At 33.8% G+C, this 115,343-nt stretch carries 98 protein-coding genes and 1 tRNA gene; 50 read left to right on the top strand and 49 right to left on the bottom strand.

The genetic code is table 11. From position 1 onward, the window contains the following. Nucleotides 1–162: 162 nt before the first annotated feature. Complete coding sequence (locus ACHRV5_RS01250; protein WP_047775279.1) at nucleotides 163–603, bottom strand: hypothetical protein; 441 nt, start codon at nucleotides 601–603, stop codon at nucleotides 163–165. Nucleotides 604–876: 273 nt separating this feature from the next. Here ACHRV5_RS01250 and ACHRV5_RS01245 point away from each other — a divergent pair, with 273 nt between their 5' ends. The 3 genes from ACHRV5_RS01245 (at nucleotide 877) to ACHRV5_RS01235 (ending at nucleotide 5,946) form a co-directional block, all read left to right on the top strand. Then, nucleotides 877–2,892: a hypothetical protein gene (locus ACHRV5_RS01245; protein ID WP_047775277.1), complete on the top strand. Its 2,016-nt coding sequence runs from the start codon at nucleotides 877–879 to the stop codon at nucleotides 2,890–2,892. A gap of 77 nt (nucleotides 2,893–2,969) precedes the next feature. Further along, entirely contained in the window at nucleotides 2,970–5,117 is a 2,148-nt protein-coding gene (locus tag ACHRV5_RS01240) for a hypothetical protein (protein WP_395425455.1), read from the top strand. 4 nt (nucleotides 5,118–5,121) lie between these two features. After that, nucleotides 5,122–5,946: an N-acetylmuramidase domain-containing protein gene (locus ACHRV5_RS01235; RefSeq protein ID WP_395425454.1), complete on the top strand. Its 825-nt coding sequence runs from the start codon at nucleotides 5,122–5,124 to the stop codon at nucleotides 5,944–5,946. Between the two features lie 60 nt (nucleotides 5,947–6,006). On the opposite strand, the gene pheT is transcribed toward ACHRV5_RS01235, so the two are convergent. From pheT to ACHRV5_RS01210, 5 genes are all read right to left on the bottom strand, one after another. Then, nucleotides 6,007–8,427 carry a phenylalanine--tRNA ligase subunit beta gene (gene pheT, locus ACHRV5_RS01230; protein ID WP_047775272.1) on the bottom strand — a complete coding sequence of 807 codons (2,421 nt, stop codon included), beginning with the start codon at nucleotides 8,425–8,427 and terminating at the stop codon, nucleotides 6,007–6,009. A 181-nt stretch (nucleotides 8,428–8,608) separates the two neighbouring features. After that, on the bottom strand, nucleotides 8,609–9,472 hold the full coding sequence (locus tag ACHRV5_RS01225) for a bestrophin family protein (RefSeq protein WP_395425453.1): 864 nt from the start codon (nucleotides 9,470–9,472) through the stop codon (nucleotides 8,609–8,611). A gap of 27 nt (nucleotides 9,473–9,499) precedes the next feature. Beyond that, nucleotides 9,500–10,810 carry a TolC family protein gene (locus ACHRV5_RS01220; RefSeq protein ID WP_395425452.1) on the bottom strand — a complete coding sequence of 437 codons (1,311 nt, stop codon included), beginning with the start codon at nucleotides 10,808–10,810 and terminating at the stop codon, nucleotides 9,500–9,502. Nucleotides 10,811–10,878: 68 nt separating this feature from the next. Beyond that, complete coding sequence (locus ACHRV5_RS01215; RefSeq protein ID WP_047775267.1) at nucleotides 10,879–13,974, bottom strand: efflux RND transporter permease subunit; 3,096 nt, start codon at nucleotides 13,972–13,974, stop codon at nucleotides 10,879–10,881. A 76-nt stretch (nucleotides 13,975–14,050) separates the two neighbouring features. Then, a complete protein-coding gene (locus ACHRV5_RS01210) occupies nucleotides 14,051–15,109 on the bottom strand; it encodes an efflux RND transporter periplasmic adaptor subunit (RefSeq protein WP_047775266.1) in 1,059 nt (352 codons plus the stop codon). Between the two features lie 645 nt (nucleotides 15,110–15,754). Here ACHRV5_RS01210 and ACHRV5_RS01205 point away from each other — a divergent pair. From ACHRV5_RS01205 to ACHRV5_RS01190, 4 genes are all read left to right on the top strand, one after another. Further along, nucleotides 15,755–16,354: a peroxiredoxin gene (locus ACHRV5_RS01205; protein WP_047775264.1), complete on the top strand. Its 600-nt coding sequence runs from the start codon at nucleotides 15,755–15,757 to the stop codon at nucleotides 16,352–16,354. A 31-nt stretch (nucleotides 16,355–16,385) separates the two neighbouring features. Beyond that, the gene (locus tag ACHRV5_RS01200; RefSeq protein WP_047775262.1) at nucleotides 16,386–17,243 is read left to right on the top strand and encodes a hypothetical protein; all 858 of its coding nucleotides are present in this window, start codon (nucleotides 16,386–16,388) and stop codon (nucleotides 17,241–17,243) included. Nucleotides 17,244–17,303: 60 nt separating this feature from the next. Further along, the gene (locus tag ACHRV5_RS01195) at nucleotides 17,304–17,645 is read left to right on the top strand and encodes a hypothetical protein (RefSeq protein ID WP_395425451.1); all 342 of its coding nucleotides are present in this window, start codon (nucleotides 17,304–17,306) and stop codon (nucleotides 17,643–17,645) included. Between the two features lie 75 nt (nucleotides 17,646–17,720). Further along, entirely contained in the window at nucleotides 17,721–18,323 is a 603-nt protein-coding gene (locus ACHRV5_RS01190) for a PAS domain-containing protein (RefSeq protein WP_047775258.1), read from the top strand. Nucleotides 18,324–19,113: 790 nt separating this feature from the next. On the opposite strand, the gene recG is transcribed toward ACHRV5_RS01190, so the two are convergent. Continuing rightward, nucleotides 19,114–21,222, bottom strand: coding sequence for an ATP-dependent DNA helicase RecG (gene recG, locus ACHRV5_RS01185; RefSeq protein ID WP_395425450.1), 2,109 nt, complete (start codon nucleotides 21,220–21,222; stop codon nucleotides 19,114–19,116). A gap of 401 nt (nucleotides 21,223–21,623) precedes the next feature. Here recG and ACHRV5_RS01180 point away from each other — a divergent pair, with 401 nt between their 5' ends. Both ACHRV5_RS01180 and ACHRV5_RS01175 read left to right on the top strand, forming a co-directional pair. Beyond that, a complete protein-coding gene (locus tag ACHRV5_RS01180; RefSeq protein ID WP_395425449.1) occupies nucleotides 21,624–22,178 on the top strand; it encodes a DUF1697 domain-containing protein in 555 nt (184 codons plus the stop codon). After that, nucleotides 22,175–22,657, top strand: coding sequence for a DUF4348 domain-containing protein (locus ACHRV5_RS01175; RefSeq protein WP_395425448.1), 483 nt, complete (start codon nucleotides 22,175–22,177; stop codon nucleotides 22,655–22,657). Before ACHRV5_RS01180 ends, ACHRV5_RS01175 begins: the two co-directional genes overlap by 4 nt. Before the next feature lie 137 nt (nucleotides 22,658–22,794). Here ACHRV5_RS01175 and ACHRV5_RS01170 read toward each other — a convergent pair whose 3' ends face one another. Together ACHRV5_RS01170 and ACHRV5_RS01165 are read right to left on the bottom strand one after the other, a co-directional pair. Further along, nucleotides 22,795–23,487 carry an aspartyl/asparaginyl beta-hydroxylase domain-containing protein gene (locus tag ACHRV5_RS01170; protein ID WP_395425447.1) on the bottom strand — a complete coding sequence of 231 codons (693 nt, stop codon included), beginning with the start codon at nucleotides 23,485–23,487 and terminating at the stop codon, nucleotides 22,795–22,797. Between the two features lie 70 nt (nucleotides 23,488–23,557). Further along, on the bottom strand, nucleotides 23,558–24,328 hold the full coding sequence (locus ACHRV5_RS01165) for a diphthine--ammonia ligase (RefSeq protein ID WP_395425446.1): 771 nt from the start codon (nucleotides 24,326–24,328) through the stop codon (nucleotides 23,558–23,560). 64 nt (nucleotides 24,329–24,392) lie between these two features. Between ACHRV5_RS01165 and ACHRV5_RS01160 the strand changes: the two genes are divergently transcribed. The 3 genes from ACHRV5_RS01160 to ACHRV5_RS01150 all read left to right on the top strand — a co-directional run bounded on the left by ACHRV5_RS01160 (nucleotide 24,393) and on the right by ACHRV5_RS01150 (nucleotide 28,137). After that, nucleotides 24,393–25,058, top strand: a complete 666-nt coding sequence (locus ACHRV5_RS01160) for a transposase (RefSeq protein WP_395425445.1) — start codon at nucleotides 24,393–24,395, stop codon at nucleotides 25,056–25,058. Next, on the top strand, nucleotides 25,055–27,115 hold the full coding sequence (locus ACHRV5_RS01155) for a M1 family metallopeptidase (RefSeq protein ID WP_395425444.1): 2,061 nt from the start codon (nucleotides 25,055–25,057) through the stop codon (nucleotides 27,113–27,115). Before ACHRV5_RS01160 ends, ACHRV5_RS01155 begins: the two co-directional genes overlap by 4 nt. A gap of 122 nt (nucleotides 27,116–27,237) precedes the next feature. Then, a complete protein-coding gene (locus tag ACHRV5_RS01150; protein WP_230001962.1) occupies nucleotides 27,238–28,137 on the top strand; it encodes a patatin family protein in 900 nt (299 codons plus the stop codon). Nucleotides 28,138–28,569: 432 nt separating this feature from the next. On the opposite strand, the gene ACHRV5_RS01145 is transcribed toward ACHRV5_RS01150, so the two are convergent. The 5 genes from ACHRV5_RS01145 to ACHRV5_RS01125 all read right to left on the bottom strand — a co-directional run bounded on the left by ACHRV5_RS01145 (nucleotide 28,570) and on the right by ACHRV5_RS01125 (nucleotide 34,928). Next, the gene (locus tag ACHRV5_RS01145) at nucleotides 28,570–29,802 is read right to left on the bottom strand and encodes a lanthionine synthetase LanC family protein (RefSeq protein WP_395425443.1); all 1,233 of its coding nucleotides are present in this window, start codon (nucleotides 29,800–29,802) and stop codon (nucleotides 28,570–28,572) included. An 11-nt stretch (nucleotides 29,803–29,813) separates the two neighbouring features. Beyond that, complete coding sequence (locus ACHRV5_RS01140; RefSeq protein ID WP_395425442.1) at nucleotides 29,814–30,779, bottom strand: T3SS effector HopA1 family protein; 966 nt, start codon at nucleotides 30,777–30,779, stop codon at nucleotides 29,814–29,816. Then, nucleotides 30,766–31,869: a phosphotransferase family protein gene (locus tag ACHRV5_RS01135; RefSeq protein ID WP_395425441.1), complete on the bottom strand. Its 1,104-nt coding sequence runs from the start codon at nucleotides 31,867–31,869 to the stop codon at nucleotides 30,766–30,768. The genes ACHRV5_RS01140 and ACHRV5_RS01135 overlap by 14 nt, the downstream gene beginning before the upstream one ends. 72 nt (nucleotides 31,870–31,941) lie before the next feature. Further along, a complete protein-coding gene (locus ACHRV5_RS01130; RefSeq protein ID WP_395425440.1) occupies nucleotides 31,942–33,375 on the bottom strand; it encodes a hypothetical protein in 1,434 nt (477 codons plus the stop codon). A 1,031-nt stretch (nucleotides 33,376–34,406) separates the two neighbouring features. Then, nucleotides 34,407–34,928 carry a hypothetical protein gene (locus tag ACHRV5_RS01125; protein WP_047775235.1) on the bottom strand — a complete coding sequence of 174 codons (522 nt, stop codon included), beginning with the start codon at nucleotides 34,926–34,928 and terminating at the stop codon, nucleotides 34,407–34,409. Between the two features lie 123 nt (nucleotides 34,929–35,051). On the opposite strand from ACHRV5_RS01125, the gene ACHRV5_RS01120 reads away from it, so the two are divergent. Then, nucleotides 35,052–35,819 (top strand): TSUP family transporter, encoded by a 768-nt coding sequence (locus ACHRV5_RS01120; RefSeq protein ID WP_047775232.1) that lies wholly within the window; start codon nucleotides 35,052–35,054, stop codon nucleotides 35,817–35,819. Between the two features lie 102 nt (nucleotides 35,820–35,921). On the opposite strand, the gene ACHRV5_RS01115 is transcribed toward ACHRV5_RS01120, so the two are convergent. After that, complete coding sequence (locus ACHRV5_RS01115; RefSeq protein WP_395425439.1) at nucleotides 35,922–38,627, bottom strand: T9SS type A sorting domain-containing protein; 2,706 nt, start codon at nucleotides 38,625–38,627, stop codon at nucleotides 35,922–35,924. Between the two features lie 173 nt (nucleotides 38,628–38,800). Further along, nucleotides 38,801–41,515, bottom strand: coding sequence for a T9SS type A sorting domain-containing protein (locus ACHRV5_RS01110; RefSeq protein WP_395425438.1), 2,715 nt, complete (start codon nucleotides 41,513–41,515; stop codon nucleotides 38,801–38,803). Between the two features lie 236 nt (nucleotides 41,516–41,751). Between ACHRV5_RS01110 and ACHRV5_RS01105 the strand changes: the two genes are divergently transcribed. Both ACHRV5_RS01105 and ACHRV5_RS01100 read left to right on the top strand, forming a co-directional pair. Continuing rightward, nucleotides 41,752–44,088, top strand: coding sequence for an ATP-dependent helicase (locus ACHRV5_RS01105; RefSeq protein WP_047775228.1), 2,337 nt, complete (start codon nucleotides 41,752–41,754; stop codon nucleotides 44,086–44,088). Between the two features lie 128 nt (nucleotides 44,089–44,216). After that, the gene (locus ACHRV5_RS01100) at nucleotides 44,217–44,837 is read left to right on the top strand and encodes an L-threonylcarbamoyladenylate synthase (protein WP_047775227.1); all 621 of its coding nucleotides are present in this window, start codon (nucleotides 44,217–44,219) and stop codon (nucleotides 44,835–44,837) included. 484 nt (nucleotides 44,838–45,321) lie between these two features. On the opposite strand, the gene ACHRV5_RS01095 is transcribed toward ACHRV5_RS01100, so the two are convergent. From ACHRV5_RS01095 to ACHRV5_RS01085, 3 genes are read right to left on the bottom strand one after another with little or no spacing between them, the layout of a single operon-like run. Next, nucleotides 45,322–46,155 carry an OmpA family protein gene (locus ACHRV5_RS01095; protein ID WP_047775225.1) on the bottom strand — a complete coding sequence of 278 codons (834 nt, stop codon included), beginning with the start codon at nucleotides 46,153–46,155 and terminating at the stop codon, nucleotides 45,322–45,324. Nucleotides 46,156–46,187: 32 nt separating this feature from the next. After that, nucleotides 46,188–47,207, bottom strand: a complete 1,020-nt coding sequence (locus ACHRV5_RS01090) for a glycosyltransferase family 2 protein (RefSeq protein WP_395425437.1) — start codon at nucleotides 47,205–47,207, stop codon at nucleotides 46,188–46,190. Nucleotides 47,208–47,234: 27 nt separating this feature from the next. After that, entirely contained in the window at nucleotides 47,235–47,678 is a 444-nt protein-coding gene (locus ACHRV5_RS01085; RefSeq protein ID WP_395425436.1) for a type I restriction enzyme HsdR N-terminal domain-containing protein, read from the bottom strand. Nucleotides 47,679–47,773: 95 nt separating this feature from the next. On the opposite strand from ACHRV5_RS01085, the gene holA reads away from it, so the two are divergent. The 3 genes from holA to ettA all read left to right on the top strand — a co-directional run bounded on the left by holA (nucleotide 47,774) and on the right by ettA (nucleotide 50,762). Then, on the top strand, nucleotides 47,774–48,778 hold the full coding sequence (gene holA / locus ACHRV5_RS01080; protein WP_047775220.1) for a DNA polymerase III subunit delta: 1,005 nt from the start codon (nucleotides 47,774–47,776) through the stop codon (nucleotides 48,776–48,778). 72 nt (nucleotides 48,779–48,850) lie between these two features. After that, complete coding sequence (locus ACHRV5_RS01075; RefSeq protein ID WP_047775219.1) at nucleotides 48,851–49,033, top strand: CAL67264 family membrane protein; 183 nt, start codon at nucleotides 48,851–48,853, stop codon at nucleotides 49,031–49,033. A 34-nt stretch (nucleotides 49,034–49,067) separates the two neighbouring features. Then, on the top strand, nucleotides 49,068–50,762 hold the full coding sequence (gene ettA, locus ACHRV5_RS01070) for an energy-dependent translational throttle protein EttA (RefSeq protein WP_047775217.1): 1,695 nt from the start codon (nucleotides 49,068–49,070) through the stop codon (nucleotides 50,760–50,762). Between the two features lie 516 nt (nucleotides 50,763–51,278). Here ettA and recQ read toward each other — a convergent pair. The 5 genes from recQ to aroB all read right to left on the bottom strand — a co-directional run bounded on the left by recQ (nucleotide 51,279) and on the right by aroB (nucleotide 57,782). Further along, a complete protein-coding gene (recQ, locus tag ACHRV5_RS01065; protein ID WP_395425435.1) occupies nucleotides 51,279–53,393 on the bottom strand; it encodes a DNA helicase RecQ in 2,115 nt (704 codons plus the stop codon). A gap of 127 nt (nucleotides 53,394–53,520) precedes the next feature. Further along, nucleotides 53,521–53,928 (bottom strand): hypothetical protein, encoded by a 408-nt coding sequence (locus ACHRV5_RS01060; RefSeq protein ID WP_047775214.1) that lies wholly within the window; start codon nucleotides 53,926–53,928, stop codon nucleotides 53,521–53,523. Nucleotides 53,929–53,937: 9 nt separating this feature from the next. Further along, nucleotides 53,938–54,906 carry a deoxyhypusine synthase family protein gene (locus ACHRV5_RS01055; protein ID WP_035681188.1) on the bottom strand — a complete coding sequence of 323 codons (969 nt, stop codon included), beginning with the start codon at nucleotides 54,904–54,906 and terminating at the stop codon, nucleotides 53,938–53,940. Between the two features lie 107 nt (nucleotides 54,907–55,013). After that, entirely contained in the window at nucleotides 55,014–56,417 is a 1,404-nt protein-coding gene (locus tag ACHRV5_RS01050) for an arginine decarboxylase (RefSeq protein WP_395425434.1), read from the bottom strand. A gap of 297 nt (nucleotides 56,418–56,714) precedes the next feature. Then, nucleotides 56,715–57,782 (bottom strand): 3-dehydroquinate synthase, encoded by a 1,068-nt coding sequence (aroB, locus tag ACHRV5_RS01045; protein WP_395425433.1) that lies wholly within the window; start codon nucleotides 57,780–57,782, stop codon nucleotides 56,715–56,717. Between the two features lie 90 nt (nucleotides 57,783–57,872). Between aroB and ACHRV5_RS01040 the strand changes: the two genes are divergently transcribed. Further along, nucleotides 57,873–59,042, top strand: a complete 1,170-nt coding sequence (locus ACHRV5_RS01040; RefSeq protein WP_395425432.1) for a proline dehydrogenase family protein — start codon at nucleotides 57,873–57,875, stop codon at nucleotides 59,040–59,042. A gap of 514 nt (nucleotides 59,043–59,556) precedes the next feature. On the opposite strand, the gene ACHRV5_RS01035 is transcribed toward ACHRV5_RS01040, so the two are convergent. From ACHRV5_RS01035 to ACHRV5_RS01025, 3 genes are all read right to left on the bottom strand, one after another. Next, nucleotides 59,557–60,876, bottom strand: coding sequence for a hypothetical protein (locus ACHRV5_RS01035; RefSeq protein ID WP_395425431.1), 1,320 nt, complete (start codon nucleotides 60,874–60,876; stop codon nucleotides 59,557–59,559). A 96-nt stretch (nucleotides 60,877–60,972) separates the two neighbouring features. After that, a complete protein-coding gene (locus tag ACHRV5_RS01030; RefSeq protein ID WP_395425430.1) occupies nucleotides 60,973–62,184 on the bottom strand; it encodes an OprO/OprP family phosphate-selective porin in 1,212 nt (403 codons plus the stop codon). A 153-nt stretch (nucleotides 62,185–62,337) separates the two neighbouring features. Next, on the bottom strand, nucleotides 62,338–64,122 hold the full coding sequence (locus tag ACHRV5_RS01025; protein WP_395425429.1) for an ABC transporter ATP-binding protein: 1,785 nt from the start codon (nucleotides 64,120–64,122) through the stop codon (nucleotides 62,338–62,340). A 265-nt stretch (nucleotides 64,123–64,387) separates the two neighbouring features. Here ACHRV5_RS01025 and ACHRV5_RS01020 point away from each other — a divergent pair. Continuing rightward, nucleotides 64,388–64,462: transfer RNA gene (locus tag ACHRV5_RS01020), tRNA-Val, on the top strand. On the opposite strand, the gene ACHRV5_RS01015 is transcribed toward ACHRV5_RS01020, so the two are convergent. From ACHRV5_RS01015 to mobA, 3 genes are all read right to left on the bottom strand, one after another. Then, on the bottom strand, nucleotides 64,453–65,976 hold the full coding sequence (locus ACHRV5_RS01015) for a recombinase family protein (RefSeq protein ID WP_395425428.1): 1,524 nt from the start codon (nucleotides 65,974–65,976) through the stop codon (nucleotides 64,453–64,455). The genes ACHRV5_RS01020 and ACHRV5_RS01015 overlap by 10 nt on opposite strands. After that, nucleotides 65,960–66,115 carry a hypothetical protein gene (locus tag ACHRV5_RS01010; RefSeq protein WP_395425427.1) on the bottom strand — a complete coding sequence of 52 codons (156 nt, stop codon included), beginning with the start codon at nucleotides 66,113–66,115 and terminating at the stop codon, nucleotides 65,960–65,962. Before ACHRV5_RS01010 ends, ACHRV5_RS01015 begins: the two co-directional genes overlap by 17 nt. A gap of 298 nt (nucleotides 66,116–66,413) precedes the next feature. Beyond that, nucleotides 66,414–66,851: a conjugal transfer protein MobA gene (gene mobA, locus ACHRV5_RS01005; RefSeq protein ID WP_395425426.1), complete on the bottom strand. Its 438-nt coding sequence runs from the start codon at nucleotides 66,849–66,851 to the stop codon at nucleotides 66,414–66,416. A gap of 221 nt (nucleotides 66,852–67,072) precedes the next feature. Between mobA and ACHRV5_RS01000 the strand changes: the two genes are divergently transcribed. From ACHRV5_RS01000 to ACHRV5_RS00985, 4 genes are all read left to right on the top strand, one after another. Continuing rightward, the gene (locus ACHRV5_RS01000; RefSeq protein WP_395425425.1) at nucleotides 67,073–67,762 is read left to right on the top strand and encodes a nucleotidyl transferase AbiEii/AbiGii toxin family protein; all 690 of its coding nucleotides are present in this window, start codon (nucleotides 67,073–67,075) and stop codon (nucleotides 67,760–67,762) included. Nucleotides 67,763–67,783: 21 nt separating this feature from the next. Further along, a complete protein-coding gene (locus tag ACHRV5_RS00995; protein WP_395425424.1) occupies nucleotides 67,784–68,122 on the top strand; it encodes a DUF6922 domain-containing protein in 339 nt (112 codons plus the stop codon). Nucleotides 68,123–68,199: 77 nt separating this feature from the next. After that, on the top strand, nucleotides 68,200–68,646 hold the full coding sequence (locus tag ACHRV5_RS00990; protein ID WP_395425423.1) for a hypothetical protein: 447 nt from the start codon (nucleotides 68,200–68,202) through the stop codon (nucleotides 68,644–68,646). Between the two features lie 33 nt (nucleotides 68,647–68,679). Continuing rightward, a complete protein-coding gene (locus ACHRV5_RS00985) occupies nucleotides 68,680–68,997 on the top strand; it encodes a DUF6922 domain-containing protein (RefSeq protein ID WP_395425422.1) in 318 nt (105 codons plus the stop codon). A gap of 900 nt (nucleotides 68,998–69,897) precedes the next feature. Here ACHRV5_RS00985 and ACHRV5_RS00980 read toward each other — a convergent pair. From ACHRV5_RS00980 to ACHRV5_RS00960, 5 genes are all read right to left on the bottom strand, one after another. Further along, the gene (locus tag ACHRV5_RS00980) at nucleotides 69,898–70,239 is read right to left on the bottom strand and encodes a hypothetical protein (protein WP_395425421.1); all 342 of its coding nucleotides are present in this window, start codon (nucleotides 70,237–70,239) and stop codon (nucleotides 69,898–69,900) included. Nucleotides 70,240–70,294: 55 nt separating this feature from the next. Continuing rightward, nucleotides 70,295–70,921, bottom strand: a complete 627-nt coding sequence (locus tag ACHRV5_RS00975) for a hypothetical protein (RefSeq protein ID WP_395425420.1) — start codon at nucleotides 70,919–70,921, stop codon at nucleotides 70,295–70,297. Nucleotides 70,922–70,982: 61 nt separating this feature from the next. After that, entirely contained in the window at nucleotides 70,983–71,534 is a 552-nt protein-coding gene (locus ACHRV5_RS00970; protein ID WP_395425419.1) for a hypothetical protein, read from the bottom strand. A gap of 4 nt (nucleotides 71,535–71,538) precedes the next feature. Continuing rightward, a complete protein-coding gene (locus tag ACHRV5_RS00965; RefSeq protein WP_395425418.1) occupies nucleotides 71,539–71,919 on the bottom strand; it encodes a hypothetical protein in 381 nt (126 codons plus the stop codon). Nucleotides 71,920–71,924: 5 nt separating this feature from the next. After that, on the bottom strand, nucleotides 71,925–72,791 hold the full coding sequence (locus tag ACHRV5_RS00960) for a hypothetical protein (RefSeq protein ID WP_395425417.1): 867 nt from the start codon (nucleotides 72,789–72,791) through the stop codon (nucleotides 71,925–71,927). 172 nt (nucleotides 72,792–72,963) lie between these two features. Between ACHRV5_RS00960 and ACHRV5_RS00955 the strand changes: the two genes are divergently transcribed. The 3 genes from ACHRV5_RS00955 to ACHRV5_RS00945 all read left to right on the top strand — a co-directional run bounded on the left by ACHRV5_RS00955 (nucleotide 72,964) and on the right by ACHRV5_RS00945 (nucleotide 74,489). After that, a complete protein-coding gene (locus ACHRV5_RS00955; RefSeq protein WP_395425416.1) occupies nucleotides 72,964–73,371 on the top strand; it encodes a helix-turn-helix domain-containing protein in 408 nt (135 codons plus the stop codon). 92 nt (nucleotides 73,372–73,463) lie between these two features. After that, a complete protein-coding gene (locus tag ACHRV5_RS00950; protein ID WP_395425415.1) occupies nucleotides 73,464–73,721 on the top strand; it encodes a hypothetical protein in 258 nt (85 codons plus the stop codon). Between the two features lie 108 nt (nucleotides 73,722–73,829). Further along, nucleotides 73,830–74,489: a hypothetical protein gene (locus ACHRV5_RS00945; RefSeq protein WP_395425414.1), complete on the top strand. Its 660-nt coding sequence runs from the start codon at nucleotides 73,830–73,832 to the stop codon at nucleotides 74,487–74,489. Nucleotides 74,490–74,592: 103 nt separating this feature from the next. On the opposite strand, the gene ACHRV5_RS00940 is transcribed toward ACHRV5_RS00945, so the two are convergent. From ACHRV5_RS00940 to ACHRV5_RS00925, 4 genes are all read right to left on the bottom strand, one after another. After that, on the bottom strand, nucleotides 74,593–75,141 hold the full coding sequence (locus ACHRV5_RS00940) for a hypothetical protein (protein WP_395425413.1): 549 nt from the start codon (nucleotides 75,139–75,141) through the stop codon (nucleotides 74,593–74,595). 139 nt (nucleotides 75,142–75,280) lie between these two features. Next, nucleotides 75,281–76,378, bottom strand: coding sequence for a YbjQ family protein (locus ACHRV5_RS00935; protein ID WP_395425412.1), 1,098 nt, complete (start codon nucleotides 76,376–76,378; stop codon nucleotides 75,281–75,283). Between the two features lie 127 nt (nucleotides 76,379–76,505). Then, nucleotides 76,506–77,246 (bottom strand): hypothetical protein, encoded by a 741-nt coding sequence (locus tag ACHRV5_RS00930; protein WP_395425411.1) that lies wholly within the window; start codon nucleotides 77,244–77,246, stop codon nucleotides 76,506–76,508. A gap of 246 nt (nucleotides 77,247–77,492) precedes the next feature. After that, nucleotides 77,493–78,326: a hypothetical protein gene (locus ACHRV5_RS00925; protein ID WP_395425410.1), complete on the bottom strand. Its 834-nt coding sequence runs from the start codon at nucleotides 78,324–78,326 to the stop codon at nucleotides 77,493–77,495. 320 nt (nucleotides 78,327–78,646) lie between these two features. Between ACHRV5_RS00925 and ACHRV5_RS00920 the strand changes: the two genes are divergently transcribed. The 8 genes from ACHRV5_RS00920 to ACHRV5_RS00885 all read left to right on the top strand — a co-directional run bounded on the left by ACHRV5_RS00920 (nucleotide 78,647) and on the right by ACHRV5_RS00885 (nucleotide 87,987). Continuing rightward, nucleotides 78,647–79,111, top strand: coding sequence for a JAB domain-containing protein (locus ACHRV5_RS00920; protein ID WP_395425409.1), 465 nt, complete (start codon nucleotides 78,647–78,649; stop codon nucleotides 79,109–79,111). A 323-nt stretch (nucleotides 79,112–79,434) separates the two neighbouring features. Then, nucleotides 79,435–82,164, top strand: coding sequence for a hypothetical protein (locus ACHRV5_RS00915; protein ID WP_395425408.1), 2,730 nt, complete (start codon nucleotides 79,435–79,437; stop codon nucleotides 82,162–82,164). 353 nt (nucleotides 82,165–82,517) lie between these two features. Continuing rightward, the gene (locus ACHRV5_RS00910; RefSeq protein ID WP_395425407.1) at nucleotides 82,518–82,829 is read left to right on the top strand and encodes a DUF3892 domain-containing protein; all 312 of its coding nucleotides are present in this window, start codon (nucleotides 82,518–82,520) and stop codon (nucleotides 82,827–82,829) included. A gap of 5 nt (nucleotides 82,830–82,834) precedes the next feature. After that, nucleotides 82,835–83,815 (top strand): nucleotidyltransferase, encoded by a 981-nt coding sequence (locus ACHRV5_RS00905; protein WP_395425406.1) that lies wholly within the window; start codon nucleotides 82,835–82,837, stop codon nucleotides 83,813–83,815. Between the two features lie 3 nt (nucleotides 83,816–83,818). Next, complete coding sequence (locus tag ACHRV5_RS00900; RefSeq protein WP_395425405.1) at nucleotides 83,819–85,480, top strand: ThiF family adenylyltransferase; 1,662 nt, start codon at nucleotides 83,819–83,821, stop codon at nucleotides 85,478–85,480. Beyond that, nucleotides 85,477–85,941 (top strand): Mov34/MPN/PAD-1 family protein, encoded by a 465-nt coding sequence (locus tag ACHRV5_RS00895; protein WP_395425404.1) that lies wholly within the window; start codon nucleotides 85,477–85,479, stop codon nucleotides 85,939–85,941. Before ACHRV5_RS00900 ends, ACHRV5_RS00895 begins: the two co-directional genes overlap by 4 nt. Next, a complete protein-coding gene (locus ACHRV5_RS00890) occupies nucleotides 85,934–86,686 on the top strand; it encodes an NARF domain-containing protein (protein WP_395425403.1) in 753 nt (250 codons plus the stop codon). Before ACHRV5_RS00895 ends, ACHRV5_RS00890 begins: the two co-directional genes overlap by 8 nt. Before the next feature lie 134 nt (nucleotides 86,687–86,820). Further along, a complete protein-coding gene (locus tag ACHRV5_RS00885; RefSeq protein ID WP_395425402.1) occupies nucleotides 86,821–87,987 on the top strand; it encodes an HNH endonuclease in 1,167 nt (388 codons plus the stop codon). A gap of 303 nt (nucleotides 87,988–88,290) precedes the next feature. On the opposite strand, the gene ACHRV5_RS00880 is transcribed toward ACHRV5_RS00885, so the two are convergent. Next, nucleotides 88,291–88,794, bottom strand: coding sequence for a hypothetical protein (locus ACHRV5_RS00880; RefSeq protein ID WP_395425401.1), 504 nt, complete (start codon nucleotides 88,792–88,794; stop codon nucleotides 88,291–88,293). Nucleotides 88,795–89,507: 713 nt separating this feature from the next. Here ACHRV5_RS00880 and ACHRV5_RS00875 point away from each other — a divergent pair. From ACHRV5_RS00875 to ACHRV5_RS00835, 9 genes are all read left to right on the top strand, one after another. After that, the gene (locus ACHRV5_RS00875) at nucleotides 89,508–90,353 is read left to right on the top strand and encodes a hypothetical protein (protein ID WP_395425400.1); all 846 of its coding nucleotides are present in this window, start codon (nucleotides 89,508–89,510) and stop codon (nucleotides 90,351–90,353) included. A gap of 147 nt (nucleotides 90,354–90,500) precedes the next feature. After that, nucleotides 90,501–91,532: a hypothetical protein gene (locus ACHRV5_RS00870; RefSeq protein WP_395425399.1), complete on the top strand. Its 1,032-nt coding sequence runs from the start codon at nucleotides 90,501–90,503 to the stop codon at nucleotides 91,530–91,532. A 532-nt stretch (nucleotides 91,533–92,064) separates the two neighbouring features. Continuing rightward, complete coding sequence (locus ACHRV5_RS00865) at nucleotides 92,065–92,430, top strand: hypothetical protein (RefSeq protein WP_395425398.1); 366 nt, start codon at nucleotides 92,065–92,067, stop codon at nucleotides 92,428–92,430. Nucleotides 92,431–92,587: 157 nt separating this feature from the next. Continuing rightward, entirely contained in the window at nucleotides 92,588–93,016 is a 429-nt protein-coding gene (locus ACHRV5_RS00860) for a DUF5713 family protein (RefSeq protein WP_395425397.1), read from the top strand. 732 nt (nucleotides 93,017–93,748) lie between these two features. Beyond that, the gene (locus ACHRV5_RS00855; RefSeq protein ID WP_395425396.1) at nucleotides 93,749–94,291 is read left to right on the top strand and encodes an RNA polymerase sigma factor; all 543 of its coding nucleotides are present in this window, start codon (nucleotides 93,749–93,751) and stop codon (nucleotides 94,289–94,291) included. 139 nt (nucleotides 94,292–94,430) lie between these two features. Continuing rightward, nucleotides 94,431–95,024, top strand: coding sequence for a hypothetical protein (locus tag ACHRV5_RS00850; protein ID WP_395425395.1), 594 nt, complete (start codon nucleotides 94,431–94,433; stop codon nucleotides 95,022–95,024). Nucleotides 95,025–95,032: 8 nt separating this feature from the next. Next, entirely contained in the window at nucleotides 95,033–97,393 is a 2,361-nt protein-coding gene (locus ACHRV5_RS00845) for a TonB-dependent receptor domain-containing protein (protein WP_395425394.1), read from the top strand. A gap of 26 nt (nucleotides 97,394–97,419) precedes the next feature. Further along, on the top strand, nucleotides 97,420–98,637 hold the full coding sequence (locus tag ACHRV5_RS00840) for a hypothetical protein (protein WP_395425393.1): 1,218 nt from the start codon (nucleotides 97,420–97,422) through the stop codon (nucleotides 98,635–98,637). Between the two features lie 615 nt (nucleotides 98,638–99,252). Further along, a complete protein-coding gene (locus ACHRV5_RS00835; RefSeq protein ID WP_395425392.1) occupies nucleotides 99,253–100,452 on the top strand; it encodes a PQQ-binding-like beta-propeller repeat protein in 1,200 nt (399 codons plus the stop codon). A gap of 257 nt (nucleotides 100,453–100,709) precedes the next feature. Here ACHRV5_RS00835 and ACHRV5_RS00830 read toward each other — a convergent pair whose 3' ends face one another. Further along, a complete protein-coding gene (locus tag ACHRV5_RS00830) occupies nucleotides 100,710–101,969 on the bottom strand; it encodes a hypothetical protein (protein WP_395425391.1) in 1,260 nt (419 codons plus the stop codon). 328 nt (nucleotides 101,970–102,297) lie between these two features. Here ACHRV5_RS00830 and ACHRV5_RS00825 point away from each other — a divergent pair, with 328 nt between their 5' ends. The 4 genes from ACHRV5_RS00825 to ACHRV5_RS00810 all read left to right on the top strand — a co-directional run bounded on the left by ACHRV5_RS00825 (nucleotide 102,298) and on the right by ACHRV5_RS00810 (nucleotide 105,050). Beyond that, nucleotides 102,298–102,657: a hypothetical protein gene (locus ACHRV5_RS00825; protein ID WP_395425390.1), complete on the top strand. Its 360-nt coding sequence runs from the start codon at nucleotides 102,298–102,300 to the stop codon at nucleotides 102,655–102,657. Nucleotides 102,658–102,662: 5 nt separating this feature from the next. Further along, nucleotides 102,663–102,890, top strand: a complete 228-nt coding sequence (locus ACHRV5_RS00820; protein WP_395425389.1) for a hypothetical protein — start codon at nucleotides 102,663–102,665, stop codon at nucleotides 102,888–102,890. 46 nt (nucleotides 102,891–102,936) lie between these two features. Further along, complete coding sequence (locus ACHRV5_RS00815; protein ID WP_047775188.1) at nucleotides 102,937–103,734, top strand: hypothetical protein; 798 nt, start codon at nucleotides 102,937–102,939, stop codon at nucleotides 103,732–103,734. A gap of 212 nt (nucleotides 103,735–103,946) precedes the next feature. Next, nucleotides 103,947–105,050: a pyridoxal phosphate-dependent aminotransferase gene (locus tag ACHRV5_RS00810; protein ID WP_395425388.1), complete on the top strand. Its 1,104-nt coding sequence runs from the start codon at nucleotides 103,947–103,949 to the stop codon at nucleotides 105,048–105,050. A gap of 59 nt (nucleotides 105,051–105,109) precedes the next feature. On the opposite strand, the gene ACHRV5_RS00805 is transcribed toward ACHRV5_RS00810, so the two are convergent. Both ACHRV5_RS00805 and ACHRV5_RS00800 read right to left on the bottom strand, forming a co-directional pair. Then, nucleotides 105,110–106,024, bottom strand: coding sequence for an alpha/beta fold hydrolase (locus ACHRV5_RS00805; protein ID WP_395425387.1), 915 nt, complete (start codon nucleotides 106,022–106,024; stop codon nucleotides 105,110–105,112). A 76-nt stretch (nucleotides 106,025–106,100) separates the two neighbouring features. Next, complete coding sequence (locus tag ACHRV5_RS00800) at nucleotides 106,101–106,658, bottom strand: Crp/Fnr family transcriptional regulator (protein WP_395425386.1); 558 nt, start codon at nucleotides 106,656–106,658, stop codon at nucleotides 106,101–106,103. A gap of 589 nt (nucleotides 106,659–107,247) precedes the next feature. Between ACHRV5_RS00800 and ACHRV5_RS00795 the strand changes: the two genes are divergently transcribed. Together ACHRV5_RS00795 and ACHRV5_RS00790 are read left to right on the top strand one after the other, a co-directional pair. Further along, the gene (locus ACHRV5_RS00795) at nucleotides 107,248–110,712 is read left to right on the top strand and encodes a T9SS type B sorting domain-containing protein (protein WP_395425385.1); all 3,465 of its coding nucleotides are present in this window, start codon (nucleotides 107,248–107,250) and stop codon (nucleotides 110,710–110,712) included. A 129-nt stretch (nucleotides 110,713–110,841) separates the two neighbouring features. Beyond that, the gene (locus ACHRV5_RS00790; RefSeq protein ID WP_395425832.1) at nucleotides 110,842–111,831 is read left to right on the top strand and encodes a type IX secretion system membrane protein PorP/SprF; all 990 of its coding nucleotides are present in this window, start codon (nucleotides 110,842–110,844) and stop codon (nucleotides 111,829–111,831) included. A gap of 161 nt (nucleotides 111,832–111,992) precedes the next feature. On the opposite strand, the gene ACHRV5_RS00785 is transcribed toward ACHRV5_RS00790, so the two are convergent. The 6 genes from ACHRV5_RS00785 to ACHRV5_RS00760 form a co-directional block, all read right to left on the bottom strand. After that, nucleotides 111,993–112,559 (bottom strand): DUF4256 domain-containing protein, encoded by a 567-nt coding sequence (locus ACHRV5_RS00785; RefSeq protein ID WP_395425384.1) that lies wholly within the window; start codon nucleotides 112,557–112,559, stop codon nucleotides 111,993–111,995. A 27-nt stretch (nucleotides 112,560–112,586) separates the two neighbouring features. Beyond that, complete coding sequence (locus tag ACHRV5_RS00780; protein WP_395425383.1) at nucleotides 112,587–113,168, bottom strand: YdeI family protein; 582 nt, start codon at nucleotides 113,166–113,168, stop codon at nucleotides 112,587–112,589. A gap of 22 nt (nucleotides 113,169–113,190) precedes the next feature. Then, the gene (locus ACHRV5_RS00775; protein WP_395425382.1) at nucleotides 113,191–113,565 is read right to left on the bottom strand and encodes a DoxX family protein; all 375 of its coding nucleotides are present in this window, start codon (nucleotides 113,563–113,565) and stop codon (nucleotides 113,191–113,193) included. Between the two features lie 7 nt (nucleotides 113,566–113,572). Then, a complete protein-coding gene (locus tag ACHRV5_RS00770) occupies nucleotides 113,573–114,040 on the bottom strand; it encodes an SRPBCC domain-containing protein (RefSeq protein ID WP_395425381.1) in 468 nt (155 codons plus the stop codon). A gap of 5 nt (nucleotides 114,041–114,045) precedes the next feature. Next, nucleotides 114,046–114,363, bottom strand: a complete 318-nt coding sequence (locus tag ACHRV5_RS00765) for an ArsR/SmtB family transcription factor (RefSeq protein WP_395425380.1) — start codon at nucleotides 114,361–114,363, stop codon at nucleotides 114,046–114,048. Between the two features lie 135 nt (nucleotides 114,364–114,498). Continuing rightward, on the bottom strand, nucleotides 114,499–115,074 hold the full coding sequence (locus tag ACHRV5_RS00760) for a YdeI family protein (protein ID WP_395425379.1): 576 nt from the start codon (nucleotides 115,072–115,074) through the stop codon (nucleotides 114,499–114,501). Between the last annotated feature and the right edge of the window lie 269 nt (nucleotides 115,075–115,343).

The following is a 115,343-nucleotide window of genomic DNA, read 5'->3' as shown; positions in this document are numbered from 1 at the left end:
AAAAGTAGCCGACTATTTCAATAAGCACTGAAAACCAGATTAAAAGTACTAAAAATTTAGCTTTATTACTAGGAAGTTTATGCAACGAGATTAACCCGATGATTCCTGATAGCAAAGCTAAATAGACGATATAAGATCTTAAAAATTCAAACATAATTTTTTTTAGTAGGTTAGGCTAGGTGGTCTTCCTATGTTGCCATAATTCATTGGTTGAATGCTTTCTATGTCATGGGATTCCTCTTCTTCTACTGTAGAAGCAAAACCTTGCATTTTGTTTGCACTCGATACTGAGCTTGCTTTTTTTCCTGTAGGAGCCAGAAAAAGTGTCGTCAGACCTGCTTTCTCGCCATGTTTTTCGTCCTCCGGATATACACCGAAATAGAATCGGATCCCGTCTACGTCATATCCGTTTTCAACTCCTTGTGTTTTAATATACTGTATGTAGCTTTCTAAAGCTTCCAGTGAATACCAAATGGCATTTGCATCGTCTTTTTTGGTTGATTTACGGATTATTTTCGCTCTTTTATGCGTGTAATTCGAATTCAGCTCCTTGGCAAATTCTCTCGTTATCAACTGATTGGGTTTTGAAGAAGGGTTTTTCATGTTTTTTAGTTTTAAAGTGTAATTAGTTAAAAAGTTATTAATTAAGGTTTTTGATAATCTTACGTACAAAATTATTTCAAATGACAAGATGCGACAAGGGGGAATTTACCCTTTTTTACGCAGGTAAATTTATTTAAAAATTTGGGCTAAAGCGCTGTTACAGGATAATTTCTAATGATACAATTTTACATCGTTCCTTTTTTCGAACAAATGAGTCAGGCGAAACTCAAAAAAAGAGCCAATTAAAAATGTAAAACTTTAAATTATTTAATTATGTCACAACCAACACCTCTAGGTTACCCACATGCAGGAGCCGGAACAGTAGAAATCCTTTTAGAAAAAGAAGATGGAGCAGATTTTGCAGTCCTTTTTTCACCAGATCCCAACAATATGTTATTGAGAGACGCGGGATTACCAATGCAGTTTTATTATTATCCAAAAGCACCACGTCTGGCGAAACACCCTGACGGAAGATTCAAATTCTCTATGCAGGTTTTTAAATCAGAAGGAGATTCCTCAACCGTAATCGGTGCAGAAGGACTGGAAGAAGAAGCAGGAGCTTATACTACATTGACAAGCACTATAGATCTACCGGAAGCTTTATTAAAGAAAGCAATCGATAAATTAAAAACAAAGCTTCACACGAGCTATAACAATCAAAGAACTTCAAAACTTTTTGGATTGTTTTCTTTCCTAAAAGGCGTTGACAGAGATTTTGACGAAACAAACGTTAGACCGATACAGTTAACAGAGAATAAAATTGCCATGCATATAGTAGGAGAGAAGTCTCCAAACAATCCTTTTGGAGGGGCTAATCCATGGACGTTTAATATTCAGGGAGAAGGAAACGGAAGTACTTTTGGACTTGGAGATAACGCATTGTCTGTATTAATGGGACGTAACAGTGCTTCCTTAGTGAAAGGCGCTTTAGAAACAGGAACCAATAACCTGGTTGTCGAGAACAGTATCAAGTACAAAGGATACATGCCAACAACAACTATTAAAACTACTGTAGATGTCAAAAAAGTACACACTTATTTTTCTGCTAAAGTAAATGCCAGCTGGTCATTTGTTGATGTGAACTGGGAGCATGAGTATGAGAAAATCTTAACTCAGGGCGGAATTATCAGTGAAATCATAACAGACAACCAATTCTCTAACGAGGAAAGAAAAAAAGTAGAAGAAGCACTTTTAACCAAACAAAGAGATTTTGCTTTTCAAATGGTTCAAAAACAAATTTTTGATGCTCCTGAAAAACAATTTACGCCGGCATCTACACCGGAAAAACCAGGAGGATTCTTTAGAGTGCTATTTGGACTGGGCAGCGTAGGAGTAAGTTTAAAATCGGGAACTCAAATTAGAGAAGTAAAATTTACTGATGAAATTAAATTCTCTGCCATTGAAGTTTTAGATTCAAAAATAAGTGGAAATCTGACTCCTTTGACTTTAAAATCAGGAGCTGAAGCAAAAGCAGAACTAAAAAAATACATCACTGAGATTCAGCTTGATGAAGATTTTTCTAAAGTTCAGGTGATTGCATCTTTAAATGGTGGTTTGATTAAACTGGACAAAGACAGCGATATTGTAAACGACAGTCCTGTGAGCCAGGTTTCTATCGAAGTTGGTTATCCGGATTCAAAAGGAAAAATAATCTGGAAAAGCTCCGGAAGAATGATTGCACCTGAAGGTACTCCGTATGTGAAAAATACGAGCAAATCCGGTAAAGAAATTGATGCGATTTTCCCGGCAACTTGGAATGATAAATCTAAGGAGAAAAATGCTTTTGTCTTTGATTTTGTGAAAAACAATGGTTCGACCAAAATTAAAGTAAGACAAGAAGTAATGTACGAGAAAGACAAGAGAATCAAATTAAAAGATACCACCAGAGAATTTGAATTTGAAGGAACCAAAGTCTTCGTACCACTACCGGTGATGAACATGATCAATTATACATTGTCTACCGAAGAACTTTTTGAATGTGATACTTTGGAGGTTACTTTAAAAGTTGACAAAATGTCAAGCAAAAAATTCAAATTTACAGCCGACAATTTTGAAGACGCGATACCTTACAGAGCTTGGTATGAATTAGATTACACCATAAAACCAACCGAATATAAAGTAAAATATACTTGTAACGGTAAAATTGGTAAAAAAGCCAAAAAAGTAAGTATCTCTACGGATTATCAAAAAATTGATTATTTAGAAGGGGATGTTTTATTCGAAATCCCAACAGGAACCGCTGCTCAAAATGCAGACATAGAAAAAATCAGAGCGCCATTTATGGAATAGTTTTTTTCTAAACAAACAAAGGGGACATTTTGTCCCTTTTGTTTTCTAAACCTAATTAATCATTAAAATGAAACATCATGCCAGATTTAAATACATTCAAACTTGAAGGAACAAAACTGGTTCCCACCAACAGATTCAACCTCGAACCGGCAAAACCCAGTGCTTCATTTACGGTGGCACCCAGTGTCAAAGTAGCTGATTTTAAAGTTATCGAACATCCTGTAATTCATTCGATAAACATAAGACCGGAGATCATCCTGATACCCTTGGATATTTATTTTCCATTGATTGAAAACGATACCGTAATAAACGAAAATTCCACTTTCAAAGATTATAACAATCCTGATATAACCTTGTTTTTTCCCGAAATAGAACTTACACCAAACAACAACACGGTGTTCTATTACGAAAACGTACTGGATAAATCCGGAAACAAAAGCGGGTTACTTGGTTATGTTACTTTGAAATACAACATCAAAAACAAACAAGTAAGCAGTAATCAGAGGAATATTGCTTTAAACCTAAGAGAAGCAATACTAAATCTGAAAGTAAACGGAGATCTGGTCAGAATCAATGGCGTAATTAATACCTTAACCAAAGAAATACAATTTGACCTAAAAGATGAAGCCGTAAAAATTGCTTATTTCAATCTCATCTCGCAAATTGAAAGCGCCAAATGTAATATCGATTTGTTCTTCGATTTTAAAGGATACTCCAAGTACAGAAGAAACCTTTTGTTTGCCAGAGATATTTCCTTAATCAACACTAAAATGGCGATCAAAAGTGATTTAGTCGCTCCTAAAACACTTTCAACAAAAGCAAATTTGATAAGCAGTCCTTTGCTCGTGAAAGCAGGACCTGCAAAAAGCATGATTTCAAGCAAATCCATTACCGAAATTCAAAGAGAGAATAATATCGACACTTCCATTCAGGCAGAATTGGTTAAAAGTACTTTTTTATTAAAGGTAAATAAGACCGTAGGGTATGCTGTTTCAAAAGAACCCGCAACCAGTCTTTACAAAACAGCCGATGGAGGGTTTATTGTCAATCCTTTTAATCTGAATGAAGACTTCTCTCAGTTCAAACAAATATTTGTCGCCGGAATAAATTTCAGCAAACTGTCGATTTATAAATCGATGGTGCAACCCAACACCTTTTTACTGATTTCTAAAATGTACAGTCTTTCTAAAGATTTAGATACTTTAAAACCTTGCATTTCGACTATTTTTCATGCCTATGAAGACGGTGTAGGTTCTTCGGAAGAAATCTCAAAAATTAGTTTCCAGTTTGCTATTGGCCCAAATCTTTCCGAATTTGATTTGGCCAAACTAAAAATAGCACTTTTAAACAACAATTTTATTGATGGAGACACGACCGATTATTTCAATAAAGTTCAGTTTCTTTTCCCAAATGATATTGAAGCCGAGTACGAGGTGAGCGGAAATTACTTTTTGCAAAAATCAGATATTAATGTAGACGGGAAACATTTTCTGTTCAATCTCTCCACTGAAAATCTAGCCGAAGCAAGTATAATGATCAACGCTTTAAACAACACCATATCACAGTTTGCTAATATTAATTTTAAACATAAAGAAATAAAAGACACCAGTGTCATTGAATTGAATATTGAAAAAACGATTGGAGAAATTATCGCTGCTTCGATAGATAATGATCTGAAGAAGATTCAAATTAAAAATCAGTCCTTTTCCAGTTGCAGACTCAATTCTATTCTTTTGGTTTACAATCAAAACGGAACGTATTTTAACAGTACCTTTTTCAATAGTTTTCCGCAGTTAATCAGTAACGACAGCAAGGTTTTGGATAGTGCTGCTCTCAATCCCAGTAGCGCATCAGGGAATTTGGAAAACGTATTTTTTGATTTTGAAAACATTGAAAATATTAGCTCCGAATTCAATCAGATCGTTTCGCAATCTACAGACTACAATCGTTACATTCAGATCGAAATAAAAAAGCAGGCCGCGGCTACAAGTAAAATTACGGTAGAGTTAACGGTTCTGGAATCTGGAAGTAAATTCAGCATTGAACGCTTAAAATCGGAATTTTCGACTCCGATTCTCTTTAATTTCATTGTCAAAAATACAGGAGTAAATTCGACTCTAATCTCGTATAAAACAAATTATTTTGACAAAAACGACAATTTGGTAAAATCCAAAAATGAAGTTTTTGATTTCTCAACCTCTTCCAAAATAACGATAATCAAGTAAAGCCATGAGAACTATAAAATTTGGAGTAAAATCAAGTGAGGTCTATTACTTAAACGAATTACTTGCAAAACGCAATTACAGCGTTATCGTTTCAGACTATTTTGGCGTTGAAACGGATAAAGCAGTAAAGGATTTTCAATTAAACAACAATCTGGTAGTCGATGGAATTGTGGGACTAAAAACCTGGTCAATGCTTTTAGAACAAAGTGATACCGGATCTTTATCCAACAACAAATTACTTTCGGAGCAAGATCTTATTGATTTCTCGAACGACCATAATCTTGAATTAGCAGTTGTTAAAGCGGTAAATCAGGTTGAAAGCAATGGCAAAGGTTTTCTGGTAGACGGGAGGCCAAAAATTCTGTTTGAAGGCCATGTTTTCTGGAGGGAATTAAAAAAGAGAGGCATCAATTGTCAAGCTTATGTCAATTCAAATACGGCCAATATTCTCTATCCTGCTTATACCAAAAAGTATTATGTGGGTGGAGAAGGGGAGTATACCCGTTTAGAAAAAGCGATTGCTTTAAATACGGATGCAAATTTTAGTGACGCAGCAAAATGTTCGGCTTCTTGGGGACTCTTTCAGGTTATGGGATTTAATGCTGTTTCTATCGGATATGCGAACATAAACGAATTTACAGAAAAAATGGATCTAAATGAAGGGGAACATTTAAAAGCTTTCGGGTTCTTTTTGAAAGAGAATAATCTGATTTCGGTTTTAAGAAACCAAAAATGGGCTGAATTTGCCCTTAAGTACAACGGTGAGGGATATAGAACAAACAAATACGATGAAAAACTAAAGAGTGCTTACGAGCGATTTGCGTCTTAAAAAAAAATCCGACAGCTATTTGAAAACTGTCGGATTTAATTATAGTAAGAAAGTTCTTTTTTATCTTAAACTTGCTCCAAGTTCGGTCTCAAATGCATGTTGCAATTTCGACATGATTTTATCAATCTGAACATCTGTAAGTGTCTTAGTATGATCCTGAATCGTAAAACTCAAAGCGTATGATTTTTTACCTTCCGGAAGATTTTTACCTTCATAAACATCAAACAAATTCACATCTTTCAAAAGTGTTTTTTCCGTTTGTTTCGCCAAATTATAAACACTCTCGTACGTTGTTTTTTGATCGATTAACAAAGCCAAATCTCTACGAACTTCCGGATACTTTGGAATTTCGGTGTATTTGATTTTTCCGGTAATAATTTTCAATACCAAATCCCAGTTGAAATCAGCAAAATAAACATCTTGTTTGATTCCGAAATGTTTTAGGATCGGTTTTTTAATCACACCCATTTCAACCAATACATCATTGTTGTAACAGATAGATGTTCCTTCAGAGAAGATATCAGACTGCACGGGATTATTAGATATTTTATCGATTCCTAAACGGGCTAAAATAGCTTTAACATATCCTTTCAATAAAAAGAAATCGGTAGCTTTTTGAGGGCTTGTCCAGCTTTCTTTATTTCTGTCTCCGGAAATGGATAGCGTTAAATGTTTGTGCTCCTCATAACCGTTAAGGAATTTGTGGTAGGTTTTTCCAAATTCAAACAATTTCAAATCAGAACTTTTTCTGTTGATGTTGTATGAAATCGCTTCCAAAGCAGAAAACAGCAAAGATTGACGCATAGTTGCCAAGTCACTACTTAACGGATTAAGCATGGTCACATTATGCTCTTCTTTTAACATAGCCGATAGTTTTGTATAAGCAGCTGTTGTTAAAGAATTCGCCATCATTTCATGAAAACCTTGCGAGTTCAATTGCGAACCAATTAAGTTCTGCACTTTGTAATCTTCTGTTCTTGGTGAGTTTGCAACCGTAGCATTAAACTTCTTCGAAAACTCGATATTGTTGTAACCGTATACTCTTAAAATTTCTTCAATTACATCAATTTCACGTTGTACATCCACACGGTAAGCAGGAATCGTTAATCCCAAACCGGAATCAGAAACACTGTTTACTTTAATATCTAAAGAAACCAATATTTTTTTGATTGTATCTTTTGGAATTTCCTGACCGATAATTTTATAAACGTGACTAAAGTTCAATAAAACAGAAAAATCCTCTACCTTTTTAGGATACACCTCAATTACATCAGAGGTGATTTTTCCACCTGCAACTTCCTGAATCAAAAGAGCAGCACGTTTTAAAGCATATTCTGTAATAGTCGGATCAATTCCTCTTTCAAATCTAAAAGAAGCATCTGTATTTAACTGATGTCTTTTGGCTGTCTTACGAACACTAACCGCATCAAAATACGCACTTTCAAGGAAAATAGAAGTAGTTCCTTCAGAAACTCCTGATTTTTTTCCTCCAAAAACACCGGCAATGCAAAGTGGTCCTTTTTCATCGCAAATCATCAAATCTTCTGCATGCAATGTTCTTTCCACATCGTCTAAGGTTGTAAATTTTGTACCCTCAGCCAATGTTTTTACACTTATTTTTCCGTTGACTTTTGCAGCATCAAAAGCGTGCAAAGGTTGTCCCAATTCATGTAAAACATAATTGGTAACGTCAACAATATTATTTTTCGGAGCTAATCCGATCGCTTTTAGACGATCTTGCAACCAGCTTGGAGATTCTCCAACAGTGATTCCCGAAATCGTAACACCACAATATCTTGGAGCCAAAAGAGGCTCTTCAACAACCACATCAATTTTAAGGGTACGCATATCCACTCTGAAATTGCTTACAGAAGGTGTAATTAATTCGATGTTTACGCCACGTTGCAACATTCCGGCTCTAAGATCACGCGCTGTTCCATAATGGCTCATGGCATCGGCACGGTTAGGTGTCAATCCAATTTCGAAAACTTCGTCGCTTACGATATCAAAAACTTTAGATCCCGGAGTTCCAGGTACTAATTTTTCGTCTAAAACCATAATTCCGTCATGACTTGTACCAAGACCTAATTCGTCTTCTGCACAGATCATTCCGTGACTTTCCTGTCCACGAATTTTTCCTTTTTTAATGGTGAATTCTCCACCGTCTTTATCATACAAAACTGTTCCGATAGTAGCAACTGCTACTTTTTGTCCAGCAGCAACATTAGCAGCTCCACAAACAATCTGTATAGGAGCTTCCAATCCGATATTTACAGTCGTAACGTTTAGTCTGTCAGCATCGGGATGTTTTTCACAGGTAAGCACGTGTCCTACAACAATTCCTTGTAAACCACCTTTAATGGATTCATATTTTTCAACAACTTCGACTTCCAAACCTAAATCTGTAAGTAATTCTGATGTTTGTTCAGAGGTCCAGTCTGTCTTAATGAATTGTTTTAACCAGTTGTAAGATATTTTCATGTTAACTTTTTTATTCTTGAATAAGGGTGTAAATATAAGGATTGATCAGCGGAGTTGGAAACAATTTTTTTGTTTTTTGCCGTATAAATTTACCTTTCAACGTTATAATGCTGCAACAAATTTAACACAAGCATTTTGTAATCTGTTTGTAATGAGTTGCTACAGTACTTTGTAAGGGGATTTAAATCAGTTCTTCCACGTGTTTTTTGATATTTACCGAAATCTTTCTGATCGGCAAATCATTCTCATCATCACCAAAAGGGTCTTCAATTTCTTCGGCTATAAGCTCTAAACTGGCTAAGACGTAAAAGATAAAAACAACCACCGGCGCTACGTAATATCCCAAACTTACCGCGTATCCAAAAGGCAATGTCATCGTATAAAAAAAGATGAATTTCTTGATGAAAGCACTGTAAGAGTAGGGGATAGGCGTGTTTTTGATGCGCTCGCAGGCACCACAAATATCGGTAAAAGATTGTAATTCCTCGTTTAAAATAATCAGCTGATCTCCGGTAATTTTTTTAGCATCATACAAATCATTGATTTTCTGATACATGATTCTTTTTACCTGATTCGGTTTGTGTTTTTGATGGTCAATTTCTAAATCTACATCTTCAAAAAGCTGTTTACCGGTATCCTCATTATTCAAATGCTTCTGCAAAACAGAAGCATAAGTTGGTATAATCTTACGGAAAAATTTCCTGTCGTTTTCTTCTTTTAAAATAGCGGAAAGTTTTATCGCTAAATTACGACTGTTGTTTACCAGTGCGCCCCAAAGCTTTCGGCCTTCCCACCAGCGATCATAAGCTGTGTTGGTTCTGAAAACAAGCAATAGAGATATTACAAAACCAAGCATTCCATGCATAATAGGAATGTTCTGGATGTAGTCATTTTTGGTAACTTTAAAATATTCAAGTTCAACATATCCAACTGCTCCGGCGTAAACTCCGATGGCCAGCATAATTGGAAATAATTTTCGAACGGTATCTGATTTATGAAAATGAAAGATAAAAGAAAACCATTCTTTAGTATTATATGAAATCATTTAAGTTTGTTTTGAAACAAATTTAAATTAAAAATTCATATTTCCCGCCAATTCTTTTAGTGCAATTTCAGATAATTTTGCCTGATATTGGGCATTGCTGTAACGTACCTTTGCGTTTACATAATTAAGCTGAGCTGTTCTGAAATCTATAGTTGTAATCGTCCCGATTTTGAATTTATCCAGCGTAATCTCTAAGTTTTGTTTAGCGATTGCTTCGTTATTTTCCTCAAGACCAATCAATTCTAAATTGGTTAAATACGTCTGAAAAGCGGTACTTAACTGTGTATTCAAAACCATATTTTGCTGCTCGATAGCAATTTGAGAGTTCTCAATCTGCAATTTTGCCACTTTTTCATTTCGATGCTGATTAAAGCCGTCAAAAATATTCAGTGTAGCATTAAAACCATAATTTAAACCTCGGGAAGAAGTAGCGCTGGTAAATCCTAAACTCGATTCACTTTCGTTAAAATTATAACCCGAAGTCAGCCTCACAATTGGATAACGATCTGCTTTGACTTGTTTCAATTGTAATTCAGCTATACGTTTGTTTATAACCTGCGCTTCTAATGCCGGATTCTGTTTTTGCGCTAAATCCACTAAATCATTTAAAACCAATTTACTATCAACAATTACCAAATCAGTTACTTTAAAATCAATTCTTGAATCACGTGCTAAATACTGGTTCAATAAAATTTTAGCGTTAGCATACGATTCTTTTTGTCTTAACAACGCCACCTGATCCGAATTTAGATCCACCTGCGCATTTAAAACCTCTAATTTTGAAGCTTTACCAATACTGAAACGATTTTTAGCTAAAGTTAATCTTTGATTGGAAATTACAATTGTCGTGTCCAATGCAGCCAATTGTTGTTGCTGCTGCACCAAGTCATAATAAGCCGAATTTACTTGTCCAATCTTGATCAAAATGGTTCTTTTAAGCTCTGAATCGCCCAGTTTTTGAAGTTCCTTTAACTGGTCCAATTTCGCAAACATTTTCATTCCGTCAAAAACCGTCCATCCCAAACTTACACCATAACTTAAACTATTGTTTTTGGCATTTTTCAATGATGTAGAAGTTCCATCCTGACGTGTTTGTGATGAATTCTGAATATTGTTGTTATCTGTAACCGAAGCCGTTGCGGTAGGTAACATTCCGGCGTTTCCGACCGTAACATTAGTCTCACTTATTTTCGTGTTGTTTTTGGCAATCTTAATTTCAAAGTTATTTTCCAAGGCTATTTTCATAGCATCTTCAATAGTTAAAACTTCTTGCGCTTGTACTTTTGTGAGGCAGAAGAAGCATACTAGCAGACTACTGAATAAAATTTTAGTACTCATATTTGTTTTTCTTTTGACAGGAATTCACCAGCTCAAACTTTGGCAATAGTGAATTCCTGACTAATAAATTATTTACTTTCTTTTTCGTATTCGTCAATATGATCAAACTCCGGATAGTGTTTTCTGGCTTTAGACCACATCAGGTAAATTGCCGGAATCACAAAAAGAGTTAGAGCCAAAGAGAAAATAGTTCCACCCACAATAACAACTCCCATTCCGATTCTACTCGTCGATGCTGCTCCAAGTGACATTGCAATTGGTAAAGCCCCTAAAGCAATCGCCAAACTCGTCATTAGAATTGGACGCAAACGCGCTTCTGATGCTTCTAAAATAGCTTCCAGCTTCGGTTTTCCTTGTTCTCTTAGCTGATTCGCAAATTCAACAATTAAAATACCGTTTTTAGTTACCAATCCAATAAGCATTACCGTTCCAATCTGGCTGAAAATATTCCAGGTCTGATTGAACAACCATAAAGAGAATAGGGCACCTGCAACAGCCATTGGCACTGTAAGGATGATGATAAGCGGATCGATAAAACTTTCAAACTGAGCGGCAAGAATTAAAAAGATCAACAGCAAAGCCAATCCAAACGCGAAAGAAGTATTAGAGCTACTTTCAACAAAATCTCGTGATTCTCCACTTAAGTCAGTCGTAAAAGTATCATCTAGAACTTTAGCTTTAATCTGATCCATAGCCTGAATACCATCACTGATACTTTTGCCCGGCGCCAAACCTGCAGAAACAGTAGCCGACATATAACGGTTATTATGATACAATTGAGGTGGATTACTTTGTTCCTCGATATTCACAACATTGTCCATCTGAATAAGCTCTCCTTTGCTGTTTTTAACAAACATAGAAGTTAAATCCAAAGGCTTAGAACGGTCCTTCTGATCAAATTGACCAATAACCTGATATTGTTTCCCGTTTTTAATAAAATAACCAAAACGCTGACCACTTAAAGAAAGCTGTAAAGTCTGCGCAATATCGATAATAGAAATTCCTAAACTCTCTGCTTTGGCACGATCGATACTGACGTTGATTTCGGGTTTATTAAATTTCAAGTTCACATCGGTAATAGAGAAAACATCACTTTTACCCACTTCTTCCATAAACAAAGGAATTTTTTCTCTTAGTTTTTCGAAATTGGGCGCTTGAATAATGTATTGAATCGGCAAACCACCACGTCTGTTTACGGCAATAGTCGGTTGCTGAATCACAGATGTTTTAGCATCCGGATATTTTTTCGTCCATTTTGTTAATTTGTCCGCAATGTCTTTTTGAGACAATTTTCTTTCGTTTGGTTCTTTTAAAGATAGTCTGATAAAACCGGTGTTTGTTGCAGAAGCTCCAAAACCAGGTGCGGTTATCACCAAACTCACTTTTTTCTCCGGAATAGAATCATCTACCAATCTTGATATTTCCTGCATAAAACGGTCCGTGTACTCATACGAAGAGCCCTCAGGAGTTGTCATACGCATGGTTACCGAGCTACGGTCGTCATAAGGAGCGGTTTCTTTTGGAAGTATCGTAAAAAACAAATAAATCAATCCAAAACAAGCAATTAGAATCGGGAAACTGATCCATTTTTTCGCCATAAATCGGTTTAAAGCATCCGCATAACCACTGTTTAGTTTTTCGAAAAAAGGTTCAGTTTTAATATAAAATTTTGATTTTTTTTGTTCTCCGCCTTTCATTAAATAAGCATTCAACATTGGCGTTAAAGTCAATGACACAAAGGCCGAAATTAACACCGCAGCACCAATTACAACTCCAAATTCCCTAAAGAGTCGGCCGACAAAGCCTTCCAGGAAAATTACAGGTAAAAACACAGCCGCCAAAGTCACCGAAATCGAAATTACAGCGTAAAAGATTTCGTTTGATCCTTTAATAGCCGCTTCAATAGGCGACATGCCTTCTTCGACTTTTTTGAAGATGTTTTCCGTTACCACAATTCCATCATCTACCACCAAACCTGTCGCCAAAACAATAGCTAAAAGAGTCAGTACATTGATTGAAAATCCAAAAAGCCACATGATGAAAAATGTCGCAATTAAAGACACCGGAATGTCAATTAAAGGACGGAACGCAATGGCCCAGTCTCTAAAAAACAGGTAAATGATAATAATTACCAGGATAATTGAAATTCCTAAAGTCTCCGCCACCTCAAGTACTGATTTCTTAACGAAAATAGTATTATCCAGCGCAATATTAAGTTTGATGTCTTTTGGAAGATCCTTCTTTAAGGCATCGTATTTTTTGTAAAATTCAGCCGAAATATCCAGGTAATTAGCCCCCGGCATCGGAACAATAGCCAAACCAATCATTGGAAGTCCCGATTGGCTCAATTTTGTTTCTATATTCTCCGGACCTAATTCAGCACCACCAATGTCACTTAACCTGACAATGATATCACCGTCGGTACGGATAATGATATTGTTGAATTCTTCCGGTTTAGAGAGATTTCCAACCGTTTTTACTGTAAGTTCAGTGTTATTTCCGGTCAATTTTCCGGAAGGTAACTCCACATTTTGTGCGTTTAAAGCATTTCGAACTTCCGCTACTGTACAACCGTAAGCTGCCAGTTTTGCCGGATCGATCCACAAACGCATGGCGTATCGTTTTTGTCCCCAGATTTGCACACCACTAACTCCCGGAATCGTTTCTAAACGTTGTGAAATTACATTTTCTGCATAATCACTTAATTCCAACGCGCTTCGGGTATCACTCTGCACAGTCATCGAAATGATCGCATCACTATCGGCATCAGCCTTAGAAACTACGGGCGGAGCATCGATATCCTGCGGCAAACTTCTCACGGCCTGAGAAACCTTGTCTCTTACGTCATTTGCAGCCTCTTCCAGATCTTTGTCCAGATTAAACTCGATGGTAATGTTACTGCTTCCCTGATTACTGGAAGAAGTTATATTTCTGATTCCGTCAATGGCATTTACAGCCTTTTCAAGAGGTTCTGTGATTTGGGATTCAATAATATCAGCATTGGCTCCGGTATAATTGGTTCTGATCGAAACCTGTGCCGGATCAATGGAAGGAAATTCGCGAACACCCAGAAAAGTATAACCAATAAAACCGAACAAAATAATCAAAAGATTCAGTACAATGGTTAAAACGGGTCTTCTTATACTAGTAGTAGATAAACTCATTATGATTTTTAGATTTTAGATTTTAAGTAGTTGGTTTTCGATTGTTGCCTCATAAACCGATTTTCAAAATCTATAATTATTTTACTTTAACTTTTATTGGAGCCTCATTTTTTAATGACATCACACCGCTTGTCAGCAGGGTGTCACCCGCCTTTAATCCGGATAAAATCAAAATCGAAGCATCTGTTCTTGTGGTGGCATCAACCATAACTTCTTTGGCCTTACCCATATTAGCGATATACACTTTTTTACCACTTTGAACAGGTACAATAGCTTCTGAAGGAACTACGATCGCATCTTTGATAATATTAAGAGGTAATTGCACATCTGCGAAAGTACCCGGCAAAAGTTTTCCGTCGATATTATCTGCAATGGCGCGAATTTGTAAAGTACGTGTTGCCACAGCCACTTCAGGTTCAATGGCGTATATTTTGGCCGTATAAACTTTTGTTGAGCCCGACACCGTAAAATCAATATTAGATCCCGACACTACTTGTGAGGCATATTTTTCAGGAATTGAAAATGTAATTTTTAATTTTCCTGTGTTCACTAATTTTGCTACGAGTATAGTAGGAGTGATGTACGTTCCCGGAGAAATAGAACGCAAACCAATTTTTCCTGAGAAAGGAGCTTTTACAGCTGTTTTTGAAATCTGCGCTCTGATCAATTGGCTTTGAGCTTGCGCTGATGCATAATCTGCATTGGCAACATCAAATTCTTCCTGACTTATCGCTTCTTTTTGGAGTAGTAATTTAGCTCTTCTTTCGTTTTCCGCTGCTAATTTTTCTCTGGTAACAGCTTGTCTCAATTGCGCTTTTAATTCAATATCATTTACTTTAAAAAGTACCTGACCTTTGTTTACGAAAGTACCTTCAGTAAAGTAAATATTCTCAACAATACCGGAGACTTCGCTTCGAATTTCTATTTGCTCATTGGCTTCAATAGATCCCGATAAGGACAGATTATTATCAAAAGTGGCCGTTTTTACCACTATTCCTGTTACGGTAGTTGGACTGTCTTTATCGCCGAATTTTTTAGATTCTTCGTTTTTACTTTTATTAGATACAACTCGGTAGGCAATAAACCCTCCAAGTCCGATAATCAGAAGGGCATAAACTAGGTTTTTTACTTTCATAAAATTGAGGTAAATAGATTTTTTGGGTAAGTGTTTTTAGTAAGTGTACAAATTTAACTTTTTGGAGCGAATCCAAATGGCGTTAGCTTTTATTTAACATTTGTATGTACAAATCTTTACATTGAATTTAAGTCATTGAAAAACAGTATTTTACTATTATTCAAATTGACTTAGAGCTGTTCTGGCGCCGATTTTTGGCTGTTTTTTGAAAATAGGTCATTTTATAAAGTTGATGTGAATAATTGGATTTAGATGCTGATTTAGATGATTGGTTTAACGACACGATCTAAAAAACATGTTTTTTAACAAAACTTTTAGAAATGTTTTAATGAGCTGTATTTTTTGTAGGTTTTTACGCAAGTAATTTTGCTTAAAAATAAAACAAAAAATAAGGTAATTCTGATCTAATAAGCAAAATTTGCATTTTAACTGATTTTTTTTGTTGTTTATCGATTTTATTCGTAACATTGATAAGCTTAAACAAAATGATCGGTTTTTTGTGATAATATTAATGTTTTTAGGGGTTAAGCGTGTAAATGTGTAGGTTTTTTATTTGTTTTTAAGTTAAAATTAGTTTTTTACAAAACCAATTACTTAACAGTTGTTTAGACATCATTAGAATTATATACCCAAAACTACTTATTTATGGCAAAAAAAATACTCCTTGGCTTATGGTTTTCTTTATTGCTCTCCGCAATTCTTGTTTTATTCTGGCAGAATGAGTTCAAATACAGTTTGCCAACTCCGATTCCTAAAAATTATCATACCATTGCTATGGGCTCCCGAATTGACTTAGGGAAATGTTGGGTTACCAACAACAAACCTGTATTTATCCATTTTTTTAATCCGGACTGTCCTTGTTCGCGATTTAACATACCACACGTTAGCGAACTAATCAAAAAGTATGGTGACCGTATTAATTTTAAAATTGTGGTCTTAAACAAACACAAAAATTTTACGATTGAAGAAATACAGAAAAAATTCGATGCTGAAATCCCTGTCTATTTTGATGAAGCGATGGCCAAAAAGTGTGGTGTTTTCTCCACTCCGCAAGCTGTTATAATTGATCCAGTACAGAATTTATACTACCGAGGGAATTACAATAAGACCAGATATTGTACTAATGCCGACAGTAATTATGCACAAATGGCAATTGATTCTTTGCTCAAACAAACCAAGACCCCTTCATTTGATGCTTTAGCTCTGAGAGCTTACGGATGTTCGTTACCAAAATGCACTAAATAAATCTAACCCTCAACCTAAATTACCCAAAATTATGAAATCAAAAGCAAGTTTGAATGAACAAGATTACCTACACAGTTTTATGTCAACAATGACACAAAAGTCAGACACGATTATTAATTATGTGCTTGCAGCCTATTTTCTTCTCGGAATTGCCCTGGCCTTTAAGTACGATACATTTGAAATTGGGGTTGGAGTAGGTGTCATCAATTTATTATTGTACTATTCGGCAAAATTCTTTTTTAAAAAATCGAACTTTTACCAGTATGTTTTGTCAGTAGTGTTAGCGATTTTTATGGCGCAATACATTTATCAGATGCACGGTTTGTTCGAAATGCACTTTACCGTATTTATCGCCAGTACCATTTTAATTATTTATCAAAATTGGAAATTGCAAATTCCGCTTACGCTTTTGGTGGTTCTGCATCATGGAGCTCTGGCTTATATGCAGAATGCTGTTTTTAATGATCCAAAAGGTTTGCAATTGTATTTTTCTCAGGTAAATTTCGATTTAGAAACTTTTATTATTCACGTAGTATTAGCTGCAGTTGTATTTTTAATGAATGGGTATTGGGCGTATTATTTCAAAGAACACAGCCAAAATCACATTTCAAAAATATCAGATGAGTATGAATTGGAAAATATGAAATTGGCTTCCGCAAAATACAGCACACTGTCTTCTAATAATGAATTTAATGTTTTTGTTTACAGAACAGCGCAGGATTTAAGACTTCCGGTAGATTCGGTTTTAAAACTTATTGATGCCTCAAAAGGACATACCGATAATGACAAACTATTAAACTACCTGGAAATGATGCGTGAAAGTGCCAAAAAAATAGATGATTTGGTTAATGATATTCACGGTAAATCGGCTACGAGAGTTTCAAATTAACTTTAAGTTGTATTTAGTAGTAGGTATTAATTCAATCCATTATAACTTAAATTTAATCTTATGTCGAAATATGATTTTGAATCAACCAATGCAATGCTCGATTCTTTAAAAAAATCGTTTGACAGTTTCCTTAAAGAAGAAGTAGCTGTAAATTCATTTGATAAAATTACAGAAACTGATTTTGGAAAGGAAGTTGCCCGAATTTTTAACCAACACAGTGATAATCATAATGCTAAAAATTTAGATTTTCAATATAAAAAGATCGTTCATATTGCAAATGATATTCAGCATTTAAAACTGGCCAACGACGCCACCTTGCCGGATTGGCTGGAGGAGGAGCTCGAAGCCGTTTTTAAGAAAACAAAAGGCTTGTTAACTATTTTAAAAGAAGAACTGAACTAGAATACTATTTAATACGCAGCGCATTTATTTATGCACAACAAAAGAGTCGCATATTAATTTTAAAATACGAGATTTATGGATACCAGAATTACCCGCCCGAATCCATCAGACAGAGAAGTTGATTGGAATAAAACCAAAGTATTACTAAGCAAAACAGATACAAAAGGAACTATTTTGTATGCTAACGAAGCTTTTATTGATGTATCGGGCTACGATGAGTTTGAACTTATCGGACAGCCCCACAACGTTATCCGTCATCCGGATATGCCAAAAGTTATTTTTAAATTTTTATGGGATAGTATTAAGGGTAATAAAAATATACATGCTATAGTCAAAAACATGTCTAAAACCGGAAGATACTATTGGGTAATCACAGATTTTAAAATTGTTTCAGATTCAGACGGAGAAATTGTAGGGTACTTTGGAACCCGAAAATCGGTTCCCGAAGAAGTGATTGTTAAGTTTATAGAACCACTATACAAAAAACTAATCCATATCGAAGAGGCGAGTGGACTTCACGCATCTGAAGAGTATTTGATCGGTTTTTTGGAAGAACGTAAAAAAACGTACACCGAATATGTAGATCATCTTGTAGCCACCGGAAAAGATGATAAAAATAAAGTAAGCAAAGGTTTTTTTAACGGCTTTTTCGAAAAGAAAAACGGAACCAAAAAATAACGTAGAATAAACTACTATACGCTTCATTGTATCAGCTCTAAAATGGGAATGCTTTTTTTGCCCCAACTCTATTAAGCTTACTAATTTATGTAACTATTTTAGACTTAAATCTCGACCGTTTAAGATGATACTTTGGAGTGTATTTTTTTTAGTTTCTGAGTTACAGAGGTTCTGAGGGGCTAAGATTTGGGGTGAATCTAAACGTGGTAGTAGCAAAATCTCGCAAAAGAAATTTAGCTCGTTGGAATCATTCTATACCTCATTACTGAATTATAATAATGTAAATTTCCAGTAAAAATTAAAATATTTGCAAAAGTATCATTTTGAATAACCTCCTACTTCAGTTGGAGGATTACAAGTAGTTCAAGATTTAAGGGCTTTACCCGAATTATATCCCAGTTCTTTCAGCTAAAACCAAAGATACACCTCTCAATCATTTACCTCCAGATGAAGCACAATGTCATTAAGTTAATGCTATTTTTTCAAGCAGATTCTGCGGATGCTGCGAATTTTTTTATTTCATTCCGCTAAAATCTGCGTGAGACTTTTTTTGATAACCCTTAACTTAATGGAATTGAGCTGAAGCGGTAAGCAAATCAATCCATTTGTGCTTTTACCAAATAGGATCAACAAATTATTAGCTAGTAGTTTCAATTAATTAAACAAAACAGTTGTTGCAAATCACTTCGTAACTTTCAGATCTCTTTTTATAGCTTAGAAACTAAAATCAAGACAATGTCCAAGATTCTCAGAAACTTAGCATCTTAGTAACTTAGCACCTTAAAAAAAACTAACTAATATAATTCCAGATATTCTTCTTCTTAGTTAGTTCAATAAAGACCGCTTTCAAAATAGCATGCTCCGGTTTTTGAAGGGCCGAATCTTCTTTTAAAATCTTCATTGCATAGTTTCTACCTAAAGACAATATATCACGATCACGGACAATGTCTGCAATTTGAAGATTTAAAACACCGCTTTGTTGCGTCCCCATTAAATCCCCGGGACCGCGAAGTTTAAGATCTACTTCGGCGATTTCGAAACCATCATTGGTCTGTACCATGGTCTCCATTCGGGTTTTACTATCGGCACTTAATTTATGACTTGTCATCAGGATACAATAACTTTGTTCAGCACCACGTCCTACACGACCGCGAAGCTGATGCAATTGAGACAATCCGAAGCGTTCTGCACTTTCAATAATCATTACACTTGCATTGGGTACATTTACCCCAACTTCAATCACGGTTGTTGCAACCATTATATTTGTTTTCCCTTCTGAAAAACGTTTCATTTCAGCATCTTTATCTGCTGGCTTCATTTTTCCGTGCAAAATAGAAATCGAATACTGTGGCAATGGGAAATCACGTGAAATACTCTCGTAACCGTCCATTAAGTCCTTATAATCCATTTTTTCAGACTCTTGAATCAACGGATAAACGATATAGATTTGTCTTCCCAGTGCGATTTCATCCCTAAGAAATTTCCAAACTTTCAAACGATTACTGTCAAAACGATGTACGGTCTGAATGGGTTTTCGTCCGGGAGGTAATTCGTCAATTACAGAAATATCCAAATCACCATAAAGACTCATCGCAAGTGTCCTTGGAATAGGGGTGGCGGTCATTACTAAAACATGGGGCGGAATCTCGTTCTTCTTCCATAACTTAGAACGTTGCTCGACACCAAATCGATGTTGCTCATCGATTACCGCTAAACCTAGGTTTTTAAATTTGACTTTGTCTTCCAATAAAGCGTGTGTCCCGATTAAAATATGCAAAGTCCCGTTTTCAAGTTCTTCATGAAGAATTCTTCTGGCTGCCGTTTTAGTAGAACCGGTAAGTATTTTGATATTGATATTTAAAGTCTTAGCCAATTCCGACAATCCGATAAAATGCTGGTTGGCGAGAATTTCTGTAGGCGCCATCAAACAAGCCTGAAAACCATTGTCCATCGCCAATAACATGCTCATAAAAGCTACAATAGTCTTTCCGGACCCCACATCACCCTGCAATAATCGGTTCATTTGGGCATTGCTTCCCATATCGGAACGGATTTCTTTTATAACTCTTTTTTGCGCATTGGTCAATTCAAAAGGCAAGTGATTCTGATAGAATTCATTAAAAAATTCTCCCACTTTTGTAAACGGATGCCCTTTTATTTTGTGCTTTTGAATCAGGTTTTTGGTGATTAATTGCAGTTGAATAAAGAACAATTCTTCAAACTTTAATCGAAACTGCGCTTTCGCCAAAGCATCAGTACTCTTCGGGAAATGAATATTGAATAGCGCTGCTTTTTTTGAAATCAATTTCAACTCTTCAATTAAATAAGAAGGAAATGTTTCCGTAAACAAAGCCTGCGTTTCAATAAACAGTTGCTCCATTAATTTATTGATCGTTCGATTAGAAATACCTCGATTTGTCAGCGTTTCCGTTGAAGGATAAACCGGTTGCATGGCAGAACGGAGGCTTTTTTCATGCTCATTTAAAGGTTCGATCTCAGGATGCGCCATACTAAATTGACTCCCGTACAAAGAGCATTTTCCAAAAATGACACAAACTTCATTCAGCTTTAAACTTTCGCGAACCCATTTGTGTCCCTGAAACCAATTTAAATCAATTTGGCCCGTATCATCTACAAAGGTGGCTACCAGACGCTTTTTGTTTTTTGCAAATTCAACCGTTTTGATGTTGATGATTTTCCCAATAATCTGAACTTCAGAACCCGTATTTTGAAGTTCATTTATTTTGTAGTATCGCGTTCGGTCAATATAACGGTTTGGAAAAAAGTTAACTAAATCACCATACTTATGAATCTCCAGTTCCTTGCGCAGCAATTGACCCCGATTGGGACCAACACCTTTTAAGTATTCGATAGGAGTTTCAAGGAGATTATTAGACATTTTTTGGCGTTACGTTTTTAGAATATTGCAAATAGATTTTAGAGAATAACTTTAAGATTGTGCACCGTATGCTGACGGGTCTCTTCTTTTTTCTCTTTTAGAAATACGAAGATAGATTTTAATTGGGAATTTTAAAAATCCGCCAGTCTTGAAAAGTCAGTCGTTGTAGGAAAGAAATTGACGTTTGTTAAATCCGGTAAAGGCAAAGCACGAATATATAGACAGTTGATTATTAATTGTATTGACATCTATATTTTTATATAATTGAGACATTTTCATATACATTTCAAGCCGTTTTAGTTTGATATCTTTTTTTTAATCCTAATCGTAAAACTATAATTGAGTCCAGCTCCATTTTTATTGCAATTGATTTTTTTATCTTTGAACAAAATTCAAAGACAATGACAACACATCTGGTACTTTTACGCGGCATAAATGTTTCGGGACATAATATGATGAAAATGGAAGCATTAAAGACAATGCTTGAAAATATAGGTTTTCAAAATGTTAGAACATACCTACAGTCCGGAAATGTATTTGTAGATACTCCGGAAGAAAGTGCATCGGCAGTGGGTTTTCAGATAAAACAAGAAATCTTTAAAGTTTTTGGTCATGAAGTTCCGACGATAGTGATTACCAAAAAAGACCTTGATGATTGTTTCAAGAACAGCCCTTTTCTCAAAGAAAAAGAAGTCGACACTAAAAAACTGTACGTTGCTTTTGTCTCAATTGCTTTGAAAAGCGAGAATATCAATGATCTTAAAATTAGTCAGTTTAAGCCTGATGAAGCCAGTATCGATGGGAACAGAATTTTTATTAAATACGCGGTTGGAGCAGGAAAGACAAGATTTGATCAAAAATATATTGAGAAAAAACTAAACGTAACGGCAACGATTAGAAACTGGAATACGGTAACTAATTTGTTGAACATGTATAAAGAAGAACAATCCATATGAAAATCTCAGAAAGTATATTTTTCTTTTTTTTATTAGTAGCATTTGTAAGCTGCAAAAGGAATGATGTATTGCAAACTACTCCTGTTCCAAGAGAAGAAACCAAAAAATCTGTTAGAGTAGAAGAAAAAAAAACTGCTGTCGTCGAAAGTAAAAATGAACAAGAAGACTTTAATTCTTTTTTAAAAATATTTAGTAACGATTCCCTTTTTCAAAGAGATAGAATTCATTTTCCGCTGAAAGTTAAAATAAATAACGACGATTTTGAATTAGTTGATTACTTAATTACTAAAGAGGAGTACCGCAATATTAATCTCGACGTGCAACCGCAGAGCATGGATTATAAGCAAGTGATACATCTAAAAGAAGAGGAGGCCGTAATCCAACAGCGCGGAATTAACAATGGTATTTATATCGATTACTTTTTCAAAAGAAAAAATGGAAAATGGCAACTATCAACTTGGATCGATGTTTCAACCTAAATTGAATTAAGAATAACAACATAGCAGTTTCTCAGACAAATAGATCTTTATTGGTCTGAATTTTAATGTTTAAAGGAAACAGCTCAACAGCTACAAAAACAATTACTTTAAAACAGTCGTTTTTAAAAACCTAGATTTTATAGCTCTAAGTTTTTTATTAATTCATTTGCTATTGGTGTATTTAGAAGACGTAGCTGGGCAATCATAAGTTCTTTTTCCTCTTTTTTAAGTACTACAGCCGGCTTCTTAAATTGATCTTCTTCCGCTTCTTTATAAAAAAGAGCATCAGTCCATTCATTTCGGACTCCGTCAATCACTAGGTGTATGCGATCCTGATTGCCTCTGTTTGCCACAGAATGCTCAAAATTAGCATCGATATACCAGCATTCCCCTTCACCCATAATCAGACGTTTTCCGTCCAAAATAAATTCGACATCAGGATTGGTAATTATCGGGATATGCAATCGGAAAGAACCGTCTTCATAGCCCAAACAATGATCGGAATGCGGCTTGATTTCTGCACCAACGGCCAGTTGGAGTAGTCGTACTGCGGTTTTTTCAAAGAGAAAACCATCTAAAATTTCTTTAAAATAGGTACAGGAATCTAAAATTTCGGTTTCTTTAATAGCATCGTCAGTATTGGGTAAAGCAAAAATAGTATCCGATTTCCCGTCTGTAGACATCAAGGCAACCGAAGTCCATTTTCCGGAATAATCATTGGTATTGTAATGCGCTACCCATTTTTTATTCATTATTTTAGAAAGATCACTTTTGAGTTTGTCTACATCAAAAACAATGGGGAATTTTATAGAACGTATCAGTATATCCATAATCTATTTTTTTGCATTAGAATAATAATAAACTCTCGTAAATTTAAAACCAAACCTCAGTTTACATCACTTATTTAGGAATCAAATCGCAGTACCAGAATCCAAAATCGAAAGCACCGGTCGTATTCGTATCACAGGCAGTATTGGATGAGTCATCCTTTTTTGGTCTTTCATATTTGCGGTAAACGATTTCGCCAATTTCAAAATCAATTGGTTTAGAGAAAAGCGGACCATCAAATGTAAAGGTGTGAAATTCGCCATTTTCGCCACATAAATCTACATTTTCAGGCAAATCATTGATAAAATCCTGATCGATAATACGACCGGCAAAACTTTTGTCTAAATACCGTTCATTTACACAAACTACAATTGTCTTAAATCCAAGTTGAATGAATTCCTGAATCAATTCCTTTGTTGGAATTTTCCAGATTGGAAAAACACCTTGAAAACCAATTTTTGCTAATTGATCCTCACGATACTTTCGCAAATCTTCCAGAAAGATATCCCCGAAAACAGAATGCGTAATTCCATCCTTTTTTAATTCATTTAAAGTTTGGGTCATTACGTTTTCATACACTTCCATTGTTGGCATCTCCGGAACCTGCAGTACTTTTAATGGAATACCGATACTTTTTGCCTGTGCTTCGAGAAGTTCAATGCGTACACCATGCATCGAAATTCGTTGGTATTTCTCGTTGACACTGGTTAGTAAACATTCAATTTTATACTCCGGATTCTGTAAAATTTTGTATAAGGTAAGAGCAGAATCTTTTCCGCTGCTCCAATTAAATAAGGCTTTTATTGGCTTTGACACTTTGTTGTAATTTTCTGTAGTAAACATACAAAATTCATTCGATTTGTTGGCGAAACCTTTGTAACTTTGAGATTATTATACGCCTCAAGAAATGATATTATTTAAGAATAAATACAAAACTGATTCTAACAGATTGAAAAACTGGGATTATTCCGGTGATGCAATCTATTTTATCACAATAGTGACCCAGAATAGAGAGTGCATTTTTGGCACAGTTGAAAATGAAGTGATGAAATTAAACGACAATGGAGAAATTATTGAGACCGAATTGAAAAAATCAATTTCAATTCGGAAAAATTGGTTCTTCCATAATTGGGTTGTAATGCCAAATCATATTCATTTGTTGATTGAAATCCAAAATAATCCCATTTCCGATGTTCAGACGCACAATGTAGAGACGCACAGTGTAGAGACGCACAGCAGTGCGTCTCTACGGGAACGTAATTTGGAAGATGATTTGGAACATCATTCGAAACATGATTCAAAACATAATCACGATCAAAAATCGGACCCACAACAAGACCACAATAACCCCAAAAAAATCAAATTAACCCGAAAACCAAATTCAATTTCATCATTTGTTGCGATTTTTAAATCGGTCACAACAAAACAAATCGGTAATGAGACATCAATCTGGCAATCCAATTATCACGATAGTATTGTTAGAAACCATATTGCCTTTGATAAAATCTATAATTACATAAAAAACAACCCTAGAAATTGGGAGACGGATCCCATAAATTCAAATTTTCAATGAAATACTTTTTTCTTTTTATTACCAGCTTCGCTTTTGCACAGCAAACCCAGTTCGTCGATTTTAAATCCGTTTCGGGCCAATTAAAATTAGATGCCAAGAAAAAATCTGTTTCCGGTAGCGTCACGTATGATTTTGATGTTTTGAAAGCTGTAGATACAATTAAAATTGATGCGAAAAACATGGAATTTACCAATGTTGAAATCGACGGAAAAGAAGTGATTTTTCTTAACACAGGCAAACAATTGCAAATCATTTATAATTTTGAAAAAGGCAAAAAACAGCTTCGTTTTAACTATTCGGTTAAACCCAAACAAGCTTTGTATTTTGTTGCTGTTGAAAATTCAGAAGTGCAAATCTGGACGCAGGGTCAGGGGAGATACACCAGCAACTGGTTTCCGAGTTTTGATGATGTAAATGAAAAAGTAATTTTTAATATGGAAGTTACTTATGAAAAGGGCTATCAGGTAGTCTCGAATGGAATCTTGAAAAACAAAACAGAACATAACAATCAGATTCAATGGCAATACCAGATGAAAAAGCCAATGAGTTCTTATTTATTGATGCTTACGGTTGGTAAATATGATAAAAAAGAGTTCAAATCTAAAACAAACATTCCTTTAGAGTATTATTTGGAGAATAAGGATTTGGCTCGTTTTGAACCTACTTATCGTTATTCGAAACGCATTTTCGATTTTCTGGAAAAAGAAATAGGAGTAGGGTATCCGTGGGGAATTTACAGAGAAATTCCGGTTCGTGATTTTTTGTATGCGGGAATGGAAAACACAACCACCACACTTTTTGCAACGCGTTACGTTGTTGATTCTACCGGTTTTGAAGACCGAAATTACACCAATGTCGACGCACATGAGTTGGCACATCATTGGTTCGGCGACCTGATTACGGCCGAAAGCAGTACACATCATTGGCTTCAGGAGGGTTTTGCGACTTATTATGCTTTACTTGCCGAAAGAGCTATTTATGGTGAGGATTATTTTTATTCTAAATTATACGAAACCGCACAGCAATTAAAGTTTGCCTCAAGAACAGATACGATTCCGGTTTTAAATGCCAAGGCAAGTTCTTTAACCTTTTACGAAAAAGGAGCTTGGACGTTGTTCGTACTGCACGAATCAATAGGTGATAAGTCCTTTAAAAAAGCCATTAAAAGTTACCTCAAAAAATACGCTTATCAAAATGTAAATACGCAAAATTTCTTTGATGAAATTAAAAAAGTATCCGATTTTGATTTGGATAAATTTAAGAAGACCTGGTTAGAATCAACTGCTTTTGATACCGCAACCGCTAATGCTTTATTGAGTAAAAACAAAGCAATTCAAGTTCGTTTGGAAGTAGATAAACTAAAAAAAACGCCTTTGTTAGAAAAGAAAGATTTCTTAATTGAAACTTTAAATTCAGACACCTATCACGCTGTAAAAGAAGCTATTGTTAATCAAATAGAAAACGACAAGTATGATGCTAAAAAAGAATTATTAGTAATCGCTATGCAAAGTAATGATGTACAAATTCGTCAGGCAGTTGCGGGTAATTTTAATCAAATTCCGGAAGATTTCAGAACAACTTACGAAACTTTACTTGATGACAAATCATACCAAACTCAAGAAATCGCCCTCTATAGTTTATGGAAAAGTTTTCCAGAACATCAGACTGAATACCTGAACAAATCAAAGAATTGGATTGGTTTTAATGACTATAATCTTCGCACACTATGGCTTTCATTGGCTTTATCTACACGAGATTACAGCGAGAATCCGGAAGATTTAGTTACGGAGCTGATTGGTTTTTCATCCACAAAATATGAAGCAACAACAAGACAAAATGCGTTAGAAAAATTAATTGCTTTTAGATTGATAAACGATACCGTTTTAACAAATTTAGTAGGTGCAACAACACATCATATGTGGCAATTTTCAAAATTCGGAAGAGATTCTATTAGGATTTTATTAAAAAATTCGGAAATGCGTGCGTCGTTTGAAAGAATTTTGCCTAATTTGACATCCGATGAACAGTTTCAGTTGAATCGTTTATTAAAGGAGTAAAGAATATAGAGCATAGAATATTAGGATGTAGAGCAAGGAAAACACTCCAATCTATATTCTATGTTCTTTACTCTATTTTCTCCCCACATTCTAAATAAAAAAATAATACCTACATTAAATTTATGAGAGCATTGGTTATTTCAGGTGGAGGCAGTAAAGGAGCATTTGCGGGTGGTGTGGCACAATATTTAATAGAAGAGAAGAAACACGAATACGACATGTTTTTAGGAACTTCAACAGGGAGTTTGTTAATTCCGCACCTGGCTCTGGGACATTTGAAAAAAATCCACTGGGTTTACACCAATGTTACCATGTCTAAAATTTTTAATATTTGCCCTTTTGTGGTGAAAGTCAAAGACGGAATTGACATCGTAACCATCAATCATTTTAATGTTTTACGTCAATTTTTTAGAGGAAAAAGGACTTTTGGAGAGAGTAAAGGGTTGCAAAAGTACATCAAAAACAATTTTTCGATAGCCGATTTCAATAAACTCAAAAAACTTAAGAGTGATGTTATTGTTACTGTTACCAATTTAACCAAAAACGAGGCAGAATACAAGTCCGTTAAAGACTGTACGTACGAAGAGTTTTGCGACTGGACTTGGATTTCAAGTAATTATATTCCGTTTATGAGTTTAGTAACCAAGAACAATTATGAATATGGAGACGGCGGTTTCTCGAGTTTGGTACCCATTCGCGAAGCCATAAATCGTGGCGCAACCGAAATTGATGTAATCATTCTGGAAACCGAAGTTAATATGGATAAAATGGTTATCGGCAAAAACCCGTTTTCCTTAATGATTGATTTATTCCGAATTGCTCTGGATCAGGTAGAAAAGCATGATATCGCAATTGGAAAACTAATGGCGAGCAATAAAAATGTAAAATTAAATCTATACTACACACCAACAAAACTCACAAATAACGCTTTGATTTTTAATAGAGAAGTCATGAAAGTGTGGTGGGAGCAAGGTTATGAATATGCTCAGAATAAATCTGAAATTATGAGTGATAATAAGTAGTTTGAAATATTACACATTTTAATCATTCTTCTTAAACAAAGAAGGTTTTATAACAATTCAAAAATTCCGCGAAGTCAAAAAGACTTAGTTTTAGTAAAGAAAATAGTTATGAAATATGACTTTATTTGATTTGCCTCCTGCTTTAGCTGGAGGTATGCAGATTGAGAAGTACAAAATTGGCTTTAGCCTAATTGACTAACAATTTTGGCTAAAGCCTTTAAAATTTTAAATCATATTCCTCCAACTAAAGCACAATGTCATTAAGTTAAGAGATTTTTCACGCAGATTTTGCTGATTCTGCGGATTTTTTTATTTCATCCCGCTAAAATCTACGTGAGACTTTTTTTGATAATCCTTAAGTTAATAACATTGAGGTAAAGCAGGAGGCAATCCAAAACAATACTTCCATTTTTTTTGATTGTTTTTAGCTTCTTAAGCCAGCCCAAGTTGTGGCAGCAATACACTTTTATGTTTGTCTTTATTCAGTAAACGAAGATAAAAATACCCTGTTCCTGCAATTCCCATCATCAGTCCCGGCGTATACTGTCCGCTACTTAACCCTGTAGACCATTGAATATTATTGTTTGGATATTTGTTAATACCGGCGTTCCCGACAGCTTCTGCCAGTTGTTGGTATTCAATTCCTCCACAATCCATCATAATATCCGCATTTCCGGCTATACCGTGGCAAATAGAGTAATTGGTACTCGTCAGATTTTCCATTAGGCCCTGATAAACAGAATTAGCGGTAGTTGCGAGTGCGATATTCATTTCGTTTGTAAAAACAGGATTTGAATCTAGTTGATTGGCTTTTAATCTTGAAATTGTAATCCCGGGAGCTCCGTGGCACCAGGCTAGTCCGCATACATTGGTTGTGGTGCTTGCGACCACATCGTCTCTAAAGTCAGGCCAGTTTTGTTGTGTGTTATCAAAAGACTGGCGTTCGTAATTAAAACCACCTTCAGCAGCTTCCATAAATGTGGGGTTTCCCGTTACTTTATACAATTGCAATAATGCCAAAGCTATCCCTGAAGAGCCGTGTGAGAAACCGGTTAGATTTTTTTGGGATGGAACCGTAGCCCATGACCAGACGGTATTGTTTTTAACAGCCGCATTACACAATAAATGCCCTAATGCAATTGCTTTATCCAATAATTCCGGTATTTTAAAAACGGTATAAACATCCAGCAGCACTGGTATTGTTCCGGCAGCGCCACTTATAATATCAATTTCATAGGATTGAAGCGATTCAGAAGGAATACTATCGAGTAAATCAAGTCCGTCTTGTACCCAATCTGTTCTGTTTAATTCTTTTCCAATTTTGATTAATGCCGCAGCAATGCCGGGTTTTCCGGCATAGAATCCGTGATTAATAGCAGCATACATGGTACTTTTCATTTGTTCAATGCTGCCTTCTATTGTTTGGAGCAAAATCGGGTCTTCTCTTTCCGTATACAAAGCGGTCAAAAATAAAGCAATACCCGCTGTACCCGAATAAACATCCGGTCCAAAAGTTCTGATCACCGGTTGATACGTACCATTCAAAGGCTCAAATGAATACCCTTGCCAGGTACAGGATTTATCATGCCATATACTGGTTTTCATTAAATTAGTTCCGATATTCCATGCCGTTTCAAGGAAAATATTTTTATTGGTCTGATCCATAATTCTTGCTTTTAATTGAATAGTATTTTTGTTCCTTTATTGAGAAAAGTCGTTTTAGGATCTATTCCTCTTTGCAGAAAAGCGCTTCCAATTTCGTTAACAACAGCTGTTGCCACCAGTTTTTTGTGTGTAGTTCGGAAGAGTGTTTCAGCTAGTATCGTCACTCTATTCATTCCGAAACTTTCATTCTCATTTGGACTTTCAGCTATACCAACTCCTTTGGCATACGGATAAGCAAAAAGAGGTACATCTTCTTCAAGGTAGTCTTCCATTTCATTGCAAATTTCAGGCAGTAACATTTTGATTATAGGAATCATAGTCTCTTCTATATAAAGCACTGCTGCATCCCTTCGAAAGTACAAATCAGGGTGATTAAGGCATTTAAAAAGAAACGGAATCGAATAATAGTTTAGTTTTTCAGTAATGCTTTTTACAAGTTTTGGCGCACCATCACTGTTGCAATTCCAATATATTCTCGTGAAATTTTGAAACGGATTCATCGATTGATCGCTAAACACATAATAAAAAGTAGGTTGCCTCTGTCTGTCTTCTTTTGGAAATAAAACAGAAACCGTTTGCCCGATTTCCGCTGTTGATCCGGACGGGACATCTACTAAATAAGAAACGTGTATGACTTGTAGTTCGTTTTGTTTTGTTACTTCTAAGTACCCATTTGGATGTATGTTTTTTACAATCCAATCCTTTTCTGTTCTGTTTTTACTTAGATTATTTTGAGAAAGCAATTCCAAAAAAGAGTCATTAGAGTCCGTAAAATGGAGCACTCTTTCCTTCTGACCTGACTGATAGCTTTCTTTTAAGGCATAACATTCGGAATACAATATGCTAATGAGACTGCTCATTGCATTCTCAGGCGTAATAGCATATTGTTTTTCTCTAAATTGGAGAAAAGAGTCAGAAATATGAAGTTGACTAATCAGTCGCGTAAGTTCTTTAACGATGGTTTTATCCTGGAACATAATCTTGTTGTAGTTTTATATTAAACAATTCCTGTAATGCGTTAAATGGATCACTCATAATATTGAATGCCAATTGAATACAACGCATATTATTCGCTTCAATTTTTGAATTATAAGTAATTCCTTCTAAACTCGTCTGAATAATTCTGGCTGCTGTTAGCTGAATTATTTTTGCCAAAATAGTACCATAATACGATTCAGGATATTTTTGTATGGCCATATATTCATAAAGGAAAGCCTGTGCCGAAGATTGGGTGTTTTTGATATCGTAGGGTTGCATATACTCCGGTAATTGGTAACCGGCAGGGTCGTTATTATCAAATCCAAGGAGCCAAACGCTGATATACGATTGCATGAGTCCGGCAACATCCCACAGCGGATCACCAATGTCAGCAAGTTCCCAATCGATGAGTTTTTGCGTGAAACCTTTTTCATCTTGAGTAACCATAAAGTTGATCCATTTAATATCACCGTGTATCAAGTGGGTGTAATTCCACGATATGGCCAAGTTTATTAATGCGTTTTGCAGGACCTGATTCTCTTTTATCAGGCTTATAATAGAAGTGCTTGCTTCATTGTTTACAAAAAATTGATCGGCATCGTATTTATCCAATTGTAATACCCACGGCAGGTTTTTTGGAAACATTGATGCAATTGATTTGTCTTCAGGTACAACATGACATGCTGATAATATAACAGCTTGCTCGCGGGCAAGGTTTAAGTCGAAGTTTTTGGTAAGCATATAATGCTCATATAAGTTTTTTGCATCATATAACAGTTCGGTTACCATTATATTAGCCGTATCATCGTAATCCAATAGTTTAGGAACAACAGCTGCTATCGATGAAAATTCTGCATTGTTTTTAAATAAAGTATAGGTATTGATTTCTCTTTGAAATAAACCGTCACTAACGATATCTTTTTGCATTTGCTTCACAAAAAGAGAATTCTCAGGGCGGACTATTATTTTCATGATGGTATTTCTGGTCTTTACCGGATGTACCATAAAATTACCTTTAATCACTGCCTCTTCATCAATAAGTTGACGTTTATGTAGATACTGATATACGGTTTCTGGAGTTAATTGCATTGCGTAAGATTTAAGGATTAAAAAACAATCGCAGGATTGTTTAGACCCTGCGATTTTTAAAATTAAATAGTATTAACAAATAAAAGGTATTCCGGTGCACGATGCCGTTGGGATACAAGACAAGGTTGGAACACACGATACAGTAGGCACACACTGATTTACCGGTAATGTCGGTATTGCAGCAGCATTACCCTGATAGTCAGCGCCTAAATGTCTGCATACTATAGGATTAGTTGGGGCACAAATAAGTGTATAAGTACTTTGTTGTGTACTTCCCGCTTGAGCAGCAACACCATTACAAATAAATGGGATTCCAGTGCACGATACCGTTGGGATACAAGACACTGTCGGAATACAAGATACCGTAGGTATACATTGATTTACCGGCAATGTTGGAATTGCAGCTGCATCAGCAACAGCCCCTGTTGGTCTACATGCCATTGGCAATGTTGGAAAACACAATACAGTATGTGGTGGTCCCGCATTTACACCGCCAGTACTTTGAACAGCATCATTACAGATAAAAGGTATTCCTGTGCATGATATTGTTGGAATGCAAGACACAGTAGGAATACAAGATGCTGTAGGAATACATTGACTTACAGGTAATGTTGGTATTGCAGCAGCATTTGCATCAGTAGCACTTAGTTGTCTGCATACCGGAGGATATGTTGGAAAACAAACTAATGTTCTGGCTTCCGCATTGGCAGTATTTCCAGCTTGAGCAGCGACACCATTACAAATAAACGGGATTCCGGTACACGATACCGTTGGGATGCAAGATACAGTAGGAATACAAGACACTGTAGGGATACATTGATTTACCGGTAGTGTAGGTATTGCAGCTGCATTTGCACCAGTATCTTGCTGTGTAAGACAAATAGGAGATATGCCTGTTACACATGATGTAATAGTTGGAATGCATTGTACAGTTGGTATCGGAAAGCATTTCGTAACCGGTATGGTTGGAAAAGCGGCCTGGCTGCTCAGATAGTTGTTGTAAATATCACCTTTCAACAACGGAGTAGCCGTATCGTCGCAGTGACATCCAGCATCTAAAGCACCACTGGCGTGTAACGTTAACAAACTTGTAAAATGAGAATCGTCAATATCACTTTCGATACCTGCTACTAATAACGGCACAGAGAATGTGTGGCTGAAATTAAAGCATTTCCATCCATAAAACGGAATGTCGATGCAAGGATTCAGAGCCAAATCAAAACTAAAAACACCGCCGGCTTCATTGAAGTTTGCGATGCTTATGGTAACTTTGAATTTACTAAAAGGCTGCCATGTAAAACTTACATTACTATTAAAACTAAAGCTTTTAGATACATTTCCGAAAGGAGTTCTTAATTCTATTGTGATCGTAACCTGACCTTTAACAGCACTGGCAGAGACACACGCGCTACATCCCAGAAATGATGGGGTACACCACTGTGAGGCAGCAAGGCTGTCGTACCCTTCGTACACAGCCCCGTTTTCTACGTTAGAAATTTTAGTCATAACTTATTGGTTGATTTGTTACCTACTCTTTTTTAGGGTTTTTCGGCTTCCTTCCCTGTTTTTTGGTTGATTTGCTTATTGTTTGAAATAAATATGGACTATAACTTTTTCTCTTTAGCATGTAAACACATGATGGTTTTTATTGTCATATAATATTCTGATAATAAGATAAATAACAATTGACGCATGCTTTTCAGCTGTTATTAAGGAATAAAATTACTGGGGATGTAAACCTATAAAGGAAGAAATGACATGAAGAGGGAGAATTTTTGTCATGAAAGCAGAAAAAATAGACATAAAAAAACTATTTCACGGCAATAAACACATATAAGTAATTAAAAATCAACTATTTAAAACAGGTCGTCTAAGTGATTATTTGTGATTTATCGTGATGTAGTTATTGAAGTAATATGCCTTTTTTTTCTATAGTCCTGTCCTTTCGACGAAGAAGAAATTACATCCAATATTCGACAAAGATTAGAGCTTTTCTTTGCGAAATTCCTAGTGTGATTTCTCCTTCGTCGAAAGGACAAACCAAGGGTATTGTGCAAAATAAGGTGGAGTAGACAAACTAAATTTAAATACTCATTTTTGTTACCGCTCCACAGATTTTGGGTTTGATCCATAATCAGTGCAAATAGGAAATAAAAAAACAGCACGCAGATCTAGCGGATTCTCGCAGCAGTGTTTCTGCTATAATCTGCCAAATCTGCGTGAAAAAAAAATCAGTGCAAATCTTTTTAATCTGTGGCAAAAGAACAATTCGTGAACTTTTGTGAAATGACATTCAAATGGAAAAAAAAAGCACGCAGATCCAGCGGATTAAACGGATTTTCGCCGCAGTGTTTCTGCTATAATCTGCTAGATCTGCGTGAAAAAAATCAGTGCAAATCTTTTTAATCTGTGGCAAAAGAATAATTCGAGAAGATTCGTGAAATTCGTGGCAAAAAAACAACGATTTCAGACAATAAAGAAGAAAGAGAGAAAAAAATGAAAGATTGACCAAGCATCAATCTTTCAAAGTAATTGGTTTACCACATTTCGGCAACCTCATTTTTTATGTAACCCAAAGCTGCGTTACTTGGAGACTGTTTTTCTAATAAATCGTTCAGAATTACTTCACGTAATTTATCAGCATTCTCAACACGGTCGCTCATTGCGGCTTTACGAATAATTTGTATCGTTGAGTTTTTCGCAGTGGTAATAATAGTCCAGCATTCGTCAGACATATAAATCTGTTGCGTCAGATTGTGTTCAAATTCCTGTTCGATCTGATCAATTACAAAATTCTCATAATCGTGTTTTTCGTTAGAAATAGGAGCAATTCTAATCAATAACTTAGTCAGATTAATACGTTCTAAGTACAAAGTCATACGCTCGTATGCCTGTAAACGTATTGGTAAGGATTCTTTATGAGCCTGTTTGTTTAATAGAAAAGCACGTTTTCTATCGTTGTTTTTAATATGTAATTCAAAAAAACTGTAGGCTACAAATCCGGTAACGATAGCTGGTAAAGTATAACTGGCTAATTCTATAATTCGTGTAAAATCCATTTTCGTAATTTTTCAACAAAAATATACTTTTTGAGGAGAAATCCACTTTAAAATTATTGTAATAAACAAAATGGAAGGTTACTTTTGTTCCCGATTTATTAAACCTGCTGATACCCAACCAAAATGGAATCCTACTTAATTATTTTACTTTGTTTAGCTGCCTTTGCTGCAGGATTTATTGATGCCATAGTTGGAGGAGGAGGGCTGATTCAAACACCAATGGGCTTAATTTTGTTACCCAATTTACCTGTTTCTACCGTGATCGGAACTTTAAAAATTCCAGCTTTTAGCGGAACTGCGGTAGCCGCTTTTCAATACTTAAAAAATGTCGTAATTCAGTGGCGATTATTACTGATTATGATGGGGCTGGCAGTCCCATCAGCTTTTTTAGGTTCGACTATTCTAACGCTTGTCAGTAATGATTTTATGAAACCGCTATTATTGGTTGTTTTGTCTTTGTTGTTTATTTATACCTATGTAAAGAAAAACTTCGGACAGCAGGTTGCCAAAGACCATTCAGCAACAACTCAGATATTATATGCTGTTGTAATAAGTATAATTATTGGATTCTACGACGGCTTTATCGGGCCGGGAACAGGAAGTTTTCTGGTTGTGGCTTTTATAGCACTTTTAGGTTTCGATTTTCTGCACGCTTCCGCGAATGCAAAAATGGTCAATCTGGCAACCAATTTTGGTTCGATTTGCCTGTTTATGATAAAAGGAAAAATCATCTGGACAATCGCCATTCCGATGGCTATTTGTAATGGAATAGGAGGATGGGTTGGCGCTAAACTGGCCATCAATAAAGGAAACGGATTTATAAGGATCTTCTTCCTGGTGGTGGTAATTGGTACTTTGATTCGTTTTGCCTACGACGTATTTTATAAGTAAAGAGACTAAGATAATAAGGCTCTAAGTTTCTGAGATTTCTTTTGAAGAAAAACTTAGAAACTTAGAGCCTTTGTACTTTAATAACTTTAAAAAAGTGGTATTCTAATTTTTAATAACCTTCAGAGTATCACTTTTACCCTCCGAATATACCTTCACAAAATACAGACCTGATTTTAAAGCTGTAAAATCAATTTCTACACTGTTTTTGTTATAAGTACGATTAAATTGAAGTTGCCCCAGGATATTGTAAACCTGAACTTCGGTAATATCCTCACGATTGGAAATGGTATAATATTCTTTTACCGGATTTGGATAAGTCACCAAATTAGGCAGATTGTTTTCTTTTACTCCAAGTGTAGCAGAATATACGGTTACCGGTAGTCTATAGCTGCTTTCTACACCATTTATACTTTGTGATGCATAATAGGTTGTTCCGTTAACCAAAAGTGTTGTAGAAGGCAACAAAGTTTCAGTATCTGCAGCACTTTTGTTTGTTGTTTTGTTATTTATTGCGCAATTGCTTTGTGAACTATACCATTTTATAGCTGTTCCTTCAACTTTAAGATCCGCCAAAGTCTGTCCATTTGTGAATGACTGAAAAGTCTCACCTAAAGGATTTGGATTAGAAGATACGTTAGGTGATTTAAAACGAGCAATACCATTTTTAAATTTACCACGCATTTGACTAAAATAACCATAAAACACCAAATCTTGACAATTTTGAATTTCAAATTTAGCAGAAGCATAGTAAATTGTTGTGTTTACTAATTTTCCTTCTGAATCAAGAGTCAATTTATTTGTTGTATCCCTAAATACGAAGAGATTGATGTCTCCATTTTCATTAAAATAATAATAATCAGACAACTTACTTAGATCGATTGAGTACGGAGTAAACGAAGTATCAGTAGATCCATCCGGGTTTATTCTTATCAAACTTCTATTTATCCCAACGAGTAACTTACCATTACTTAATTCTTTTACGTTTCTAAAATATTCGTTGCCTGATTTAAAGCTAGGATCGATCGAACCATCTTGGTTTAATTTTAAGACGGCAGAATACGGATCTACAGAATTGCCCTTTTGGAAAGAAAGTAATATTTTATTGTCAGAGAGTGTAAATAAATGCCACGGTATGTGGTTAAAAGTTGCCTTGAAATTAATATCAACAGAGCCATTTGGGTTAAGTTGAATAAGATTATATGTTTTTTTATCTTCATTGTTCACATCTCTATTAGCAAAAAGTCCTTCTCCATTTAAGCCTATAATTAAAATTTTTCCATTATCCAAGAGCTTAACAGCAGTGACATAACCACCTTTTGAATCAAAATCAAAGCTTTGATCTAAACTTCCGTCCCTGTTTAATCTAAGCATATTTTTAGCAACACCATTTACCAAAAAAGCATCGTTATTTAATAATATAACTTTCCCGTCTTTTTGCTCTAAAATGGTATAATTATCAATAGCATTTGTATTTTTTGCTACTAATGGATCTAGTTTAAAAGTGTTGTCAAATTCACCATTTTGAGTAATTCTGCAGATGTCTTTAAAAGCATTATCATTATAAGAGGTGAAATTTCCAACGTAAAGTATTTTTTGGTTTGCTAATACCTTTATTTGAGTAGGATGTGTGTAGAAATCGTTTGCAGGATTGAAATTGACATTAAACCCAGAATGTGGATTAAATGTCAAATCAAGACTTCCGTCCCTATTAATTCTATGAATACCAGCTCTGGTTATACCTCGATCATCTCTAAAATTTGCACTAATAATAATTTTATCTTCTTGAAAATATACTGTTGCCTCACTAGTTACAGCCAATGTATTCGAATATTTAAAAGTACTGTCCACGGTACCATCACTATTTAATCGGATAATTGAATTATTATTAACATTCACTATAATTTTACCGTCATTTTGAAAGTAAGCCCTGTTTACGCTAGTATTTTCACTATCTAAAGACTTAAAAGTATTATCATAGGTTCCATCGGAATTTAATCTTACAATATAATAAGAAAGAGTTTTACTATCAGCTATAAAATTACATCCTACAGCAATTATTCTTCCATCAGGCTGAATGATTACGTCATTAATGATAGAAGTATTACTATTGTCAAAGCCATTAATTACAATTTGCGATTTCGAGTCAATAGTGGTATTTACCTTAAAAGTAGCATCAAGTTTACCATTGCTATCGAATCGAGCCAGTTTAGAGCTAAAATTTCCACTAAGAATGTATTTTCCATCTTTTTGCATTGTTACAGCATCAAATGTTGCCGCATAATCCAATTTAAAAGTAGTATCAAGACTTCCGTCTGCATTTAATCGTGCGCAATTTCCACGATATGAATCATTAATAAATTTAAAACTTCCTATTATGATTATTTTTCCATCATTTTGATAAATTATATCCTTTACTTTTAAATCATTACCAGGAAGGGTAGTTATGGCAGGTGCTGTGAAATTGGTATTGATAGTTCCATTTGCATTAAATGCTTGCAATTTAAGATCAGCGGAAAGAGTCAAAAAATTACCATCTGATTTAGCATAGATTTGAATTTTTCCAGGTGTAAGACCTGGGCCATTAAAAGTAGCATCAAGACTTCCATCTGAATTTAATAACAATGGTTTAAAGGCGTAATGGTGCTCAAAAACTGTCAGTATTTTATTGTTTGTTAATACAATTCCATCTCTTCCGATATCTTGTTGATATGCTCCAGTTTCTTTGATATTAAAACTATTGTCGACCTCTGGCGTCTGTGCAAATATTTTAAAGCTTAATAAAAGTAAAAATGCGTAAAGTTTATTCATAAATATTAACTTATTTTTTTTTCACAAATTAAGTCTTTAATTTAAAGAAAACATACGTTTTGTACGAATAATTTGCAGCATTTTTCAGTAACCTTTATCTTTAAAAAAAAACTGCTAAGACTCAAGAAAAATAGAATCTTAGCAGCTTATAAAATTTTCAAATCAAACAACGCTTAATTTTTAATAACCTTCAAAGTATCACTTTTACCCTCCGAATATACCTTCACAAAATACAGCCCTGATTTTAAAGCTGTAAAATCAATTTCTACACTGTTTTTGTTATAAGTACGACTAAATTGAAGTTGTCCTAGGATATTGTAAACTTGAACTTCAGTAATATCCTCACGATTAGAGATGGTATAATATTCTTTTACTGGATTTGGATAAGTCACCAAATTAGGCAAATTGTTTTCTTTTACTCCAAGTGTAGCAGAATATACGGTTACCGGTAATCTATAGCTGCTTTCTGTACCATTTATACTTTGTGACGCATAATAGGTTGTTCCGTTGACCAAAAGTGTTGTAGAAGGCAACAAAGTTTCAGTATCTGCGACACTTTTGTTTGTTGTATTGTTATTGATACCGCAATTGCTTTGCAAAGTGTACCATTTTAAAGCTGTTCCATCCACTTTAAGATCCGCCAAAGTCTGTCCGTTTGTGAAAGGCTGATAAATTTCGCCAGCTGGATTTGAACTTGAAGTACTGTTGGACGTCTTGTAGCGAACGATACCACTTTTGTTAACGCCATCAAGTTTATCAAAATACCCGTAAAAAAGCAGATCTTCACAGTTTTGAATCGCAAACTCTTTAGAGGTATTATAGGTCGTACTGTTTGCTAATTTTCCATCCGAACTAAGCGTTACTTTTTTTGTTGAGTCAGTAGCGTTAGTAGCTAAGAATAGATTAATCTCTCCATTTTCATAAAAATCAGAACGATTAACTTTACTTGAAGCAAAAGAATAAGTGCTAAAGGTAGGATCAGCCAAACCATCAGAATTCACTCTTGTCAAATAAAGATCTTCACCATTGGGACCAGTACGATATCGATCGTAGTAGGTAATTAATAGTTTACCATCATGTAATTCTTTTATTTTGGAATAAGGATAAATTCCGGATTTGAAAGAACTGTCTTTCGTACCGTCTTCATTTAATTTTAAAACCGGATAATAGGTATAATTGGGATTGTAATCCAGAAAGGAAACTAAAACTTTATTATCGGACAAAGGAGCTATTCTAAATGGCTTTTTGTATTGAACACTTTTGTAACCATTATCAAGTGAACCATCTGAATTAAGTTGAATGATATTAAAGGAATAATAACTTCCTCCCGTGTTAATAAAAACACCATTTTCACCTATCATTAGAATTTTGCCATTATTTAAAAGCTGGATATCAGAAGGGTTGTAGGACACATACTGATCTATGTTAAAAGTAGGATCAATAGTACCATCAGGTTTTAATCTAATAATAGAGGTTGCACGACCATCTATCAACAGCGTACCATTATGAACCAATATAATTTTTCCGTCTTTCTGCTCCAAAATGCGATATGAACTATCTGTATCCGCTAATATTCGAATCTTTGGATCCAGCTTAAAACTTGGATCGTAGGTACCATTTTGATTGAGTCGGCATATATTTCTCACCGGGATATCATTGTAGGTTGTAAAATTCCCAACCAATAAAACCTTTTGATCTAATAGTACTTTCGATAAAAAAGGAGACGTTTCATTAAAAAATAAATTAGGACCTGAATGCGGATTAAAAGTCAAATCAAGACTTCCATCAACATTTATTCGATGTATATCAGCTCTTGTAATTCCTTGACTGTCTTTAAAACGAGCACTGATAATTATTTTATCCCCTTGAAAGTGCAAAACTCCTTCGTTTAGGAAACCTACTGTATTGGTGTATTTAAAAGTGGGATCTGTTGATCCATCAGGATTTAATCGGATAAATTTATAATAGTCAATATTAAGGATGATTTTATTGTCTTTTTGTATATAAACTTTTCTTATTCTTTGCTCTCTGTCTGTAAATAATTTAAATCCCGTATCTCTTGTCCCATTTGCATTTAGCCTAACAATAGAGTAAGAAATGGTTCTGCCGTTCTCGACATAATTACATCCAACTGCTATTACTTTTCCATCAGGCTGCACGGCTATGTCATCGATAGTACTATTATCTGCCGTTTCAAAGCCATTCGTCACAAATTTTTGCACAGGATCGATAGTAGCAATTATTTTAAAGCTTGAATCCATTTTCCCATCAGCAAAATATCGTGATGGTCTTGTTCCGCCTACAGCCACATAATTTCCATCATTCTGGATCACTATTTTTTTACCGGCAGATTTCCATTTAAAAGTAGGATCAAGACTTCCGTCCGCATTTAAGCGCACAAAACCTACCGCATAAACGTCATTCAAAGTATCAAACGCACCGTAGAGAATGATTTTCCCATCCTCTTGATAAATGATATCATTGATTCTATAAGTATCGGTATTGGTGTTTTTTATAGTTGTAATAGTAAAACCTGCGTTAACCGTTCCATCTGCATGAAAGGCTTTTAACTTACCGCTGTAATCAAGCGTTAGAAAAGCACCATCTGATTTAGCAAATATCCGAATGTCTTTTGATGAAAAAGAAGCTGTCGTATTAAAAGTATTGTCCCGGCTTCCATCCGGATTCAAAAGCAATACATTACATTCAACCTGTCCATTTTTATAGACGCTTAGTATTTTATTGTTTGGAAGCAGAACCGCACCGGATCCAATTTTTTGCTGATAAACTCCATCATCTTTGGGGTTAAAAGTAGGATCTAGTCCCGGGTTCTGAGCCAGTAGTTTTAAACTTAAAAATAAAAGTAATAGTAGGTAAAATTTCTTCATAGACAGTTTTTTATAGTTAGGATAAAAGTAAAATTTTATTCAAATAAATCCTGTTATTTTGCCTGAAATTTTAACATTTCTCACAACCTTTTTAGAAAAAGTCAAGATCTTCTGTTTAGAGCGTCTTTTACTTCAAAAGAGAATATAAAATAAGCACGTTTTATTGTTTAGAACCTCAGAAACTTACTAGCTTATTAAAACTAGAATTCTTATTTTTGCCTAAATAGAAAAATTTCATGCAAAATTATATTGACCAGCTAAACGAAGCGCAAAGAGAACCCGTTTTACAAAAAGACGGGCCAATGATTATTATTGCTGGTGCAGGTTCAGGAAAAACCCGTGTTCTTACCATTAGAATTGCTTATCTGATGCATCAGGGTGTTGATGCTTTTAATATATTGTCGTTGACTTTTACGAACAAAGCAGCTCGTGAAATGAAACACAGGATCTCTGATATCGTCGGATCTGCTGAGGCAAAGAACCTTTGGATGGGGACATTTCACTCTATTTTTGCCCGTATCCTTCGTGCCGAATCAGACCATTTGGGATACCCTTCAAATTTTACGATTTATGACTCGCAGGATTCTGCAAGGTTGATTTCTTCGATTATTAAAGAAATGCAATTGGATCGCGATGTCTATAAACCAAAACAGATTCTAGGCCGAATTTCAAATTATAAAAACAGTTTAATTACGGTAAAAGCCTACTTCAATGATCCTGAGTTGCAAGAAGCCGACGCTATGGCCAAAAGACCAAGGTTAGGAGAGATTTACCAGCAATATGTAGAAAGATGTTTCAAAGCCGGAGCAATGGACTTTGATGATTTGTTGTTGAAAACCAACGAATTGTTAACCCGTTTTCCGGAGGTTTTATCAAAATACCAAAACCGTTTTAGATACATTTTGGTTGATGAGTACCAGGATACCAATCACTCTCAATATTTGATTGTAAGAGCATTATCAGATAAATTTCAAAATATTTGTGTGGTAGGTGATGATGCGCAAAGTATTTATGCTTTCCGTGGAGCGAATATCAATAACATTCTGAATTTCCAGAAGGATTATGAAGGGGTAAAAATGTTCCGATTGGAACAAAACTACCGTTCTACCCGAAATATTGTAGAAGCGGCCAATACCATTATCGATAAGAATAAAACGAAACTGGATAAAATTGTTTGGACCGCAAATGATTTCGGACCAAAAATCAAAGTACACCGAAGTTTAACCGATGCCGAGGAAGGTCGTTTTGTGGCGAGTACAATTTTCGAACAAAAAATGCAAAATCAGTTGCATAATGGTTCCTTCGCAATTTTGTATCGTACCAATGCCCAGTCCCGTGCTATGGAGGATGCTTTGAGAAAACGTGATATTCCGTATCGAATTTATGGTGGTTTGTCGTTCTACCAACGTAAAGAAATCAAAGACGTTTTGTGTTATTTGCGTTTGGTTATCAACCCAAAAGACGAAGAAGCATTGATTCGTGTCATCAATTATCCGGCTCGTGGAATCGGAGATACAACGGTCGAAAAATTAACTATTGCCGCCAATCATTACAAAAGATCGATTTGGGAAGTAATGGTAAACATCGATAAAATTGATTTGAAACTGAATACAGGAACAAAAAACAAATTGAAGGATTTTGTGACTATGATCCAGAGTTTTCAGGTTATTGATCAGAATCAGGATGCTTTTTATATTACAGACCACGTAGCCAAAAAAACAGGTTTAGTACAAGAGCTTAAAAAAGATGCTACTCCGGAAGGAATGGCTAAAGTTCAAAATATCGAAGAACTTTTAAATGGTATAAAAGACTTCACCGAAGGCCAGAGAGAAATTGACGGTGCAAGAGGTGCTTTGTCTGAATTTATGCAGGATGTTGCCCTTGCTACCGACTTAGACAACGATACAACCGATGAAGATCGTGTCGCTTTAATGACCATTCACTTAGCAAAAGGACTGGAATTCCCTCATGTTTTTGCAGTCGGAATGGAAGAAGATTTGTTTCCGAGTGCCATGAGTATGAGTACCCGAAGCGAACTGGAAGAAGAGCGACGTTTGTTTTACGTAGCCCTGACACGTGCCGAGCATCAGGCGTACTTAACGTATGCACAATCGCGTTACCGCTGGGGAAAACTTACCGATAGTGAGCCTTCCCGATTTATTGAAGAAATTGATGGGCAATACCTCGAATATTTAACTCCGGCAGAAACGAATTACAGATACAAATCCCCGATTGACGGTGATATTTTTGGAGATATTGACAAATCAAAATTACGACTGGCAAAACCGATTGGAAGTACTCCTCCAAAACAGCATACCAATAATGAGCCAAGACCGGATTCTAATGTCCGCAAGTTGAAACCAGTCGCAGGAACGAATCCAAACAGTAGCGCTCCGAATTTATTTGATAATAAATTGACAATCGGAAATGTAGTAATGCACGAACGTTTTGGTAGAGGAGAGGTAGTCAATTTGGAAGGAGTTGGCCCCGACAAAAAAGCCGAAATTAAATTTGAAGTAGGCGGACTCAAGAAATTATTACTTCGATTTGCTAAATTAGACGTGGTAGGATAACGAGGAATTTGTTTTAAGTTTCAGGTTTAAAGTTTCAAGTTCTCATCACAAGTCCTTAAACGTAAAACGTGAAACTTTAAACCTGAAACTTTAAACGTAAAACCAGAAACTGTAAACAAAAAAAACTCATGGCAGAATTTATAAAAATATACCCCGATAAACCAAGTGAAGCTGCAATAGCCAAAGTGGTAAAAGTACTTCAGAATGGTGGTCTGGTAATCTATCCAACAGATACGGTGTACGGATTGGGTTGTGATATTACCAATTCCCGTGCGTTGGAAAAAATTGCAAAAATAAAAGGCGTAAAGCTGGAGAAAGCAAACTTCTCCTTCATTTGTCATGATTTAAGCAATTTATCCGATTATGTGAGACAAATTGATACATCAACGTTTAAAATCCTAAAACGGGCGTTGCCTGGGCCTTATACTTTTATTTTGCCGGGAAATAACAATTTGCCAAAAGAATTTAAGAAGAAAACCACTGTCGGTATTCGTGTGCCGGATAATAATATTGTTTTAGAAATAGTAAGACAGTTAGGAAACCCAATTGTTTCTACTTCAATACGTGATGAGGATGATGTAATTGAATATACAACAGATCCTGAACTCATTTTTGAAAAATGGCAAAACCTGGTAGATCTTGTTATTGACGGAGGTTATGGAGATAACGTTGGTTCAACAATTATAGATTTATCTGAACATGAGCCTGTAATTATCAGAGAAGGAAAAGGAGATATTGATATTCTGTAAAAAATAAAAGAATACAATTTTAAGATAATAAAGAATGGTTTGATTAATTTACTTATGAATTAATTAAACCATTTTTCTTTTATTTGAAAAAACTGAGTAATCCGGAATACACTTTCAGACGGATCGTTTTTACATTTACAAGTTAGGAGAGCAACTCTAATATTGAAAACATCGTTTTTCTGAGTAAATGGAAAGAAAAGAAAGTGGGAGATAAACTGCTGTTAAACGATACAATACAGCAATAAAAATCTAATTTGCAGCTATAAATTGAAACCTTAATAGTGCTTTTGTAAAAAAAAACTTAAAACGTATCGTAATTTAAAAATAATAACTAACTTTAATATCAGTTAAAATTTAGTTAGTTAATTAAAAATAATGCTATTCTTGATTTATATTTAATTGGTTATTAAACAAAGTTAAGAATACATAAAAGCAGGTCGTTCGACCTGCTTTTTCTGTTTAAAAATGATATGGAAATAAAGAATTATTTCGATTGTTTTTTCATTTCTTTTTCAATCATATCGTAGAATTGATCGATTTTTGGCATAACCACAATACGAGTTCTTCTGTTACGAGCTTTATTTTCAGGAGTATCATTTGCAACTAAAGGCACATATGAACTTCTACCTGCAGCAATTAATTTCGCTGGATTTACACCAAGATCGTTTGTTAATACACGTACAATAGCAGTAGAACGTTTCACACTTAAATCCCAGTTGTCTAAGATAATTCCGTTGCTTTTGTAAGGAACGTCATCTGTATGACCTTCAACCATACATTCAAAGTCCGGTTTGTCATTTACAACTTTAGCTACTTTAGCTAAAACTGTTTTTGCTTTATCACTTACGTCATAACTACCACTTTTAAATAATAATTTATCTGCAATAGAAATAAATACAACTCCTTTTTCAACGTTGATTTCGATGTCCGGATCGTTGATTCCAACTGCTCCTTTTAAGCTTGTTACTAAAGCCAACGTCACACTGTCTTTTTTAGTTAAAGCATCTTGAAGTCTTGATATTTTTAAATCTTTCTCTTTTAAACTTTCTAAAGATTTCTCCAGATTTTCAGCTCCTTTTGTAGTTAATACAGTCAAATCTTTAGAACTGTTTATTAAGTCCTGATTGTGCGATTTATAACTTTCAGCAGTAGCTGCTAAGCCTGCTTTCTCTTCCAAACATGAATTAAGTTTTACAGTACAAGAATTTAATAAGTCTTGAGTCTCTTTGTTTTTAGCTTCTAATGCCGCATATTGTTTCTTCGAAACACACGATGTTAAAGCCATTAATACGGATAGTGCAATTACTATTTTTCTCATAATTTTAATTTAATTAGACGTTGATTACAAATTTAGTTTTTAATATATTGAATTCTGTTAAAGATTTCTTTAAATAATGTCAATTTTTCCACGTAATACAAGTAAACGATACTTTTGACACTATAGTATTGTTGGATCTGAAAATCTTTTCTTTTTCTTTTATACGCAAAAAACAGGCCATAAAATGAGAAATGTGCTTTCAAAATCGCAATAGTGTGCTGAAATTTTCCTTGAAAAAGAAAACGTACTCCCGCAATTCCGTCCAAAACCATTCGGATGAAAAGAGTAGAGAGTAACCCTTTTTTCGGAAGGTTTTTTACCATCATTAGCAACGAATTCCTGAAATTCAGATACGTCTTTCTTGGATTCCCTTGTTGTAATGTCGCGCCTCCCACATGATACACTATCGATTGTGAATTGTATTTAATAATATACCCTTCATTTAAAGCACGCCAGCACAAATCGATTTCCTCCTGATGCGCAAAAAAAGCAGCATCAAAACCCTCTAATTCATGATAAACAGTGCTTCTAATAAAAAAACAAGCCCCGGAAGCCCAGAATAATTCGCAATTATCATCGTATTGACCATTGTCTTTTTCAATCGTTTCGAAAATACGTCCACGACAGTAGGGATAACCATATTTATCTAAAAAACCACCCGCTGCACCGGCGTATTCGAAATATCCTTTATTTTTGAAGTCCAGAATTTTAGGTTGAATAATAGCCGTTTGCTTTTCACTGTCAAACGTTTCTATAATAGGTTTCAACCAATTTTCTGTTACCTCGATATCTGAATTGACTAAAGCGTATAGTTCGGCATCAATATGTTGTAAAGCATCGTTGTATCCTTTCGCAAAACCATGATTGCCATCATTTTTGACAATCTTTATGGTTGGGAAGTTTTCTTTGACGAAATTTATAGAATTGTCTGTTGAAGCATTATCTGCAACATAAATAGTGGCTTCTGCCGAAAATTGGATGACGGAAGGTAAAAACTGCTCTAACAATTTTACTCCATTCCAATTTAAAATTACGACTGCTATTTTATCCAAAAGTATTTTTTTATAATTTATTAAAATTTATTTATAGCCTGGAAGCGATGGTAAAAACGCATATTTCTCGTTTTCAAAGTCCATTTGACAATAATAATGATTCAGACCGTTCGTAACATTCAAAAACCGTGCCTGCATTGTCATATTATAACGAGCAATCTGGTCAAAAGTTGCCTGCGATATTTTTACTTCAGGCGCTTTGCACTCTACCAATATATGTATAGAACCGTCAGAATTAAAGACCACAACATCGTAACGTTTACGTAATCCATTCACTGTCAGAACTTTTTCTACATTTATAAGTGATTTGGGGTATTTTTTCTCCTTCATTAAAAAATGGACGACATGCTGACGCACCCATTCTTCCGGGGTAAGAATGATGAATTTTTTCCTGATTTCATCAAAAATTGACACTTTATTTTCGCTATTTTTGAATCGGAAAGTATAAGTAGGGAAATTTAATTTTAGCATAAAGCAAAAATATAAAATTGTTGCAGGTTTCAAGTTTAAAGTTTCAAGTTATTGGAGCGTAAACTTGAAACCTGCAACTTGAAACATCAAAATGAATGGATGAAGTTGTAAAAATTGTAAATGATATAAAAGCCGGAAATATTAAGCCAATTTATTTTTTAATGGGTGAAGAGCCTTATTATATTGATAAGTTAGCAGAATACATGGAGAAAAATCTACTTGCAGAAGAGGAGAAAGGATTCAACCAGACTGTTTTATACGGAAGAGATGTTTCTGTCGAGGATATTGTTTCAACGGCTAAGCGCTATCCGATGATGGCTGATCGTCAGGTTGTTATAGTGAAAGAAGCGCAGGACTTATCCAGAAATATTGACAAAATAGAATCTTATGTCGCTAATCCGATGGAAACGACGGTTTTAGTCTTTTGCTACAAATACAAAACACTTGATAAGCGTAAAAAAGTAACCAAACTATTAGCTCAAAAAGGAGTTGTCTTTGAAAGTAAAAAATTATACGAAAATCAGGTTGGTGACTGGATCAAACGGGTATTAGCGGGAAAAAAATATACAATTGATCCCAAAGCAAATGCCATGCTGGTCGAATTTTTAGGTACCGATTTAAGTAAAATCAATAATGAACTTGAAAAATTACAGATTATTTTACCGCAAGGAACTGTAATTACGCCACAACATATTGAAGAAAATATCGGTTTCAGTAAAGACTACAATGTTTTTGAATTAAGAAAGGCAATCGGAGAGCGCAATCAGATTAAAGCCTACAAGATTGCAGAAAACTTTGCTCACAATCCAAAAGAATACCCGCTGGTAATGACAACCGGACTGGTATTTGGATTTTTTATACAACTACTGAAATACCACGGACTTAAAGACAAGAATCCGAAAAATGTAGCTACAGCCATCGGAGTAAACCCATATTTTTTAAAGGAATACGACCTGGCGATAAAGAATTACCCGATGCGAAAAGTAAGTCAAATTATAGGCGCATTACGTGATATTGATGTAAAAAGTAAAGGGGTTGGAGCGAATGCATTGCCTCAATCAGATTTGCTAAAAGAAATGCTTTACAAAATATTTAATTAAGCCATGAAAATTCACGATATTTGCATTTCCAAAAAAATAAAAATAATCTAGATTAAAAAATAATTCACAATTATGGGAATGAATAAAAATACTGTTTTAGGATGGGCTACTTTTATAATGATACTTATGGGATTGTTATTAATAGGTCTTGGAGCTTTTAGATATAGTGATGTTTCGGGTTGGGGATTTGGAGCTGTAGGCGTTGGTTTCTTTGCTAATGCATGGGTTTTTAATGCTTTAAAAGGTAGAGTTTAAAATAAAAATATAGAAATTTAAAAAATAGATCATAATGTCAGACGATAAGAAAGTAATTTTCTCCATGTCAAAATTGAGTAAAACCTACTCAAGCAGTGACAAACAAGTACTAAAGAATATTTATTTAAGCTTTTTTTACGGAGCTAAAATTGGTATTTTAGGTTTAAATGGTTCCGGAAAATCTTCTCTTTTGAAGATTATTGCCGGAGTTGATAAAAATTATCAGGGTGATGTAGTTTTTGCTCCGGGTTATACTGTTGGTTATTTAGAGCAAGAACCGCAATTAGACGAAACGAAAACTGTTATTGATATTGTTCGTGAAGGAGTTGCCGAAACTATGGCAGTTTTAGAAGAATACAACAACATCAATGATTTATTTGGTCTTCCTGAAAATTACGAAGATGCGGATAAAATGGACAAATTAATGGACCGTCAAGCAGCTTTACAAGATAAAATTGATGCGCTTGGAGCTTGGGAAATTGATACCAAATTAGAAATCGCAATGGATGCTTTACGTACTCCGGACGGAGATACGCCAATCAAAAACCTTTCTGGAGGAGAGCGTCGTCGTGTAGCTTTATGTCGTTTGTTGTTACAACAACCTGATGTATTGTTATTGGATGAGCCTACCAACCACTTAGATGCAGAAAGTGTACTTTGGTTAGAGCAACACTTAGCGCAATATGCCGGAACTGTTATCGCGGTAACGCACGATAGATACTTCCTGGATAATGTAGCGGGTTGGATTCTTGAATTAGACAGAGGAGAAGGTATTCCATGGAAAGGAAATTATTCTTCTTGGTTGGATCAAAAATCAAGCAGAATGGCATTAGAAGAAAAAGTAGCTTCTAAACGTCGTAAAAACTTAGAGCGTGAGTTGGACTGGGTTCGTCAAGGAGCAAAAGGACGTCAGACAAAACAAAAAGCACGTTTACAGAATTACGACAAATTATTAAACGAAGATCAAAAACAACTGGATGAAAATCTGGAAATCTATATTCCAAACGGACCTCGTTTAGGAACAAATGTGATTGAAGCTAAAAATGTTGCGAAAGCATTTGGAGATAAATTATTGTACGATAATTTGAATTTCACTTTACCACAAGCCGGAATTGTTGGAATTATCGGACCAAACGGTGCCGGTAAATCTACTATTTTCAGAATGATTATGGGAGAGCAGGAAACCGACAGCGGAGAATTTTCTGTTGGAGAAACCGTAAAAATCGCTTACGTAGATCAATCACACTCTAACATTGACCCAAACAAAACAATCTGGGAAAATTTCTGCGATGGTCAGGAATTAATTATGATGGGCGGACGTCAGGTAAACTCTCGTGCTTACTTAAGCCGTTTTAACTTTGGAGGAAGCGATCAGAACAAAAAAGTCGCCATGCTTTCGGGTGGTGAGCGTAACCGTTTGCACTTGGCAATGACACTAAAAGAAGAAGGAAACGTACTTTTATTAGATGAGCCTACAAATGATTTGGATGTAAATACACTTCGTGCACTTGAGGAAGGTCTTGAAAACTTCGCTGGTTGTGCTGTAGTAATTTCGCACGACAGATGGTTCCTGGACAGAATTTGTACTCACATTCTTGCCTTTGAAGGAGAATCTGAAGTGTACTATTTCGAAGGTGGTTTCTCTGAATACGAAGAAAACAAAAAGAAACGTTTAGGTGGTGATTTAACTCCAAAACGTTTGAAATACAAAAAATTAATCAGAAACTAAATTCCTGGGGGAATTTAAATTCCAAATTTTATAAATTCCAAATTCCAATCTTTGTAGGTTGGGGTTTGGGATTTTTTTTTGGTGAAATTTTTGAAAATTTAGTTGTAGATAAAGTTGTGCGCTATACGGTAATTTTATTGCTAACCTATCAACAGCAAACCCCACTGTCAGGCTGAGCGAAGTCGAAGCCCCTTTTTACTTAAATAGCCTTCGACTTCGCTCAGGCTGACAAATCGTTTTAAATTTTCTATTTGTTGTGATCATTTTATTTTTCAACCAATAACACCAAGACTTAGCACATAAAAAAACTAATTCCCCATTGTCAGGCTGAGCGAAGTCGAAGCGCCTTTATTACTTAAATAGCCTTCGACTTCGCTCAGGGTGACAAATAGTTTTAAATTTTCTATTTGTTGTGATCATTTTATTTTTATCCCAATAACACCGAACCATAATCTATAAACAAAAAAAAAAACTAATTTTCTTTCTGTCACGCTGAGCGAAGTCGAAGCGCGCGCCCTACTTTTTATTATACCTCTCAATAACCGCAAGACCCAATCTGATTTTATCATACGAAATACTTCCTTCAAAATGATCAAAATAAGGTTTTAGAGCTGTAGGATTTTCTAATTTTATTTGCGCTCTTTCTAATAGCGCAATTTCTTTAGAAGTAACAAACTTGCTTAAGTCAATATCATAGCCCTCCACATATAATTTGGCCAAATGTGAGACTACTGTCGAAAGCCCGAGTTTTCTTTTGAAGGCGATTTCTTCAACAGAGCTACCGCTTTGGAATAATTCTAAAGTTGCTTTATAGGTATTGCTTTCTTTTTTGGTTTTTGTGTTGGTCTTTTTCTTTTTATAAAAATCAATAATCGCGTCTATGAACTCCGATCCATATTTTTCAAGTTTGACTTTTCCAACACCATCAATAGTCAAAAATTCCTCATCACTCATTGGACGTACAGTTTCCATTTGACGTAAGGCGGCATCACTAAAAATTACATAAGCCGGAACTTCTTCTTCTTGAGCAATTTCGTATCGTAATTTTCGAAGCGTTTCAAAAAGAGAATTTTTGGCAACTGTTGCTTTTTCTTCTTTTATAGCGTTTTTGTCGATCACTTTTTTGACAACGGTTGTCAGTTTTACTTTTTCGCCTTCAAACAAAACTTTCTTTGCAAAGGGCGTTAGTAAAATTTTATTGTGTTGATGAAAGGCAATTTCGCAATATCCTAAATTGATTAGTTGTATTAAATATTGATTCCAATCGTACCAGGAAATATCGGCCCCAATTCCGTACGTTTTTAGCGTTTGATAATTTTTTTCGTAGATATACGCGTTTTTCGAGCCTCTTAAAAAATCAACAATTACAGCCAAGGGTTCGGATTCCTGCAAACGGATAATCGCTGACAATGCTTTCTGTGCTAAAATTGTTCCGTCAAAGAAAACGGGAGGATTTTTACAGATATCACAATTACCACAATTCTCTGTTACCAACTCACCAAAATACGAGAGCAGAATTTTGCGCCTACAGCTTAAAGCATCGGCATATTGCTTCATTCGTTCCAGTTTTGCCAATTGCACATCGGCGTTTAAACCTTCTGATGCAAACTTCTGGAGCTGAATTACATCGGCATAACTTTCAAATAAAACAGTTTCAGACGGTAATCCATCACGACCGGCACGTCCAATCTCCTGATAATAACCTTCAATGTTTTTGGGAAGATTGTAATGCACCACCCAACGCACATTGGATTTATCAATCCCCATTCCGAACGCAATTGTAGCACAAACCACCTGACAATCATCGTTTATGAATTCATCTTGTGTTTTTGCCCGTAGCTTATTCTCTAAACCGGCATGGTATGCTTTTGCTAAAATTCCTTTTTTTCGAAGTTTATCCGCTAGTTCTTCTGTGGTTTTACGACTTAGACAGTATACGATTCCCGATTCGTTTGGTCGCTTTTCTATAAAATCTGTAATTTGTTTGATACGATCCAAAGCCGGACGCACTTCAAGACTTAGATTTTTCCTGTCAAAAGAAGCTACAAAAGTTTTTGGATTTCTTAAATTTAACTGTTTTGTAATATCGGTACGCGTTGCTTTATCTGCTGTAGCGGTTAGAGCCAGAATTGGAGTAGAAGGGAAGCGGCTTTTCAAATACCCTAAATTGGTATAGGCCGGACGAAAATCATGACCCCATGACGAAATACAATGTGCCTCATCTATAGCGATTAAGCTGATTGTTAACTCATTAAAAACCGCATCCAAATAAGACAAACTTTCTGGGGCTATATACACCAGTTTAATCGTATTTGACTTTAGGTGATCGATGTAAAATCGCTGTTCTTCAGAAGATTGACTACTATTAATATAACAGGCCGAAATACCATTCGTTTTCAGACTGTCTACCTGATCTTTCATTAGTGCAATCAGTGGAGAAACAACAATCGTAATTCCGGGAAGCACTAGCGCCGGTAACTGAAAACAGATTGATTTCCCTCCTCCGGTTGGCATAATAGCCAGTGTATCCTGACCGGAAAGTATCGTGTTTATAATCGTTTCCTGATTGGGTCTGAACTTTTCAAATCCAAAATTTTCTTTTAGTTTGGCATGTAGTATCTGTGAATTCATCTGGCGCTAGTACTTTAGAATTATGTAAATATATTATTTTTCTTATAAATAATAATAAGTTTTATAAGGAAATAATAAAAAAAGGAACCCGAATAGAGTTCCTTTAGTTTATTAAGAAAGAGATAAATTAATCTTCATCGTCTTCATCGTCGTCGTCATCAGCGATATCTTCTTTATCTTCGTCGTCATCATCGTCATCTCCACCGTCAGAGTCTGGTTTGTCTTGTGTATCCTCATCCTCGTCCTCATCAATATCATCATCAAGATCAAGACCTTTTACCGGCTCGATAGTATCTACATCAACGTCGATATCATCATCTTCGTCGTAGTTTTCGATTCTGTCTGCAAGTTTGGTACTAATTTTCACTAAATAAATAGTGTCTTCAGTACGAACTTCAACCGCTTCGATCAATTCGTTTTTAGCATTTCTAAAACGGATAACATCCGAATCATCATAACCATCAGGAAATTTCTCTACCAAAAGGTTTAAAATTTCGTTGGTAAGTTTAGCGTAGTCTACTATAACTCTTTTCATAAAATTATCCTATAAATCTAATAAATATGCAAAAATTAACGGAGCAACGATTGTAGCATCCGACTCAATAATAAATTTAGGGGTTTTGATATCTAATTTACCCCAAGTGATTTTCTCGTTTGGAACCGCTCCAGAGTACGAACCATAACTGGTTGTTGAATCTGAAATTTGGCAGAAATAACTCCAAAACGGGATATCATGCATTTCCATATCCTGGTACAACATTGGTACCACACAAATAGGGAAATCTCCTGCAATACCACCACCAATTTGGAAAAATCCAATTCCGTTAGTGCTATTTTTCGGATACCAATCAGCAAGGAATGTCATGTATTCGATTCCTGATTTCATGGTAGAGGCTTTTAACTCACCTTTAATTACATATGAGGCAAAAATGTTACCCATTGTGCTATCTTCCCAACCCGGAACAATGATAGGTAAATTTTTCTCAGCAGCTGCATACATCCAGCTATCTTTTAAATCTATTTCGTAGTATTCTTCTAATACGCCGGATAATAACATTTTATACATGAATTCATGCGGAAAATAACGTTCTCCTTTGTCATCAGCATCTTTCCAGATTTTGTAAATGTGTTTTTGTAAACGACGAAATGCTTCATGTTCAGGAATGCAAGTATCGGTAACACGGTTTAATCCTCTTTCCAGCAATGCCCATTCGTCTTCCGGTGTTAAATCACGGTAATTAGGAACTCTTTCATAATGGGAATGAGCTACTAAGTTCATGATATCTTCTTCCAGATTGGCTCCGGTACATGAAATAATCTGTACTTTATCTTGTCTGATTATTTCGGCAAAAATTTTACCAATTTCTGCTGTACTCATAGCGCCAGCCATACTTACCATCATCTTAGCTCCATTTGCCAATTGTTGTTCGTATGCCTTTGCAGCATCAACTAAAGAAGCAGAATTAAAGTGCAAATAATGTTTTTCAATAAACTGACTGATTGGTCCTTTCATTTTCTTGTTTTTTTTGTTTTTTTATTTTGAATTAAAAGTTTAACCTTTTAGATGATACTGCAAATTAATAATTTTAAAGATATTAAATCATCAATTTGCAGCTTTTTTTATATTTTTTTAGAGTAGCCTAATATCTTCAATACATCATCAGAAGTTTGTTGTTCTGAAAAAACTTCAGTAGCCAAAATTCCGTTTTCGTCTCGATCTATAAGGATGTGTTTGGGCTGTGGAATAAGGCAGTGGTGTAAACCTCCGTAACCTCCGATTGTTTCCTGATAAGCACCTGTATTAAAGAAACCAATATACAATGGTTTTTCTTTGTTGTATTTAGGTAAATAAATGGCGTTCATGTTTTGCTCGGAGTTGTAATAATCATCGCTATCACAAGTTAAACCTCCTAACAGAACCCGCTCGTAAGTATCGTTCCAGCGGTTTACCGCCAGCATGATAAAACGTTTGTTGATAGCCCATGTGTCTGGCAAAGTGGTAATGAATGAAGAGTCAATCATGTTCCATTTTTCCCTGTCATTTTGTTGTTTTTGGTACAAAATCTGATAGATAGCGCCACCGCTTTCTCCAACAGTAAAGGATCCAAATTCAGTAAAAATGTTCGGAACATCTACTTCTGCTTCGTCACAGGCAATTTTAATCTGATTGATAATTTCATCAATCATATATTGGTAGTCATATTCAAAGGCCAATGAATTTTTGATAGGGAAACCACCACCAATATTCAAGCCATCAAGACCAGGGCATTCTTTTTTTAGTGCAATGTATACTTTGATACATTTCACCAATTCGTTCCAGTAATAAGCCGTATCATTTATTCCGGTGTTAATGAAAAAGTGAAGCATTTTCAGCTCTAATTTATCATTCTCCTGAATTTGTTTCTTGTAGAAAGCAACGATATTTTTGTATCCAATACCTAATCTGGAAGTATAAAACTCAAATTTAGGTTCTTCTTCGGCAGCAATACGGATTCCAATTTTGAATTTTCCTTTTATTTCAGCCTGAAGCAAATCAAGTTCTTCATAGTTATCAATAATCGGAATAGTGTTTTTATGTCCGTTATTGATCAGTCTCGCAATGTTACTGATGTATTCGTCTCTTTTAAAACCGTTACAAATAACATACGTACTTTTGTTTATCTTACCATTTTCCAACAAATTCTCCACAATATTCACATCAAAAGCAGATGATGTTTCGATATGGATATTGTTTTTAAAAGCTTCATTCATGATGTACTCAAAATGAGAGCTTTTTGTACAGTAGCAATAGTAATACTTTGCTTCGTACTTGTTTTTCTCCATAGATTTTCTGAACCAGGCTTTTGCCTTATTGATATTGTTCGAAATCTGTGGCAGGTAAGTAAATTTTAATGGAGTTCCGTATTGTTCCACCAATTTCATCAAATCGATATTGTGAAATTGTAAGTTGTCTTTGTTTAATTTAAATTCTTCTTGCGGGAAGTAATACGTTTGATTTATTAAGTCCGAATATTTTGTATTCATTTATTTTTCAATATTTAAGATTGTATTTTTAATTTAGGTAAACGGTGCTAAATCTAAAATTCAAACTCTAATATTGGCGAATATAATCGGCAGTTTTTCGTGTTCTGCTTTTGAACATAAAAAAACATCAAAACAAAACGGACTCTTGCTATTATAAAAACGATTCAACATCCTTAGCAAGGAACTATTGAGCCGGTTTCTATAAGAACTAAATTGTCTTTGTTTTCTGTTTGTTTTCATCGTGGCAAATGTAAAAAATAAAATACACCTAAAGCAAAGCTTTTGCTTAAAAAAAGTTTAAGATTTATAATCCTCAAACGCGTCTAGAATTAATTTATTTTCAACGGATTGGTTAATTTTTATTTTTCCTATCCCTTCAATCAAGGCAAATTGAATGGTACCGTACTCATTTTTTTTGTCGTGAATAAGCAATTCAAGGATCGGATCGATGTCTTTATCATCAAACTTCACGTCGTCATATATACTTTGAATAGCGGTTTTGATTTCGGCATATTCTGTGGCCGTAATCAATTCTTTTTGCAATGAAATATAACTTTCCAGTATCATTCCTATTGCAATTGCTTCCCCATGCAATAAAGTCTTTTTAGTTTCACTTTCTAAAAAGTAGCTTTCAATAGCATGACCTAAAGTATGACCAAAGTTTAATGCTTTACGAATATTCTTTTCTGTTGGGTCCTGAATTACAATTTCGTTCTTAATTTCAACAGAACGATAAATCAGTTCATCAAAATCAGCATAATCAATAGATTTCAGATCTAAAAATTGTCTCCAATAAGGAGCATCATAGATCAAACCGTGTTTCAACATCTCAGCCAAACCGGAACGCATTTCGCTTTGCGATAAAGTTTCCAGATATTGCGTGTCAATTAATACCATCTGAGGTACGTTAATAACACCAATCTGGTTTTTCAGATTCCCTAAATCAACTCCGGTTTTTCCTCCAACAGAGGCATCCACCATAGACAATAAGGTAGTCGGTATATTAATAAAGTCAACTCCACGTTTAAAAGTAGAGGCTACAAATCCGCCTAAATCGGTTACAACACCACCACCAAGATTAATTATTAGTGATTTTCTATCTGCACCAAGTTCCGTTAAAACATTCCAGATTTCGATACAGGTATCAATATTTTTATTGATTTCACCCGCCTCAAATTCAATTATTTCAATAGTTAAATCCGTTTCAAGTAAAGGCAAAAACTTAGACAAACAATGCTCATTTGTATGATTATCGACTACAATAAACAGGTTTGAATATTTATTTTCTCTTAAATGTACATTTAGAGCTTCGTATGCATTTTGATTAAAATGTACCAGATAATTATTGGCTTGAATGGATTGCATAATTCTTTAGTTAATTGAAAGCGCAAAATAAGGCATTTTTAAGTAAATAATATTGAAACTCTGTCTATATTTGCACAAAAAATAACCTAAATGGAAAAAATATTCGATAACACTCAGGTTGCATTTTCGTTAAAAAGCGATACGGAACTTGACAGAGCTTATTTTCTTTTTAAAATGATCGACAGTGAACCCTTGGTGAGGATAGGAACGGCTGTTACTAATTTTGCTATTAAAGCACATTTGCCAGTAGAAGGATTAATCCGTGCAACTGTTTTTGACCATTTTTGTGGTGGTATCAACGAAGACGATTGTATTACTGTAGTAGACAAAATGTTTACCAAAGGCGTTTCATCTGTTTTAGATTATTCAGTTGAAGGAAAAGAAGAAGAAGAGCAGTTTGATGCTGCTTTAGAAATGACTTTAAAAACGATTGAATTTGCTAAAGAACGTTTAGCAATTCCGTTTGCGGTTTTTAAACCTACGGGTTTAGGTCGTTTTGAACTTTATGAAAAATTAGGAGAGCAACAAACCTTGTCTCCTGCAGAACAAGCAGAATGGGATAGAGTAGTGGCCCGTTTTGATAAAGTTTGCAGTGAAGCACACAAAAAAGATGTTGCCTTATTAATTGACGGTGAAGAAAGCTGGATGCAGGATGCTGCAGACGACTTGGTAACCGATATGATGCGTAAATACAATAAAGAGAAAGCAATTGTTTTCAATACTTTACAAATGTACCGTTGGGATCGTTTGGATTACTTGAAAAAGTTGCATGATATTGCCAAAAAAGAAGGCTTTTTTATTGGAATGAAACTGGTTCGTGGCGCTTATATGGAAAAAGAAAATAAGAGAGCTGAAGAAAAGAATTACGTTTCTCCAATTTGTGTTTCTAAAGAAGCAACAGACGTTAACTATGATGAAGCAGTTCATTATATGTTAGAACATTTAGATACCATGTCCATTTTTGCAGGAACTCACAATGAATTGAGTTCTTATAAATTGATGGAAATGATGCAAGACAAAGGAATTGCCAAAAACGATAACAGAATCTGGTTTGGTCAATTGTACGGAATGAGTGATAATATTAGCTACAATTTAGCCGAAAACGGTTATAATGTTGCCAAATATTTGCCATTTGGCCCTGTAAAAGATGTTATGCCGTACTTGATTCGTCGTGCAGAAGAAAACACTTCTGTAGCAGGACAAACAAGCCGTGAATTATCTATGATTAAAGCAGAACGCAGACGTAGGAAAGGGAAATAGTTTTCAGTTTGCAGTCGCAGTTTACACTTTAAAAGAGGTCGTTTTGGAACTCAAAAAGAGAAACAGATTAATTCTGATGCTATTCAGTTAAATGAAGAGGGAATCTCAAGATTGTGAGATTCCCTCTTTTTTTTATCCCATTGTCAGTTCAGCACGAGATTTTCTAACTTACACTTTTACTTGATTCCGTGTCATTTCGAGGTACGAGAAATCACACCAGGAATTCCGCATAGTGAGCGACCATTCTTTGTCGATTTACGTGTGTGATTTCTCGTACCTCGAAATGAACAAATGTTTTTCTAACTTACACTTTCGCTTGATTCCGTGTCATTTCGACGAAGGAGAAATCACACCAAGAATTCCGCATAGTGAGCGACCATTCTTTGTCGATTTATGTGTGTGATTTCTCCTTCGTCGAAATGACAAGTTTGCGTATAATCTAAATTTAAAAGAGGTTGTCATACAACTCAAAAAAAAGAAGAAATCCCAAGATTATAAGATTCCTTCTTTTTTCTTAAAACGAAACCTGACATTGCAGCACCACAGTTCCAAATCGATCGCTTTGTTTGTATTTTCCAATTAGTGGATTATCGTAGATCGCCCTGTTTTGATAGTTTAAACTGAATTTCGGGCCAAAAGTACCTGTTGTGTAATAATTTGCCCCGATTTCATACATCGTCATTGGAGTGTCTAAGGCTTCTAAAGCAGCAACTTGTGCCGCTACATAGGGTTGGAATCGTCCTTTTTTAGCCGCATTAGAGGATTTAGCAAATAAGTACCCGAATTGTCCGTAATAAATATTTCCTGTTCCTACGCCAATAAAACCGGCTCCGGAACCGTTGATTAAACCATTATCTCCAACAGCCGGGTTGGGAGTTGAAACGGACTGAATGTAATTTCGACCGTAATTATTATTGTTGTAAGAAGCATAAGCGGTAATAGCAGCTCCTTTATCATTGATTGGACTGTCGTAAAAAACATCAAAGCCTAAAACACTCATGTCATCGTGGGCGATTTTATCATCTGCTGTTAGATGCCACATTGCTTTTGCTTGTGTCATATAACCCAGTGCCAGATTAAAGACCTTTTTAGTTCCTAAATAAGTTCCTTTGTGGTATGGATCTTCCAAAGATTCTTTCTCGAAAAAAGAATAGGTTAGGATTCCTGAATATTGTGCTCTCGGCGTTTCTGTACTTAATGTAGAGTTGATACCCAGATTATTTACGCTGTTTTTATATGGATTTGTGATTGCAGCTCGGTAATTGAATTTTCCCAAATCACCTTTTGCATAAATACTTAAGTTTCTGTTTCCAAAAGTAGAGGAGGTATTAATAAACTGCTGATACATTGGCGTGTCCAGTGTTAAGTGTGATGAACTACTATTTGCCGAATATCTTGTTGTTCCGGCTCCCCAGGCCGTTAAACCACCACCAATATGAAGTTTATCATTAAAATGGTATTCTCCCAAAGCATCCATAATAGAAAGCGGTGCATTTGAAGGGCCTGAATTTTGTTGAAAATTGATGTTATTTTGCCCCAATTGAAGGTGAAAGAAAATGTTCTCGGTTAACATTCCCATCGCCTGCAAACGCAAACGTCTAATTACGATATCATACGTTTGGTTCACTTCGTCAGTTCCAATTTTGCTTCCGGGATTTAGCTCTGAATAGCGTCCCCAAACTTGAAGATTCATTCCGAATTTAATGTATTGTGATCCGTCTTCGGATAAATTAACTACAAATGGGGATTGTTTTTTTTGGGCGTTTAAATTAGAGAGTGAAAGGAGTAAAACAGCAAAAAAAATTAAACTGCTTCTGTAACGGATTTTTTTCATAATAGAGGCTTGTTTACCGGATTTAAAGGCAAACATATAAAATCTGAGCTTATTTCAAGTCATAAAATTTTCCCAATTTTACAGAAATTACTTTATTTAAAGTGAAATATCCCATTGCACCCTAAAGCGCCAACCACCGGTATATTGCAGGCTAGAATCCTGGAAATCAAAGTAGGAGACCTCTCCGGTGAGCTTGTTTTTATGACCCTTAAAAAAGTAATTAAAAGCTACCGTAGATTCTCTTTGCAGGTTGTCTTTAAAATTTTTATCAGGACGATAAACCGCATGTCTGCCTGCCATTTCTAAATGTTTAGGAACCCAAGGCCAAATGGTATGAAAAAAGTAACCGGCTTGTGCATAATACCCTCGTAATCGGGTTAATTCATTGTTATTTACCCTGTCGATAATATTTTTGTGATGCCATTCGCTTTGCCAGGAAAATCCACGATACATGAATGCGGATTCTATATTGTATTGATTAACCCTGTATTGACCCGGTTTTTCTTCTTCAAACCCCTCCAAAGAGCCACCACCGGCTTGTGAAAAACGAGTATATGGACTTCTGTTTGTTACTCCGGCCAAGGCTATGATAGCGGTCGGTTTTTCATGAAATTCTAAGTCTCCTCCTTCAAAATCAAGTGTTCTGCCTAAGAAATTCCACTGCGCTCTTCCAAAGTACATTAGGTTTTGGTCGTCGTTTTTAGTATTTCCTCTTCCGGTTCCAGTTAGAGCAGCTACCCAATAATTAAAATCGGCTATGCCTTTTCCTTTTAGATGACCATAAATTTCAACTCCTTGCTGTCTGTCTGTGGTGAAAGGGCGGTTCAGTATAGAGCGTTCAACCATTTGTTGCTCCCCACTGCTAATAAAACGTTCGCGGGTAAACTCCGTTTTCCATTGCCCTATTTTAAAACTCATCCAGTCCCATTTTTCAATCATGATTCTAAAATCCAACAGATTGGACTGACTTAGCTCGTATTCCCAATAATACTTCAACCACGGCTCAAAAGCATGACCTCCGACCTTTAGCCTTGCTCTGTTTATTTTAAAGGCGGTCTGATTGTCTTGATTGAAATCGTCATACGTTAACGGGTCCTGATCGTATGGAGTTGCAAAACGAAACTGTAATCTGCTTTGTAATTGAAACAAGAATTTATTATCTCTAGTCTCTAATTGAATTCCTTTACTTCCATAACTCACATTCATTAGTTTAGTGGAGTCCTTTTGCTCTTGAGAAAATGTAATTGAGTAAAAAGATAAAAATAAGACACCAAAATAAATTTTCAAATTAAGTTCTTTTTGACTCATATTTAAAGGATTTGATTACGACATAAACTGGAAACGATTTAGGAAAAAAAAAGAAAAGTCAATGAGTTTTTACACCCATTGACTTCAAATTTAAGTATTTGTTTGTTATTATTTTATATTTTCTTACAAAAAAAAAGAGACTTTTTTTAACCACTAATTATGGGTAAATTGTAAGTTACTCAGGTTTTTATAAATTCCATTCTCCAAATTTATCAGTTCCTGATGTGTTCCTTCTTCTGTAATTTTTCCGTTGTCTAAAACCAAAATTTTATCAGCACTTCTGATTGTTGACAGACGGTGTGCGATAATAATACTGGTTCTTCCTTCCATTAGAATTTCTAAAGCTTCCTGAACTAATTTTTCACTTTCACTGTCCAAAGAAGAAGTCGCTTCATCGAGAATCAAGATACTTGGATTTTTAAGCAAAGCCCTTGCAATGGCAATACGCTGACGTTGACCACCGGACAATTTCACACCACGTTCTCCAACCAAAGTTTCGAATTTCTCCGGAAAACCATTCACAAAGTTGAATGCGTTTGCTTGTTTCGCCGCCTGAATAATTTCCTCGTCCGTAGCATCGGGTTTTCCGTAAGCGATATTTTCTTTAATTGTTCCTCCAAACAAAATCACATCTTGCGGAACGATACTCATGTTGCCACGTAGATTTTCAAGATCATAGTCATAAATATTCTTGCCATCAACGGTAATTTCTCCTGACGAAATATCGTAAAAGCGCAGTAAAAGAGACGAAATAGTCGATTTTCCAGCACCACTTGGCCCTACAATTGCTATTTTTTGACCAAATTCTGCTGTAAAGCTTACATTCTTAAGAACTTCAATTTCTTTACGCGAAGGATAGCTAAATGCTACATTTTTAAACGCTACATTTCCTTTAATTTTCTCATGCGCACCGTTTGCTTCAACGTTTATTTCCTCCGGTGTTTCTTCTAATAATTCAAAAACCCTTTCGGTAGCACCAATTGCTTTCTGTATTTGTGCATATAATTCGGCTATTCCTCCAAAAGACGCCCCTACAAAAGTAGAATACAACACAAATGAAATCAATTGACCTACGCTCATTTCACCTGCAATACTCAATCGGACACCGTACCAAACTACTGCTACAATCGCACCAAACAAACAGAATATGATAAAAGAAGCAAAGTAACCACGGTATTTACCGCCTTTAATTGCCAGTTTTACTACTTCGTCTATTTTGCCTTTGTATCTTGCAATTTCATACCATTCGTTAGCAAATGCTTTCACAATACTAATCCCTTGCATGGTTTCTTCTACAATAACCTGACTTTCGGCCACCTGATCTTGCACTTGTTTGGAGTATTTTCTAATAAATCTTCCGAAGATTACAGCTGCAACAGCCACCAAAGGCACAACAGAAAGCATTAACAAAGTAAGTTTGAAACTTTCTGTAGCCAATAAAATTACCCCTCCGATGATTAATATAAACTGGCGTAAAAATTCTGCTATCGTACTGGTCAGCGTGTCTTGAATCTGTGTAATATCAGCGCTGATACGACTGTTAAGTTCTCCAACTCTTTTTTGAGAGAAGAACGTCATTGGCAACTTAACCAAATTGGTATATAAAGACAAACGCAGGGTTGCCAGCGTATTTTCAGTAAAATTGATAAATAAAGACAATCTAAAGAAAGAGAAGAAGGCCTGAAGAAATAGTATAGCAACTAAGCTTAAAGCAATTTTATTGGTTTCTGTATTATCTTTGTTTTTAACGCAGTCTACTAACATTCCCATTAACTTAGGAAAGGCTAGGGCAGTAGCTCCTGTAAGCAACAGGAAGAATAAACCAACATAGAATTTCCATTGGTGTTTTCCGGCGTATTTGAATATTAGTTTTGCTTTATTGAGAGAAGTAGCGGTAATCTTTGATTTTGGCAAATCATTTTCTTTATATCTGGCCATTTTAAATATACAATTAAGATATACAAAGGTATGATTATAGCGACTGAAACCAAAGCTATATGCTAAACTTAGCCGTTTTGTGATTTTTTTAACGGAACCTGAATAATTATGGAGCAAATGGGATTACATTAATTTACTGTAAAAGAGTTCGCTAAAGAAAATATCGAAAAATTATTTCACTTTTTTCGCAAATATGCTTGCAAATACAAAATCTAGCTGTATATTTGCACTCGCAATCACAATACGATTGCAACCTAGTAAAATAGGGCGATTAGCTCAGCTGGTTCAGAGCACCTCGTTTACACCGAGGGGGTCGGGGGTTCGAACCCCTCATCGCCCACTTTGAGGGATAACAGAAATGTTGTCCCTCTTTTTTTTGTATAAAAGATATCCTTTTTCCTCCATTTTACTGGCATTATGAGAAAATATGTCCATCATTGTAGGTGTTCGATATATACCCTCTTGATAGTATAAGTTACCATCGAACACCATGTGCACAAACGCACGTTTCTGTAATGTATCTGATTTGGTGTAGATATGTCTTATGTCTCCCAATAGATCCAGATTACTTTCTAAAATCTCAAAAGCTTTACCTTGATTTATATTGAGTCTTTCTATCGATGCGGTAAGAGTCAAAATATGATCACTATATGTAGAATACCATCTTTCGTAAGTATCTTTATTTATTTCGTCTCTGAACCATTTTTCTTCTACAGCATTTAATCTCTGCTGTATTTCTTCAAGTTCATGCTTTTTGTCTAATGCTTTTTTCTTGTTTGTTTTTACTTCCTGCTCAATTGAAGCATAACTGCCATCTCTTATATCCTTAATCTGTTTCTCTGAAACACTCATTAAGTCGCAGGCATTTAAAAACTGCTCATGCGCTTTGACAGCACTTATATTGTTATGTTTGGAATGCTTGCATTTATAATAGTAGAAGTATTTTCCAGATTTGCCACGGGAAGGAGCACCTGTAAGAGGTGTACCGCAATGACATTTTACAACCCCTCTTAATGGTATCTCATCATCAACGGTTACTTTTACCTTATCTTCCTTTTTCATTTTGGACTGCACCATTGTCCATGTTATCTTATCTACTATTGGCTCATGAATGGCTGGAAAAAGACCACCCGGCAGATCCTTGAACGGCTCAACCTTTACGAGTCCTGCATAAACAGGATTTGCCAGAACACGGTCAATAGCCATATTGCCTTTTCTATCAAAACCTGACTGGTAAGCTATTTCCTTAATTTTATATAATGGCACATTACGAAGGAACATATCATAAATTAAACGTACAATTTTAGCTTCCATCTCATTTACTTCGAGATGTCGCTGTTTTCCTTCCCCAACTTTAATATAGCCGAAAGGTTTTTCTCTGGTAAGAAAACGACCTTCTTTAGCACGGGCTGTGTAGAGTCCGCCACGTACTTTAATACTCCTGTTGATATTATCTTCTTCGGCAAGCAGTAATTGTAAACCTGCCCTAAAAAAGCTTCCGGGCGTATCATAATCAAAGACTATCCCTTCGGTCACACTTATAATCTGAATACTATATTTTTTTTGGAACTGCTTGACCATGTTCATCGCTTCGCCAGCATCTCTGCTAAAGCGGTCCAGCTGGTCTACAAGAAGATAATCAACCGATTTATAATGTTTGGCTATAAATGCCTGCAGTTTTATAAAATCTGGACGGTCAAAACTTTTTGCACTTTTCCCTCTGTCAATGAAAGAATCAACTAGCTGTATATTATTATACTGCAGGTATTGGTCAGTGTACAATTCCTGTCTTTCAATCGAGCCATTGCTCTGACCCAATTGACTAAATCTTAAATATCTAATCGCTCTCTTCATATAATTCTTTCAATGTTAATGAAACAATAATTTCAATCATCAGATTTACTAATTTTTGTTCTTTTTCCTTTTCTAAATCTTCATAATTTTTTGATACAATATCATTATTTTCAAACTGTTCATCTTTTAAATTTTCCATATCAATATTATTAAATTTAATTAAGACGCCGTGTATCTCACGGAACCAAAACTAATTTAAAATACAATTTTGCAGTTTTAGTTATTTTGCTTTTAATGGAACAATGTGACTGCATTTGGCTTAAAACACTTTATGCAGATATACCTAAGATGTAATTTGTACTAAACAGCAATTAAAAAAAATACAATAATGTATCCTATCAATTCTTTATATATGGTACATTCAAAATAATGTTACATACATTTGACGTGAATCAATACTATTGCAGATCAACTACTCTTGGAATTTCGCCGTCATATCAAGACTCTTTTTTCATATGCTTTTCTTCAAATTCCTCTGTGAGCTGTATTATCTTTTTAGATAAAACGGCTAATTCTATTGTCTGCTTTTCGAGTTTGTACAGATATGACGAAGCTTTCTTTTCAGAAAATTTTTGATATAAAATTTTGACAACCTGATTATAATTTACCCCAACAGCCCTAAACTGGCTGTAAAAGGAGGTCAGACGCATATAATAATCCATTGTCGCTTTATCGATTTTAACTGTTTTGATCCCTTTTTGAAAAACACACGATGTAATAAAGTGCGCCATTACATGCATTCCTGAGGCTTCAAAAAGAGTGAGAAAGCGTGCATTTTCTTCCGCATTAAGACTGATGGAATAACGGTGGAGGGCGGGATCTATTTTGGAAGGCCTGCCTCCTTTATGCGGGTTCTTTTTTTCTTCATTTTCCATGACTTCAATTATTGGTATTACTTAAAACCAATATATTTCATAATCAGTATTGGTGACCTAATGTGGAAGGACTTGGGAGAGTTTGGAAGTATTTGGCTTACCTGTTCCTAATACAGTCTTATATCTTTAGAATTGGACATCCTCTGTCAAATAAAGCCATCAATAGACACTTCAATAGAGCAGGGCTTTTTCAGAATTAATTTTTCTGAAAATATAAAATTATGCTCTGCAAAGAAACCGTTACTTCGGAGATGTGGGAACTTCTCCAAAGACTTATGAAAGATGAAAATTTGAAAGACCACATATTAGTAGGCGGTACGGCACTCGCCTTACGATTAGGACACCGCTTATCGGTAGACATAGATCTTTTTACAACAAAAGATTTTGATCCGCAGGCTATGCTCAAATATTTGCATGACACTTACAACGCAAATAAAGAGATAAGCAGACTCTTCAATAACACAGTTCTTACCTTCATCGATAATATAAAAGTTGATATTGTTACACACAATTACCCTATTCTGAATTCTGTGGAAACAGCAGAAGGAGTCCGCATGATTTCCAATGAAGATATTGGGGCAATGAAACTCCACGCCATCCATCAGAGCGGTACCAGATACAAGGATTTTGTCGACATGTACTTTATGCTTGAGCAAGAACCTCTAAAGTTTTATCTGCAAGCCTATCAGAGAAAATATGACAAAGATCCGTACTGGGCGTGCAGAGGCCTGAATACTTATGATAAGATTACCACATTTGAAGGTGTAGACATGCTGAGAGAAAAGGAGCAGAACTGGAAAAACATCCAAAAACGTCTGGAACTTGCAGTAAAAAATCCTTTATATAAATTTAAATCAGAAAGCCAGGATTTACCAATTAACCCCAATAAAAAGAGAGGTTTTCGCAGGTAATTCAGCTAAAAATGCTTATATTTGATACTAACCATTTTTATAAAAACAATGGAGAAATTAACTAAAAATATACCCAATCTTCACCCTAAATTTTTCTGGGATTTTAGATTCGACAACATTGACTGGGATGGAGGATATAAAATGGTTATTGCCCGTATTGTGGAGCGTGGAGGTCAGGATCAAATTGACGAAATCGTGCGTTTTTATGGTCGTGAAAAAGTAATTAAGGCAGTCCGTGAAGAGATTTCCTTTCTGCCTAACTATGCCATTGAAGATGCCCTTAAATTCTTTCCCGAACTCAAAAAGGAAGAAATGTACTGCTACCTCAACCGCAAGGACAAGCCATACCACTGGATTTAGTTTCAGTGTTTAAACATCATAAATAAAGGATCATATCCAACCATTAACTATAATTTTATCAGTCTATTCGATTGTCTATGAAAAACAATAACAAACATAAAATTTATACCGGAAATTTCATTTCAACATTTAATGCAATAATACTTATCCTGTTCTTTGTTTTTGTCTGCGTGTATTTTATAAAAGGCGTTTTATCAGGGAGCGTTGCAGGCTGGGTCGGTTTTCCCATTTTTTTTGTTTTATTTTCAATTTTCACATTACCAATGAATTATTTTATCTTAACGGATAAGAAACTAATATCAAAAAATCCTATTTGGTTTTGGAAAACAAATGAAATAGAGTTTGATTCTATTTCCAGCATATCAATTGTACAGCCTCCTAAATCTGCTATCTCTTTAAAAATAGAAACTCAGGATTCAAAAAAAGTTATACCAGCATGCAGTTTAAGAGATAATACATGGAAAGAATTGAAAACACATTTGATTAAAGAGAATATTGTTTTATATGATAAAGTGGGCGTTTAAGTTAAATATCTTTTTTTCGATTGATTTCATATTTTGCCAGTAGTTAAAAAAAATAATAGAGTTCCTAATTTGGATCGTATCTTTTTTTGGGATTTCGATATAGATGCTATGGACTTTAACAAAGCCTACAAAACTATTAGTGCCCGTATTGTAGAGCGCGGAGGGCAGGATGAAATAGATGAAATCGTACTTTTTTATGGACATGGAAAAGTTATCAAAACTATTCGTGACGAAATTTATTTCCTTCCTACTAATGCCATTGAACGTGCATTAAGATTTTTTCCCGAACTTCAAAAAGAAGAAATGTACTGCTACCTCAACCGCAAGGACAAACCCTACTACTGGATTTAGTTTTACTCTGAAAATAATAGCAAAGACAAGGATCTGTGCTTATTTTTATTTATTAAACTCGACCTGTTTAACTTTATTTATATTCTGCCCAAAAAAATAATAAAAAGAAAACCAAGGTAGGACGTGCTAGATCAGCCTGTTCAAAAGACTACGGCATAATGTTTTGCTCGTCCCTCACAAACCACCCTTCCGGACTTATTCCGTTTCCTTTTGTCCTGTCTGCATCCCGTCCTTTATCATTGCTTTCTTTTTCTTTTTTCCGTTTTTCTGTTTCTTTGGAAATATATTTTTATTGGTACTTGTGCAGGCTCAATTATCTCTTCAAAGTTTGCCTGAAATAAAATAGCAAAGTTTCCGGAAAAAGCATAAAAGCATTTTTACATTTTTATGCTTTTAAAAACACTTATACAAATAGGTAAATCCCTGTATGCTTGCAGACTTGCATATCTGAATACCTGCAGGCCAACATACTTGCCTGCTTGTATTCCTGCAAACTTGTATATTTGTATACTTGAATGCTTGCATTTCCTCATGCTTGCTTACTTATACTCCTGCATACTTGAGTCTTTTCTTCTAAGAAAATATTTTAAGATACAACTCAATTATTGCATCATATATCTCCCCGCGGTCTGCTGGCGTAACCAATAACACTGCTGTTGTATGATAAGGATCCGCTTTATACAGATATATCTTTAAAATAAATTACCATAACCATTACAATAAAAAAAGGGCATCAAGCCCTTTCATTAAATCTATCTCTAAAAATATTACCACAAAGGTAATGGCAAGTTGTGTTTTGAGATGCTTGAAATGAATTCAGCATCTCAAAACAACTTGCCCTGGGGGGCTGGAAAACGCCTCCGAAGTCGGCGTTTTATTAATATTATAAATGGAAACAAGTTAATTTGAAACGTTGTTTTTGCTTTCATCTAAATGTATTTGATAAAGCCTGTCAAGCAGTTCCGCTTCTTCCAATGGGATTAGCATTTCTATTATTCTAAGCAGGCTTCCTACATACCTTTCCGTATTTATATTACTATCCATACTCACTTCAATTCCGTCAAGAGCAAACTTTGCTGTTTTGAGCAGATCCAATATCATGCAGAACAGGTCTCTATATCCTTCTACATTGATTTCAATATTGTGCAAATCATTTCTGGTTTCTACTGCCGGTTTTAGAAGCACAAAATACTGCTTTGGGTTTTCTATAAACTCATTTAATTTGATTTTACCATTTTCCATAATCTTTATTTTTAAATCAATAAATCATTTATTTAGCGGACTTTTTTAAATTTCATCATGTGGAGTTTTTATAGTTTTTATGAGGACTGTTGAAATAAATATACACCGATTCTAAAAATAGCCTTGCAAGCGCAAACCATGTCATCAGTTCAATGTGCAGTTTCAGTTCAGGATCATTTTCCAGAGCTTTTGCGCTATCTAAATCAAAATCTAGATTTTGAATTCTCTGTTGAAACTTTTGATAATAGTCAATTCCAACCACTGTTATAACCAAAAAAAGCATTTCATGCACAAACTGGGAACAGTTAATCGATTTTAAAATATACCTGAGACTGTCAAACCGCTTATCCTTTGGATTTGGATTTTCTTTCAGTTCATAACAAAAATGTATAACCAGTTGCAGGCAAGACAGCAGTCCTGCTGTCTTGACGTCCTGCACTTCTGCATCAGTGATTTCAAGATTACCTGAAAGCAATTCTTCCAAATCGTATTCCTGCAAAAGGTCGGGATATCTGTCCAGTAACAAATCAAGCTTAGGATTTTTCAACTTTTCAAGAAGTTCTGAAATCCCGCTTTCCAGATTCTTTTTTGGATTCTGAAGAAGCATATCCAGTGCTGTATTTGCCTGTTCTACTGATTTTACGAGCGTCTTTCCTTTCTTAAAGTTTTTATTTTTTTTCATCTTAAAAATTATTGTTATTAAAATTCAGAGCGTGCCGATATGGGATTGCGTTACCGCATTCCTATTCCTCTGGCAGTGCTTCTTTTTTAATCTTTTCAACGCCTCTCTCACGCATAAGCTCCCCTGCATCAAGCATTTTGATTAAATAAACATAGGGAGTCATAAGATCATAATCAAATTCTTCTTCGTGTGGAGACAATGAAAGCTGAGTGACTTCCCAAATGAAGAATTCAAATTCTTCCAGAGTAGTCTCAGAAAACGCTTTTTGAAACACAACAAAAGGATTATCAAATTCCTGCTTGGTCAGTGAAGAGAGATGGAATACGTCCTCACTACGGGCTGACTCTTTCACTTTCCATTTCTTACTTTTTAGTTTAAGGCAATAACAGACCCTCAGAAAAGAGCAGATTGTAGAATAGAAAACAAAAATTTCGCAGGGGTTATCCTGTTTATATATTTTTGTCCTGTGACTGTGAATTACAGCTTCAGTTAAAATATTTTTATGGTAATCAAGATGTGCAAAGTCAAAAAAGGCTTCAAGAGCATAAAATGGATTTGCTGTCTCATATCCTGACCAAGGATTAATTCCAAATGATATATTATTCTTTTTCATAACATCATAATTTAGATTCAGTATCCGTTTGCTCATTTCTACTTTCATGATCATTTAAAATCTCCAAATACAGCGTACGAAGTTTATCGAGTCCTTCCGCTTCACTGCATGGCAGAAGCTGTATAGCAATTTCCAAAACGCTAGTAAGATGGAAAGTGGGATCCTCGATCTGGCTGGAATTTTCAAGACCGGAATTCTCCAGCGTATGCAGGGCTATTTTCAGCAGATCTTGTACAGTGAAAATCAAATTCGTATAGCGTTTAAATTTTAGATCGGCATAATAAATACCTTCTCTGCTATTCTGAGGTGTCAGGGTTCTGAAAAAGAAACTCTCCTTGAGTTCTTTTATAAAATCATCAGCCCTTTTGTTTTCATTTGTTTCCATAATTGCTAATTATTTGTTTTCTCAGTTTCATTTTCAGTTTCATTCAGCCTTTTAATTTCATTTTGAATCATGATATCCGCCTGCTCTCTAAATTTCCCGCATCTTTCTTCGAGCAACTGGTAAAGTATATAATCAACGTCGTTACATTTGCTGAAACGCAGGGTGTTGGTCTGTTGCTTAAGCAGTTTAAAAATGGATTTTTCTTCCTTAGTCTGACGGGGGAAGAAATCTGCAGTTATACTGGTAAAGTATTCGCAGAGCATAAACAGGTATTCTAGGGCAAAATGATTGGGAGTGTAACCCGTAAAAATACGGATTAAAGACAGGCAGGTCTGCTCCACTATTTGATGAAGAGCGGACATTTTTACTTCATCCGAACTCGAAACATCATCATCATTGTATACCCAGTTCCAGATTGTAACAATAACATTGCTCCTTTGTCCTGCATAATTTGATGCGGATTTTAAATTTCTTTTTGGGGGTTCAGAAATATTTAAATAAGGAGGTTTATTTGTATCCTGAAATAACAGCTCCCCTTTCTGCATAATCTCCCAAAAGAAAAACTGCTGGTCTTGGCAGAGATTTTTAAGGCTCTGTACACGATGTATAAGAACAGTAACGGTCAAACAGCCTTGAGTTTTTGTTTTTATCTTATCACTTATGTCACTGGCAGAGTTTTCTATAGTTTCATAAACAAAGACTAAGAGGTATAAATGAATATGCTCTTTCTGTACTCCTTTGTCAGGATTAAGTATCCTGCTCGAACTGTAAGTGTTTGCATGCCTGCCAAAACAATAAATAGCAGATGTTTTAACGTGTCCTGTAATTACTTCTAGTAATTCTTTTTGCTGTGAAAATTCAATTGCATTCATAATTTTAAATTTTTAGTTAATACTTGTGTGAAAAATTGTATTTTTGTTTAACACACAGGCAAGTAAGTGATTAGTCGTACTGTACCGTATCAATTTGTATTGTACCGTACAAGACTATTTCTATATCATACAGGAGACTTACTTTTTTATTCTTAATTATTATCTTTGAGCTATGAGTACAGCAACAAAACCAAATCACATAGGACGAAAAATCAGTCGTATTCGTGAACTAAAAGACATGAAGCAGGAAGCACTGGCACAGGCTATGGGAACAAACCAGCAGGCTATTTCTATTATGGAAAACAGCGAAACGATAGAAGAAGAAAAACTTATCGAAGTAGCAAAAGCTTTGGGAGTAAGCGTAGAGGCAATTAAAAATTTTTCAGAAGAAGGCGTGTTTAACTATTTCAACAATTTTTACGATAATAGTCAGGGAACTGTTGGAAATTATCATTGCACGTTTAATCCATTAGACAAACTAATGGAATCCGTAGAAGAGAATAGAAAACTTTACGAAAGATTATTGAAAGCTGAGCAAGATAAAGTTGAATATTTGGAAAAATTATTAAAAGCAAAATAACGCTTTTATAAAAGATATATTAATTCCAAAAAGAGACTTTCGAGTCTCTTTTTTGTTGTCAAATATTTGCATAAATTATAAAATGAAACACCATGAATAAAACTATAAAGCTGAGAGTAAAGAAAGAAATTGAGAGGGAAAGTGAGCTTAAAGTACTAAAACTAAAAGGCACATTAATTAGTAAAGGCTATACTGAAATCATTCATATTGAAGATGAAAATGAAGATTTCTACGTGAACACTTTTTCAACTTCTACAGACCTAAAAAAAGAAGCAGAAAATTATATATTAGATTATATTTCTTCTCATAACGTAAATGATATTATTAGATTACTCAGCACTGTTAAGTAGTATTTTTTTTACTTCAATTGATAGAGATAGAAACAAAATTATTTTTGACTGATTACTAATTAATTTACATATAACAATCTTGATATAATAATTATAACTAAAGGCTCAATGATAGAAGATTTAATTAAAAGAACACATACCGATGATTTTTATCAAAACTGCGATTTTAAACTTGAATCATTCAACTTCAAAACATCGGATAATACCGTGGAGATGATTTTTTCAATTAATCAAACCAGTTATGATATTGCAATCGAACATGAAGAGTGGAAAATAACTTGCAGAAACACTGAAAAATATAATGGTTTCTTTTGGAATATTCTCCTGCCATATACTAAATTAAAAATTTTAGATAAACATCCAGCATTACTTCTCTACAATCATAATGAACTTGAATGTGAAATAATTGGAGTACCCAAAGATCTTAATCAATTTATTGCTGATATTTCTATGATACTTGAAAGAGAGACCGGAAACTGGATTACTGTGCCAGACATTTTATGGAACAGTGAAGAGAATTATAGGCTTTTCAGCAAAAGAAATATAAGTATTCCTAAATTGATAGGCAATCCCATTAGAGAAGTTTGTACGAAACACAACCTTAAATTTAAAGTTACTCATGAAGTAACTGGAAATGACAAACGCTACGCACATAGGCAAAAAAGCAAAATTTTGATATTTGGAAACGAAGATGTAAGTCCAAATGATTTTTATCTGAAACAGCCATATGTAATTGCTGAAAAATTTACTGCGGAACGTATTAAATAAGTACGGCAGAAACACATTTCTAGAGAAGAATAAAATCATTTCCCGATGCTAGTACTAATTACAATTGGAAGTGTGACAAAATATTCTTAGACCGTCCTGCTAATTACATTTTCATAGAATAAGATTTATCTGAATATTCTCTGAAAAATTTTCCGATTACTTTCATGTTCTCGTTATTTTCTCCGATCATTTTTACAATAAATTCATTTAGTTCATTTACAACTTTTGACTCCTCTTGATGTTCCAGCTTTATATATGCACTTTTTATTTCATTAGAAATAATCCTCATATTACTAACTAAATCAGAATATCTTGCGAGTTCAATGGGGTCGAGAAAAAGTTTTAAATAGAAATATGCTGCATATAAGTTTGCATTTTTCTTTAAATACATTGAATCATAAATTACCGGATTCATTTCTGTAATTTTAAATCTACCTTCTGGGATTAGTTTATAATCTTCTTCTAATTCAAGATAGGCTGTTAGGAACTTCATTAGTAATTCAATCCGATTTTGCTCAAACAATGAATATTTTAACTCGATTTTTTTTGAACGTAAATCAAAAGCACGTTTAAATAAATAACCTAAACTTCCAATTAAGAGAATAGATTGTGACCAGTATGTTGTGAATAATTCTTTTAAAAATTCCGGCATTATTATCAAAAGTTAATTTATTAAATTTGTTTTTCGAATGTAGCAGATTGTTCTAGAGCCTAAAAAAAAAAATTATATTTATAAAATATAATTTAAATGTATCTAATGTTCCATTCTTTCACTTATTATTAGCAAATATTTATAATTGAAGATACTCTTTTATTAAATCTATTTTTTGTCTGATTTCATTTTCAGCTTCAGAAGGTTTTAATTCACTTGGCTTAAACCCTAGGATATCCTTGTTACAGCTACTGCAGTATTCTCCTATTTCATTTATTTTTGAACATTCGCAACTCCACACTTCTTTCTCTTTAGATGACAACATTTGCTTTTTCATTGTTTTTGTTCCTCTTTCAAAAAATGCATTTTGAATATTCTCTAATATTTCATCTAGATTTTCTTTGTCATTTTGATTATAAAATGGTTTATCATACGTTGCCATTTTTAATGCTATCTTTTGTACATTAAAATTTTCATCACTTAATAATTTAATTATCTTTTCATAGTTGAATAAATTTAAATCTTCAATAACTTTTGATAAATATTCGGCTATTGAATTATTTTCTACACTTTTTATATTATCATATAAAAGATTATTTTTTTGATTCTCATTCAAAACATTAACATAGTTTGTAAATCGTTTATTAAAAGTGTTATATGCCTCTCCATAATTTTGGGGAGTTACAATGATATCTGAATATCTTTTAAGTATATACGGGAATACTTCTTCTATTTGATTTTCAGTCACAAAGTTCCAAAAGTCTTCATCTGCAGTTAAAGTTCCTGATTGAGCATCTTTAATTAATTCTTTCTTTTTACGCAAAACCTTTATTCTCTCAATACTAACGTTATCAAACTTTTCATTTTTATTCGGCAATGAATTTATCACATTCTCTTTTTCGATAATAACTGCAGTACCAATAGCCGTAATCATAAACATTGATTTTCCTTTTCCTGAAATTTCATCTAGATCTATACTCAAACCAATAATACAATTTCCGCCAATTTCGTGTGCTGCAAATTTTATTTTTTCTATTGCTTCATTGTAAATAGAAGTTAACTGCTTTTGATATGAATTAGATCGACCTCCAAAAACATCAGTTAATCCCCCCATAAAATCACTAAAGAAATTAGTTCCTGCAACAACATGTGCAGTAACAGGTTTAAGAGGCTTTTTAATTTTTAATCCTTCTACTGAAGAAGTTGTTAACACTAAAATATCTTTTGGATTTCCCATTTATTTTTTTTTAAATATTCTTTATTTTTTATTAAAAAACATGTAATCTTTAATTATGTTTTCAAATTCATAACGTCATTTCACATTATAAAATAATTCATATGACAGTTAGAAAGGTTTGTTAAGATTATTCAATTTTAATTATTTCTTCTTCTTCTAAATCCAATCTATAAATCGGGGAATTACTAAATTTCATAGTATACTTATTTTCATTATTTCGCTCTGGAACAAAATAGACGTAAAATGTATTAACAGTGAAACCTCCAAAACTATTTGTCGCTTCAACTTCAATTGAAACAACTTTTATACCTGTTTTCTTAAATTTTTGATTAACAACGTCTTTATATTCATAAATATAAACTTCATTAAATTTTGCAGTGTTGGGATTTTTTAAATTCAATTTAGTTTCTTCAATTGCGTTATCGTAAAAGTATGGAACTGCGTCCATATTAATATCACAACTAAATATGATCTTTTTGTTAGAGAATTTTTGAACTTTGTAAATAATCGCTCTAATGCTATCTCTTTTTTTTGGATTAAAATCAATCAGTTCAAAATTATTCTTTTCAAGACTACTTTGCATTACAAGCTTATTATCATAAATCTTAAGCCAAGTTGTGTCAAGCTTTTCCTTGTTTATTATAAACATTCCATTTTTATTCTTTGAATATTTCACAAAGTTCCAACCACACGTTTTTAGACTATCTACATTTAACGCAATAACACTATCATTCAGAAAAGTAATGTCAACTTCATAGTTTTTTTTCTTGTCAAGCATTTTATAGAAATTACCATCAGAAAAAAAGTTTTCTTTACTGCAAGATTGCAAGAAGAATAAAAATAAAATTGCCAGAGTAATTTGTTTCATATGTTGAGTATTGATTTGAACTTGAAAGTGACTTACACCATGCTAAAGTATTACACTTTAATTATATCTTTTTACGGAAAACCATAAATTCGTTAAATTTCAATATGTTGCAAATTACAATCTCAATACAACTAAATATGAAACACTACCAAGGTAGATTTATATATAAATCAATTTGATTCTTAGTGTAATTTAACTTATAGTAATAATGAATTTACAGTTGTATTTTTTAAAATTATTTTCTTATTATGTAATATTTAATTTGACTGCTATATCATTTATAAAATCGGTTATTTTATTTATCAAAATAGCAATAGCATCAGTATCTGTCTCTACAATTTCTCCATCTTTAGTTTTTCCATTTCTATGAACTAAGTCGTGTCTTTTTAGCACCTCTTGATAAACATCTTTAATTCTAGGAAAATCTATCTTAAATGTATCTTGATACATTTGGCTTACCGTCGGAAGATTACGATAAATGACATCCAGGATGATTTTCTTAGCAGTCTCACGAATATTTTCATATTCATTGAAAATCTCTCGGAGTTCAAATTTCCTTTGCTTGAATTCAGGATGCGTTAAAACAAAATTTTTAAAATATACATCATTATCAAATGTCAAATTTGTAAAGGCATCACAAAGGAAAGTTTCCATTGTTCCAATAGTGCTAATAAAAATCTGCCTGTTTAAAATTAATTTTAAATTATCATCAATAATTTCTAACTCACTCAATTTTTTAAGATCAGAGATTTCTTCACTAAATTTTTTAAGAAAGCCTTTGTTTTCAGTAATTGCATCAAATTGCTCATCATAATCAAACGATAGATCAAGCTCCCATGGTTCCAAATAGACCGTTGATCTATCATCAAGCCTATTAATTTTTGAAAGTACTTCTACAGGGGATTTTTCAGTATTAAATTCAATTATATAATTATATACCAAGCCATCTTCACTTTGATTTGAATCTATAATATATGAGAGTCTTCTTAAATCATCAAATGAAATTCCAAGAATCTTAGCTAAATGCATCTCTTCAAATGAGTTTTCCATATCATACAAATAATCCCTAATTTTCCCCATGATAGATTTTATAATTTATTTAGTAATATTCAAGTCAGTCCTAAACATTAGGTAGTATTTTAGCTAATATAGAGATTTATCACTTATAAATTTAAAAAGGTTATTACCCTATTCGATTACGTTCCAACTTAAATTATTAAACGATTTCTTATACTTTGATATCTTATTTAATTTCGTCACAAAGTTCGAGAATCGCTTGCGGGCGCTAGCAAAAAATTCCCCCATAAATGCAGGAAAAAAATCCTGCTTTATTGCGTTGCTTTTTGCGCTTGCTAAGCGATTCCCGATGAATGTTCCCTAATTAATAAAATATAGAAATTATGGAAACTTTAAATCAAAACTGGCAGACTGTATCAGAAATTGAACTGATCTACAAAACAAAAGTGAAAAACTCTGATAGACCGCAAATCAAATCTTCAAACGATGCATATAAACTAATCCTTTCAACTTGGGATTATAATAAAATAGAATTTTTCGAGCAGTTCAAAGTATTACTTTTGAACCAAGCTCACAAGGCACTTGGAATTTACGAAATCTCTTCCGGAGGAATTGCAGGAACTGTTGTAGATATTAGATTAATATTTTCAGCAGCTCTTAAGGCAAATGCTACGTCACTTATGATGATTCACAATCATCCTTCAGGAAACCTTACAGCTTCTGAAGCCGACAAACAGGTAACTAGAAAAGTAAAAGAAGCCGGAAGACTTCTTGACATCACTTTACTGGATTCATTAATTATAACTACCGAATCCTATTATTCCTTTGCTGACGAAGGCGCTTTATAAGCGCCTTTATAACAATGATCATCTTTAAAGATCTTTAAGTATATATTAAGCCAATTGCCTATACTGGGAGTTGCTGTTACATCCAGTACCTTTAACAAAGCAAGCTTTATCTTACTTTTAATATTTCGTCAAAAAAGAATATTTGCCGTTTATCGATAAAATACTCCTTTTCATCTGAAAAAGCAAATTTTGACAAAAAATATATAGCTAAAAGTTTTTGACAAGAGAATAATTGTCGTAAATTTGACAATGATAAAATTGTTATCTGTGTTTTTTTTTAAAATATAGAGGCGTGAAATTAAAGTTTTAAAACAAAATTAATAATGAACAATAGAGAGTATAATATAGTGCTTCGTAACAATACCGGAAATAAACCTAAACAGGATTTAATAGAAAGTTTTGTGGTAAGAAAAATAACTTTCGAGTCCATTTTGACAGATATTCGTGGAATAAAAAAACCAAAAAATCATCTAGTAATTGGCCAGAGAGGCTCAGGTAAGACGATACTTCTCCATAGACTTAAATACGCAATAGAAGATGACCTGAAAATGCAAACAAACACTATCCCAATAATGTTTTCAGAAGAACAATATAATTTGATGGAAGTGGTCAATTTATGGGAGAGTATAGCTGAACATTTGGAAGATTATTTAGAATTTAAAGATTTAAGCCAGCAAATATCAGATATTGAAATTACTAAAAATCATGAAAATGACGCGTACATTACACTTGAGAAAGCTTTAATTGCTAAGGATAAAAAAATTATTGTTTTTATCGAAAATATTGATGCGTTTTTCAAAAAAATTGGAAAAATTGGTCAAGAAAGACTTTTTGAAGTATTGGATAAAAATAACAGTATTACTATTGTTTGTTCTTCTACTACATATTTCGATGGAATCAGTAAGAGCACTGAGCCTTTTTACGGATTCTTTAAAATAACTGAATTGGCGGGTTTAAGTATTGAAGAAAGTATAAATCTGCTAAACAAACTAGCAGAGCAAAAAAAACAAACGCAACAAATTGAAATAATCATTGAAAAAAATCCTGAAAGACTAGAGTCTTTAAGAAGATTAACAGGAGGAAATCCAAGAATAATATCTTATCTGTTTCAGATTTTTTTGGACAATGAAAATGGAAAGGCAATATCTGATCTGTATATCTTACTCGATGATTTAACATTTCTTTATAAAGCTGAGTTGGATCAACTTTCTGCGCAGCAACAAAAAATAATTGATGCAATAGCTAAAAACTGGGATGCCATTTCAACCAAAGAATTATCGCAGAAAACAAATATTGATAGTAAAAATATTTCAGCAATATTAAATAATCTCGAAAAAAATCAAATTATTGAAAGTATACAAACAAAAACAAAAAATAATCTTTATAGATTAAAAGATCGATTTTTAAACATTTGGTACTTAATGAGATTTGGAAAAAAAAGAGAAAAAGAAAACATCATTTGGTTAGTTCGTTTTTTTGACGCTTGGTTTGATAAAAACGAATTATTGATGCGAATTGACTCTCATATTACTAATTTAAAATCAGGGAAATACAATGAAATAGCTGCATTAGATATGGGGAATGTTTTTCTCGCATGCGAAAATGTATCAAATGAAGTAAAGTATAATTTATATCAAACAACAAAATCACTTTTATCAGGAAAATTAACTAAGCAATTAATGGTTTCTGATGATTTATTGGATGAATCAATAAGAAAATTAGTCAAGCAGCAGGAATGGGATCAAGCAATTGAAGTCTTAAAGGAAATAAAATCAAAAGAAAAACAGTTAGCACTAGCCGGATGGGTACATTTAAATAAAGGTAATGTGCAAAAGTCCGTAGAAATATTAGAAGAACTTTACGCAATTAAACCAGTTGGAGAATTAGCTACTTTACTAGCAGAAATTTCTAAAATACTTAACTTGTTAGATAAAACTATTTTTTATTATGAAGAATCGATAAAGTATAAAATTTGGGATTCATACTACAAACTTGGCAATTTGTACGCTAATCAAATCGATAATTTAATTGAAGCAGAAAAAAATTATCAATTTGCAATTAATCATAATATTGAAGAAGCCACTATTCCGCTAGCTGAAATCTTCTACAAGACTAATAGATTAGAGGAAAGTGAAAATTTAATCTCCTCCGCTATCAAGCAAGGACAAAAAAACATTAAAAATAAACTTGCCAAAATATTTATAAAACAAAATAAAATTGCTGAAGCAATTTCAATGTATAAAGAAGCTGTCGAAGATGGAGATAAAACCGCATTAGTAAATTTAGGAAAATTGTATCTAAGTAAAGAAAATCCTGATATTGAAGAAGCAAAAAAAGTGCTTTTGGAAGCAATATCTAATGGAGAAAAAAGTGCCTATCAGCCAATCGCTCAAATATATTTGAAAGAAGAAAATCCTGATGAAGCTATAAAGCGTTTAGAAGAAGGAATAGATTTAAAAGACGCTGAATCTGCACATTTGTTAGCACATATTTATCATCTTAGGAGCGAATGGAAAATAACAGAACAATTATTTTTAAAATCTATTTCTTGGGGTCGACTTTCTTCATTAGTTTGTCTAGCTAATGCAATAATATACAGCAAAAGGAAAGAAAGGAAAAATTTCATTTTAGATCAATTTGAAAAAAATTATATTAAAATCCAAAGGAAGCCAGTATTATTCATTGCTTATGCAAGAATTTTACTTTGGGATAATCAATTTGACAAATCGTTAAAAATATTGAAAAATGTAAGCGAAAGATTAACTATCATACTTAAAAGTAGCGCCTCAGAAGAACGTAAAGAAGATATAATTGATGAACTTACTATATACTTTATGGTTTTAATGTCTAAAAATCAATTAAAAATTGCATTTGAATTATTTTTAGATAATGAAACAAATTATAAACAAATTTTAAAGCCAGTTTATTACTCTTTAATGAATTTAATGAAAAACGAATATCCTAATGAATACTTAAAGGCTGGAAACGAGCTAAAAGAAACAGTACAGGAAATAAATAAAACAATTGAAAAATATAAAACAATTTACAAATAGAATATAAAAGAAAAAGTCTAAAAGTAAACTTTTAGACCTTTATAGATGAAAGACCATTAGCCTTCCTTTGATTTCAGACCTCTAAATTAGGATAATATACTTCATCTGCAAAATTTAATTATAAAATTTTGCCCTACTCTTTTATGTTGCTTTAAAGTAATATGTTTTCCTATACGCCAGAATAATGTTTTATAAAGAGCTATCGATCGATAGTCAATAAAATCATTAAAAAGTTTAATAGAAACAAGAAAAAAAATCGCAAATGTTTTAGTTCGTAGAGTTCGTTCAACTCTATTGATCAGGATCTCTATGATTTTTTTTACTCATTAATTTAAATATATAAAACAAGAACTATGAAGTCAGCAGATTACTTTATTTCAGGAGTATGGAAAGACAGCTCTGAAAGAATTACAGACGTATTATTACATACAGTAACAGATACAAATTCATTTCATTTAGGAGTCAAGACTTCTGAACTCAATGCAATTAACCTTTTAAAGCAAAAAAAAACAATCAAAACTATAACATGGAATTATCCAGGTTGGAATATAGGCGCTAATGTAATAGTTGCAAATATTGGTAGCAATGAATACTTGAGAACAGTTCCTAATGCAACCGCGAAAGACAATTTAGACAATTCTATTAATATGAAACCAATTAGATAAAAAAAATGGATAAAAATTTGCACCTAGATTCTGTTATTAAAACACATCAGATTACGAAAGAAAAAGAGTTATTAGATAAGCATAAAGAAAAAAGCAAAGAAGTAAAGGAAGCTTTAGAAGAAAAATATGGAGATAAAATTTATTCTCCATTTAATTCAGGTTCATACGCAAAGAATACCGCGATGAATACGAAGTTTGATTTTGATATGGTTTCACCATTTAAAAGAAATGCATTTGGTTCTAATGGAACACTAAAAATAATGTATGAGGATTTATTTGATTTCCTCTATGACAAATACAAAGACGTTGCAACAGTTCGAAAACAAAAAGTCTCCATTGGAATTGAGTTTTTTGCAGACGAAGATAATGATATTGTAAAAATAGATGTTGTACCAGGCAGGGAACTAAATCAAGACCAATACAAAGTTGATGAAAATCTAAACTTATATGTATATTATAAATACGGAAATTATGACGCTGGTAGTGAAAGAATTAAAACTAATGTCCAAGCCCAAATTAAAAATATCAAAGACAGAGCGACTAATGAAAAGGACTCTATTAGAAAAATTATTAGGCTTTTAAAAGTTTGGAAAAACACTAAATATAATTATCCAACTAAATCATTTTTTCTAGAATTGATTACAATCAAAGCTTTTGACAATAAAGAAATTACCGGCGGACTATGGAGTAAATTAGAAACTGTGCTTGAATATATTCGTGATGAGGTAACAAATGAAAGCTTTACTCTAAAAGACCCAGGAAACAGCTCTAATGATTTAATTGACTCACTAACTGAATCAGAAAGAGAAACACTTTCTTATGATATGAAAAATATGCTTGAAAGAATTGAAGATAATGATGAAAACATCAAAACTTACTTTCCAGAAAACGCAAAATTTCTTGAAGAAGAGAAAGCTGATAATAAGTATGAGAATAAAGGGAATGGTTTCTATTCTGCTCCACCAAAAAATGAAAGATTCGGTTAATTGATGGATGCACGAATAAATAAGATACAACAAGTCATTTCTGAACTAAATGAGGTTTCAATTGAAACTCCATTTAGTTCAGATTCTGATTTTAATATTGTTGGAAAAATAAAGGTCTCATTAGATAAAGGCGGAGAAATTCTAATTTTTGATGTTAGGATTTACCCTGAATATCCATTGAAGAGATTAGATACTGAATCAATAACTTTTTCTAACACTAGCTTTTTAGAATATGGTCACGTTATGGGAGATGGTTCTATTTGTATTCATACCTCTCATAATATAGATTTAAAGAAAAAAATTGAAATAGATATTAATTCATTAAAAAGATGGATAGTAAAATATTATTTAAATAAAGAGAATGATAATCATTATGAGCACATAATTCTTCAACCGAAAGAATTTAATAACATTCATTTTTCTTACTTGTTTACAGAAGTTGATTATTCTTTTAATAAAAATCAATTTGGTTTCTTTGATTATTCAAAAATTAACGATGGTTTATATCTTGACAAAACGATTAGTAATCATATTGTTCAAAATTTTAAAGATCCATTCAGTAGAATAATTACAGAATGTAAATGGAGCAATTCCATTAAGCAGTTAGGAAACAAAAACATGGGTTTATTTGTGTTTTTGGATAATCCTCCCACAACAAGGAAAAAATTTATAATCAGTAATTGGGAAGATTTAGAAAGCCTAGTAACACAAGATTTTTTAAAGTTTTTAGACAATGTTCAAAAAAATAATCAAAAAATAAAAGGGGTTCCAATTCCTTTACTAATTGGTTATAAGATTTCTGAAGTAGAAATACATTGGCAAGTAGCAATTTTAGAAATTGGAAAATTTCCTATCGAATCTTTCAAAGAGAATCAAATTTGGAAAGGTAGATTTATTGATAAAAATATTATGTGGAGTATTACAAGAAACTGTTCCTATAATTATTTTTTTGGAAGAGGAAAATTAGCAGATAAAATTACTAAAAGTAAAATCTTAATCATTGGTGTTGGTGCCATAGGAAGTATTGTTGCTAAAACTTTGACCAGATGTGGTTGTACAAGTGTTAGTATTGTTGATTATGACATAAAAGAGCCAGAAAATGTTTGCAGATCAGAATATTCGTTTTTAAGTGGTTTATGTAACAAAGTAGATGATTTATCAAATGAATTATTTAGAATTTCTCCATTTGTAGAAATTGGAATTTTAGATAGTAGTATGTTGCACTTTTATTCAAAGATATTGCAAGGTGTAAATACTACTAAAAGTAAATTACAAGAACCGTTAGATTCTTATGATTTAATAATTGATTGTTCAACAGATAATGATTTAATGTACGTGTTAAATCAACTTGAATTAAAACGCCTGATAACATTGTCAATAACCAATAATGCAAAAGATTTAGTTTGTTCAGTTGAACCCAAAAGTTATGATTGGGTTATCAATCAATTTGAAAATGTTTTAGAAAATGATTTGGAAGATATTTATAATCCAACTGGTTGTTGGAGCCCAACTTTCAAAGGTTCATATAATGATATAAATACACTTGTACAATTTGCAATCAGACATCTAAATTTAAAGTTTTCTGATGAAAGTAAAGCTTTAAGAAACTTTGTTTTGAAAACTGAAGATGAAAATGGATTTAACATTAAACTAAACGAATTTTGATATATAAAAATAAGGAAATAGGATTGATAATTAATGTCGTAGATGCTTTGCTTTCAAATATTATTGATATTGGAATACAACATTATCCAAATGAATTTGGAGGTTTTCTAATAGGTAATTATTCCAATAACCAAACTCAATTGAATATTACTGATACAATTCTTCCGAATAAATATAAAGCAACGCCATATTTGTTTGAGAGAGATACTATAGGAATAGAAGATAAATTGAAAAATTATTATAATGAAAATCCCAAAAAGTATTATGTAGGCGAATGGCATACACATCCTAACAATTTACCAATACCTAGCGGTACCGATATTAGTGCAATAAATTCAATAGTAAATCATAAAGATGTTTCAATAACAAATCCTGTAATGTTAATTATTGGTTGTAATGAAGCCAAGATCGAACTTGGTTTTTATGTTCAATTTAAAAATAAATTATATAGATATGAGTAAAATTAAAGTAGCTGCATTGATTTTTTTAGGAATGATTCAATGCAATTTGTTTGCGACCAATACACCTGATAAAACAGTTGAACTAGAAAAAAGAATTAGTTATTTAGAAGACTACAAAAATAATATTGAAAATGTTTCTAAAATTGAATTCCAAAAGGCAAAAGAAGAATTGAATAAAGAAATAGTAGAAGATTATGATAATGTAAAAAATATATTTGCCCTTATATTGTTATTTGGAATACCAACAACATTATATGGGGTGTATATGATGTTTTGGGGAATAAAGAAAAAAGTTGAAAAATTAATTGATGAGAGAATTGAGACAATCGTTGAGCAAAAAAGAGAGGAGATTATTAAATTAGTTAACAATCAAGAATTTGAAAACAGTCTCAAAAACACAAAGAAAATAATTGTAATAAGTCCAAGTGAAGATGCTCAAGAAGAAATTAAAAGAACAATGTCTAACTTTAAGTTTAAACATTTAATTTTTAGAATTAACAATACCACCAATAATATTCCAGAACATGATTTAATAATTTTTAATAATATAGATGGCGAATTTTCCCAAACTGAAATTGATAGCATAATGTCTGAAGAGAGTGACGAAGATGTTTGTTTTGTTGCTTACACTTCTAAAAATCTTGATAGAAATCCTCGATTAAATTTCGCTAATTCGAAGTTTACTTTATATCACAGTGTTTTAAGTACATTGAGTTTTGTTGAATCAATTAAGAGAGAAGAATAGTAAAGAATCATTAAGCAAATAATGATTGTAATTAGAGAGTCTTACTTAATTAAATCTTGAATTTACCCTGTTTCATTTTAACGAAACAATTTATTTTATCCTGCTTAATTTTAATAATAATTTATACGAAAAAAATGATTTCAAAATGTGCGTATTGTGAAGTAAATGTTAGCGGAAATTCTGAGCATGTTTTTCCTAAAAGTTTAGGAGGTCAAAATATTTATATGGATTGTGTATGTAATCAATGCAATAATAATTTTTCAAAAAGTGAAAGGGAGCTTTTTCAAAAATCATTAGTTGGATTAATGAGAAGTATAGAAGGGCTCGAAGGTTATTCGAAAAATAAATTGAGACCAGCTCCGTTAAAATTTTCTGAAATTTTTCAACTTGACATTGAGAATCAAATTGTCTATGAAGTAGGTGTACATAGTGCTTTTAAGCATTATCTGAGACCGCAGTTAATCCAGGTGGAAGATAAAATTTATGCTGAGAGTGGTTCTTATCCCGAAATGGAAAATTTTGTAAAAATTTTTAACGAATGGAGAAAAGAAGACTTGGTATTGATTACTGAATTTCCCTCACGAAATGGAGAAAAGTACAAGTGTATACAATTTGTATTGCATGAAGACGAATTCTTAATAAAAAAAATTGAGCTAATAAAAGTAAAAAAAGAGGCTATTTATTATTCCTTGCTGAAAAATAACAAAAAAATTGCTAAACATTTTATGCCCAGAATATTTTTAGATGATAGTGGTAAATTAATAGTTCGAAGCCGGAAAGTTGAGGAAGGAATCCAATTCATTATTAAATTATTGACCTCTATACACAAAGGTAAAGGGCAATTTAAAAATTTCACAGATAAGAATCTGAATGATCCAGTACATATTTCGATGAGTTTTGATGTTAAAATGATGCAGCAAGCTTTAGTGAAAATTGGACTGAATGCATTGATGCATTATTATCCTGAAACAAAATACAATCAATTATTACGACCGGCTAAGAATTATGCACTAGGTGGAGAATCAATTAGAGCAGGGTTAGATATAAAGGTTCCAATATTAGATAATAGACAAGACATTCATTCGATCTTGTTCTATCAACTAAATGAAGGTATTATGATAAGAAGTGCTTTATTTGGTGGAAGCTTTACTTATAAGTTTTTAATAGAAAATTTGTTTATATTTAATCAAGTAGGAAATGTTTCTGGTTTAATTGTCGATTTTAAAAATTCTACTCAAAATCACTATATTATGGATGATTTTCTTTTTAATCTAATTCGAGATACCAAAATTAAAGAATAAATTGAAGAATGGATATCAGCCATCCTAATTGAAACATGACTACCCACTGTGTTACAAGAATATTATAGGTAATGCCTGCGCGGAAATTTCCGGTAAAATATAAATTCTAAAAAAAACAGTTAAGATGCACATGCAATAATACTATAATAATCTTCAATAAACTGGTTAGATATTTGAATGCTTCCCGCTACAAGTATAAAGTTTCAGATTTCTCTGAAGCTTTTTTTGTTTACTTACCTTTGGACATCTCGCGTTATTCATGAGCGTGACGCCAGCGCCAGCGGGGGAACGGGTTTTTAAACGCTATTTTCGAATTCTTATCCCTTGTTCTTGTAATTTTAATAATGCATGGGTTTCTGACATATCTTTTCCTTTAGAGGAACAAAAGTTTATTAAATCATATTCTATTACATATTTAATACTTTCTGCTTTATCGGAAATATCTTTAATTTTATAAAACAATTCCTCTTTTATGTTTCCGGCATTAAAATCTTCTTCGTTTCCAATGATAACTTTGTGAACCAACCAATTCCTTTGCTGTAAAAAAGCATTTAATTCATCTTGAAATGATAAATTATATAGATTCTCCTTAATTGCAATTTTAATAGCCTTGCCTAAAGTATAACTTTGGTTTTGTTTCAAACATTCATCCGCTTGTTCTTTTGTTTCTGCGGGATTCATTTTAAGAGTAATTGAATAACTCAGCGCTTGTTCAACCATTTGGGTTTTCAATATAGCTTCTCCAAGAAAACAATACAAATTAATTTCATTATTATTGGCTGGTATTTTTATAACATTCTTTTTCATATGCTTTTCGCTTTAATAAAATTTCATCTAACTTGTCTATACATGTGACAAACAACACTTTTTCGCCCTTAACTGGTAGATTTGTTTTGACTAGTCTCAGTAACTATCGACTTTGCTATTTATTAATCAAAGATACTTTTTTAGTCCGCAGTGTTTTTGCGTAGTAATAATATTTTCAACTGACTTCTCTTCCGTAATCTAAATCAAACTTTTAAAATAAAAAACTCCAGATTTCTCTCTGAAGCTTTTGTCTTGTAGCGAGAACGTTACTCTAACTAATTTTATTATATAAATAAGTCTGTGGTAGTACAAATAAATTTAATCATCAAAATATTTCGCCTTAATTATGATTTGAATATCAACAGACTTACCTTAAGTTATCAAAAAATGTCAAAATAGGTATCAAATGTTCGATTCCTATCCCTGACAGCCCACACAAAGACAAACAACGCCATTGGATTCCAATGGCGTTGTTTTTTATTACCTCACTTCACAAATTGCCCCTGTTTAATTTTTCCGCATCAAATTAAATTCCCGTTTATTAAAAATTATCAATCGTAGTATTTTGTTTTTATGTAGTATTGTAAAAACTTTTGATTAGTTATTTATCGTATATACATCCCAAATGAGTTAGATATGCGACGTAAAGTAGCGTGAATATGTAAGTTCTGGGTCATGTTAAAAAATTGGAATGAATTAAAAAATAAAATAAAATGTCAACATTTAGGGGAAAAAATTTAAGATCAGGTGACCTTGCAGAACAACTTGGAATATTATTATTACAGAATGTTGCTTTAGTAGCTCCAATACCTCGTACAGAAGATGTTGGTATTGATGTTGTTGCTACTCTTATTAAACCTTTTGATGGATACAAATATATCGCTGAAGACTCATTTTTTGTCCAAATAAAGTCTTCATCTGTAACTGAAATAATATTTAAAGATGAACAAGTAAAGTGGTTAGCAGAATTACAATTACCTTTTTTTATTGCTTCAGTCAATAGAAAAACATCAATAATTTACCTTTATAGTACACATTACTTGTCAGATGTACTTGTAATGAATCCTAATCGAAAAGAAATTATTTTACAACTAACAGAAAATTCTCATTATGATTGCGGTGATAAGGAAGAAACAATCAAATTACCAATTGGTCCATGTATAATAAGTTGGTCGCTCGAAACTTTTACAACCAATGGAAATTTCCTCAATGATTTTTATGATCTATTAAAGTCTCATATATCAACAATTAAGAAATCGATAGAAACTAGACGCGTTGGAGTTGTTGAGTTAATTAATTGGGAAACAGGGAAAACACCTGTAATTGTGGGAGTAAAAATACAACCTAATCACAACTCAAAAAAAACAGACGAGATAATATCTCCTTATTTTAGTGCTTTAATTCATAAACTTACTTTAGGAGAAGACTTATCTACTACTCGAAGTTTGTATAGATTGTTAGAAAAAACTCTTGAACGAAAAGGACATTTTACAATTGTTGATGGAAAAAAAGAACTAATACCTTTTAAAGCTAATTTGGAAGATATAACAAATGAATAAAAACACCGTAGTATTTTGTTTTTATATACTATTGTAAAACTTTTGATTAATTATTTATCGTATATAAATACCAAATGAGTTAAACATGCGATATAAAGTAGCGTAAATAAATAAGTTAGCCATATTACTAAAAAAACTGACCAAAAAGTGATAAAATACATTCCCGAATTAGATAATAACGTATTAGATATTAAAGAACTTAATCAATTACGAAAAAGTCAACATAATTTTGACATAAAAAAAAATAATCCAGTTTTAAGAAAAGAATATTTCGACAATACTATTTTATTTTTTGAGTGGTATATCAATTATTGTAATGTAATATTAAATGGAAAAACATTTAAAGAGAAACAGATTTCTGAATATATCTTTCGTGAAAATTTTAAATCGGAAAGACAATTAAAATTAGGGCTTTTAATAAATATTTATATTTCAAAGGAATATGTTGAATATCTAAATTCAAAAGTATTAGAAAAAGATATACATAAATACAATCATACTTTAATAAGTTTAGAAACTGATTTAGAATGGCTTATAGCATCATTTGAAGTAACTTATAAAAATACAGTCACAAAAATATCTTTAAATAGTGGAAGAAGAAAAAACTTAAGTCCAACAGATATTTATTCTGCTGCAAGAACATTATTTTATATTGAAGAATTTGACAATATTGAAGATTTGTATTTAAGAGATTTAAAACCTGCTGTAATGTTTCAAATAAGACAACTTCTTGAGGTATTTGGAAAGAATATTATAGGTTATCATTCTATTTTAGATAAAGATGGAAATAGTGTTAAGAAATTTACTCAAATTGCTTGGGACTTTATTAAAGAAGAAATCAAAAAATCTGATTCAAAAATAGATTTTCCATTTGATGTTCATATGATAATAGCAATAAATGGTTGGACAAATAGTTTTGTCCATACAACTCATATTTACAGTAGTTATATTCAATTTTGGGCACTAAAAACTATTAACGTATTATTTCATTCAAAAGCTAAAGGAATCAAAATTTACACAGGGAAAATTCAAAATAAATTTGATTGTGCGGATATAAAAATCACTAACTATAATCAATTAAAAATCGACTTTGAAAATTACTTACAAAGTAGAATGAGTGATATTAAAATTGAATGGATGGAAACTAAATTTGTAGGAGCATATATAATTAGCGAATAAAAATAATACGGCTAAAAGCCGTTTGTCAAGATTTGGGATTAAGTGGAATTAGCGTTTTTTTGCTACATTTACGTTAAGCCGAAATACTTAGTTTCAAAAGTGCAAACCACTACAAGTGGCAAGATGTTTACAAAAAAATCATTTTATATTTTCAAAAAAAGATAAAATAGGGATTAAGTGTTCGATTACAGTCCCTGACAGCCCACCAAAAAACTCCTTAAGAAATTAGGGAGTTTTTTTATGTCTTAATTTTTTTATACTATGTTTATTAGCAAAAGATATTTATAAATTTAAAAATATTGAATACCAAACCTGTTACAGCATCAAAACGTTAGTAATCAGTCTGGCAAAATTCAAAAATAACCATAATAATACATTGGAACATATGAGTTTTTTAAATAAATTATTCAATAGAGAATTAAAATCTGATTTAAATTTATTACTCGAAAATGAAAATTATAAAAAATTAGTTTCGGAAACAAAATATATTTCATTTGGATTTCGTGAGATTTTTTTATTCAAACCTGAAAATTTGAAAAAAGAACAAATTGGATATAGTAGAACCAGTTATGGAAAATCTTTAATCGAATTAGGAAAAGGAGATTGGAAAAAAAGCTGGATTGTAATCGGAAGAGACGATATGGATGACCCAATTTTTATAGATTATGAAAGACCAAATTTTCCTGTTTTTATTTCTGAGCACGGAGAAGACGATTGGATTGAAACCTATATTGCAATTTCATTAGAAAATTTCAGTCTAATTTTAAAAGATTTAGAGGTTTTATCTAATGAAAGAAAGAATCCAATTTCTGAAATAGAATTAAACTCTTTTTTTACTAAAACTAAAAATAAAGAAATGGATATTGACTACTGGAAAAATTTTCTGGATAACGATTAAGAAAGTAAAGCCCCTAAAGTGGTTAAAAGAGATTTGGGTAAAAGGCTGAATTTGAAGTTAGTTTTGCATTTGTGAAATTTGTGTATAATGAAAAAAACACGCATCTTTAATCCCAAACTCCGTATAGCACGAGAACGTTAGTATTAATTTTATGAAAATGAAAGGTTACATAATAGCAATAGCTTCCCTGATTTTGATTTCTTGTGATGGTCAGAAATCGAAAAATAGAAATATAATAATAACCCAAAAGGATTTGAAAAATGAAAAAATGAAAAGTTATGTTTTTTTAAAAGATATGTATACTGATTCATACTTTCCAGAATTTCTTGTTGATAAAGTAAAGACAATACTTATCGAACTATGTTTTGACATCGAAAAAACATCTCCAAAGAATCTCGATAAACTCTATATATTAACACATTCTGCGACAATTAAAATAAATGAATTGCAGGAGGATTTTTTTGAGCATAATAGCGAAATTGAAACCGGTGCAAGAGAATCAATTGGGCAAGATTTTGACATTATTGCAAAATCTTACGGATTTAATGCTGATACAGAAGAACTAATTGCGCCTAGAGAATGGTAAAATGAATGCTAACAGCTGTTGTAAGAACTTGAATACTTGGAAAATTTGTTTTTAATAGAATTAAATCTTTGGCATATTCAGGTAATAAAACATTATAAACTTACATAGTTCCCATCAAAATATTAACTAATTAAATTCTATTAGAAGATATGCGGAAAAAATAAAATTTATTTAATCTCAATTTTCTTCAAATCCTGTAAAAAAATGATTCATAAACAGGTCTATATGGGCCACTAAAATTTACAAACCTCCAAAGTCATTGATTTTGGAGGTTTTTTTATGACTCGAAAAAATAATATCTTTTTTTTTGAAGTCAGGTTCACTAATTGTGGAGAAGTGTAAATTTTACCGCAAATTTCACTAATTGGTACGAATTGTTTTTTTGCCACAAATTAATTAGCTACTTAGACTCTTTATTATTTAGCGCTTAAAATAATAGTTTTAAGGAGCGATTATATAAAAAGAAGGAGAAATATATTCAAACATATTTTTTGCCGATACACTTAATCTATCTAATTATATAAAGTTCCGAGGCCAGCAGATTCTGGTCTTCTATCCTTTAATTCAGTATAATCATATTATAATAATTAAGGCAAAAAGAATACATAACACTATACTTACAAATTTCAAAGTTTATTATTTTTATTTAAAATAATTATAAATAATGTTTTAGAAACATATTCTTTTACATAGTTTTGCATCGTTTTAAGATCAAAATTAAATACGATTCGCTTGCAACTTCCTCACAAAAATAGAACCATACTAACAGATATAAATTCTGAATCAGCATTTAAACTGGCTTATCTCAGGTATTCTGCTAAAGTCTATGGAGTATGTATACATAAAGTGCAGTCAAAAGAAGATGCTGAAGAAATTGTACAAGATGTTTTTAGAAGCGCCTGGGAAAACCGTGAAAAATTTAAAACAGGTGAACCTTTAGAAAACTATTTGATCAAAGCAGCAAAATACAAGCTCATCGATTATTACAGAAAGCAACAAGTAAAAAATCAACACTTGACCATTGTAAGTGAAACAGCAGAAACTTCAAATAATAGTACCGAAGATCATATGCGCTTTACTGATTTAAAAGAAACGGTGTTTTCCGCACTTCACAAACTACCATCAAAAACCAAAGAAATATTTTGGATGAGTAGAAAAAAAGGATTAACCAACAAAGAAATTGCCGCCGAATTAAAAGTAAGTGAAAAAACAATTGAATACCATATATCGAGTGCTTTAAAAAAATTCAAGGTACAACTTGCCGAATATATATAAACATTCGTTAAAGCATAAATCGTTTGTCAATTTTAGCCTTTTGAAATTGATATTTTAAAAAAAATCCACTTCTCTTTAGGGTAAAACCTTTTTCATACGAATACTTAATTGAACGCCACTTAAAAGGGATTCCATTAAGATGAAAATTACACCACAAATCCTCGAAAAATACGCTCAAGGCAAATGCTCTGAAACAGAAGTAAAATTGGTAGAGCAATGGCTTGATAACCCGCAAGATGAAGAAGCCGTACAAAATGAACATTTATTTACGAATACCCAACAGCAAAGGGTTTGGAGAAAACTGCACAAAACTATTTTCTCAAAGAAAGGCTTAATTTCAATATCGCGTTACGCGGCGGCTGCCTGTTTTGTTGGAGCCGTTTTCTTTGCCGGACGCCAGTCAGCTATGGCTAATTCAGCTAAACTAGCGCAAGAAATAAAAATACAGGAAGCTAATAATTTATTCGTTTACGGAGGAAATGGTGCTTATGCAAAAATCCCCGGTAATGAGTTTAGTTTGCAGTTTGATGGACAATTAAAACTCTATAACGGTTCCAGAGAAATAAAAACAGTGAAATCAGGAGATAAAATCCATACACTACAACCCATGAAGACCTATATTTTAATGGGGAATAAACAAAAAACGACACTTATAACAGGACTCGATGCTGAAATGGAGCAAGGTGGTCTTGGCCATTTAAAAGGTGATTTCAGTATTAAAGTTCTTAAATAACAATCGATTTGAAACATATTTTAACTACACTATTGTTTTTGCAAACACTAGTCCTCATAGCCCAAAAGAACCCAAATAACACCATTAAGGGTACGGTACTTGATTACAATAACCACCCTGTTGAAATGGCGCAAATTGTTTTAAAAGAAATCAATAAAGGCACTCAAACTGACAAAAATGGGGAATTCTCTATTACCGATATAGCTCCTGGTACTTATACAATAGTAGTTACACTCTTAGGGTATACCACTCAAGAAAAAACTATTACTATAAATGAGAGTATAATTATAAATACAACGTTTACTCTCAAAGAAAACACATCCGACCTACAAGAAGTAAAGGTCTTTGGAAAAACCGAGACACAAAAACTCGAACAATCAGCGCAAGCAGTATCCGTAATAGAAACTCGCGAAGCAAAATTTAAAACTGCAGATTTAGGTGAAGTACTTGCCCAAACACAAGGTATAAGTGTAAGGCGAAATGGGGGTCTTGGATCTAAAACTAATTTTTCCTTGAATGGTTTAACGGGTAATCAAATTCGATTTTTTCTTGATGGAACACCCTTAGAATATCACGGTTACAACTTTGGGGTCTCTACTGTTCCAGTAAATTTAGTCGATCGGATTGAAGTTTATAAAGGTGTCGTTCCTATCGAATTTGGCACCGATGCTCTAGGTGGTGCTGTTAACTTAATTACTCCAAAAATACGCTCCGGTTTTCACGGCTCTTTTTCAAGTCAGGCCGGATCTTTTAGCACTTTTCGTGAATCTCTTGTTCTTTCTAATTATAATAAAGAAAGTGGCTTTTTTATTAAAGCAAATGGATTTTATGATTATTCAAAAAACAACTATAAAGTAGATGTAGATGTAGCCAACGATGCGGGTAAAATAAAAGAAGTAACTGTACCCAGATTTCATGATGCTTACGAAGGATATGGTCTGAATTTCGCAACAGGTTTTAAAGACAGATCTTGGGCTAAAGAATTGAGTCTCGAAGGGTTTTACACCAATTACACCAAAGAAATTCAACACAATCAATTAATGGTCGGTGCTCCGTATGGAGAAGTAATGACCTATCGAAAATCGGCTGGTACCATCTTAACCTATCGCAAAGATTTTGGTGAAGCTATTTTATTAGATGTCATTGCAGGTTATAATTACCGAGAGCGACAATTTTTAGACATCTCGGACTATGTTTATGATTGGTATGGAAACCGTATTGACGGTTCTGCCGGAAATAGTAGTGGTGAAATTTCAGAAGCCACAGGACCAAGTAACACTTACACTTGGAATAATGATGCTTTTTCACGCTTAAAAGCCTCATGGAAAATCAGTAATCGATACGCTTTAAGCTTTGTTTCCGCTCCAACTTATTCGACACAAACAGGAGATGACAAGATTATCGATGGTTATGATCCAGCCACAGCCAAAAGAGATTTGTTTACTTGGGTAAATGGTGCTGATTTTAAGATTAATGCTTATGATGAGCGATTAGAGAATATTCTTTTTGTGAAAAATTATTTTCAAAAAGTAAAATCAGAAGAAAAAATCACTTCTAATAATACCGTAGCAATCACAGAAAGAGACGTCAATTACTTTGGTTTTGGCGATGGATTCCGTTTTAAATTTTCAGAACAATTTTCTACCCGATTAACTTATGAGTATGCGATTCGGTTACCTCAAACCGACGAGTTGTTTGGTGACGGACAATTTGTACAAGGCAATATCGATTTAAAGCCAGAACGCAGTCATAATGTGAATTTTGAGCTTTTTTTACAGAATAAAGATAATTCATCAAGTAAATGGTTAGTGCAAACCAATGTTTTTCTGAGAAAAATTAGCGATCAAATCTTGTTTGTACCAAGTTTAGATCGTAATAATATCTATCAAAATGTATTTGCCGCTACCTCTACAGGACTCGAAGTTTCCGGAAAATGGACTTCTAAAAATGACAAATTAACATTTCAAATAAATAGTACTTATCAGCATTTTTACAACGATTCTGACGAAGGATTATTTGCTGCTTATAAAGGAGATCGCGTACCTAATCAGCCCTATCTTTTTGCTAATGCAGCCACCTCTTATTCTTTTAATCGTGTATTAGATATGGAGGACAAACTATCGCTTTTCCTGGATTCCAGATATGTTCATGAATTCTACAGAAGCTGGGAAAGTGCTTCAGTAAATCCATTTATTATTCCAAGTCAGCAATTATACAATATAGGAGCTGTCTATCACAACACTATTAAAAGTGTGAAATATGCAATAACAGCAGAATTGCAAAATTTCACCGATGAAAAGAATTATGATTTTTTCGGAGTGCAAAAACCTGGAAGATCATACAATATCAAATTAGTAACTCAATTTTAAAAACAATTATTAAATAACAATCCATTATGAAAACAAATCTTTTTTTTATGAAATATGCTGTCTTAGCAGCCATATTCTCAGTCTTTGCATTAACATCATGTAGTTCAGATGAATCTAAAAAAGAGGATCAAAAAGAAGGTACTAATCCAACAGTTATAGCAGCTGTTCGTGTAAATACGCCTGGAGGCAGGGTTTTTTATCTAGGTGCTTATGAAAAATTTCCTTCCACTCTTGATTATACTAATATGACAGAAATAGGACCAAGTGCAACTATCTATTCTTATGGGGAGCATCCTTATGTTTGGAATGGTACAGCCTTAACTTTGACTAAATACAATGTTAGTAATGATATGAAAATTTCGAGTTCAGATGTTTTCAGTGTCGCAAATACAGGTATAAAAGGTACTTTTGGACCTCCTGCTTTTGTATCTGAAACAGAAGCATATTTTTTCGCTTTAAATGAAGGGAAAATTATAAAGTTCAATCCAACCACTATGACTATAATAGAAACTTTGGCAGTAACGGCATTACCATTAAGTAATGATGCCGGTATAAAAACTTCTACTTATGCTAGTTATGTTACTTCTGCAGGGAAAATTATTCTGCCTGTAGGAGCAGCCCCAACAGATTTTAACAAGTTCCCGCAATATGCACAAATTGCTGTTTTCGATATAAAATCAAAAAGTGTTACCTATGTAAACGACTCACGTATGTCAATGGGTTATAATACTCTTGCAAAAGGAAATGATGGTAGTTTGTATTACAGACCTGCACGTGAAACAGCTCTTTCGTTAGATTATAGTACGGTAACGGGTAACCCTCCAACAGGTGGATTATTAAAAGTAAATCCTAATGGAACATTCGACGCTAACTTTTTTGTAGATTTAAAAGTGGCATTAAATGCACATTCAGTAAATGTAGTCGCTTATGTTCATGGAGATAAAGCACTTGCTCAGTATTTAGACAATACTTTCACACCTCCAACATTACCTGCTGATTGGTATAAAGCAGTAACAAAATTTGCAATTGTAGATTTGAAAACTTTAAAGACAGAACCTTTTACATCATTTGAAAAATATGGAACTGTATATTCAGTAGGTACAATTGATGGTAAAGAATATTATGGAAATATTACTGCTCCTGATGGTAAATTCAGTCTTTTGAAACAAAATGGCGCTACTGATTTCGAGGCTGTTTCTGAAGCTATTGGTGGAAGTTTGATATTTGTTGGAAAACTAAGATAATCATCATTATAATTACTTACGAAAAAACAAATTACAACTTAGTTCTCAATCAGAGTAAAGAAGTTGTCTTGGACAGCCCAAAGAAAAACAACAACGCCATTGGAATCCAATGGCGTTTTTTTTGCTAAAATTCTTCGCAAATTACTTTACTTAATTTTTTAGAATCAGATCCAAAAGTTGTGGGGAAGTAAAAATTAAGCATAAATCTGCGGCTGTTTTTTTCGCAACCAATTACACCAATTTTCACAAATAATCTTTGCCTTTGATTAAAAAAACTTGAACAGTTATTTTTATTTTCTTCTAAGAAAATCCGCAAACTATTTATTAGCGACTATTATTTTAGTACACTCTTAAAAATTACTAAAAAATTCTTCAAGAAATTAAGAAGTTTTTTTATGTCTTTAATTTTTTTAATATTGATTTACCGGCGAAAATTGTTTCTATATTAGTAGCGAGATAATTTCTGGTGTTTGTCACACTTATACCGCTTAAATTAAACGAATTAAGTTTACTATCAAGATTTATTACTTGTAAGCGTGACAGGATAGTGTGAAAAAGAAGCAACATTTTCATATAACCCAAAAAGAAATTAAATTAGCAACCCAAATCTTTAAAATGAAAAAAAAACTAATAACTCTTTTATTTGTATTTACTGTTGTAAATCTGTTCGGGCAAACGCCAACCGCAGCAACATCGGGTAAGACCGATCCTTCAGACACTAAGAATGATAAGGTTTTCAATAAAGCGATAAACCCGCTTAAAAAAGTTCCGTTATACGAAAATTCGATTCTGGTTCACGATTACGACGGTATTCTTTTTTCATTTGATTTAGATTCGGAACAAATTATCTGGACCGTAAAAGCCACGGATTCGCATACTGAAATGTGTGCCAATAAAATAACATTGCTGGATGGAGTTCTGTACGTTCCGTTTATAAACGGTGAAATTTTCGCCATTGACAACGAAACCGGAGCTATTTTTTGGAAGTCAAGATTAGGTAATATTACAGATCAGGTTGTACTAAAAGATCAAACTCCGATTATAAATAATGGACAACTGTATATAACGGCTCAAAATCAAGACCAAAGCAGTAACATTTATGCGCTTGATTTAAAAAATGGCAGTTTAATATGGACCTATAAGTTTGATACCCCAAACAATGACATTCCGGTACTCTTTTTTGATAATAAAGTTTTCGCCCAAAGTGCGTCTAATTTCTATTGTTTTGATGCAAATACAGGAAAAGTTCTTTACCAAAAAACCTTCGAGAAAGCAGTGGACGGAAAACCTGTTACAGATGGCGAAAATGTCTTTACAGCAAATGAAGAAGGTATACTTTTTGCCCTAAGCCCTAATAAAGCGGATGTTTTATGGCAATTTAAACTAGATGAAAATCAACATAATGTTAAAGAGCGCATCTTGTGCAAAGACAAAAAAGTATATTTTGCAGCTCAGGGCCCAACAGTTTCTTCTTTATACTCGTTAGATTCGAAAACAGGAACTCAGCTTTGGAAAACGGATTTTAAAGACGACAATATCCAATATATTACGGAGCAGGATGATAATATCTGGGGATATACCCGCAGGGGAAGACTTTTTCAATTAGACATCAATAATGGCGAAATAGCCTTCGAAATAAAATTAACCACCTTACCGATTTCAAATTTAGAATTCCCTATTGATGATTCCGTGTTTTATTATTGTGATGCCGGTTTGGTTCAATTTGATTTAAAAGAAAAAGACGAAAACATGACGTACATGCGAACTTCGATTAAAGAAGATGTATACAGTGCTTTTATAAAAATAATTCGATAAGAGAATAAAGAAATTGTCTCGATATCGAGCTCTTAAAACCAATAGTAAGTAATTGATTTCAAATTCAGATACTTTGCAAAAACTCCTTAATTATTTAAGGAGTTTTTTTTATTTCTGTAATGTAAAGTCTTTTAAATTAATCTTTCCACAAGAATTCCTTGCTTACAGGAAAACAATCCTGTTGCAGCCAAAATTAATACTAGTACCTTTTTTTTCATATTTTAAAGTGCTTAAATACGAATATCTATCCCTTGTCATTATTGATTTGGTTGCGCCCAATCAGAATTTCTAATTAACACTAAACCTTGAGCATAATCTGTTGTAGAAGAGGTTTCATCTGTAATTTTCATTCCCGAGAGTAGGCTAAACAATCCAAAGCTTTTAATCAGTCTTTTTGATTTTCTGTAGGGAGAATCGATTTGATTCAAGTCAAAAAAAGTATTTGTATTGTTCTTGGTTAGTTGTTTAAATTCATTAATACCGCTATGGTAAAGAAGAAATGGATTATCGCAAGTAATCCCTGATTTTGTATGCTCATTTTCACTTCGCAAAAAGAAAGGCAAAAATTTAGAAGGAGCAGACATATCGCTATCCAAATACCTTGAGATTATCGTATAAGTTTTATTCTTAAAATTTACATCTTCTTCAACCAAAGCACCAAAATCCTTTTTGCTATTTATTTCTTTTTGCAGTACATGAGCTTCTCCAAAATAGCCATAGATTTTTTCCTCTTTAAAATTATATCTTTCATATAAATATTTAAAGTTTAAATACATTGTACTTTCTCTTGACGATGTCGTGTAGTCAGCAAGATTTTTTTGAATAAATAAAACATCTTCCGCAATATCCTTATTTTTTATATTGCCATTTGAAATCATTTTCGGGAGTCTTTTTTTTGCCCATTTAAGAAATAACGCTTCATCGTTGGGAAAAACATCAGAAAGCCCTAATTCTTTCAATAGAATTTTCAAGTGCTTTTGAGTTAGTTTTAGATTTTGAATTTTATCTATTCCGTAAACTTTTATTTGTCGATCAGGGGAATTAGATTGATTTAGGTTGTAAATCTCAATCCATTTACGTTTATAGTCGCGATTGTGATGTCCATGATAAACAATCCAACTGTTTAAAACGGAATCAATAAGAGTTTCCTCTCCTGATTCTAAATATCGATTTAGAAAATAAGCCTGACTGAAATCAATTTCTGCCAAATGTATTTTCATTTCAACTTTACGATTTAAATATTTAATTAAACTGATGTCAATATCAATTGTCTCTTTTATTCCATGAAATTCTCCCAGTAAAATCAAGTCATTTTCAACTATATATTGGTCTAAATTAACAAACGATAAATCCTGATTTTGATGGACTGATTCGTATAATTTTTTATTGTTTTTCCAATACTCCAAAGTTTCTTTTCCCGAATTTTTATCATAAGTCTTTAAAGAAAAACTATAAATCAGACCCAAGACGAGAATACAAACAAGAAATTTAATTCCTTTTTTTAATACTTTTTTCAATTGTAATGTTTAGAATATATAAAACGTTTATACTAGAAATAAAATAACCATAACCCTTTAAAACCAACCTATTTAAGACTATAAGCTGTTGCTTTTACGAAGCTAATATAAGAAATATCTTCGCTAAAACTAATATTAAAGTCGCCCAAAAGGATTTGTCTGGAAGCAAGAAAAATTCAAACCGAAAAATAATTCGACAAAATCCGGAAAGCCGTAGTAAAAATCCAAACAGTAACTATACTTTAGCAAAAAACTTCGTTTAACAACCTATTACGTTTGTCAAACATCAGAACCTTGACAGCGTATAAAAAACTAACATTTAAATACAATGAAATTAAAACAAATGCTTTTCGGAATATTTATTTTAGGCTTTTTATCATTCAGTTGTATTGAAAAAAAGACATTTGAATTTATTTACCCCAAACAGAATGGAGTTAAAATAAGCTTATTGTCGGATCATTTTAAAAAATTCAACAAAGAATGGAGGGGTTCCGATTATTATTACTCCGCTGAAAAAGATGGATTTATATGCTCTGTTTTATTTTATAAACTTGACGAAGAAGAAAAACTTGCTCTGGTTGAAGTCCCTAAACTTGTACTTGGTAAAAAGTTTAAAGATGCAAACAAAGACTTTCCTGAAAACTCACCGGTATTTCCCTATTCCTATTTTAAAATTACTCCAATTTGAAAAGTATGGAAACAAATGATAAAAGTTGGGGCGAAATGACTGATGATTTTATGTTTAGAGAAAACGAAATCAACATTGAGGGAACTAAATTTACTCAAAAGCACATGTATGGATACGCCATGTTTGGCAATGATTTATTTGTAAATGTTCATCTCTCAAAAATGAATTGTACTGAAGAGGATATTGTGGAAATGAAAGAGATTTTGAATTCTCTAAGAAAAGAATCTAAATAAAAAAAAAGCATCTTTCCAACAACACTATAATTTCAAATCTTCAAAAATGCAGAAAAAAATACTCCTGTTATTGTTATTTAATTTCTTTTTCGGCGCGCTTGCTTTTTCTCAAAAATGCGATTGTGAAAAATACAATACGTTTATTGAACTTGCTAAAAAGGAAAATGCTGTTAAAAACTATAAAGAAGCCAATAAACTTTTTAAACAGGCTTTTGAAAATACGGATTTTGCATTGGGTACAGATTTGAATCTTGCCTTAAAAGTAGCAGACCAAACCGAAGACAAAATTTGGATGGAACAAATTGCAATAAAATTAGCAAAAGGAGGGATCCCGTTACTCTTTTTTAAAAAATTTGAAAACTATAAGTGGTACAAACAGTTCAACGAGCAATTTCCGGAATATCAAAAATTGTATAACGCTAATTTTGATTTAAATTTTAAAGCAGATCTCATTGACTTAGAGAAATTTGATAAAGAAATCAATACCCATTACCACCAGTGGAGAACAAAAGAGCACGATTATGCAATTGAAATACTAGTTTCTGAAATGAAAGCAGTTTCCTTAAGATTCCAAAATATGGTCGAGAAATACGGCTTCCCGACAGAAAGAAAAGTGGGTTATAACTATGTCAGAAAAAATATTGAAGATCTGCCAACAGCAATATTATTAACACATATTTACCAAAGAGGTGAATTACTCTACAAAGACCAGCTGAAAGAATTAGTCTGTAATGGAAATTTAAGTCCAGGTTACGCTCAACAGCTTCAAACTGTAAGAGGGTTTGGCAATAGTACCGGTATTGAACAAGAAATGGAAGTTAGAAAATTAAAATATAGAAAATAAAGAAGCTGCTAACAGTAACTCGATCAAATCGTCTTTTTATACCTTTATGCTTTAAGGGACAAAGAATTAAAGTGTAGAAGTTTAAATTTAAAAATCAGAATTAACCAAATAAAAACAATTATTTTTCATATTTTTAACAGTTAACTTGTAACATAACTAAGGTTTTACCATCTAATACCTCGTATTTAATAACCTTCTTAACAAATTGATTTATGGAAAATAATAGACGCGACTGGTTAAAAAAAATTAGTGTTGGTGTTGTTGGACTTGGACTCGTTCCGTTTGAAACATTTGCTTTACCCACAGATCATTTTCCTGAAAAAGAAAGCAAAGACACTCCTGTTAGATTAAGTTCAAACGAAAACCCTTATGGCCCGTCTAAAGCCGCAAAAACAGCCATGATCGAAAGCATAACTTTAAGCAACAGATACGGTTGGGAGCTTTCATCCGAATTGGTCAATTTATTAGGAGTAAAAAACAAGGTGAACCTCAACAATATTTTAATTAGCGCAGGTTCAACTGAAATTTTAGATTTAGTAGGCCAATTTGCAGCTTTACAAAAAGGCAATCTTGTTATTGCAGACCCAAGTTACGGATATTGGACGGATACTGCCGAAAAATTAGGGCTAACCAAAATCAAAGTTCCATTAACAGCAGACAAAAAAATTGATCTTCCTAAAATGCTAAGTTCAATTACTGCTGACACAAAGTTGGTTTACATCTGTAATCCAAACAATCCAACCGGAACCATTTGCGAAAGAAACGATTTAATACAATTCATATCTCAGGCCTCTAAAAACTCCATTGTTTTAGTCGATGAAGCCTATATTGATTTTACTGATCAAGAATCGGTAAGTCACCTGGTCCTTGAAAATAAAAATGTAATAATTGCCAAAACTTTCTCAAAAGTATACGGATTAGCAGGCGCAAGAATAGGGTATGCCATTGCCAATTCGAGTACAATTGAAAAACTAAGTGAACTCCAAACCTGGGCTAATGGAGCTGTTAGCGTTGTTTCAACAGCAGCGGCGATAGCATCATTAAAAGACGAAAATTTTGTAAACGAAACAAAAGCATTAAATCAGAAAACCAGAGATTATACCATTGCGGAGTTAGAGAAATTAAATATTTCTTGCATTCACTCGAATTCCAATTTTATTTATTTCTCTTTAAAAAATTATAGAAAAGACTTTTTTCATCAATTAGAAATCAATAATATAATCGGTACCAAAATTTACGAAGAGGAGGGGAAGTGGTCCAGAATTACAATTGGCAAAAAGGAAGAAATGCAAAAATTCATTGCTTCTTTACAATAAATAAGACAAAAATAACATTTCCAGTTTAAGCTCTACCAGATTAAACAGGAATATTTAATTTATCTATAATCAATAAACTGCACAATCTCCTCAACTGTGCGATCCGGTTGATCTTCCTGAATATAGGTTCGCGCGTTTGCAATTTCGACAAGTTTTGCATTTGGGAAAACAGCTTTTAAATTTTCGCCTAATTTTAAGGGAAAAAGTTTGAAATCCTGATTTCCCCAAAGTATCAACACCGGTTTTTCGAAGGTTCGCAATTTCCGAGCGGCTTCGATGGTATATTTTGGAGACCACGCTTTGGCAGCACTTGCAAAATTAGCTCTGACTCCTTTATCGCGAATAAAATTATTTAAGTATAAATTTGATAATTCCTCATCTGTTACTTTTAAAGATAACAATCCCATAATCAAATCCTTTTTCAGCAAAAATTTTAAAGAAAAGACACGACTTAACAAAAAAGTAAAACCCGGAACTCTCACGGCGTATTTTAGATATGTAAACTTCGCAGGCGGGAAAACAGCAAGGACTTCACAATTTGAAAACACCATTTTCGATACTTTTTCAGGAAAAAGTGAAGCAAAAATCTGCACATAGGCACCCCCCGTATCATTTGAAACTACAATAATTTCATTGATACCAAGATATTCCAGAAATTCATTGAGTAACATAGCAATTCCAATTGGTGTTAAATCAACATTGTCTGCTACCGCTAAATAATTCCCTCCAAGAGGCAAATCAATGGCAATACATCTATAATTTTGACTTAGAATTGGAATAACTTTCCTCCAGGTATTGGCATTAGATAAGGCACCGTGAACAAATAAAACCGGAATCCCATTTCCTTCATCAATGTATTGAATACCTCCTTTAATTTTTGCAGTATGTCTTTCGAAGACTGGCTTTAACGTATGATCAACTATATGAGGTTCCTTAGCTTCAGTTGATAAATTGAAATCTGTGGTTGCTGTCATTTGTATACTCTATTGGTTTAGTTTATACAAAGATGGCTTGAAGTAACCTGTTAAGAAATAGACAAATGTCTTCAAATTAAGTGCCATTACGCAACCTGCTTAAATGCCTTGGAGAAATACCTAAAAAAGAAGAGAGGTGTTTTAACGGAATGAATTTGATATATTTTGAATGGTTGGCTGCTAGTATTTCATAGCGCTCCTTAGCGGTTTGTTTTTGAAAGGAGATCGTTCTGTTTTCCTGATCAATATAGTGCTGTTCGGTTAGCCTCCTGCCTAAATTTTGCCATTCAAAACTATCCGCGTATAAAGAATATAACGCTTCTCTTTCCAGAATGATTAGTTCTGTATCGCATAATGCCTGGATATTTTCATAAGTTGCTTCTTGTGTTATAAAACTTGAATAAGCAGTAGTTAATTCATTTTCAAATGCGATACATTTAGTCGTTTCTTTCCCTTCAATATTACTATAATAGGATCTTAAAATACCACTTTTAATTAGCACTAGTTCAGTACATATTGCACCCTCTTTAATGAAGTACTCCTTCTTTTTTAAGAATTTTGTTTTAGTGATACCCTCTAATTTTTGAAGTTCAGTATCCGAAAGTAATTGCAAAGATTTTAGAAATTGTATCAACTGTATCGTTTTAAAATATTAACTCTGTTTTAACCCGTTGGCTGCAATGAATTTTAACGCACAAAAACATCCTTAATAAAACCTAAAAAGAACGTTTTGTATAGACTAAATAGCAAAATTCCCTATCAAAATTACATAAAATTAATACAGGAAACTGGAGTAGATTAAAATTCCATTTTTTAATCTATAAAAATACCAACTCAGCATCCTTTGTTAATCAAGATCCGGTAAACAAATCTGATCTCACTACTTGAGAGCTGGAGAGCACAATTTACATATTCATCCATAAACTAAATAAACACACTTATAAGTTTGATTTAAACAAAATTAGTCTGTTTGATAATTTCGCTCTGTAAATGCAATTATCGTAATAATAAAGAGTGTTTTGTTCTTTCCATAGTTTGTAAAACTGTAAATCTTAAGAAAGAACACTATTCAAAGTTAAAATGACACGACACAATCCAAATACTCTTACACCATACCAAAAAAGTTAACTGGTATTTGTAACGTATGCTAATTGCAGCTTAAACCCGAAGTGAGGAAATTTCGAAGAAAACCACTCGAAATCTAAATCTTGTTTCAAATGCTTATGAACTTGTATAAATTACGCTATCTTTTATTTTCTATTTTATTCGCCACTACTGCTTCTTACAGCCAGGTAACTTACGAGTTTTGTATGACGGGTAAGTATGGAAAAACTATTGTTTTGGACTTTAAAATTCACAACAATACTTCAGCTCCAATTACAGATTATGACTTTACTTTTAATTGGAAAGGTGTCTCAAATATTACAGTGTGGTCGGGATTAGACGTCATTCAAAATGGAGACAAGGGAGTAGTTGAATTAAAAAAAACAACCTTTGGAAATGCTCTTCCCGCTGGCACAACTACATACAGTGTCACAATGGATTATGAATTAGGGATGTTTCCACCTGACGAAGGCATTTTAAACGGCAATCCTATTACAGGCATAAGCTGTTATACACCTCCTGCACATGAGAACTTTAAATGTGAAAGGAATTTTAGTGCTGCCTGTACGGTAAAACCAGTTGGCCCGAATGCTCAGGAAATACGAATAGGTGAAGGATCCGTTTTTGCCTGGAATGCTCCAATACAGGTTTATATTCCCGAGAATCGGAAAGGTTGGGCTATTGCGATGGCGGTGTCCCATTCTTTATTTACGAACCTAATGGGATTTGATGCAATGAGTATCAATGCATACTTTGCTACTGCTATTCAGGAATCACAAGCAAGCTGTGAAGGAAGTCAGCTTATTGCCCCAAATTGGGTTACAAAGACATACCCCCATAATGACATCAATGCTCCTTTGTATTGTTATGATGCCAGTGGCGCTGTAGCTGTAGGGTATTTTCAACAAGAAATGGGAGGGAGCTGGACAGAGTTAAATACAAGCTATCCCTGTTTTATTCCGCAAATTGATAAAAAAAGTTTTATAGGTACCCCAAATACAGGCTCCAGTTTTGAATTTCAATCGATTGTGAAAGCCTATCATGATTATCGAAATGTAGCGTATTGGCAATATGTTAAATGTTGGAATCCAATTGACTTTTTAAAAAAATCAAACGATCCTTATGCCACTGTCAAAATAATTGGCATGGCTTATAATCAAGGTATGAATCATTCCTCATTTGAAGATCTTTTTGATAAAGACCGTTCAGCTGCTATCAGTGCAACAAACCTAATGGATCGAATTTCTCCATCTACACCTGCTGCAACCAATCGGCTTTATGCGGAACAAACCAACCGATTAACAAAAGTACTGGACAACAAAGTTGCTGACATCAATTGGACAGATGCCGCTGTTTTTGGCATCACCAATAAAGCAGCACATAGTTTCAGAGGCTATTACGACGCTCCATTTGCGTGGAATGACGTAGAGGAATACATAAAAAAAATAACGCCTTTTTACGCTTCTTTTGGTGTACAGGAACAAAACTTTATAAATACTATTAAACCTGTTTTTGATGGAATTAATGGAGGAAATCCTATTTCTTTTAGGTATCAAATGTCAGCTGTAATAGAAGCAATAGTAACCTTTCTACCAGCTTTTGATCCTAAAAAAGGACTGGCTGAAGTATATGGTGGATCTGGCGCTAACAGCTGTTTTGCACCTACCGCTAGAATGGAAGGTTTTAATGCCACTTGTGGAAAAGAATTATCCTTAAAAGTTTATTTCTCCGGCAAAGCTCCTTATACATTCAGTTATAAAAAAACAGCCGTATCTCCGGAGATTAGTTTTCCGGATGTGACCACTTCGCAAAATCCGTATACCATACAATCAGTCAAAGAAGGCAGCTATGCACTTACTGCTGTGACAGATGCCGTTAGCGCTGGCGAAGTCGTATGTAGCCCAATAGAATTAAAATATATTGGAGCTGTAGCAACTGCAAAATTAGTTAAATATGGAGGGAATTATTGTACTGGAAAAGGCTCTGGGATTCAGATTGAAATAACAAGTACGGAGTCAGGCCCTTTTATCCTCGAATATGAGATAAACGGAATATCGCAGCCTTCTGTAACCGCAACTACCAGCCCGTATACTCTTATTACAGCACCCGCTTCAAATGGAATTTATCGATTGACGAAAATCTCTGTTGCCGGATGCACTACTATATTAGACGATAAACTTACTATAACTACAACAGCAGCCAATCCGGTACTGAATGCTACACTTTCTAAATATGCAGCCTCACCATCTTCTGGAGTAGGCCCCGGTGTCCAGATTGAAATAAAAAGTACTGAAACCGGTCCTTTTTTAATCGAGTATGAATTAAACGGAGTGCCGCAACCTACCGTAACAGCAAATAGTAGTCCTTACATTCTTATCCCTTCACCGGCTCCGGAAGGTACGTATCATTTGACAAAGATTTCCGCTTCAGGTTGTGATGCTTTATTAAACAACAGCCTTGTTATACCCCCAATGGCTGCCGGATCAAACTTGAGTGCTAAACTTGTTGCCTATGGCGCATCTATTTGTGCAGGTATCGGACCGGGTGTTATAGTTGAAATAAAAAGTACCAAGCCAGGCCCCTTTACAATAGAATACGAGATAAATGGAGTATCGCAACCTGCAACAACTATAAATAACAGTCCACACATACTTTTCAAATCACCAGCACCAATCGGTATTTATAGACTAACAAAAATTACTGCAGCAGGATTTGATACCGTATTAGATGAATCTCTAGATATCAATTCCAATGTAGCTACTCCGGATATAGTACTTTCTAAGGTTGACAGATCGACTTGTCAGGGAACAGGCACTGACATTCAGATTGAAATAAAAAGCACTGAACCGGGACCTTATATAGTTGAATACAAACTAAACGGAATTTCGCAACCTCGGGTAACAATAACTAACACCCCACAGATCCTCGTTTCGTCTGCATCTATTGGTACCTACAAAATAACCAAAATTTTTATCTCGAATTGTACCTTTTCAATTAATAAAACTCTCATTATTGCTAAAAATAGCGGACTACCAACAGTTAAAATAGAAGGTAATTTCTTTTTCTGTTATCCGTATAAAACCGTTTTAAAGGCTGTAGCAAATTCATCATCAACACAAATTAAATCGTATCAATGGAAAAAAAATAATACAATTATTACTAATGCCAATAGTGATGCTTATATAGCAGACCAAATAGGGGAGTATACCGTTATGATTACAGACCAAAATGGTTGTGTGCTTACAGCGCCAATTGTCAAAGTAGAAGAGAAATGCAATAAGGCCATTTCAGATCCCGATCCGCTAACATTAGATTATCCAAAGTTTTTTACGCCAAATAATGATGGACAAAACGACACCTGGCACATCAAAAACTTTGATAATTTTAAAAATCCCGAAATAAGAATTTTTGACCGTTATGGTAAATTTATAATTCAATTGTCACAAGATTCTAATGGATGGGACGGTACCTTCAACAACAGTCCTCTTACGGCCACAGATTATTGGTTTACAATAACGTACACTGATAAGAATGATCCATTGGCACGAAAAACGCTGTACGGGCACTTTTCACTGAAACGTTAAAACACTTTCTTAAGTCACTATTCTAAAGAGCAGCACCGTATTTGCAACAAAATGACTGCTTTATTTGCAACCCTATTTTCTAAAACTACTGTCTTAGTAGTGAATAAAATTTAAAATAAAACTTGAATGATGTATTCACGATTTGTCTCTTATATTGCCCTTCTACTGATCACTACACATTGCTTTTCGCAAGAAGGAATTCCAATCTACTCTGATTATTTATCCGACAATTACTATCTCATTCACCCTTCAATGGCGGGAGCAGCCAATTGCGATAAAATAAGATTAACCATTCGCAACCAATGGTTCGGTCACGAGGACGCTCCTGCATTTCAGACCTTGAGTTACAATACCCGATTTGATGAAAAATCGGCTGGAGGAATTATTCTTTTTAACGATAAAAATGGATACTATTCTCAAAAAGGAATCCAACTTACTTATGCACATCACATTATGTTTTCAAGGGATGCTATTGATTTGAATCAACTCTCTTTCGGAATAAGTGGCGGTATCACGCAAAGCCAGTTAGATGAAACTCACTTTCTGGATTCCGGTGTTACAGATCCGATTATTAAAGGAAACATCGAAAGCGAAACGCATGTCAATTTTGATATCGGAACTTCCTATAATTATCTGGATATGTATGTTCATCTGACTGCAAAAAATGTTTTGGAAACCAAACAAAATAAGGATTCAAATCATGAAACAAGCAACCTAAGAAAATATCTTTTTAGTACAGGTTACATTTTTGGCAATTCAGATTGGTTATCATGGGAACCTTCTGTTATGTTTCAATTTACTGAAATAACAAAAGAAAAGACACTTGATGTAAATTTGAAAACGTACAAGAATTTTAGTGAAGGAATGCTGTGGGCCGGTTTGTCTTATCGCACCGATTTAGATGCCCAGCACCCGGTAAGTGGCACTTCAAAACAAAAATTACAATATTTGACACCTATTATCGGTATAAATTATAAAAACTTCCTGTTTGCCTACACGTATTCTTCCGTTTTTGGTAGTGCCAAATTTGACAATGGCGCTTATCATCAGCTTACATTAGGGATGAATTTAGCTTGTAGAAAGGAGAAGTACGATTGTAATTGTCCCGCTGTAAACTAAGACTTTACAGCTTTGGCGAAGTGTAACACAAAGACGATCTAAAAATAAAACGAAAGTGTTAGCAATAAAGAAGAAAAACCTATCTCAGTAGTCTTTGACTCGATATAAAAACCTCCGAATTCATTTGATTCTGGAGGTTTTTTATATGTGAAATAACATCATTAAACCAATAATCGCCCACGAAAACCTCTCGCTGCATAATAAGAATCAGCGCCATTGTGGTAGACAAAAACAGTATTGTAACGAAAATCAGAAAAAAGAGCACCACCAAGCTTTCGGATATCTGGAGGAGTTACAATCCAGCTGGATGTTTTGGCATCAAATTTCCCAAGTTTTTGCAGGTCACGGTATTGTTCTTCGGTTAGGATTTCAATTCCCATTTCAGCTGCTTTATTAATAGCACTGTCTTTTGGTTTATGCTCTTTACGTTTTTCCAAAGCTTCATGGTCATAGCAAAAGCTTCTGCGACCTTTTGGACTTTCTACTGAACAATCCACAAAAATGTATTGATCGGTCTCTTTATTGTACCCCACAACATCCGGTTCCCCTTCAGTTCTTTCCATTTCATCCAATGACCAAATTTTGTCCGGATTAGCTTCTAATTTGGCTTGAATTTTATGCCATTCAAGACCTTCGTGGCGTTTGCTGTTATTCTCAAAGCGAGCTTCTAATACACTAAGCAACTGATCCTGTTGCTCAGCAGATAATTGGTTCTTTTTACTACTCATGTTACTTCGTTTTGTTTTTTTATGATCTTAAATGTCTTTTAATCCTTTTCCTTTCAGGATTTGGGGCATCGCTTTTTCTATTCGTACTTCTCTGGTTTTAGATTGTTTGGGTTGCGAAAAATAGAGCAAATACCCTCTTTGTCTTCCGGGAGTTAAAGCTTCAAAAGCCGTTTTTAAATCCGGAAGTTCTTCCAGTTTTTTCTGAAATTCTTCGGCAACGGCAAATTCTGTCGTTTTTTTAAAGGTGACTTGCAAACCGGCTCTTTCTATTTCAATTGCTTCATAAATATAAGCTTTAAGAGTCGCCTTTATCGCAGTAATGTCAGCTGTATTTGTGAATCGAATCTGGCGTGTGGCTTGCGTATTTTCCGATTGTTGAGTAAGAATGTTTGCCGTGTCTTTTAATAGAGCACCTTTAAAAAACAGAAAAGCACAATATTCTTTAAAAGCATGTATCAATACGATGTTGTTCCCTTTATACGTATAACACGGGGAATCCCATTTTAGTTCTTCGGTCAACTGGCAATCAAGAGCAATATTTCTTAATTGCTCCTGTTCTTCCTGCCATTTTTTAGCTTCATCAAAATAAAAATCAACGTTTGGATTCATACCAATTGAATTTTAAAACTAATTACACAATTGCTTTTCGCCCTGCCGGTCTGAAATACCAGGATACGACTGTCAGTACAATCAATAAAACCGGACCAAAAAGTTCTTTGGCACTATCACCACAGTATAAATGAGAAAAAACCGCTCCCGACATCGCAAAGAAAAAGCCCGCATAAGCCCATTCTTTCAACAGAGGAAATTTAGGAATCAGAATTGCAATCACACCCAAAATTTTCCAAACTCCCAAAAGAATTAAGAAATAGAGCGGATACCCCAGACGTTGTATCATTTCTGCTTCTTCTTTCATTTGTATCAATTGTACGATTCCTGTTGCAGTCATTCCCAAAGCAAGCCAAAGTGTGGCAACCCAATAGATAATTTTGTTTTTCTTAGTCATAATTATTTTAGTTTAGTTGGTTAACAATATCCTGTAATCTGTTGTGCGCCATATTGATTCCCTGGGCAAAAGGCAATTTCAGCATTTGATCTCTCAGCGCCACCGATTTGTAAATAATTTGCATCGTAAGCCTGCTGGTAGAATCCGTAATTTTTTCGAATTCTAAAAACTCTAACTGAGGAGGGAAGGGGCTGTTTTCCATTTCAAACGTACGTGTAATCCTCTCGTCAGGAAAAAACTCCTGAATTACGCCATTGGCCTGAAATACAACATTTCCTTTTGGGTCACTCGTTTCAAATTGCCAGCTGCCGTGTTTTCTATTTTCGAGCTTTATCACTTTTGTTCCCATCCATTGTGCTACAATTTCAGGTTCGATATACGCTTTAAAAAGCAATTCAAGCGGCAAATCGAATTCTCTCGTAATTAGTAGTTCCTGCTTGCCGTCTTCCGCATTAATTTTTGTCTTTCTTTCCATGATGTTTATTTTTTATAATTTTTCATGATGTCTTCTAATTTATTAAAACGTTCATCCCACATTTTTCTGAAGGGTTCAATGAAGTTGTCAATTTCCTTAATTTTCTCAGCGTTTAAGTGATAATGAATTTCTCTTCCACTTTGTGTCTGATGCAGCAACTCACATTCGTTAAGAATTTGAATGTGTTTTGAAATCGTTTGTCTTGAGGAATCAAAATTGGCTGCTATCGCTCCTGGAGTCATTGCCTGTGCAGCAACCAAACTTAGTATGGCTCTACGGGTCGGGTCGGCTATTGCCTGAAATACATCTCTTCTAATTTCCATTGCGCAGTTATTTGACTGCAAATATAGTGCAGTTATTTGACTGCGCAAATATTTTCGGACTTTTTTTTATTCTTTTTTCAAAATAACATCCTTAAGAACAGCAAACTAAAGGAATTCTCATTTACAAAAAAAGGATTATCTAAACTGTTTGGGTTTCAGGTTTTGTGCGGCCAATACTGCAATTTCATTGATCCGATTTTGCCTTGTTTCCGGTCTTTTAGCAGAAACTACCCAATACAGCAGCATCTTTTTTACAGACTTACTTAAACTCGTAAAATATTCTTTTGCGCCGGCATTCGCTTCAAAAGCCGCTAACAAATCTTCGGGAACATGCAATTCTTCTACCTGATCCAGAATAGTCCAGGAACCATTCTGTTTTGCTCTTTCCACACTTTCAAGACCGGCCTCAGTCATAAGTCCTTCTGCAACGAGGCGTTCAATTTTTGCCTTGTTGATCTTAGACCAATTACTGGAAGGTTTGCGTCTGGTAAAAAACTGGATGAATTTATCCGAATCTACCGATTTTCGGGTACTGTCAATCCACCCAAAACACAGCGCTTCATCAACAGCATCGCTCCAGGTAATGGTGGGTACATTGGCCTGTTTTTTATAACATACAAGCCAGATGGACTGCTTTACATTATGATTTTCTATCAGCCATGCTCTCCAGTCCTGGCTACTGGCGGGGTAAAAAGTTTCAATATCCTGCATTTGGTTTAGTAGTTAAATGGTATTTATTTAGATTAATCGATTAATTACAAAATGGGTATTTTTTTTGCCACGAATTACTCGAATCTTCGCGAATTGTTCTTTTGCCACTGATTAAAAAGATTCGCACTGATTATTTTTTACGCAAATTCAGCAGATAATAAAAGAAACACTGCTGCGAAAATCCGCTTAATCCGCTAGATCTGCGTGCTATTTTATTTTATCAGTACCAATCCTAACATCATTCTGGTAAACGGCAAAAAAAACCCCTT

Source organism: Flavobacterium sp. FlaQc-52, from assembly GCF_044007495.1.
Lineage (GTDB): Bacteria > Bacteroidota > Bacteroidia > Flavobacteriales > Flavobacteriaceae > Flavobacterium > Flavobacterium cupriresistens.
The sequence above is the reverse complement of the archived record's forward strand: the minus strand, read 5'-3'. Positions and strand labels throughout refer to the sequence as shown.

Coding starts and splice junctions, on each gene's coding strand:
- ACHRV5_RS01140 (WP_395425442.1), bottom strand. CDS start 30,779: ATGTTCCAGGATAAAACCATCGTTAAAGAACTTACGCGACTGATTAGT.
- ACHRV5_RS01155 (WP_395425444.1), top strand. CDS start 25,055: ATGAAATACTTTTTTCTTTTTATTACCAGCTTCGCTTTTGCACAGCAA.
- ACHRV5_RS00905 (WP_395425406.1), top strand. CDS start 82,835: ATGGATAAAAATTTGCACCTAGATTCTGTTATTAAAACACATCAGATT.
- ACHRV5_RS00975 (WP_395425420.1), bottom strand. CDS start 70,921: ATGAAAAAAAATAAAAACTTTAAGAAAGGAAAGACGCTCGTAAAATCA.
- ACHRV5_RS00930 (WP_395425411.1), bottom strand. CDS start 77,246: ATGAAACAAATTACTCTGGCAATTTTATTTTTATTCTTCTTGCAATCT.
- ACHRV5_RS00775 (WP_395425382.1), bottom strand. CDS start 113,565: ATGACTAAGAAAAACAAAATTATCTATTGGGTTGCCACACTTTGGCTT.
- ACHRV5_RS01010 (WP_395425427.1), bottom strand. CDS start 66,115: ATGGAAAATTTAAAAGATGAACAGTTTGAAAATAATGATATTGTATCA.
- ACHRV5_RS01095 (WP_047775225.1), bottom strand. CDS start 46,155: ATGAGAAAAATAGTAATTGCACTATCCGTATTAATGGCTTTAACATCG.
- ACHRV5_RS01000 (WP_395425425.1), top strand. CDS start 67,073: ATGCTCTGCAAAGAAACCGTTACTTCGGAGATGTGGGAACTTCTCCAA.
- ACHRV5_RS01180 (WP_395425449.1), top strand. CDS start 21,624: ATGACAACACATCTGGTACTTTTACGCGGCATAAATGTTTCGGGACAT.
- ACHRV5_RS01060 (WP_047775214.1), bottom strand. CDS start 53,928: ATGAAAAGAGTTATAGTAGACTACGCTAAACTTACCAACGAAATTTTA.
- ACHRV5_RS01215 (WP_047775267.1), bottom strand. CDS start 13,974: ATGAGTTTATCTACTACTAGTATAAGAAGACCCGTTTTAACCATTGTA.
- ACHRV5_RS00950 (WP_395425415.1), top strand. CDS start 73,464: ATGAATAAAACTATAAAGCTGAGAGTAAAGAAAGAAATTGAGAGGGAA.
- ACHRV5_RS00945 (WP_395425414.1), top strand. CDS start 73,830: ATGATAGAAGATTTAATTAAAAGAACACATACCGATGATTTTTATCAA.
- ACHRV5_RS01165 (WP_395425446.1), bottom strand. CDS start 24,328: ATGTTTACTACAGAAAATTACAACAAAGTGTCAAAGCCAATAAAAGCC.
- ACHRV5_RS00780 (WP_395425383.1), bottom strand. CDS start 113,168: ATGAATCCAAACGTTGATTTTTATTTTGATGAAGCTAAAAAATGGCAG.
- ACHRV5_RS01190 (WP_047775258.1), top strand. CDS start 17,721: ATGGATACCAGAATTACCCGCCCGAATCCATCAGACAGAGAAGTTGAT.
- ACHRV5_RS01225 (WP_395425453.1), bottom strand. CDS start 9,472: ATGATTTCATATAATACTAAAGAATGGTTTTCTTTTATCTTTCATTTT.
- ACHRV5_RS00860 (WP_395425397.1), top strand. CDS start 92,588: ATGAAAGGTTACATAATAGCAATAGCTTCCCTGATTTTGATTTCTTGT.
- ACHRV5_RS01085 (WP_395425436.1), bottom strand. CDS start 47,678: ATGCTAAAATTAAATTTCCCTACTTATACTTTCCGATTCAAAAATAGC.
- ACHRV5_RS01135 (WP_395425441.1), bottom strand. CDS start 31,869: ATGCAATTAACTCCAGAAACCGTATATCAGTATCTACATAAACGTCAA.
- ACHRV5_RS01175 (WP_395425448.1), top strand. CDS start 22,175: ATGAAAATCTCAGAAAGTATATTTTTCTTTTTTTTATTAGTAGCATTT.
- ACHRV5_RS00910 (WP_395425407.1), top strand. CDS start 82,518: ATGAAGTCAGCAGATTACTTTATTTCAGGAGTATGGAAAGACAGCTCT.
- ACHRV5_RS01115 (WP_395425439.1), bottom strand. CDS start 38,627: ATGAATAAACTTTACGCATTTTTACTTTTATTAAGCTTTAAAATATTT.
- ACHRV5_RS00970 (WP_395425419.1), bottom strand. CDS start 71,534: ATGAAAAAGAATAATATATCATTTGGAATTAATCCTTGGTCAGGATAT.
- recQ (WP_395425435.1), bottom strand. CDS start 53,393: ATGAATTCACAGATACTACATGCCAAACTAAAAGAAAATTTTGGATTT.
- ACHRV5_RS00875 (WP_395425400.1), top strand. CDS start 89,508: ATGTCAACATTTAGGGGAAAAAATTTAAGATCAGGTGACCTTGCAGAA.
- ACHRV5_RS01120 (WP_047775232.1), top strand. CDS start 35,052: ATGGAATCCTACTTAATTATTTTACTTTGTTTAGCTGCCTTTGCTGCA.
- ACHRV5_RS01125 (WP_047775235.1), bottom strand. CDS start 34,928: ATGGATTTTACACGAATTATAGAATTAGCCAGTTATACTTTACCAGCT.
- ACHRV5_RS00795 (WP_395425385.1), top strand. CDS start 107,248: ATGAACTTGTATAAATTACGCTATCTTTTATTTTCTATTTTATTCGCC.
- ettA (WP_047775217.1), top strand. CDS start 49,068: ATGTCAGACGATAAGAAAGTAATTTTCTCCATGTCAAAATTGAGTAAA.
- holA (WP_047775220.1), top strand. CDS start 47,774: ATGGATGAAGTTGTAAAAATTGTAAATGATATAAAAGCCGGAAATATT.
- ACHRV5_RS00810 (WP_395425388.1), top strand. CDS start 103,947: ATGGAAAATAATAGACGCGACTGGTTAAAAAAAATTAGTGTTGGTGTT.
- ACHRV5_RS00805 (WP_395425387.1), bottom strand. CDS start 106,024: ATGACAGCAACCACAGATTTCAATTTATCAACTGAAGCTAAGGAACCT.
- ACHRV5_RS01075 (WP_047775219.1), top strand. CDS start 48,851: ATGGGAATGAATAAAAATACTGTTTTAGGATGGGCTACTTTTATAATG.
- ACHRV5_RS01110 (WP_395425438.1), bottom strand. CDS start 41,515: ATGAAGAAATTTTACCTACTATTACTTTTATTTTTAAGTTTAAAACTA.
- ACHRV5_RS00925 (WP_395425410.1), bottom strand. CDS start 78,326: ATGGGGAAAATTAGGGATTATTTGTATGATATGGAAAACTCATTTGAA.
- ACHRV5_RS01025 (WP_395425429.1), bottom strand. CDS start 64,122: ATGGCCAGATATAAAGAAAATGATTTGCCAAAATCAAAGATTACCGCT.
- pheT (WP_047775272.1), bottom strand. CDS start 8,427: ATGAAAATATCTTACAACTGGTTAAAACAATTCATTAAGACAGACTGG.
- mobA (WP_395425426.1), bottom strand. CDS start 66,851: ATGGAAAATGAAGAAAAAAAGAACCCGCATAAAGGAGGCAGGCCTTCC.
- ACHRV5_RS01130 (WP_395425440.1), bottom strand. CDS start 33,375: ATGACTAAAATTTCTAACGTAGAAAACGGGGCTGTGTACGAAGGGTAC.
- ACHRV5_RS00940 (WP_395425413.1), bottom strand. CDS start 75,141: ATGCCGGAATTTTTAAAAGAATTATTCACAACATACTGGTCACAATCT.
- ACHRV5_RS01195 (WP_395425451.1), top strand. CDS start 17,304: ATGTCGAAATATGATTTTGAATCAACCAATGCAATGCTCGATTCTTTA.
- ACHRV5_RS00885 (WP_395425402.1), top strand. CDS start 86,821: ATGATTTCAAAATGTGCGTATTGTGAAGTAAATGTTAGCGGAAATTCT.
- ACHRV5_RS00760 (WP_395425379.1), bottom strand. CDS start 115,074: ATGCAGGATATTGAAACTTTTTACCCCGCCAGTAGCCAGGACTGGAGA.
- ACHRV5_RS00890 (WP_395425403.1), top strand. CDS start 85,934: ATGAGTAAAATTAAAGTAGCTGCATTGATTTTTTTAGGAATGATTCAA.
- ACHRV5_RS00820 (WP_395425389.1), top strand. CDS start 102,663: ATGGAAACAAATGATAAAAGTTGGGGCGAAATGACTGATGATTTTATG.
- ACHRV5_RS00835 (WP_395425392.1), top strand. CDS start 99,253: ATGAAAAAAAAACTAATAACTCTTTTATTTGTATTTACTGTTGTAAAT.
- ACHRV5_RS00965 (WP_395425418.1), bottom strand. CDS start 71,919: ATGGAAACAAATGAAAACAAAAGGGCTGATGATTTTATAAAAGAACTC.
- ACHRV5_RS01160 (WP_395425445.1), top strand. CDS start 24,393: ATGATATTATTTAAGAATAAATACAAAACTGATTCTAACAGATTGAAA.
- ACHRV5_RS00785 (WP_395425384.1), bottom strand. CDS start 112,559: ATGAGTAGTAAAAAGAACCAATTATCTGCTGAGCAACAGGATCAGTTG.
- ACHRV5_RS01055 (WP_035681188.1), bottom strand. CDS start 54,906: ATGAAAGGACCAATCAGTCAGTTTATTGAAAAACATTATTTGCACTTT.
- ACHRV5_RS00790 (WP_395425832.1), top strand. CDS start 110,842: ATGTATTCACGATTTGTCTCTTATATTGCCCTTCTACTGATCACTACA.
- ACHRV5_RS00850 (WP_395425395.1), top strand. CDS start 94,431: ATGAAAATTACACCACAAATCCTCGAAAAATACGCTCAAGGCAAATGC.
- ACHRV5_RS00815 (WP_047775188.1), top strand. CDS start 102,937: ATGCAGAAAAAAATACTCCTGTTATTGTTATTTAATTTCTTTTTCGGC.
- ACHRV5_RS01150 (WP_230001962.1), top strand. CDS start 27,238: ATGAGAGCATTGGTTATTTCAGGTGGAGGCAGTAAAGGAGCATTTGCG.
- ACHRV5_RS00765 (WP_395425380.1), bottom strand. CDS start 114,363: ATGGAAATTAGAAGAGATGTATTTCAGGCAATAGCCGACCCGACCCGT.
- ACHRV5_RS00880 (WP_395425401.1), bottom strand. CDS start 88,794: ATGAAAAAGAATGTTATAAAAATACCAGCCAATAATAATGAAATTAAT.
- ACHRV5_RS00825 (WP_395425390.1), top strand. CDS start 102,298: ATGAAATTAAAACAAATGCTTTTCGGAATATTTATTTTAGGCTTTTTA.
- ACHRV5_RS01145 (WP_395425443.1), bottom strand. CDS start 29,802: ATGGATCAGACCAATAAAAATATTTTCCTTGAAACGGCATGGAATATC.
- ACHRV5_RS00980 (WP_395425421.1), bottom strand. CDS start 70,239: ATGGAAAATGGTAAAATCAAATTAAATGAGTTTATAGAAAACCCAAAG.
- ACHRV5_RS01240 (WP_395425455.1), top strand. CDS start 2,970: ATGCCAGATTTAAATACATTCAAACTTGAAGGAACAAAACTGGTTCCC.
- ACHRV5_RS01200 (WP_047775262.1), top strand. CDS start 16,386: ATGAAATCAAAAGCAAGTTTGAATGAACAAGATTACCTACACAGTTTT.
- ACHRV5_RS01250 (WP_047775279.1), bottom strand. CDS start 603: ATGAAAAACCCTTCTTCAAAACCCAATCAGTTGATAACGAGAGAATTT.
- ACHRV5_RS01235 (WP_395425454.1), top strand. CDS start 5,122: ATGAGAACTATAAAATTTGGAGTAAAATCAAGTGAGGTCTATTACTTA.
- ACHRV5_RS01170 (WP_395425447.1), bottom strand. CDS start 23,487: ATGGATATACTGATACGTTCTATAAAATTCCCCATTGTTTTTGATGTA.
- ACHRV5_RS00990 (WP_395425423.1), top strand. CDS start 68,200: ATGAAAAACAATAACAAACATAAAATTTATACCGGAAATTTCATTTCA.
- ACHRV5_RS01015 (WP_395425428.1), bottom strand. CDS start 65,976: ATGAAGAGAGCGATTAGATATTTAAGATTTAGTCAATTGGGTCAGAGC.
- ACHRV5_RS01035 (WP_395425431.1), bottom strand. CDS start 60,876: ATGAAAAAAATCCGTTACAGAAGCAGTTTAATTTTTTTTGCTGTTTTA.
- ACHRV5_RS00770 (WP_395425381.1), bottom strand. CDS start 114,040: ATGGAAAGAAAGACAAAAATTAATGCGGAAGACGGCAAGCAGGAACTA.
- ACHRV5_RS01050 (WP_395425434.1), bottom strand. CDS start 56,417: ATGAATACAAAATATTCGGACTTAATAAATCAAACGTATTACTTCCCG.
- ACHRV5_RS01030 (WP_395425430.1), bottom strand. CDS start 62,184: ATGAGTCAAAAAGAACTTAATTTGAAAATTTATTTTGGTGTCTTATTT.
- ACHRV5_RS00915 (WP_395425408.1), top strand. CDS start 79,435: ATGAACAATAGAGAGTATAATATAGTGCTTCGTAACAATACCGGAAAT.
- ACHRV5_RS00955 (WP_395425416.1), top strand. CDS start 72,964: ATGAGTACAGCAACAAAACCAAATCACATAGGACGAAAAATCAGTCGT.
- ACHRV5_RS01220 (WP_395425452.1), bottom strand. CDS start 10,810: ATGAGTACTAAAATTTTATTCAGTAGTCTGCTAGTATGCTTCTTCTGC.
- recG (WP_395425450.1), bottom strand. CDS start 21,222: ATGTCTAATAATCTCCTTGAAACTCCTATCGAATACTTAAAAGGTGTT.
- ACHRV5_RS01040 (WP_395425432.1), top strand. CDS start 57,873: ATGGAAAAAATATTCGATAACACTCAGGTTGCATTTTCGTTAAAAAGC.
- ACHRV5_RS01210 (WP_047775266.1), bottom strand. CDS start 15,109: ATGAAAGTAAAAAACCTAGTTTATGCCCTTCTGATTATCGGACTTGGA.
- ACHRV5_RS01205 (WP_047775264.1), top strand. CDS start 15,755: ATGGCAAAAAAAATACTCCTTGGCTTATGGTTTTCTTTATTGCTCTCC.
- aroB (WP_395425433.1), bottom strand. CDS start 57,782: ATGCAATCCATTCAAGCCAATAATTATCTGGTACATTTTAATCAAAAT.
- ACHRV5_RS00900 (WP_395425405.1), top strand. CDS start 83,819: ATGGATGCACGAATAAATAAGATACAACAAGTCATTTCTGAACTAAAT.
- ACHRV5_RS00960 (WP_395425417.1), bottom strand. CDS start 72,791: ATGAATGCAATTGAATTTTCACAGCAAAAAGAATTACTAGAAGTAATT.
- ACHRV5_RS01245 (WP_047775277.1), top strand. CDS start 877: ATGTCACAACCAACACCTCTAGGTTACCCACATGCAGGAGCCGGAACA.
- ACHRV5_RS00840 (WP_395425393.1), top strand. CDS start 97,420: ATGAAAACAAATCTTTTTTTTATGAAATATGCTGTCTTAGCAGCCATA.
- ACHRV5_RS01100 (WP_047775227.1), top strand. CDS start 44,217: ATGGCAGAATTTATAAAAATATACCCCGATAAACCAAGTGAAGCTGCA.
- ACHRV5_RS00935 (WP_395425412.1), bottom strand. CDS start 76,378: ATGGGAAATCCAAAAGATATTTTAGTGTTAACAACTTCTTCAGTAGAA.
- ACHRV5_RS01105 (WP_047775228.1), top strand. CDS start 41,752: ATGCAAAATTATATTGACCAGCTAAACGAAGCGCAAAGAGAACCCGTT.
- ACHRV5_RS00920 (WP_395425409.1), top strand. CDS start 78,647: ATGGAAACTTTAAATCAAAACTGGCAGACTGTATCAGAAATTGAACTG.